General features: G+C 58.2%; 108 protein-coding genes, 1 tRNA gene and 1 pseudogene (1 of these 110 running past the window's edge). 81 read left to right on the forward strand and 29 right to left on the reverse strand.

Features of this window, described 5'->3' with window-relative positions:
• Nucleotides 1–193: pseudogene (locus tag BMZ67_RS18675) on the forward strand (hypothetical protein); the annotation flags it as partial.
• A gap of 231 nt (nt 194–424) precedes the next feature.
• Nucleotides 425–1498, forward strand: coding sequence for a hypothetical protein (locus BMZ67_RS07160; RefSeq protein WP_092021263.1), 1074 nt, complete (start codon nt 425–427; stop codon nt 1496–1498).
• Nucleotides 1499–1568: 70 nt separating this feature from the next.
• Here BMZ67_RS07160 and BMZ67_RS07165 read toward each other — a convergent pair whose 3' ends face one another.
• Together BMZ67_RS07165 and gdhA are read right to left on the reverse strand one after the other, a co-directional pair.
• The gene (locus BMZ67_RS07165) at nt 1569–4178 is read right to left on the reverse strand and encodes a PEP/pyruvate-binding domain-containing protein (RefSeq protein WP_092021264.1); all 2610 of its coding nucleotides are present in this window, start codon (nt 4176–4178) and stop codon (nt 1569–1571) included.
• On the reverse strand, nt 4178–5527 hold the full coding sequence (gene gdhA / locus BMZ67_RS07170) for an NADP-specific glutamate dehydrogenase (RefSeq protein ID WP_092021265.1): 1350 nt from the start codon (nt 5525–5527) through the stop codon (nt 4178–4180). The genes BMZ67_RS07165 and gdhA overlap by 1 nt, the downstream gene beginning before the upstream one ends.
• Nucleotides 5528–5750: 223 nt before the next feature.
• Between gdhA and gloA the strand changes: the two genes are divergently transcribed.
• The 3 genes from gloA to BMZ67_RS07185 all read left to right on the forward strand — a co-directional run bounded on the left by gloA (nt 5751) and on the right by BMZ67_RS07185 (nt 8113).
• Nucleotides 5751–6191, forward strand: a complete 441-nt coding sequence (gene gloA / locus BMZ67_RS07175) for a lactoylglutathione lyase (protein WP_092021266.1) — start codon at nt 5751–5753, stop codon at nt 6189–6191.
• A 133-nt stretch (nt 6192–6324) separates the two neighbouring features.
• A complete protein-coding gene (locus tag BMZ67_RS07180) occupies nt 6325–7653 on the forward strand; it encodes a hypothetical protein (RefSeq protein WP_092021267.1) in 1329 nt (442 codons plus the stop codon).
• Nucleotides 7654–7735: 82 nt separating this feature from the next.
• On the forward strand, nt 7736–8113 hold the full coding sequence (locus BMZ67_RS07185) for a hypothetical protein (RefSeq protein ID WP_092021268.1): 378 nt from the start codon (nt 7736–7738) through the stop codon (nt 8111–8113).
• Between the two features lie 64 nt (nt 8114–8177).
• Here BMZ67_RS07185 and BMZ67_RS18760 read toward each other — a convergent pair whose 3' ends face one another.
• Entirely contained in the window at nt 8178–8711 is a 534-nt protein-coding gene (locus BMZ67_RS18760) for a cold-shock protein (protein WP_092021269.1), read from the reverse strand.
• Between the two features lie 199 nt (nt 8712–8910).
• Here BMZ67_RS18760 and BMZ67_RS07195 point away from each other — a divergent pair, with 199 nt between their 5' ends.
• Nucleotides 8911–9129, forward strand: coding sequence for a SlyX family protein (locus BMZ67_RS07195; protein WP_092021270.1), 219 nt, complete (start codon nt 8911–8913; stop codon nt 9127–9129).
• 22 nt (nt 9130–9151) lie between these two features.
• Here BMZ67_RS07195 and dapE read toward each other — a convergent pair whose 3' ends face one another.
• From dapE to map, 6 genes are all read right to left on the reverse strand, one after another.
• Nucleotides 9152–10282 carry a succinyl-diaminopimelate desuccinylase gene (gene dapE, locus BMZ67_RS07200; protein WP_092021271.1) on the reverse strand — a complete coding sequence of 377 codons (1131 nt, stop codon included), beginning with the start codon at nt 10280–10282 and terminating at the stop codon, nt 9152–9154.
• A gap of 66 nt (nt 10283–10348) precedes the next feature.
• Nucleotides 10349–11377, reverse strand: a complete 1029-nt coding sequence (dapD, locus tag BMZ67_RS07205; protein WP_092021272.1) for a 2,3,4,5-tetrahydropyridine-2,6-dicarboxylate N-succinyltransferase — start codon at nt 11375–11377, stop codon at nt 10349–10351.
• 120 nt (nt 11378–11497) lie between these two features.
• A complete protein-coding gene (locus BMZ67_RS07210; RefSeq protein ID WP_092021273.1) occupies nt 11498–11845 on the reverse strand; it encodes an ArsC family reductase in 348 nt (115 codons plus the stop codon).
• 49 nt (nt 11846–11894) lie between these two features.
• Nucleotides 11895–13091, reverse strand: coding sequence for a succinyldiaminopimelate transaminase (gene dapC, locus BMZ67_RS07215; RefSeq protein ID WP_092021274.1), 1197 nt, complete (start codon nt 13089–13091; stop codon nt 11895–11897).
• The gene (locus BMZ67_RS07220; RefSeq protein ID WP_092021275.1) at nt 13088–15733 is read right to left on the reverse strand and encodes a [protein-PII] uridylyltransferase; all 2646 of its coding nucleotides are present in this window, start codon (nt 15731–15733) and stop codon (nt 13088–13090) included. Before BMZ67_RS07220 ends, dapC begins: the two co-directional genes overlap by 4 nt.
• Nucleotides 15734–16504: a type I methionyl aminopeptidase gene (gene map / locus BMZ67_RS07225; RefSeq protein ID WP_092021276.1), complete on the reverse strand. Its 771-nt coding sequence runs from the start codon at nt 16502–16504 to the stop codon at nt 15734–15736. It lies immediately after the preceding gene.
• 285 nt (nt 16505–16789) lie between these two features.
• Between map and rpsB the strand changes: the two genes are divergently transcribed.
• The 16 genes from rpsB to BMZ67_RS07305 all read left to right on the forward strand — a co-directional run bounded on the left by rpsB (nt 16790) and on the right by BMZ67_RS07305 (nt 31845).
• The gene (rpsB, locus tag BMZ67_RS07230) at nt 16790–17539 is read left to right on the forward strand and encodes a 30S ribosomal protein S2 (protein WP_092021277.1); all 750 of its coding nucleotides are present in this window, start codon (nt 16790–16792) and stop codon (nt 17537–17539) included.
• 205 nt (nt 17540–17744) lie between these two features.
• Entirely contained in the window at nt 17745–18614 is an 870-nt protein-coding gene (gene tsf / locus BMZ67_RS07235; protein WP_092021278.1) for a translation elongation factor Ts, read from the forward strand.
• A 209-nt stretch (nt 18615–18823) separates the two neighbouring features.
• Nucleotides 18824–19552 (forward strand): UMP kinase, encoded by a 729-nt coding sequence (pyrH, locus tag BMZ67_RS07240; RefSeq protein ID WP_092021279.1) that lies wholly within the window; start codon nt 18824–18826, stop codon nt 19550–19552.
• A 43-nt stretch (nt 19553–19595) separates the two neighbouring features.
• Nucleotides 19596–20153, forward strand: coding sequence for a ribosome recycling factor (gene frr / locus BMZ67_RS07245; protein ID WP_092021280.1), 558 nt, complete (start codon nt 19596–19598; stop codon nt 20151–20153).
• A gap of 68 nt (nt 20154–20221) precedes the next feature.
• Nucleotides 20222–21001, forward strand: a complete 780-nt coding sequence (gene uppS / locus BMZ67_RS07250; protein ID WP_092021281.1) for a polyprenyl diphosphate synthase — start codon at nt 20222–20224, stop codon at nt 20999–21001.
• Nucleotides 21002–21013: 12 nt separating this feature from the next.
• Nucleotides 21014–21850 (forward strand): phosphatidate cytidylyltransferase, encoded by an 837-nt coding sequence (locus BMZ67_RS07255; protein ID WP_092021282.1) that lies wholly within the window; start codon nt 21014–21016, stop codon nt 21848–21850.
• Nucleotides 21850–23022 carry a 1-deoxy-D-xylulose-5-phosphate reductoisomerase gene (gene ispC, locus BMZ67_RS07260; protein WP_175481863.1) on the forward strand — a complete coding sequence of 391 codons (1173 nt, stop codon included), beginning with the start codon at nt 21850–21852 and terminating at the stop codon, nt 23020–23022. Before BMZ67_RS07255 ends, ispC begins: the two co-directional genes overlap by 1 nt.
• 217 nt (nt 23023–23239) lie before the next feature.
• Nucleotides 23240–24592 carry an RIP metalloprotease RseP gene (gene rseP, locus BMZ67_RS07265; RefSeq protein ID WP_092021284.1) on the forward strand — a complete coding sequence of 451 codons (1353 nt, stop codon included), beginning with the start codon at nt 23240–23242 and terminating at the stop codon, nt 24590–24592.
• Nucleotides 24593–24635: 43 nt separating this feature from the next.
• The gene (bamA, locus tag BMZ67_RS07270; RefSeq protein ID WP_092021285.1) at nt 24636–26954 is read left to right on the forward strand and encodes an outer membrane protein assembly factor BamA; all 2319 of its coding nucleotides are present in this window, start codon (nt 24636–24638) and stop codon (nt 26952–26954) included.
• Between the two features lie 45 nt (nt 26955–26999).
• Nucleotides 27000–27503: an OmpH/Skp family outer membrane protein gene (locus tag BMZ67_RS07275; RefSeq protein ID WP_092021286.1), complete on the forward strand. Its 504-nt coding sequence runs from the start codon at nt 27000–27002 to the stop codon at nt 27501–27503.
• Between the two features lie 56 nt (nt 27504–27559).
• A complete protein-coding gene (lpxD, locus tag BMZ67_RS07280; RefSeq protein WP_092021287.1) occupies nt 27560–28585 on the forward strand; it encodes a UDP-3-O-(3-hydroxymyristoyl)glucosamine N-acyltransferase in 1026 nt (341 codons plus the stop codon).
• 11 nt (nt 28586–28596) lie between these two features.
• On the forward strand, nt 28597–29034 hold the full coding sequence (gene fabZ / locus BMZ67_RS07285) for a 3-hydroxyacyl-ACP dehydratase FabZ (protein WP_092021288.1): 438 nt from the start codon (nt 28597–28599) through the stop codon (nt 29032–29034).
• Nucleotides 29034–29825, forward strand: a complete 792-nt coding sequence (gene lpxA / locus BMZ67_RS07290) for an acyl-ACP--UDP-N-acetylglucosamine O-acyltransferase (protein ID WP_092021289.1) — start codon at nt 29034–29036, stop codon at nt 29823–29825. Before fabZ ends, lpxA begins: the two co-directional genes overlap by 1 nt.
• 12 nt (nt 29826–29837) lie before the next feature.
• Entirely contained in the window at nt 29838–31016 is a 1179-nt protein-coding gene (gene lpxB / locus BMZ67_RS07295) for a lipid-A-disaccharide synthase (RefSeq protein ID WP_245749906.1), read from the forward strand.
• Nucleotides 31016–31696: a ribonuclease HII gene (gene rnhB, locus BMZ67_RS07300; RefSeq protein ID WP_092021291.1), complete on the forward strand. Its 681-nt coding sequence runs from the start codon at nt 31016–31018 to the stop codon at nt 31694–31696. The genes lpxB and rnhB overlap by 1 nt, the downstream gene beginning before the upstream one ends.
• Nucleotides 31697–31768: 72 nt before the next feature.
• Nucleotides 31769–31845 (forward strand) — tRNA-Met (locus BMZ67_RS07305).
• Between the two features lie 199 nt (nt 31846–32044).
• Here BMZ67_RS07305 and BMZ67_RS07310 read toward each other — a convergent pair.
• The 4 genes from BMZ67_RS07310 to BMZ67_RS07325 are packed head-to-tail and all read right to left on the reverse strand — an operon-like array spanning nt 32045 to nt 37148.
• Nucleotides 32045–33526, reverse strand: coding sequence for an amidase (locus tag BMZ67_RS07310; protein WP_245749907.1), 1482 nt, complete (start codon nt 33524–33526; stop codon nt 32045–32047).
• Between the two features lie 20 nt (nt 33527–33546).
• Entirely contained in the window at nt 33547–34557 is a 1011-nt protein-coding gene (locus tag BMZ67_RS07315; protein ID WP_092021292.1) for an ion transporter, read from the reverse strand.
• Nucleotides 34558–34603: 46 nt separating this feature from the next.
• The gene (locus BMZ67_RS07320) at nt 34604–35812 is read right to left on the reverse strand and encodes an acyl-CoA dehydrogenase family protein (RefSeq protein ID WP_092021293.1); all 1209 of its coding nucleotides are present in this window, start codon (nt 35810–35812) and stop codon (nt 34604–34606) included.
• A gap of 13 nt (nt 35813–35825) precedes the next feature.
• Complete coding sequence (locus BMZ67_RS07325; protein ID WP_092021294.1) at nt 35826–37148, reverse strand: acyl-CoA dehydrogenase family protein; 1323 nt, start codon at nt 37146–37148, stop codon at nt 35826–35828.
• 237 nt (nt 37149–37385) lie between these two features.
• Between BMZ67_RS07325 and trhA the strand changes: the two genes are divergently transcribed.
• The 4 genes from trhA (at nt 37386) to BMZ67_RS07345 (ending at nt 43782) form a co-directional block, all read left to right on the forward strand.
• Complete coding sequence (gene trhA / locus BMZ67_RS07330; RefSeq protein ID WP_092021295.1) at nt 37386–38048, forward strand: PAQR family membrane homeostasis protein TrhA; 663 nt, start codon at nt 37386–37388, stop codon at nt 38046–38048.
• Entirely contained in the window at nt 38048–39781 is a 1734-nt protein-coding gene (locus tag BMZ67_RS07335; protein WP_092021296.1) for an autotransporter assembly complex protein TamA, read from the forward strand. Before trhA ends, BMZ67_RS07335 begins: the two co-directional genes overlap by 1 nt.
• On the forward strand, nt 39778–43476 hold the full coding sequence (locus tag BMZ67_RS07340) for a translocation/assembly module TamB domain-containing protein (protein WP_092021297.1): 3699 nt from the start codon (nt 39778–39780) through the stop codon (nt 43474–43476). Before BMZ67_RS07335 ends, BMZ67_RS07340 begins: the two co-directional genes overlap by 4 nt.
• A gap of 105 nt (nt 43477–43581) precedes the next feature.
• On the forward strand, nt 43582–43782 hold the full coding sequence (locus BMZ67_RS07345) for a hypothetical protein (protein WP_092021298.1): 201 nt from the start codon (nt 43582–43584) through the stop codon (nt 43780–43782).
• Here BMZ67_RS07345 and BMZ67_RS07350 read toward each other — a convergent pair.
• Nucleotides 43748–44482: a gamma-glutamyl-gamma-aminobutyrate hydrolase family protein gene (locus BMZ67_RS07350; RefSeq protein WP_092021299.1), complete on the reverse strand. Its 735-nt coding sequence runs from the start codon at nt 44480–44482 to the stop codon at nt 43748–43750. The genes BMZ67_RS07345 and BMZ67_RS07350 overlap by 35 nt on opposite strands.
• Entirely contained in the window at nt 44475–45476 is a 1002-nt protein-coding gene (locus BMZ67_RS07355; RefSeq protein ID WP_092021300.1) for an amidoligase family protein, read from the reverse strand. The genes BMZ67_RS07350 and BMZ67_RS07355 overlap by 8 nt, the downstream gene beginning before the upstream one ends.
• A 190-nt stretch (nt 45477–45666) precedes the next feature.
• On the opposite strand from BMZ67_RS07355, the gene lexA reads away from it, so the two are divergent.
• Nucleotides 45667–46275, forward strand: a complete 609-nt coding sequence (gene lexA, locus BMZ67_RS07360) for a transcriptional repressor LexA (protein WP_092021301.1) — start codon at nt 45667–45669, stop codon at nt 46273–46275.
• 89 nt (nt 46276–46364) lie between these two features.
• On the forward strand, nt 46365–46886 hold the full coding sequence (locus BMZ67_RS07365; protein WP_092021302.1) for a cell division inhibitor SulA: 522 nt from the start codon (nt 46365–46367) through the stop codon (nt 46884–46886).
• A gap of 119 nt (nt 46887–47005) precedes the next feature.
• Here BMZ67_RS07365 and BMZ67_RS07370 read toward each other — a convergent pair whose 3' ends face one another.
• A complete protein-coding gene (locus BMZ67_RS07370) occupies nt 47006–47266 on the reverse strand; it encodes a hypothetical protein (protein ID WP_092021303.1) in 261 nt (86 codons plus the stop codon).
• A 46-nt stretch (nt 47267–47312) separates the two neighbouring features.
• Nucleotides 47313–47789: a DUF6586 family protein gene (locus BMZ67_RS07375; protein ID WP_092021304.1), complete on the reverse strand. Its 477-nt coding sequence runs from the start codon at nt 47787–47789 to the stop codon at nt 47313–47315.
• A 300-nt stretch (nt 47790–48089) separates the two neighbouring features.
• On the opposite strand from BMZ67_RS07375, the gene BMZ67_RS07380 reads away from it, so the two are divergent.
• From BMZ67_RS07380 to flhB, 23 genes are all read left to right on the forward strand, one after another.
• Nucleotides 48090–49445 carry a DUF1329 domain-containing protein gene (locus tag BMZ67_RS07380; protein ID WP_092021305.1) on the forward strand — a complete coding sequence of 452 codons (1356 nt, stop codon included), beginning with the start codon at nt 48090–48092 and terminating at the stop codon, nt 49443–49445.
• A 216-nt stretch (nt 49446–49661) separates the two neighbouring features.
• Complete coding sequence (gene fliT, locus BMZ67_RS07385) at nt 49662–49982, forward strand: flagellar protein FliT (RefSeq protein ID WP_092021306.1); 321 nt, start codon at nt 49662–49664, stop codon at nt 49980–49982.
• 137 nt (nt 49983–50119) lie between these two features.
• Nucleotides 50120–51571 carry a sigma-54 dependent transcriptional regulator gene (locus BMZ67_RS07390; protein ID WP_092021307.1) on the forward strand — a complete coding sequence of 484 codons (1452 nt, stop codon included), beginning with the start codon at nt 50120–50122 and terminating at the stop codon, nt 51569–51571.
• Between the two features lie 212 nt (nt 51572–51783).
• A complete protein-coding gene (locus BMZ67_RS07395) occupies nt 51784–53046 on the forward strand; it encodes a sensor histidine kinase (RefSeq protein ID WP_092021308.1) in 1263 nt (420 codons plus the stop codon).
• 12 nt (nt 53047–53058) lie between these two features.
• Nucleotides 53059–54510, forward strand: a complete 1452-nt coding sequence (locus BMZ67_RS07400; RefSeq protein ID WP_092021309.1) for a sigma-54-dependent transcriptional regulator — start codon at nt 53059–53061, stop codon at nt 54508–54510.
• Nucleotides 54511–54742: 232 nt separating this feature from the next.
• Entirely contained in the window at nt 54743–55111 is a 369-nt protein-coding gene (gene fliE / locus BMZ67_RS07405) for a flagellar hook-basal body complex protein FliE (RefSeq protein ID WP_092021310.1), read from the forward strand.
• Nucleotides 55112–55126: 15 nt separating this feature from the next.
• Entirely contained in the window at nt 55127–56833 is a 1707-nt protein-coding gene (fliF, locus tag BMZ67_RS07410; RefSeq protein WP_092021311.1) for a flagellar basal-body MS-ring/collar protein FliF, read from the forward strand.
• Nucleotides 56826–57863, forward strand: coding sequence for a flagellar motor switch protein FliG (gene fliG / locus BMZ67_RS07415; protein WP_092021312.1), 1038 nt, complete (start codon nt 56826–56828; stop codon nt 57861–57863). Before fliF ends, fliG begins: the two co-directional genes overlap by 8 nt.
• Entirely contained in the window at nt 57863–58714 is an 852-nt protein-coding gene (locus BMZ67_RS07420) for a flagellar assembly protein FliH (protein WP_092021313.1), read from the forward strand. Before fliG ends, BMZ67_RS07420 begins: the two co-directional genes overlap by 1 nt.
• Nucleotides 58689–60065: a flagellar protein export ATPase FliI gene (gene fliI / locus BMZ67_RS07425; protein WP_175481864.1), complete on the forward strand. Its 1377-nt coding sequence runs from the start codon at nt 58689–58691 to the stop codon at nt 60063–60065. Before BMZ67_RS07420 ends, fliI begins: the two co-directional genes overlap by 26 nt.
• Nucleotides 60065–60508 (forward strand): flagellar export protein FliJ, encoded by a 444-nt coding sequence (gene fliJ / locus BMZ67_RS07430; RefSeq protein WP_092021314.1) that lies wholly within the window; start codon nt 60065–60067, stop codon nt 60506–60508. The genes fliI and fliJ overlap by 1 nt, the downstream gene beginning before the upstream one ends.
• Before the next feature lie 110 nt (nt 60509–60618).
• A complete protein-coding gene (locus BMZ67_RS07435) occupies nt 60619–60924 on the forward strand; it encodes an STAS domain-containing protein (RefSeq protein WP_092021315.1) in 306 nt (101 codons plus the stop codon).
• Between the two features lie 26 nt (nt 60925–60950).
• Complete coding sequence (locus BMZ67_RS07440) at nt 60951–62669, forward strand: fused response regulator/phosphatase (RefSeq protein WP_245749908.1); 1719 nt, start codon at nt 60951–60953, stop codon at nt 62667–62669.
• Between the two features lie 38 nt (nt 62670–62707).
• Nucleotides 62708–63055 carry an Hpt domain-containing protein gene (locus tag BMZ67_RS07445; protein WP_092021316.1) on the forward strand — a complete coding sequence of 116 codons (348 nt, stop codon included), beginning with the start codon at nt 62708–62710 and terminating at the stop codon, nt 63053–63055.
• A 112-nt stretch (nt 63056–63167) separates the two neighbouring features.
• Nucleotides 63168–64376: a flagellar hook-length control protein FliK gene (locus BMZ67_RS07450; protein ID WP_175481865.1), complete on the forward strand. Its 1209-nt coding sequence runs from the start codon at nt 63168–63170 to the stop codon at nt 64374–64376.
• A gap of 209 nt (nt 64377–64585) precedes the next feature.
• Nucleotides 64586–65086, forward strand: coding sequence for a flagellar basal body-associated FliL family protein (locus BMZ67_RS07455; RefSeq protein WP_092021318.1), 501 nt, complete (start codon nt 64586–64588; stop codon nt 65084–65086).
• 41 nt (nt 65087–65127) lie between these two features.
• Entirely contained in the window at nt 65128–66126 is a 999-nt protein-coding gene (gene fliM / locus BMZ67_RS07460) for a flagellar motor switch protein FliM (protein ID WP_092021319.1), read from the forward strand.
• Nucleotides 66119–66640 carry a flagellar motor switch protein FliN gene (fliN, locus tag BMZ67_RS07465; RefSeq protein ID WP_092021320.1) on the forward strand — a complete coding sequence of 174 codons (522 nt, stop codon included), beginning with the start codon at nt 66119–66121 and terminating at the stop codon, nt 66638–66640. The genes fliM and fliN overlap by 8 nt, the downstream gene beginning before the upstream one ends.
• A 1-nt stretch (nt 66641) precedes the next feature.
• Nucleotides 66642–67094: a flagellar biosynthetic protein FliO gene (gene fliO / locus BMZ67_RS07470; RefSeq protein ID WP_092021321.1), complete on the forward strand. Its 453-nt coding sequence runs from the start codon at nt 66642–66644 to the stop codon at nt 67092–67094.
• The gene (fliP, locus tag BMZ67_RS07475) at nt 67091–67840 is read left to right on the forward strand and encodes a flagellar type III secretion system pore protein FliP (RefSeq protein WP_092021322.1); all 750 of its coding nucleotides are present in this window, start codon (nt 67091–67093) and stop codon (nt 67838–67840) included. The genes fliO and fliP overlap by 4 nt, the downstream gene beginning before the upstream one ends.
• A 30-nt stretch (nt 67841–67870) precedes the next feature.
• Nucleotides 67871–68140 (forward strand): flagellar biosynthesis protein FliQ, encoded by a 270-nt coding sequence (gene fliQ, locus BMZ67_RS07480; protein WP_092021323.1) that lies wholly within the window; start codon nt 67871–67873, stop codon nt 68138–68140.
• 8 nt (nt 68141–68148) lie between these two features.
• On the forward strand, nt 68149–68934 hold the full coding sequence (gene fliR / locus BMZ67_RS07485) for a flagellar biosynthetic protein FliR (RefSeq protein WP_092021324.1): 786 nt from the start codon (nt 68149–68151) through the stop codon (nt 68932–68934).
• 11 nt (nt 68935–68945) lie between these two features.
• The gene (flhB, locus tag BMZ67_RS07490; protein WP_092021325.1) at nt 68946–70082 is read left to right on the forward strand and encodes a flagellar biosynthesis protein FlhB; all 1137 of its coding nucleotides are present in this window, start codon (nt 68946–68948) and stop codon (nt 70080–70082) included.
• 38 nt (nt 70083–70120) lie between these two features.
• Here flhB and BMZ67_RS07495 read toward each other — a convergent pair whose 3' ends face one another.
• From BMZ67_RS07495 to upp, 3 genes are read right to left on the reverse strand one after another with little or no spacing between them, the layout of a single operon-like run.
• Nucleotides 70121–70981, reverse strand: a complete 861-nt coding sequence (locus tag BMZ67_RS07495) for a class I SAM-dependent methyltransferase (protein ID WP_092021326.1) — start codon at nt 70979–70981, stop codon at nt 70121–70123.
• Nucleotides 70962–72218 carry a uracil-xanthine permease family protein gene (locus BMZ67_RS07500; protein WP_092021327.1) on the reverse strand — a complete coding sequence of 419 codons (1257 nt, stop codon included), beginning with the start codon at nt 72216–72218 and terminating at the stop codon, nt 70962–70964. The genes BMZ67_RS07495 and BMZ67_RS07500 overlap by 20 nt, the downstream gene beginning before the upstream one ends.
• Nucleotides 72219–72220: 2 nt before the next feature.
• A complete protein-coding gene (gene upp, locus BMZ67_RS07505; protein WP_092021328.1) occupies nt 72221–72859 on the reverse strand; it encodes a uracil phosphoribosyltransferase in 639 nt (212 codons plus the stop codon).
• Between the two features lie 207 nt (nt 72860–73066).
• On the opposite strand from upp, the gene flhA reads away from it, so the two are divergent.
• From flhA to BMZ67_RS07585, 16 genes are all read left to right on the forward strand, one after another.
• Nucleotides 73067–75238: a flagellar biosynthesis protein FlhA gene (flhA, locus tag BMZ67_RS07510; protein ID WP_092021329.1), complete on the forward strand. Its 2172-nt coding sequence runs from the start codon at nt 73067–73069 to the stop codon at nt 75236–75238.
• Between the two features lie 67 nt (nt 75239–75305).
• Nucleotides 75306–76586, forward strand: a complete 1281-nt coding sequence (flhF, locus tag BMZ67_RS07515; RefSeq protein ID WP_092022099.1) for a flagellar biosynthesis GTPase FlhF — start codon at nt 75306–75308, stop codon at nt 76584–76586.
• 108 nt (nt 76587–76694) lie between these two features.
• Nucleotides 76695–77507, forward strand: a complete 813-nt coding sequence (locus tag BMZ67_RS07520; RefSeq protein ID WP_092021330.1) for a MinD/ParA family ATP-binding protein — start codon at nt 76695–76697, stop codon at nt 77505–77507.
• A gap of 48 nt (nt 77508–77555) precedes the next feature.
• On the forward strand, nt 77556–78284 hold the full coding sequence (locus tag BMZ67_RS07525) for an RNA polymerase sigma factor FliA (RefSeq protein ID WP_425434234.1): 729 nt from the start codon (nt 77556–77558) through the stop codon (nt 78282–78284).
• Between the two features lie 172 nt (nt 78285–78456).
• Nucleotides 78457–78840, forward strand: a complete 384-nt coding sequence (gene cheY, locus BMZ67_RS07530; RefSeq protein WP_092021331.1) for a chemotaxis response regulator CheY — start codon at nt 78457–78459, stop codon at nt 78838–78840.
• Nucleotides 78841–78861: 21 nt separating this feature from the next.
• Nucleotides 78862–79647, forward strand: a complete 786-nt coding sequence (locus BMZ67_RS07535) for a protein phosphatase CheZ (RefSeq protein ID WP_092021332.1) — start codon at nt 78862–78864, stop codon at nt 79645–79647.
• Between the two features lie 13 nt (nt 79648–79660).
• On the forward strand, nt 79661–81712 hold the full coding sequence (locus BMZ67_RS07540; protein ID WP_092021333.1) for a chemotaxis protein CheA: 2052 nt from the start codon (nt 79661–79663) through the stop codon (nt 81710–81712).
• Between the two features lie 51 nt (nt 81713–81763).
• Nucleotides 81764–82900, forward strand: coding sequence for a protein-glutamate methylesterase/protein-glutamine glutaminase (locus BMZ67_RS07545; protein WP_092021334.1), 1137 nt, complete (start codon nt 81764–81766; stop codon nt 82898–82900).
• The gene (locus BMZ67_RS07550; RefSeq protein ID WP_092021335.1) at nt 82900–83640 is read left to right on the forward strand and encodes a flagellar motor protein; all 741 of its coding nucleotides are present in this window, start codon (nt 82900–82902) and stop codon (nt 83638–83640) included. The genes BMZ67_RS07545 and BMZ67_RS07550 overlap by 1 nt, the downstream gene beginning before the upstream one ends.
• A 40-nt stretch (nt 83641–83680) precedes the next feature.
• Nucleotides 83681–84463: a flagellar motor protein MotD gene (gene motD / locus BMZ67_RS07555; RefSeq protein ID WP_092021336.1), complete on the forward strand. Its 783-nt coding sequence runs from the start codon at nt 83681–83683 to the stop codon at nt 84461–84463.
• Between the two features lie 186 nt (nt 84464–84649).
• The gene (locus BMZ67_RS07560; protein WP_092021337.1) at nt 84650–85438 is read left to right on the forward strand and encodes a ParA family protein; all 789 of its coding nucleotides are present in this window, start codon (nt 84650–84652) and stop codon (nt 85436–85438) included.
• A 57-nt stretch (nt 85439–85495) separates the two neighbouring features.
• A complete protein-coding gene (locus BMZ67_RS07565) occupies nt 85496–86308 on the forward strand; it encodes a CheW domain-containing protein (protein ID WP_092022103.1) in 813 nt (270 codons plus the stop codon).
• Nucleotides 86309–86442: 134 nt separating this feature from the next.
• Nucleotides 86443–86931, forward strand: a complete 489-nt coding sequence (locus BMZ67_RS07570; RefSeq protein ID WP_092021338.1) for a chemotaxis protein CheW — start codon at nt 86443–86445, stop codon at nt 86929–86931.
• A 68-nt stretch (nt 86932–86999) separates the two neighbouring features.
• Nucleotides 87000–87392, forward strand: a complete 393-nt coding sequence (locus BMZ67_RS07575) for a DUF2802 domain-containing protein (protein WP_092022105.1) — start codon at nt 87000–87002, stop codon at nt 87390–87392.
• A gap of 62 nt (nt 87393–87454) precedes the next feature.
• Nucleotides 87455–89725, forward strand: a complete 2271-nt coding sequence (locus BMZ67_RS07580) for an ATPase, T2SS/T4P/T4SS family (RefSeq protein WP_092021339.1) — start codon at nt 87455–87457, stop codon at nt 89723–89725.
• Nucleotides 89722–90819 carry an ATP-binding protein gene (locus tag BMZ67_RS07585; protein ID WP_092021340.1) on the forward strand — a complete coding sequence of 366 codons (1098 nt, stop codon included), beginning with the start codon at nt 89722–89724 and terminating at the stop codon, nt 90817–90819. Before BMZ67_RS07580 ends, BMZ67_RS07585 begins: the two co-directional genes overlap by 4 nt.
• Nucleotides 90820–90846: 27 nt before the next feature.
• Here BMZ67_RS07585 and BMZ67_RS07590 read toward each other — a convergent pair whose 3' ends face one another.
• Both BMZ67_RS07590 and fliK read right to left on the reverse strand, forming a co-directional pair.
• Nucleotides 90847–91146, reverse strand: a complete 300-nt coding sequence (locus BMZ67_RS07590; RefSeq protein WP_092021341.1) for an EscU/YscU/HrcU family type III secretion system export apparatus switch protein — start codon at nt 91144–91146, stop codon at nt 90847–90849.
• Nucleotides 91143–92522, reverse strand: a complete 1380-nt coding sequence (gene fliK / locus BMZ67_RS07595; protein ID WP_245749909.1) for a flagellar hook-length control protein FliK — start codon at nt 92520–92522, stop codon at nt 91143–91145. The genes BMZ67_RS07590 and fliK overlap by 4 nt, the downstream gene beginning before the upstream one ends.
• 122 nt (nt 92523–92644) lie before the next feature.
• Here fliK and ccmA point away from each other — a divergent pair, with 122 nt between their 5' ends.
• The 9 genes from ccmA to ccmI are packed head-to-tail and all read left to right on the forward strand — an operon-like array spanning nt 92645 to nt 99835.
• A complete protein-coding gene (gene ccmA / locus BMZ67_RS07600) occupies nt 92645–93286 on the forward strand; it encodes a cytochrome c biogenesis heme-transporting ATPase CcmA (RefSeq protein WP_092021343.1) in 642 nt (213 codons plus the stop codon).
• Nucleotides 93276–93998: a heme exporter protein CcmB gene (ccmB, locus tag BMZ67_RS07605; RefSeq protein WP_425434230.1), complete on the forward strand. Its 723-nt coding sequence runs from the start codon at nt 93276–93278 to the stop codon at nt 93996–93998. The genes ccmA and ccmB overlap by 11 nt, the downstream gene beginning before the upstream one ends.
• Before the next feature lie 31 nt (nt 93999–94029).
• Nucleotides 94030–94785, forward strand: a complete 756-nt coding sequence (ccmC, locus tag BMZ67_RS07610; RefSeq protein ID WP_092021344.1) for a heme ABC transporter permease CcmC — start codon at nt 94030–94032, stop codon at nt 94783–94785.
• 37 nt (nt 94786–94822) lie between these two features.
• Nucleotides 94823–95017, forward strand: a complete 195-nt coding sequence (gene ccmD / locus BMZ67_RS18705) for a heme exporter protein CcmD (protein WP_281246597.1) — start codon at nt 94823–94825, stop codon at nt 95015–95017.
• 21 nt (nt 95018–95038) lie between these two features.
• A complete protein-coding gene (ccmE, locus tag BMZ67_RS07620) occupies nt 95039–95497 on the forward strand; it encodes a cytochrome c maturation protein CcmE (protein WP_092021346.1) in 459 nt (152 codons plus the stop codon).
• A 31-nt stretch (nt 95498–95528) separates the two neighbouring features.
• Nucleotides 95529–97526, forward strand: coding sequence for a heme lyase CcmF/NrfE family subunit (locus BMZ67_RS07625; protein ID WP_092021347.1), 1998 nt, complete (start codon nt 95529–95531; stop codon nt 97524–97526).
• Nucleotides 97523–98059 (forward strand): DsbE family thiol:disulfide interchange protein, encoded by a 537-nt coding sequence (locus BMZ67_RS07630; RefSeq protein ID WP_092021348.1) that lies wholly within the window; start codon nt 97523–97525, stop codon nt 98057–98059. Before BMZ67_RS07625 ends, BMZ67_RS07630 begins: the two co-directional genes overlap by 4 nt.
• On the forward strand, nt 98059–98532 hold the full coding sequence (locus BMZ67_RS07635) for a cytochrome c-type biogenesis protein (protein ID WP_092021349.1): 474 nt from the start codon (nt 98059–98061) through the stop codon (nt 98530–98532). Before BMZ67_RS07630 ends, BMZ67_RS07635 begins: the two co-directional genes overlap by 1 nt.
• A gap of 49 nt (nt 98533–98581) precedes the next feature.
• Nucleotides 98582–99835 (forward strand): c-type cytochrome biogenesis protein CcmI, encoded by a 1254-nt coding sequence (gene ccmI / locus BMZ67_RS07640; protein WP_092021350.1) that lies wholly within the window; start codon nt 98582–98584, stop codon nt 99833–99835.
• Nucleotides 99836–99871: 36 nt separating this feature from the next.
• Here the strand turns inward: ccmI and BMZ67_RS07645 are convergent, their stop codons facing one another.
• Genes BMZ67_RS07645 through BMZ67_RS07670 form a run of 6 tightly spaced genes read right to left on the reverse strand, consistent with a single transcriptional unit; the run spans nt 99872 to nt 106823 of the window.
• Nucleotides 99872–101617, reverse strand: a complete 1746-nt coding sequence (locus BMZ67_RS07645) for a BatD family protein (RefSeq protein WP_092021351.1) — start codon at nt 101615–101617, stop codon at nt 99872–99874.
• Nucleotides 101611–103431 (reverse strand): vWA domain-containing protein, encoded by a 1821-nt coding sequence (locus BMZ67_RS07650; RefSeq protein WP_245749910.1) that lies wholly within the window; start codon nt 103429–103431, stop codon nt 101611–101613. The genes BMZ67_RS07645 and BMZ67_RS07650 overlap by 7 nt, the downstream gene beginning before the upstream one ends.
• A complete protein-coding gene (locus tag BMZ67_RS07655; RefSeq protein WP_092021352.1) occupies nt 103424–104428 on the reverse strand; it encodes a vWA domain-containing protein in 1005 nt (334 codons plus the stop codon). The genes BMZ67_RS07650 and BMZ67_RS07655 overlap by 8 nt, the downstream gene beginning before the upstream one ends.
• A complete protein-coding gene (locus BMZ67_RS07660) occupies nt 104422–104892 on the reverse strand; it encodes a DUF4381 domain-containing protein (protein ID WP_092021353.1) in 471 nt (156 codons plus the stop codon). Before BMZ67_RS07660 ends, BMZ67_RS07655 begins: the two co-directional genes overlap by 7 nt.
• 10 nt (nt 104893–104902) lie before the next feature.
• Nucleotides 104903–105844 (reverse strand): DUF58 domain-containing protein, encoded by a 942-nt coding sequence (locus BMZ67_RS07665; protein WP_092021354.1) that lies wholly within the window; start codon nt 105842–105844, stop codon nt 104903–104905.
• A gap of 16 nt (nt 105845–105860) precedes the next feature.
• Entirely contained in the window at nt 105861–106823 is a 963-nt protein-coding gene (locus BMZ67_RS07670) for an AAA family ATPase (RefSeq protein WP_092021355.1), read from the reverse strand.
• Nucleotides 106824–107055: 232 nt separating this feature from the next.
• Here BMZ67_RS07670 and BMZ67_RS07675 point away from each other — a divergent pair, with 232 nt between their 5' ends.
• The 4 genes from BMZ67_RS07675 (at nt 107056) to BMZ67_RS07685 (ending at nt 114305) form a co-directional block, all read left to right on the forward strand.
• Nucleotides 107056–111933 (forward strand): NAD-glutamate dehydrogenase, encoded by a 4878-nt coding sequence (locus tag BMZ67_RS07675; RefSeq protein WP_092021356.1) that lies wholly within the window; start codon nt 107056–107058, stop codon nt 111931–111933.
• Nucleotides 111934–112083: 150 nt separating this feature from the next.
• Nucleotides 112084–112257 (forward strand): hypothetical protein, encoded by a 174-nt coding sequence (locus BMZ67_RS18590; protein ID WP_175481867.1) that lies wholly within the window; start codon nt 112084–112086, stop codon nt 112255–112257.
• A gap of 85 nt (nt 112258–112342) precedes the next feature.
• On the forward strand, nt 112343–113371 hold the full coding sequence (locus BMZ67_RS07680; RefSeq protein WP_092021357.1) for a class I SAM-dependent methyltransferase: 1029 nt from the start codon (nt 112343–112345) through the stop codon (nt 113369–113371).
• A gap of 82 nt (nt 113372–113453) precedes the next feature.
• Nucleotides 113454–114305, forward strand: a complete 852-nt coding sequence (locus BMZ67_RS07685; RefSeq protein WP_092021358.1) for a UDP-2,3-diacylglucosamine diphosphatase — start codon at nt 113454–113456, stop codon at nt 114303–114305.
• Between the two features lie 94 nt (nt 114306–114399).
• Here the strand turns inward: BMZ67_RS07685 and BMZ67_RS07690 are convergent, their stop codons facing one another.
• On the reverse strand, nt 114400–114846 hold the full coding sequence (locus tag BMZ67_RS07690; protein WP_092021359.1) for a hypothetical protein: 447 nt from the start codon (nt 114844–114846) through the stop codon (nt 114400–114402).
• A 127-nt stretch (nt 114847–114973) separates the two neighbouring features.
• Between BMZ67_RS07690 and BMZ67_RS07695 the strand changes: the two genes are divergently transcribed.
• Nucleotides 114974–114982: the beginning of a class I SAM-dependent methyltransferase gene (locus tag BMZ67_RS07695; RefSeq protein WP_092021360.1), read on the forward strand. It continues 1113 nt past the right edge of the window; 9 of the gene's 1122 nt are visible here — the first part of the coding sequence; it begins with the start codon at nt 114974–114976; its stop codon lies beyond the right edge, outside the window.

A 114982-nucleotide genomic window follows, 5' to 3' on the forward strand; every position in this document is an offset into this window, starting at 1 on the left:
AACCGGCCGGAACCCCCGTTACTGGCGAGATCTGGATTTGGCGGCGTGGAAGGATGGCGAAGGGTTGGAGCTGCTCCAGCGCCAGCGGGAATATCCTTGGGGCCAGCGGGTATGCAAGCTCACCCCGAAACTCGGGCAGATCGACATGGGCACTTACCGGCAGCAACGCCCGGCGACAGCGAGCGCGATATAGAGGAGTGCCCCCTGTGTCAGTCCTTCCCGCCGAATGCGGCGCGAGACCTCCTGGTAACGAATGCCGTAATGGCCATCATCCTGTTTCTCCGACTACTTGGGGGCAAGAGCAGGGGGCGGGCCATTATGAATACTGGCCGGGATCACTGGTTCGTTCGGTTTAGAAACGAGTGGTCTTTGACACCAATGCACAGCCTGATTCGCCCTATTGGTATTTCACTGAGGTAAGTACATGAATAATGAGCGGGAAGAGTCCTTATTTCTCGGTACGGCTTTCAGGGCGGCAGCTATCGGACCTTTACCTGAAAGCCAGAAGAATCGGATCCGGCTCGGCGAAGAATTACAGCCCACCGGTGTCTATGCCCAGCTTATTCCTTATCACCGCACAATTCTGGATGTAGAAGCCCTTCAGGAAAACGAGCGAAATGATCCTGAGTTTAGAAATAGGGACTGGTGGTGGGATCATCAATGTATTCGGTTTTTGAATGGTAAAGTTGGCCTTAAAGTTTTGCTCTTGGCAATACCATTCATTTGGATGCTTACATTACTTTTTAGTGGGCTTGCGGGTATCGGATTTGGAGTACTTCAGTTATCTAACGTTTTTGGTGTTCCTGCTGTGTTGTGTGGGTTGCTTCTTATTGTTCTCGTGCCAGCATGGCTGTTTTTTGCGTTTTGGGTGATTCCCCCAACTACCAACTGGATCATGGGCACGGGGATGGGCTTTCTTCTCAAGCCGTTTGAAAAGAGTCTCGGTAACAAGCTGGATAAAACCTTGGAAGACGGCTGCAGCGAATTTAACCGGCTCATTGGTCAGGTTCGCCTTGCTCTGGGAAGGGGGCGCACTTTCGAGGCGCCTTTTGTGGAGTTTGATGCTTACGTCGAACGGGTGATTCAGCAGGGCGGTATTTTTTACCGGCTGATGCTGGTGCATCGCTATACCCAGAAAATCTTCAACAAGACTTCCTTCAGTTCAATCGAAGCTGAAAAATACGAAGTACAGGCCCTGTGGGACATGCTGCAATGCTATATGGACGTGACCCAGCCCTTGCCAGATACGCCCCGTTTGGAACCCTTCCGCCACCTGGACCCGGTTACCGCTGAGTACGACCAGACAACCGGCCGGAACCCCCGTTACTGGCGAGATCTGGATTTGGCGGCGTGGAAGGATGGCGAAGGGTTGGAGCTGCTCCAGCGCCAGCGGGAATACCCTTGGGGCCAGCGGGTATGCAAGCTCACCCCGAAACTCGGGCAGATCGACATGGACACATACCGGGAGCAACGCCCAGTAACGGCAAGTGTGATTTAGGGAAATCTCGTGAGAAGGCTGCTCTTCAAGCTCCGCGTCAGGGCAAAGGCCTCACCGATAAAGGAAGCGCTCAAAATTCTACGTCAGCCACCTGCGCAAAACACACCAACCGCTGCCCAACAATATCGCCACAAAGGCTGAGGGGGCGTTTGGCGAGGTCGTACAGCTCTACGGTGCCCGGAGGAATGTCGTCGATGTTTTCGGGCAGCAGCTGCACAGTCGAAGCGAAGCGGGCGAGGTGGTCTGGGTGGTAGTGGCACTGGCCATCCTCCGGGAACAGCGCTATGTAAGCAATGCCGGTCTCTACCAGGTCCTGGAAGAAGTGAGAGCCGTAAGACAGGTCTGGCACCATGGCGCCGGAGGCTTCGGCCACTTCCACCAGTGCGGTGATGCCTGCAATATCCGCAAATCGTACCGGAACTCCCAGTTCCGGGCTGCTGGTTCCCCATCGGCCTGGGCCGATCAGCATCACTTTCTGTCCAGCCGGTGTTTTGCGCACAAGCTCCCTGATGACACCTGCAACCCGGTAGCGGGCCTGCTGGCTCAGCTGGGCGTAGGTTGTTGCGTTCACCCGGATGACTCGTTTAATCGTCAGGTTAAGGTTGCCCCCCATGAAATGACCTTCACTGCGGAACAGCACTTGTCTGCTAGGGAGCGCGTCAGGGATAGCGGCAGGCGTGGAGTCCCCGACGGTGGCCAGCGGGCGGCATTGCACCAGGTTGAACGAGGGGCTGCCGCGCTCGCCAATATGGACAGTGAATTCCACATCGACCGTGTGCTGGTAGACGGTTTCGAGGGTGTTGAGCAGCCGCTGGACCCTGCCGGTAAAGTCGGTTCGCCGTGCTAGCGGCTGAAACGTTAGGCGCCATACCGGTGCAGGTAAGCCCAGCTCACGGGCCCGCTCGCTGGCATCACGGTCAGGCTCGGCAAGCTGCTCCAGGGGAAGGTCGCTCGTGACCTCGCACAGGCGGCTCAGGGGCAGGGTTTCCAGGCCGTTTCCGGCGGTATCGAGCACATCGACGAGATGCTGGGAGAAACGGTAGCGTTCGTCGTCGTTGCGAAAGGGGCGCCTTGAGGGATAGTCGAGGGCCATGACACAGGCATGGTCTCCTTCGATCCGGTCGACCGCACGGGTGCCCAGTCCCAGCACCATCCGCACCATGCCCGCCGCAGGGTCCATGTCCCCGTCCCAAGCAAAGGTATTGCGCGACACCCCCACACCGGCGGCGTCCGGCAGGTAATATTGGCCGTGAAATCGGCCGTTGACCCGCTGTACCAGCAAGGCCATGGGCTCTTCCCGTTCATCCAGTCCACGCTGGCGGCGGTAGACCAGGGCATCTTCACTCATGGTAGAGGCATAGACCTGGCGAATGGCATCCTCCAACGCGGCCAGTCGCTGCTCAGGGCTGCCCTGGTTGACCAGGAAGATGCTGTCGTACTTGCCAGCAAACGCGCTGCCGAAGCTGTCTTCCTGCAGGCTGCTTGAGCGAACCAGGATAGGGTACTGACCATAGTGGTCGAGCAGGCGCCCCAGCTCGGACCGGTACTCCTCTGGAAATTGCCCATTCAGGATGCCCTGCTGAAGTGTCGGGGCTTCACTCAGATAGCCGTCCGTCGAGCGCTGGCGCATGAGGGCGGGCCATAGGTTGTTGTGAACCAGGAACGCGTAATAGACATCGGTGCCGAGAAAGCTGGAATCATGGGGTTCCAGGTGCTGGGACCAAAGCTCCGGGTCGGTCTGCAGGAGAATGCTTCGGGCCAGCAGCATGCCAGTGGCCTTGCCGCCAATGTATCCGCTACCGACCATCCGGCTGCGGATCGCCAGCAGCTCATCCTGCTGCAGGTACTGAATCGCCAGCGCCAGTATCCCGGGGTCGCGGCTGATCAGGACTCGTAATACCCGTTCACGAACGTCGTGGCAGGCGGGGCTGTCCGCCGGGGTTTCTGCCAACTCCATAAACAGGCGGTCCCAGTAATCGAGCAGGGGCTGAGGCTGGGGTTCTTCTTGCTCGATGGCGGCCTGCAATCGGGTGGCATCGCTACTGTCGGTTACTGGGCGAAAAAGGCCGTTATCTTCCCGGTGGGGCAGAAACATGGTCGGTGATTGCCGGCGCCAGACCTTGATGGGCTGGATTTGGACATTGTCTCCGGCGCGGTGTACGTCCACCAGGACCTGGGTGGTTTCGCGGATGCGGTCCAGAGTGGTGTGTGAATGGCGTGAGGGGTGGAGGGCAAACCAGGCAACTGTATCCAGCTTGAACAGGAACGGGCAGACGACCCTGAAAAAGTGGCCCACCATGGCATCTGTGGCCCAGGCATCCAACAAGTCGCTGAGGCAATCGCAGATGTAGAAGGCGCCGTGGCCGTGCTCCTCAATCAGCCGCCAGACCTGGCCGGTAAAGGCCTCAAATCCATCGAGGGCATTCAAGTCCACGCGAAGGACGTTACTGTCACTGGTGACGAGAGGGGGGTGTTGACCAAAGCGGAGGTAGATGATGCGGCGACCAGCGTTGGCCGCCGCGGTGATGAAGGGCGTGACGAAGCGGCGATAATCATCGATGTCCCGCACCCGCCACACCACATTATCACCAATGCGCAGGCTATCCAGAACCTGGTCCAGCCCCTCATGGCCGGTGGATACCCGGTCGGCGGAGGGGTCGGTTCTGGCTGCGCCGGTCATCAGATCAGTCCCATGGCATCCATGGCACGGGCAACCTTGATGAATCCGGTGATGTTGGCGCCGAGCACGTAGTTGCCGGGAGCGCCAAACTCTTCAGCGGTTTCGAAACAATCCCTGTGAATGTTGATCATGATTTCTTCCAGTCGCTTCTGGGTGAAATCGAAACTCCAGGAATCGCGGCTGGCGTTTTGCTGCATTTCCAGTGCTGAGGTGGATACCCCACCGGCATTGGCCGCTTTGCCTGGGCCGTAGGCCAGTCCGGCACTCTGGAAGATCTGGATGCCTTCCGGTGTGGTCGGCATGTTGGCGCCTTCCGCCACAGCGATACAGCCATTCTTCACCAGAGTCGCTGCGTCGGTGCCATTGAGTTCGTTCTGGGTGGCACATGGCAGCGCAACGTCGCATGGCACGGACCAGATATTGCCGGCCTCGACGTACTTCGCGTCTTTGTGGAACTCGGTGTAAGCGCTGATCCGGCGGCGTTCCACTTCCTTGATCCGTTTGACGGTATCGAGGTCGATGCCGCTTTCATGGACGATGATGCCACTGGAGTCGGAGCACGCGATAACTTTTGCTCCCAGCTCATGGGCTTTCTCGATGGCGTAGATGGCCACGTTGCCAGAGCCTGAGACCACAACGGTTTTGCCTTCCAGGGAGTCGCCGCGGGCTTTGAGCATTTCCTGGGTAAAGAACACGGTGCCATACCCGGTTGCTTCGGTCCGTGCGCGGCTGCCGCCATAACTGAGCCCTTTTCCGGTCAAAACGCCAGACTCATAGCGGTTGGTGATGCGCTTGTACTGGCCGAACAGGTAGCCAATTTCGCGGCCGCCTACGCCGATATCGCCAGCGGGTACGTCAGTGTACTCACCGATGTGGCGATAGAGTTCCGTCATCAGGCTCTGGCAGAAACGCATGATTTCAGCATCGGACCTGCCTTTGGGGTCGAAATCGCTACCGCCCTTACCGCCACCGATCGGCAAGCCGGTCAGGGCATTCTTGAAGATCTGCTCGAAGCCCAGGAACTTGATGATTCCGAGGTAGACCGAGGGGTGAAAACGCATGCCGCCTTTGTAGGGGCCAAGGGCGCTGTTGAACTCAACCCGGAACGCACGGTTGATGTGAATCTCGCCATTGTCATCCTGCCAGGGTACACGGAAGATGATTTGTCGTTCCGGTTCACAAATGCGCTGGATGATCTTGCGTTCTGCGAATTCTGGGTGTTTAACCAGCACCGGCCCAAGCGTTTCCAGGACTTCGTGTACGGCCTGGTGGAACTCAACTTCGCCAGGGTTACGGCGTAATACATCCTGGAAAATTGGTTCCAGCTTTTCGTCAAGGCGTGCGGTCATAGAACTCCCTCAGGGTTGAGAAATGGAAATGGGTAAGGGTAAAAACGTAGTGCAAAACCATTCAATTGCACCATAAGAGTGCAGTGGTTTGCAAGTGGTACGTTAGTTCACTATTGGTCCTGAAGCCCCGGGGTAGGGAAGTTCTCGGCCAGGCAATGGTGGTGCTGATACACTGGGCTGAGCGTTTTCGATCTTTAACTGTTCATTTGAAGGGCCGGTCATTATGCAATATCTCCACACTATGGTTCGAGTACACGACCTCGAAAAGTCCCTGCATTTCTACTGTGATCTGCTGGGGCTGAAGGAAGTCAGCCGAAAAGATAGTGAAGCTGGTCGGTTCACACTGGTGTTCCTGGCAGCCCCGGGAGATGAGGTCGGGGTGGGAGAAAGCAGGGCGCCGATGGTCGAGCTGACCTATAACTGGGATACCGAGGAATACACCGGCGGCCGTAACTTCGGGCACTTGGCGTATCGTGTGGATGATATCTATGCCCTGTGCGAGCACCTGCAGGCCAACGGGGTCACCATTAATCGTCCTCCCCGGGATGGGCATATGGCGTTTGTCCGCTCGCCCGATGGCATATCCATAGAGCTGTTGCAGGCAGGAGAGGCCTTGCCGCCGAGCGAGCCATGGATCAGCATGGAAAACACCGGCACCTGGTGATGAACACCTGCTATCCGGGTTATGGGTGTGGGTTATATTTGCGATAAGATGAACCGGAATTGGCAATCGTTTGAGCCTGATTGGTCAGGATGACCAAGGGCACTACCGCATATTGACGCAAAAGGAATTTGCAATGGATGAATGGCAAGGATGCCTGAGCCCCTCCTGCCAGGTGGCATTGATCAACGCCCGGAAAAATGTTGAGCACCGCGGTGGCTATGCCATCACAGTGGAAGATTTCCTGCTGGCGTTGCTGGACACCGAATCCCGCCTTCTTAGCCACTTGAAAGCTCACGGTGTGGATCACGACGAGCTGACCCGAACGATTCAGTGTGAGCAGCCGATTGTCAGCACGTTGGCTGGAGAAGGGCTGCTCTCTTCGCAGTTGGTGTATTGGTTTGCGATGGCGCGTGAGCAGGTCGGGGAGGCCTGGCTTGACTGGCCGCTCTTGATGGATGTGCTGGTCCACAAGGCGGATCGTCTTCAGGGCAAGGCCTACGTGGCGGTGCTGGAGCAGGTCCCCCGTTGGCACCTGAATCAGGAGCCAGGGTTCGGGTCGTCACCTATAGGTTCCACTCCTTCTTCGGTTCCAGTGGTGGTTACTGATAGTGACTGGCTGATGCTGGCGGAGGATGTTGCCGTGTCCATGATGGCGTCGCCAAGCGCTGTTTTCTGGCTGAGTGGGAGCCGTGGGGCGGGAAAAACGACTTGGCTGCAATCGCTGATACCACTGCTTCAGTATGGCTGTATCACTGTTGACCTGCGCCGGGAATCGGAGGTGATGGCGTCCGATGCGACCGTCATGCCTGTTGACCAGGCTGAGCCGCCGGCACTGATATTGGACAATGTCAGTCCACGGGAGTTGCTTGGGTTTCTGGCCGACGAATGTCACATGGCACGCCATATTGTCTTGGGGTTTCCCGGCCCGTTACTGATGATAAGCGCGGGGGATGAGCAAGAGCTGGGTTATGCAGCGGAGCTGGAGCGTCAGTTAGGCAGACCGCTGGAGTGCTTTGTCCTGCCTGCTGCCAATGAAAGCCAGCTGCTGGCAGTCGCTACGGCCCATCAGCCAAGGATTGAGAAGCGCTGGAAAGTGGAGTTAACCCTGGCATCCATCAAGTATCTGGCCAGTTCAATGGTGGCTCTTGTCAGCACGCCGGGCCAGCTGTTGGCAGTGTTGGAGCGTGCCGCAGCCCGGGTGGCCCTGTTTGCCCAACGGGGGCCGCTGGATAGCCTGCGACTTGCCGGGGAGTTGGATTCATTGAAGCGGCAGCAATTGGTCGCCCTGGCCCGGCAGCATGAGGGGGTGGACCTGGAACGGCCGATGAAGCGGTTGTCGCTGGAGTTGGCAGCGTCGGAGATTGGCTGGCATGAGCGTAAGGCGGCAGGTCATCTTCGGCGGGTTCTGGTGGATGATGTTGTTAAAGAGTTGAGAGTGGAGCGTAGTTGGGGGCGAGCGTGACCGAGCCTCCTAAGGCTTTTCTTGCAACGGGGATGCCTCCGGGTCACTATTGGCCAACCTAATAGCTGTAGGAGAAACAGGGGTGCAAGACCTCGAACTGTACATCCGGGATTTGGAGCCTGGCCAACTGGTCCAATGGCTCAGTCAACACCTGGATGGCCTGGATCTTGATGATTCCGGTGCAGGCGTGGCGGCCTTTAAGGGCACAGGGTACTTCAAGCATGCCAAGGTCAGGGTAAGTGTCTACCCTCAGGCCAATGGCAAGCGTTATACCTGTGTTGTGCTGGAGGGCGAAGAGTTGCCCTGGAGCCAGGATCTGGAGTGCGCGCGTAGCGCCTGGCGGACATTGGACAATGAGGTTCGCTGTAGCCCCGGTGGCTGGAAGGAAGGCGACTCGCTTGAAGAAGACAAGTGGTGGCGGATTGATCAGCGTGGTGAGATGCTGGTGGTCTGGAGCTGACGGCGGGAACAAAAAAAGGGGAGTGGCACAGGCCGCTCCCCTTTTTATCAGGCGCTGGGCCTGATTATTCGCTCAGAATGGATACGTTGTCTGCCTGAAGGCCTTTGTCCGCATCAACAACACTGAAACGAACCAGTTGGCCCTGGCGAAGAACCCGGCGGCCACGACCACGGATGGCTCGGAAGTGGACAAACACTTCGTCGCCATTGCTGCGAACGATAAAGCCGAAACCTTTCTTGACGTTGAACCACTTTACAGTGCCTTCTTCATCGCCTTCAGGGCCCTCGGCTTCGTAGTCGTCCTCATCGTCGTAGCTTTCCGCAAGGCGGCGGCTGCCGGTTGAGGTTTGCTTACGCTGGGCAAGGGTAAGAGTCAGGAAGCCAACGAGCCCAAACAGAACGAAGCTGATGACGTACGCCGCGATTCCCTGGGCGCTGCCCAGAACGAACGGGGCGTTGCTCGCCAATTCACTTGAACCGGATTGGGAGAGAATCTGGAAAACTTCCGGGGTAAAGGTCAGTAGTGCAAATGCGAGAATAAAGGGCGCAGGAATGGCGATCAGAATGGCAAGAACGATCGCTTTGGCTGGATTACGCATTGACGCAAGAATCTCCGTTAATCAGATACTAACTAAAAACGCCGGTAATCACGTAACATTGAACACCGACAACTGAAGACAGCCAGCGACCACCGAATCGGGAGGCTGCTGGCTGGAAAAGCGGCATCATACCAGATATCCGTTAGTGCTCCCAAAGTACCTTCCGTAATAACGTAAATTCCTGAATCGGATCACAGCCATGAACACAGAACAGCTAGAAACACGTCTGGCAGAACTTGAGACACGTCTTGCTTTTCAGGACGACCTGATCAATACACTGAACGAACAGGTGGCGCGGCAGGAACTGGATATACGGGAGCTCTGGGACGCCAAGCGTCACCTGCACAGTGAGCTTAAGGCGTTGTCACCGTCCAACATAAAGCCGGAGCATGAGGAAACGCCGCCGCCCCATTACTGAGCGGCAGCGGGGCAATCGAGGTTCAGGCAAGTAGTTCTGTCAGAATTTGCTCGTAGATCTCGGAAATGGTGTCGAGATCGTCGGTGCTGACACATTCGTTGACCTTGTGGATGGTCGCGTTCAACGGGCCCAGCTCAACAACCTGGGCGCCTGTAGGGGCGATGAAGCGGCCATCAGACGTACCCCCGGAGGTGGAAAGCTCAGTTTCCTTGCCGGTGACACGGCGAATGGCATTCTGGGTTGCCGTGACCAGGGCGCCCCGGTCGGTCAGAAAAGGACGGCCACTCAGGTTCCATTCCAGATCGTAGTTCAGGTTATGTTTGTCCAGAATCTCGGACACGCGCTCTGCCAGTGATTCGGCCGTGTTCTCAGTGCAGTAGCGGAAGTTGAAATGCACCAGCAGCTCCCCAGGAATGATGTTGCTGCCGGTGCCGGATTCGATTCGGGTGATCTGGAAGGTGGTGGGCGGGAAGAATTCATTGCCACTGTCCCAGTGCTCCCGGGCCAGGTCATCCAGTGCCGGTGCTGTGGTGTGTACCGGGTTCTCCGCCAGGTGCGGGTAGGCAACATGGCCCTGGACACCGTGTACCGTGAGATAACCGTGCAGTGAGCCCCGACGGCCGTTCTTGATGATGTCGCCGGCCCATTCAGTGCTGGATGGCTCGCCGATCAGACACCAGTCGATTTTCTCGTTACGGGCCTCCAGGGTTTCCACCACTTTGACCGTGCCATGCTTGGCCGGGCCTTCCTCGTCGCTGGTGATCAGCAATGCGATGGATCCGCGGTGATCCGGATACTTGGCGACAAACCGTTCACAGGCGGTCACAAAGGCGGCCAGGCTGCCCTTCATATCAGCAGCGCCACGCCCATGCAGGAAGCCGTCTTTGATGACGGCGTCAAACGGAGCGATGTCCCAGTTTTTCTCTGGCCCTGTGGGCACCACATCGGTGTGACCGGCAAAGGCCAGCACGGGGCCGTCGTTACCTTTTCTTGCCCACAGGTTGTCGGTATCGCCAAAGTGCATGATTTCACCGGCAAAACCCAAGGGTGCCAGCCGAGACATCATCAGCTCCTGGCAGCCGGCATCGTCGGGCGTTACGGAGGGGCGGCGGATCAGTTCCTGCGCGAGCTCAATCGTGGGCGAGTGTGTCATGTATCGGTCTGGCCTGTTGGTTGGAATAAACGGGGCGCTGGGGGCGCCCCGTGGGTACGGCGTGGATCAGTTGTTGGCGTGCAGTTCTTCGTTCAGCTCGATGGCGGACTTGTTAGTCTTGCACTCAACGGCGCCAGTCTGGCTGTTACGGCGGAACAGCAGGTCCGGCTTGCCAGCCAGGTCTCTAGCCTTGACGGTTTCAACCAGCGTGTTGCTGTCGTCCAGCAGGGCAACCTTGGAGCCGGACGTAATGTACAGGCCGGCTTCTACTGTGCAGCGATCGCCCAGTGGGATGCCGATCCCGGCATTGGCGCCAATCAGGCAGTTTTCACCAACGGAAATGATGATGTTGCCGCCGCCGGAAAGGGTGCCCATGGTGGAGCAGCCGCCGCCCAGGTCAGAACCTTTGCCAATGACAACGCCGGCAGAAATACGACCTTCCACCATGCTGGTGCCTTCCGTGCCTGCGTTGAAGTTGATGAAACCTTCGTGCATGACGGTGGTGCCTTCGCCGACATAGGCGCCAAGGCGGACGCGGGCGGTGTCAGCGATGCGGACACCGGCTGGGACAACGTAGTCGGTCATCTGCGGGAACTTGTCGACGGATTTCACTTCCAGAGTGCGGCCTTCGAGGCGAGCTTGCAGCTGACGCTCAGGCAGCTCGTTCAGGTCGATGGCGCCTTCATTGGTCCAGGCCAGGTTGGGCAGCAGGCCAAAAATACCGTCCAGTTTCAAGCCGTGGGGCTTGGCGAGGCGGTGCGAAATCAGGTGCAGCTTGAGGTACACCTCGGGCGTAGAGGTTGACGCCTCATCGCTCTCCAGAACAGTGACGACAACCGGGCGCTTGCTGACCGCAGCCTTGCTGGCCAGTTGTGCCTGTGCTGACTCGCCAGCCTGCTCCAGAGCAGCGGCAAAGGCATTGAGTTCGTCGGCGCTGACGGCCAGGGCCTGGTTGCCGCCCTGGTAGTTCAATGCGGCCTTGGCGGCATTGATGAGCGCGTCTGCAGGGCTGATGACTGGGCTTTGGTAAAAAACCTCCAGCCATTCGTTCTGGATATTCTGGGTGCCAATACCAATGCCAAAAGCAAAGCTCATTGGAAGGATGCTCCTTGATTTATAAGGTTGTCAGCGATGGGGCAAACCCGGGGGATTGCCCGCTTGATGTATTGAAATCCTGGCCGCGATCGAGGCGGTTTTCAGGCCGGAAATGACGGGTTAGCCGGCGCTGTATATCTCGGCCCACTGATCGGCGTTGAAGCCAACCTGCACGTTGCCGTTGTGCTCCACCACTGGTCGCTTGATGATGGATGGATTTTCCAGCATGACGTTGTGGGCGGACTGGGCGTCAATGGTATCACGAACCTCATCCGGCAGCTTGCGCCAGGTGGTTCCGCGTTTGTTCAGCAGCGTTTCCCAGCCAACAGCCTGCTCCCAGGTGTTGAGCAGTTCATCGCCCAGGCCATCTTTCTTGAAGTCATGGAATTCGTAGTTGATACCGGCGTCGTCGAGCCATTTGCGGGCCTTCTTGACGGTATCGCAGTTCTTGATGCCGTAGAGTTTCATGGTTTGCGGATTGTCTGTCTGGTCAATGAGTGGTGACGGGCTGTGGCCGTCACCGGTTCTTGAGATAGTTGACGATGCGTTGGGCGGCTTCAACGCACTCTTCCAGTGGCGCAACCAGCGCCATGCGGACCCGGTTTTCGCCAGGGTTGTAGCCATCGACAGTGCGAGACAGGTAGCGACCCGGCAGGACGTTTACGTTCTGCCGCTCGGATAGCTCCAGGGCGAAGGTCTCATCGCTGAAAGGCGTTTGCGGCCAGAGGTAGAAGCCGGCGTCCGGATAATCAACCTCCATGACTTCCCGGAGGATGGGGACCACCGCTTCAAATTTTGCCCGATAGGCGGCACGGTTTTCGCGAACATGGTCTTCGTCGCGCCAGGCGGCAATGCTGGCCAGCTGGTGCTGGATTGGCATGGCACTGCCGTGGTAAGTCCGGTAACGGAGGTAATCACGAAGAATGTCAGCGTCACCTGCTACAAAGCCGGAGCGAAGTCCTGGCAGGTTGCTCCGTTTGGACAGGCTGTGGAAGACCACGCAGCGGGCATAGTCGTTGCGCCCGATAGCGGCGCAGGTTTGAAGCAGTCCTTCCGGCGGGTTGCTTTCATCCGGATACAGCTCGGAATAGCATTCGTCCGAGGCAACGATGAAGTCGTGGCGGTCCGCCAGTTCAATCACCCGGGTCAGGGTTTCGCGAGACACCACGGCACCGCTCGGGTTGCCGGGAGAGCACAGGAACAAGATCTGGCAGTCGTCCCAGACCGATTCCGGAACCTGGTCGAAATCCGGGATAAAGCCGTTGCTGTCATCACAGGGCAGGTAGTGTGGCGTTGCTCCCGCGAGAATCGCCGCGCCTTCGTAGATCTGGTAGAACGGATTGGGGCTGACAACCTTCGCCGAAGGGGTTCTCTCAACGACGGATTGCACCAGTGAGAAAATGCCTTCCCTGGTGCCGTTAACCGGGACAATGTGTTCGGCCGGAGTCAGCGTGCCCGGCTGCAGGTCAAAACGCCGGGTGGCCCAATCGGCAATGGCTTCCCTGAGTTCATCCAGCCCTTTGGTGGTGGGGTAGTTGGCCAGCTTGTCCAGATTCCCGGCGATCACCTGTTTGACGAATTCGGGCGCGGGGTGTTTCGGCTCGCCAATGCCCAGTGAGATGGCTGACAGGTTTGCAGGCACTTCCGCGCCACTTTTGAGTTTTGCCAGCTTTTCAAACGGGTAGGGGTGAAGCAGAGAAAGGTTGGGGTTCATTGGCTATCGTCCAGCATGTTGCAGAGCTCGTTCTGAAGGCTCTGGCACAAATCCGGGTCGCAGAGCGGTTGCCCGGTTTCATCGGTGACAAAAAACACGTCTTCAACGCGTTCGCCCAGGGTTGCGATCTTGGCGTTGCTCAGGCGTACCCTGTGCTCAAGGAAGACCTGGCCGATACGGGCCAGCAGTCCAGGGCGGTCAGGTGTGACCACTTCAATCACGGTACGCTGATTGACGGTATCGTTTGAGAAGGTCACTTCCGTCGGGAAGGCGAAATGCTTCAGCTTCCGCGGTGTCCGGCGGTGGATGATTTCCGGGTAGTCTTCCGGGTCATCCAGTTCTTCGATAAGGCGTTTGCGGACCCGCTCTTTGCGGGCCGGGTCGATGCCCAGCGGCTGGCCCTTTTCATCCAGCACCACATAGGAGCTGATGGAGTAGGGGCCGTCGCCGCAACTGATGCGGGCGTCTGCGATGTTCAGGTTCAGCTGTTCCAGCACCGCAGTGGTCGCGGCAAACAGTGCCATCCGGTCCTTCATGTAGATGGTGATCTGTGAGTAGCCTTCGGTTGGCCCCCCACGGGTGTCGCGAATCAAGACGAGTGGGTCTGGATTGTTGCCGTGCTTGATAATCTCGGCGGTTTGCCAGGCAATGTCCACGGTCGAATCCTGCAGGAAATAGTCGCCTTGCAGGTTATTCCAGACGTCGTCAATCTGGTCGTCGGAGTAATTCTGGGCGTGCAGCATCTCGCGGGCTTCGGTACGGGTGGCCCGAATCCATTCCTGTCGGTTGACCGGATTTTCGCTGCCACGCCCGAGAGCCCGTTTGGCTTCGATGTACAGCTGGCGAAGCAGTGAGGCGCGCCAGGTATTCCACAGATTCGGGTTGGTCGCGCTGATGTCGCACACTGTCATGACGTAGAGGTAGTCCAGGTGAACGTCACTCGGCAAGGCCCGGGCAAAGCCGTTGATAATGTCCGGGTCGGAAATGTCCTTGCGCTGCGCGGTCATCGACATCAGCAGGTGATTCTCCACCAGCCAGGAAATCAGTTGGGTATCCCGGTCGCTGAGATGGTGACGGCGGCAGAAGGCCTCGGCGTCAATCGCGCCAAGTTCCGAATGGTCGCCGCCACGGCCCTTGGCAACATCATGGTAAAGCCCCGCAATGTAGAGGTTTTCGACCTTGGGTAGACGGTGGATCAGGCGTGAGGCAAACGGAAATTCTGAGCGTGCTTTCGGGCCGTAGAGACGGACCATGTTGCGGATCACCCGCAAGGTGTGGGCATCCACGGTATAGATGTGAAAGAGATCGTGCTGCATCTGGCCGATGATCTGACCAAACTCCGGTAGGTAGCGCCCCAGCACGTTGTACTTCTTCATGAAGGCGAGGGTGTGATGCAATTTGTGAGGTGTTCGCAGCAGCTCCATGAACAGGCTGGTCACCGCCAGGTCTGAGCGAAAGGCGTCATCAATCAGGTGGCGATGGGCTCTCAGTGAGCGGATCGTGGTAGCACGGATGCCCTGAATGTCGGGGTTCTGCGCCATCAGCACGAATATTTCCATAATGGCGTAGGGGGCGTAGGCGAAGACCTGATTGTTAACGGCTTCGATGTAGTGGTTGCGTATCTGGAATCGTTTGTTGAGGGGCTGTATGGATTCTTTGCCGCCGCTATCCAGAATGGCTTCATCGTAGTACTGGAGAATGACGTCGCTCAGCTCGGCGAGCGCCAGTACGGTACGGTAGTAAGCCTGCATCATCAGTTCAACACCCAGACGCTTGCCCTCGTCATGGTAGCCGAGCATGTGTGCCAGGGAGCGCTGATGGTCAAACAGCAGGCGGTTTTCATTGCGGTCTGCAATGAGTTGAAGCCCGTAACGCAGGCGCCACAGCAGGGTTTCCCCATCCATCAGTATCCGGTATTCCTCCTCCGTCAGGATGCTGAAGCGGGGGAGGTCGGCAATGCTCTGGATGCCAAAGTGGCGCTTGGTGATCCAACCAATGGTCTGGATGTCCCGCAGCGCACCGGGGGAGCCTTTGACGTTGGGTTCGAGGTTGTATTCTGTGTCGCCGTATTTCTGATGGCGTGCCCGTTGTTCGTCCCGTTTGGCGATGAAATAGTCCCGGTCGGTGCTGACGTGATCCGAGTACACCGCGCTACTCAGTTCCGCTCTCAGTGCATCGGGTCCCGCAATGGTACGGGTTTCCAGCAAGTTGGTGAGAATGGTGACATCTTCTTGAGCCGCCAGCTTGCTCTCTTCAATGCTTCGCACGCTGTGGCCGATATCGAGCCTCAGGTCCCAGAGCAGGGTGATAAAGGCACTCAGGTCTTCCTGCCAGGACTCCTCGACACCGTGCCGGGACAGGATCAGCAGATCGATATCGGAGTGTGGGTGCAGCTCTCCGCGGCCATAGCCGCCAACCGCTACCAGGGCAATGTTGTCAGAGCGGGATAGTGGGTAGCGGGACCAGATGAGCTGAAGCACCTCGTCAATGGTGTTGGCCCGGGCATGGACCAGCTCCCTGACGCCGGCTCCCTGCCGGAACGCTTCGGCATCCGCATTGTAGCGAAGTTGGAGCAATTCACGGGCGGCTAGCACCGGTGAGGGTTCTTCGGTAATTCGGCGTTTCAGCTCAGTGGTATCCACCTAGATCGACTCGTCTGACCGCTTGGTGAGAATTTCGCAGCCATCCGCGGTCACCAGCAGGGTGTGTTCCCACTGGGCAGACAGTTTGTGGTCCTTGGTGACCACGGTCCAGCCGTCCGGTAGCAGTTTAGTGTGGTACTTGCCCTGGTTGATCATCGGTTCGATAGTGAACGTCATGCCTTCCTTGAGCTCCAGTCCGGTACCGGGTTTGCCGTAATGCATGACCTGGGGTTCTTCATGGAAGACTTTGCCAATGCCATGGCCACAGTAATCCCGAACCACTGAGTAACGATGCTTTTCGGCGTGCTGCTGGATGACATGGCCGATGTCGCCAAGCCGGGCGCCCGGACGAACCAGGGCGATACCTTTATAGAGACACTCCTGGGTGATCTGGATCAGCCGCTCGGTACCGGGCTTGGGCTTGCCTACGATGAACATCTTGCTGGTGTCACCGTGGTACTCATCTTTGATGACCGTGACATCAATGTTGATGATGTCGCCATCCTTGAGAACCTTTTTGTCGGACGGTATGCCGTGGCAAATGACGTGGTTGACCGATGTGCATACCGATTTCGGGAAGCCTTTATAGTTCAGGGGTGCCGGGATTGCTTGCTGAACGTTAACAATATGATCGTGGCAGATGCGGTCAAGCTCTTCGGTGGAAACGCCGGGCTTGACGTGCTCACCGATCATCTCAAGGACTTCTGCCGCGAGGCGGCCAGCGACCCTCATCTTTTCGATTTCTTCCGGAGTCTTGATCGATACCTGCATTTGGGATCCCGTTGGTGTCAATTAAACAGGCATTTTAAGGGGCTGGATGGGTTGGTACAAGGGAAGGTCTGACAGGTGGAGCTATTTGTTGGTCGTGGGTTTTGGTGAAAAACAAATGGCTATTTTGGCTGTATTTATGGTATAAACGCGCCCGCCGAAAACGAAATCGGCAAATTCGCACATGCGTCGACAGGTTGTCCCAGGGTGCCAGGCCTCTTAGATTGAGGGTGTGGTTGGGGCAATTGGACGCGTGGAGGACTAACCCGAAGCTACAAGGTAAATATCATGGCTCAGGTAAATATGCGTGACCTGCTGAAAGCAGGTGCTCACTTTGGTCACCAGACCCGTTACTGGAACCCGAAAATGGGTAAATACATTTTCGGTGCCCGCAACAAGATTCATATCATCAACCTGGAGCAGACTGTTCCTGCCATGAACGACGCGCTGAAATTTGTTCAGCAGTTGTCCGAGGGCAAGAACAAGGTTCTGTTCGTAGGTACCAAGCGCGCTGCCGCCAAGATCATCAAAGAAGAAGCAGAGCGTTCTGGTCAGCCGTACGTTAACCACCGCTGGTTGGGTGGTATGCTGACCAACTACAAGACCATCCGTCAGTCCATCCGTCGTTTCCGCGATCTGGAAGGTCAGAGCAAAGACGGTACTTTCGACAAGCTGACCAAGAAAGAAGCTCTCGAGCGTACCCGTGAAATGGACAAGCTGGAGCGCAGCATCGGCGGTATCAAGGACATGGGCGGCCTGCCGGACGCACTGTTCGTGATCGACGTTGACCACGAGCGCATCGCGATTAAAGAAGCCAACAAGCTGGGTATTCCTGTAATCGGTGTTGTTGATACCAACTCTGATCCTGACGGCGTTGACTTTGTTATTCCAGGCAACGACGACGCAATCCGCGCCATCCAGATTTATGTGAAGGCCGTTGCTGACACTTGCCTCGAAGGCGTTCAGGCCACTGGTGGTGCTGACGAATTCGTTGAAGTCAGCGAAGAAGCTCAAGGCGAAGCGCCTGCCGCTGAATAAGTAGTCAGCGTCATTTGCTGATCATGTTTCAGCGTTTGAATGTGGGGGCTGAGGGGCTTAACTCTGAGTCCCCCTTTCTTTAAACGCTTGGTGTGAAAAAAGATCAGCCAGTCAGTAGTGCCTTGGTTCTACTGACAAAAAAACTACATGTGTGCCGGCCCTTGTGGGGCGGAACCCAAGAATTCAGATACTGAGAGGATTGAACATGGCTGCAATTACCGCTGCAATGGTCAAAGAGCTGCGTGAGCGTACCGGTCTTGGCATGATGGAGTGCAAAAAAGCACTGGTCGAAGCTGGTGGCGACGTAGATGCCGCAATCGAAGAGCTGCGTAAGTCTTCCGGCCTCAAGGCTGCCAAGAAGGCTGGTCGTACCGCTGCTGAAGGTGTTTCCCTGGTCAAAGTGTCTGACGACAACACCGTGGGTTACATCCTGGAAGTGAACTCTGAAACTGACTTCGTTGCTCGTGATGACAACTTCATGGCGTTTGCGAATGACGTTCTGGACGTTGCTTTCGCCAACGGTGAAACCGACGTGGCCAAGCTGATGGAAGGCGATCTGGAAGCCAAGCGTGAAGCGCTGGTTCAGAAGATCGGTGAAAACATCACTGTTCGTCGTGTTGTGAAGGTTGAAGGCCCGGTTGTGGGTGGCTATGTTCACAGCAACAACAAGATCGCTTCCATCGTTGCGATCTCCGCTGGCACCCCTGAAGTCGCCCGCGATATTGCCATGCACGCTGCCGCTGTTAACCCGCGTGTAGGCAAGCCGGAAGAAATGCCTGCTGAAGAAGTGGAAAAAGAGAAAGAAATCATCAAGGCCCAGCCGGATATGGAAGGCAAGCCTGCTGAAATCGTCGAGAAGATGATGGGCGGCCGTATCCAGAAGTTCCTGAAAGAGAACAGCCTGGTTGAGCAGCCGTTCGTTAAAAACCCTGAGCAGACTGTTGGTCAGCTGATCAAGGGTGCTGGCGGTGAGCTGGTTGGCTTTGTTCGTCTGGAAGTGGGCGAAGGCATCGAAAAAGAGGAAGTGGATTTTGCTGCTGAGGTTGCTGCTGCAGCCGGTACTGGCAAAGCCTGATTCCGATTCAGCCCCCTGCGCCCTCTGGGTGTTGGGAGGCTACCTGTCTGCCACGTTGGTCGGGGAAACCCGGCCCTCGTGGCGGGCTTGTATCTGAGATACCCCTTTTCGAAGAGGTATGTCAGATGCAAGCCCGAGAGAGACCGGGCTATTATGAGTCCGTCCTCTTTGGGGCTCCGTCTTTCCAGCGACCGATATAGGGGATCATCATGCCAGCGTCATCGAAAAATCAGCCGAGATACAAGCGCGTCCTGCTCAAACTCAGTGGTGAAGCACTGATGGGGGAGCTCGATTTTGGTATTGATCCGAAGGTTCTCGACCGGATGGCACTGGAGATTGGTGCGCTCATCGGGATTGGCGTTCAGGTTGGCTTGGTGATCGGTGGTGGTAACCTGTTCCGGGGTGCGGCCCTGAGTGCCGCGGGTATGGACCGGGTGACCGGGGATCATATGGGGATGCTGGCGACGGTGATGAATGGCCTGGCCATGCGTGATGCTCTTGAACGATCCAATATCCGTACCCGGGTCATGTCGGCGATTCCCATGAGCGGTATTGTGGAGCACTACGACCGTCGTCGTGCGGTACGGGATCTGAAGGACGGCGACGTCGTGATCTTCTGCGCTGGCACCGGCAACCCTTTCTTTACGACCGACTCTTCTGCCTGCCTGCGTGGCATCGAAATTGAAGCCGATGCGGTTCTCAAGGCCACCAAGGTTGACGGTGTCTACTCTGCTGACCCGATGCTGGATCCGACAGCCGAGAAGTACGATCATCTCACCTATGATGAAGTTCTGGATAAAAAACTTGGGGTAATGGATCTAACCGCCATCTGCCTGGCTCGTGACCACGGCATGCCCCTGCGAATTTTCGATATGAATCAACCGGGCGTACTGACGCGCATTGTCACCGGTGAGCCGGAAGGCACCCTGGTCCATTGATTGGTTGTTGGTTCAGCAACGTTAACGAATTGAGGATGCTGCAGTGATTAACGAAATCAAATCCGATGCCGAACAACGCATGAAAAAGAGCCTGGAAGCTCTGGCGAATGCGTTCAACAAGATCCGCACCGGCCGCGCTCATCCGGCTATCCTGGACAGCGTTATGGTTAACTACTATGGCCAGGAAACCCCGCTGAAGCAGGTTGCCGCGGTTAACGTCGAAGACAGCCGTACCCTGGCTGTGGTGCCCTGGGAAAAGAACCTGGTTCCGACCATTGAGAAAGCCATCATGATGTCTGATCTTGGCCTGAACCCTTCTACCAGTGGCGATGTCATCCGCGTTCCCATGCCGATGCTGACCGAAGATACCCGTCGGGAAATGGTTAAGCAGGCCAAGGCAGACGCAGAACATGGTCGCGTTTCCATTCGTAATGCTCGTCGAGATGCCAACAATGACATCAAAGAGCTGCTGAAAGAGAAGGAAATCAGCGAAGACGACCAGCGTCGTGGCGAAGATGAGATCCAGAAACTGACGGATCGCTACGTTGCTGAAGTCGAAAAGATGCTGAAAACCAAGGAAGAGGACCTGATGGAGGTCTAAGCCTCCGTCGTTTTGCATTAATCTGAGTGCCGGCAGATCAGGAGTGTTCCTGCTGGCCAGGGGAAAGCATGTCGGAAAGTGTATCCGCCGGGATTCCAGTCTCGGCCAGTCGTCGCCCCCGTCACGTAGCCATCATCATGGATGGCAACAACCGTTGGGCCAAAGTGCGCAGGCTCAAAGGGGTGGCTGGCCACAAGGCCGGTGTCAAAGCGGTTAAGGCTGTCGTAGAAACCTGTGCCAGGGAAGGTGTGGAAGTTCTGACCTTGTTCGCTTTTTCCAGCGAGAACTGGCGGCGGCCCGAAGACGAAGTCTCCGCCCTGATGCGGTTGTTCTTGTTTGCGCTGGAGCGCGAAGTGAAGAAGCTCCACCGAAACAACATTTGCCTGCGTATTATTGGCGATCGCTCGGCCTTCAGCCCGGCGCTTCAGGAACATATGGCGCGGGCAGAGGAACTGACCCGGAACAACACCCGGATGACCTTGGTCATTGCTGCCAATTATGGCGGGCACTGGGACATCACCCAGGCTACCCAAAAGGTGGCGGAACAGGTGCGCCAGGGGCTACTTGAGCCATCCGACATTTCTGATGACCTGATCCAGCAGCACCTGTCGATCGGGGATCTGCCAATGCCTGATCTGATGATCCGCACTGCGGGTGAACAGCGCATCAGCAACTTCCTGCTTTGGCATCTGGCCTACACAGAGTTTTACTTCTCGGATGTTTTCTGGCCCGATTTCCTATCCGAAGAAATGCATAAGGCGCTTGAAGCTTATGCTCAGCGCCAGCGTCGATTCGGTCAGACCGACGACCAGTTGGCTGCGGCCACGTCTGAAAACAACCAAGAATAAGCGAATATCATCGTGCTAAAAACCCGCATCATTACCGCCTTGATCCTTGCCCCCATCGCCATTGGTGGCATTTTTTTTCTCCCGCCGCTGGGCTTCGCACTGTTCACCGGGGCCATTATCACCCTCGGTGCCTGGGAGTGGGCGAACATGGCCGGTATGCCCCGACCACTGGCCCGCATCGGCTATGCCGGTTTGGTGGCGGCGGCACTGTTCCTGCTGTATGACCCTCACTCGCTGATTCTCTGGCTGGCCCTGATCTGGTGGGGCGTGTGTTTGCTGCTGGTGCGCAGCTATCCCGCAGGCTCCCCGTTGTGGTCGCCGGTACCGATTCGGGCGCTGATGGGGCTCTTTGTGCTGGTTCCTGCCTGGGTGGGGCTCAATCAGTTGCGTACGGGTGCCTTCCAGTTTGGCAGCGTGGACAGCAACCTGTTGCTCATTCTTTATGTGTTTTTCATCGTCTGGGTTGCCGATATCGGGGCTTATTTTGCCGGCCGGGCCTTTGGCAAAGCCAAACTGGCTCCGCGAGTCAGTCCCGGAAAGTCCTGGGCTGGCGTTTGGGGTGGTCTCGCGGCCGTCAGTGTTCTGGCGATTGTCGCGGCGTGTCTTGCCAATGCCAGTGTGCAGCAGGGTGCCTTACTCGTCTTTGCCAGCTTGATCACCGGCATGGTGTCGGTGTTGGGAGACTTGCTTGAGAGCATGCTCAAGCGTTTCCGGGGGATCAAAGACAGCAGTCAGCTTTTGCCGGGACATGGTGGCATCATGGATCGGATTGACAGTTTGACCGCTGCAATCCCCGTCTTTGCGCTGATCATTGTCCAGTTGGACTGGTTGGCCGCAGGCGGTTGGTGATGCGTAAGGTAACGGTTCTTGGTGCAACCGGCTCTATCGGTCAGAGTACCCTGGATGTTATTCGGCGCCACCCCGGTCGCTTCTCGGTTTACGCTCTGACGGCCAGTTCCCGGGTCGAGGAAATGGCTGCGTTGTGTCGGGAGTTCCAGCCCCGTTTTGCCGTTATGGCGAATGAGCAAGCGGCTCATGCGTTGTCAGCGGTGTTGGGTGACCGCGGTGCCACAGAGGTGTTGGCTGGCGAAAGCGGCTTGTGCGAAGTGGCCGGTGCCGATGACGTTGATACCGTCATGGCGGCGATTGTTGGCGCTGCGGGTCTGCCTCCGACCCTTGCGGCAGTGCGGGCCGGTAAGCGGGTGTTGCTGGCTAACAAAGAAGCTCTGGTAATGTCCGGTCAGCTGTTTATGGATGCGGTGGCCGCTTCTGGTAGTGAGTTGCTCCCCATCGACAGCGAACATAATGCGATTTTTCAATGTCTGCCTCCTGCCCAGGTTCGTGATTTGCCCGGGGCAGGGGTGCGGAGAATTCTCCTGACGGCATCAGGCGGCCCCTTCCGTACCCACAGCCAGGAAGAACTTGCCACGGTGACGCCGGCACAGGCCTGTGCCCACCCCAACTGGTCCATGGGGCAAAAGATTTCCGTAGACTCCGCGACGCTGATGAACAAAGGCCTGGAGTTGATCGAGGCCTGCTGGTTGTTCAACACCCGGCCCGAGCAGGTGGAAGTTCATATCCACCCTGAGAGCATTATTCACTCCATGGTCGATTACGTCGATGGCTCGGTTCTGGCGCAGTTGGGCAGCCCGGATATGCGTACCCCGATTGCCAATGGCCTTGCCTGGCCAGACCGAATTGATGCTGGCGTTCCCTCGCTGGACCTGTTCGCGTTGGGGCGTTTCCATTTCGAACGACCGGATCTCGCCCGTTTTCCATGTCTGAGGTTGGCATCCGAGGCCTTCAGCGCCGGTGGCACAGCGCCAGCGGTACTCAATGCGGCAAATGAAGTTGCGGTGGATGCGTTTCTTAAGAGAAAGATTCGGTTCATTGATATACCGTCGGTTATCGAAGACACGCTCAGCCGGGTTGCGGGTGGTCCTGCTGACAGTTTTGATACCATCTTTGAAAAGGACCGCGAAGCCCGGGCTGTGGCCGCAGAATACCTGGTACGCTGCTAACCCGATAAGGCGGAATTCGGGCGGGAAAGGCAGCAAAAAGGCAGAATTATTCAGCCGGAAGAACAATAACAGGGAACGCCTTTTGGGCAGTGCGGTCTTACGGTTTGAGTTTACCTGGCCCAGACTGCTCTGATACAAGGTTGCTATGCCCTGAAAGCAAGGTCGCGTCATAGTGACTGTGTGGGTCGCAGTTAGGGCCATTATCCTTGGGAGTTTTATGGAAGTTATTCAGACCGTCCTCGCGCTGATCCTGACACTGGGGATCCTGGTCACCATTCACGAGTACGGGCATTTCTGGGTTGCCCGCCGGTGTGGCGTTAAAGTGCTTCGGTTCTCTGTGGGTTTTGGTAACCCAATCTACTCATGGTACGACCGGCACGGCACCGAATTCGCGATCGCGGTGATTCCCCTGGGTGGCTACGTCAAGATGCTCGATGAGCGGGAAGGACCTGTTCCCGAAGATGAGCGAGAGCAAGCGTTTACCTCCAAGCCTCCGGGTCAGCGGATAGCCATCGCCGCAGCCGGGCCCATTGCCAATTTCCTGTTTGCCATTGTCGCCTACTGGCTGTTGTCTGTGGTGGGGTTTGCCACTGTGGCGCCAGTGGTAGGGGAAGTTTCGCCACAATCGGTGGCCGCACGTATGGGGCTTGCCGGTGGAATGGAAGTGCTGGCCGTGGATGGTGAGTCGGTCACCTCCTGGCGGGAAGTGAATATGCGGCTACTCGAACGTACCGGTGAGCATGGCGATATTACCCTGACAGTAACCGGTGCTGGTGATGGGGAGCGAGTGCTGACGGGCGACCTGGGTGGCTGGCGTTTAAGCGAAGAGGACCCTTACCCGATCCAGGAGTTTGGTATCACCCCATGGCGCCCCGATGTGCCGGCGATTATTGGTGAGGTGACGCCTGATGGACGGGCCGCCGATGCGGGCTTGTTGGCGGGAGACCGGGTGATCGCGATTGACGGTGCGCCGGTGAGCGATTGGTTTGATCTGGTCGATCATATCCGCCGGGCCCCTGAGCAAACGCTCCGGCTGACTATAGAGCGGTCGGCCGCTGCCGTGGAGATCGAGCTGACTCCAGCCGAGAAAGTATCTGAAGGTGGTCAGGTGACCGGGTTTATCGGCGCCGGGGTCAGTCCGGTTCGCTGGCCGGACGAATTATTGCGCGAAGTCAGTTACAATCCCCTGGCCGCGATTCCCCACGCTATTGGTGCGACCTGGTCTGATACCCGTCTGACCCTGGTAGCGGTGAAGAAGATGCTGACCGGGCTGCTGTCACCAAGTAACCTTAGTGGCCCGATTACGATTGCCCGGATCGCTGAGGAAAGTGTCAGCTCCGGTTTTGAGGATTTTATCCGCTTCCTGGCTTACCTGAGCGTGAGTCTGGGGGTCTTGAATCTGTTACCAGTACCGGTGCTGGACGGTGGCCATATTGTTTTTTATACCATCGAGGCAATCCGGCGGAAGCCGGTTTCCGAGCAGGCTCAGGCACTGGGATTACGAATTGGTATGGTAATGATTCTTTCATTGATGGTGTTTGCACTTTACAACGACCTGATGCGGTTGTGAGAATTGCCACCTTCTTACCCGCACTAACAGGCGAAATAATTGGATGAGACGTTCTCTTTTCGGCGCGGTATTCGGCCTCTTAGTTACAACCGTTGGTGGCCAGCCTGCGCAGGCTGATGAATTCATCGTATCTGACATTGAGGTCGAGGGACTGCAACGGGTCTCTGCCGGTAGTGTCTTTTCCGCGTTTCCCATCGTCATTGGTGACGAGCTGGATCCCCAGGCATTGGCAAGTGCCATAAAGACGCTGTTTGGAACTGGCCTGTTTACCGACATCCAGGCCAGTCGGGACGGTGATGTCCTGATCCTTACGGTTCAGGAGCGCCCCAGCATCAGCTCCATTGAAATCGAAGGCAACAAGAACATTGAAACCGATATGCTGAAGGATGCCCTGTCCAGTGCGGGAATGGATGAAGGGCAGGTGTTCCGTCGGGCAACCCTTGATCGCCTGGAACTCGAGATTCTTCGTTCCTATGTGGCTCAAGGCCGCTACAGCGCGCGAGTTAAGGCTACTGCTGAGGAGCTGCCCAGAAACCGGGTGGCTATCAAACTGGACATCAATGAAGGCGACGTCGCTGCGATTCAGCACATCAACATAGTCGGAAATGAGGCGTTTTCCGATGAAGAGCTGCTGGACTTGATGGAACTGCAGACCTCCGGGTTCTGGGCCTCCATCACCAGTGCTGACAAGTATGCCCGTGAGCGGCTGAGCGGGGACCTGGAATCGCTGCGCTCCTATTATTTGGATCGGGGCTACATCGACTTTACCGTTGAATCCAGCCAGGTCTCGATCTCTCCGGACAAGAAAGATGTCTTCATTGCCATCGCTGTCGACGAAGGCCCTCAGTACACCGTCCGTGACATCCAGCTACGTGGTGATTTGATTCTGCCGGAAGAAACCCTGCGTAACCTGATTTTTTCCCAAGAAGGTGATGTTTACTCCCGCGCCAGCATGACATCCACCTCAGAATTGCTGTCCCGACGGCTCGGTACGGAAGGCTATGCGTTTGCTGACGTCAGTGCGGTTCCGGAAACCCATGACGACAACACCGCTACGGTAACCTTCTACGTAACTCCAGGGAAACGTGCCTACGTCCGGCGGATCAACTTCTCCGGGAACGTTTCCACCCGCGATGATGTGCTTCGTCAGGAAATGAACCAGATGGAGGGCGGGGTTGCCTCAACGGACCGTATCGAGTTCTCCAAGACTCGCCTTGAGCGCCTGGGCTTCTTCAAGTCTGTCGACGTCGAGACCGTCCCGGTACCTGGCACCGACGACATGGTCGATGTGAACTACACGGTTGAGGAACAGCCCACGGGAAGCCTGTCGGCGTCTGTCGGCTATTCCCAGACCTCCGGTGCCATTCTCGGTGCCAACATCTCTGAGAATAACTTCTTCGGCAGCGGAAAACGGGTATCCATTGGCGTTAACGTCAGTGACTCGGTCAAGAGCGCCAACTTTACCTACCTGAACCCTTACTTCACGGTAGACGGGGTCAGCCGGGGGTTCAGCCTGTTTGCCCGGGAGACCGACTATGAGTCGGAAGACATTTCGTCCTATCTGCTGGACGAAATGGGTGGGCGCCTGACGTTTGGTTACCCAATCGACAACATCACCCGTTTGAACTTCGGTCTTGGTTATACCCACTCCAAGGTCCAGACCGGTTCCTTCACAGCGGTGGAGGTCGAGGAGTTCATTGCCGAGGAGGGAGATAACTTTGGGAACTACTTCCTGTTTGGCTCCTGGAACCGAAGCACTCTGAACCGTGGTGTGTTGCCGAGTGACGGTTTCAGTCACTCCCTGTCGTTGGACGTGGCGGTACCGGGCAGTGACCTGACCTTCTACAAGCTGCGCCATAAAACCGACTGGTTCCAGCCGCTGAATAACGCTCAAAGCTGGGTTCTGCGCTTCCGCACTGAAGTGGGCTACGGTGATGGCTATGGCGACATTACGAGCATGCCGTTCTATGAACATTTCTATGCAGGTGGCTACGGTTCTGTTCGTGGTTACGAGGCCAATTCCCTTGGGCCGAGAGCGACCAATAGCCCCAATGATAGCTCAGACCCAGACCCGTTCGGTGGCAACCTGCTTGCTGAAGGTAGTCTGGAGCTGATTTTCCCGACGCCCTTTGCCAACGACAGCCGTTCGATGAGAACCGCATTCTTTGTGGATGGCGGTCAGGTCTTCGATTCCGATCGGGGCTATGAGCCTGAGGTTGGTGATATCCGCTACTCAGCCGGTATCAGCTTCCAGTGGATTACTGCTGTAGGGCCGCTGGCATTCAGTCTGGCCAAACCGCTGAATGACAAGCCCAATGATGACACCCAGGTGTTCCAGTTCTCGCTGGGGCAAAGTTTCTGATAACACAGGAAATGTTGTTAGTTAATAACAATGAGGAGAGAAACGATGTTTAAATTGCGCACTGCCGCTGCTGCACTGATCGCCATGATGCTGACTGTTCCAGCCCTTGCCGAAACCCGTATCGGTGTTGTGGATCTGCGTCAGGCCCTGTTTTCTTCAAACGCCGCGAAGGCGTTCAGCGAACAGTTGCAGCAAGAGTTTACAGAAGACGAAGCGCGGGTTCGTGAGATCCAGGAAGAAGCGCGCCAGCTGGGTGAGCGTCTTGAAAAGGACGGTGCGATGATGAACGAATCTGAGCGCACGGCACTGGGAACCCAATTCCAGGAAAAGGCTCAGGAATTCAATTTCCTGCGTCAGCGCCTGGATACCACCGTGTCCAGCCGTAAGCAGGCTTTCCTGGAGCAGGCGCGTCCCAGCGTGGACGCGGCAGTTCAGGAACTGCTGGATGAAAATGAACTCGACCTGATCCTGCCCAGCGAAGCCGTGGTGTACGTCAGGCCTGACCTGAACCTTACCCCGCAGCTGCTTGAGAAACTGAATCAGCAGTAATGGCGTCGCCCCGGGAGGGGCACCCCTGATTCTGGTTATTTGCCCCGGAGCCCGATATGACCACCGCTACGTACACACTTGGAGAGATCGCAGAAGCTCTGGGAGCCGAGCTCAAAGGAGACCCGGGTACCAGCATCCAAGGGATGGCGACTCTCCAGGCGGCACAGCCCGGGCAAATCTCATTCCTGGCGAACCCCTCCTACGCGCGTTATCTTGAGGGAACCAAGGCGTCTGCCGTCATCCTTTCGCCGTCCGTGGCCGACCAGTCTCCGACCAATGTCCTGTTACTGGACAACCCTTATCTTGGTTATGCTCGCCTCAGCCACTGGTTTGATCCAGCACCCCAGGCCCAAGCGGGTATTCACCCCTCCGCAGTGGTGGATGATTCCGCCGAGGTGCATGAAAGTGCCAGCATCGGTCCGCTGGTCGTTATTGAAGCGGGCGCGGTGATTGGTGAGGGCGTGGTTATCGGCGGAGGCTGTGTTGTTGGGGCTCGCTGTGAGCTGGGCGCCGGTACAGTGTTGAAGCCGCGGGTGACCCTGGCTCACGACGTTATCCTGGGCCAACGCTGCCATATCCTGAGCGGTGCGGTTCTGGGATCAGACGGTTTCGGTTTTGCTAACGAACGCGGTGTCTGGCACCGGATTGCCCAGGTTGGGCGGGTTGTGCTGGGGGATGATGTCGAGGTCGGCGCCAACACGACGATCGATCGCGGTGCCCTTGATGACACCGTGATTGGCAATGGCGTCAAGCTTGATAACCTGATCCAGATTGCCCACAACGTCACCATCGGAGATCACTCAGCGATGGCGGCTAAAGTGGGTATCGCCGGTAGTACCCGGATTGGCCGTCATTGTGTATTTGGTGGCGCCTCCGGGGTAGCAGGGCATTTGGACATCGGTGACCAGGTCCACCTGACAGGCATGACCCTGGTAACTGGTAACATTTCCGAACCAGGGGTCTATTCTTCTGGTACGGGCGCTGAACCTAACAAGCAGTGGCGAAAAAATGCGGTTCGCTTCCGACAGCTGGATGCCATGGCGCGAAAGCTGAAGGAACTTGAAAAGAAATTAGAGGGCTGAGGCCGATCCTGATGATGCACGTTAAAGAAATCATGGAGTTTCTTCCACACCGTTATCCGTTCCTGCTGGTTGATCGTGTGTTGGAAGTGGAAAAAGGAAAGTCGATTGTAGGTTATAAGAACGTTTCCATGAACGAACCGTTCTTTACCGGACACTTTCCCAACCACCCGGTTATGCCTGGTGTTCTGATCGTCGAGGCCATGGCCCAACTCTCCGGTATCCTGGGATTTGTCACAGTAGACAGGAAACCGTCGGATGGCGTGGTACACTACCTCGCCGGCTGCAGCAAGGTTCGCTTCAAGCGACCTGTTTTGCCGGGGGACCAATTGCGGATGGAGTCGCAGTTTATATCCGGTAAACATGGAATCTGGAAATTTGACTGCCGTGCGTTGGTTGATGGAGAAGTCGCCTGCGTTGCGGAAGTTATGACCGCTGAGAGAGATGTTTAATGGCGACAACTGATTGGTCGGGAGTTCATCCGCAGGCAATTGTAGACCCTTCCGCCAAACTTGCCGATGGTGTCACCGTCGGCCCATGGAGCTACATTGGGCCGGGTGTGGAGATCGGTGAAGGTACTGAAATTATGTCCCACGTTGTCGTCAAGGGCCCTACGGTCATTGGCCGCAACAACCGGATATTCCAGTTCTCCAGTGTTGGAGAGGAATGTCAGGACAAGAAATACGCGGGTGAACCGACCACATTGGTGATCGGCGACGACAACGTCATCCGCGAAAACTGCACGATTCACCGTGGTACCGTTCAGGACCAGGGTGAAACCCGAATCGGTAGCGGTAACCTGTTGATGGCCTATGTCCATGTCGCGCACGATTGCGTGGTAGGGGACAACACCATCCTGGCCAATTGTGCCACCCTGGCCGGTCACGTCTCCGTAGGCGACTGGGCTATCCTGGGGGGTGGCACCATGGTGCACCAGTTCTGCAAGATCGGCGCCCATAGCATGAGTGCCGGTGGCAGCATCGTGCTCAAGGATATTCCTGCCTATGTCATGGCCAGCGGCCAGTCCGCCGAGCCCTTTGGTATGAATGTCGAAGGGCTTAAACGCCGTGGCTTCAGCAAAGAGGCGTTGCTGGCACTCCGCCGCGCCTACAAGGTTATCTATCGTCAGGGACTGACCACAGAGCAGGCCATTGAAGCGCTTGAGGCCGATTTTAGCGACGTGCCTGAGGTGGCTCCCCTGATTGACTCCCTGCGTGGTACCCATCGCGGCATTATCCGCTAAGTGGATGGCTCCGTGTCCTGCAATGAATCTAAAGTGATCAGCCATCGCCGGGTTACCTTCGGTATTGTGGCCGGAGAGGCCTCCGGCGACATACTGGGTGCCGGACTCATCCGTTCCCTGAGAGCGCGCTATCCCAAGGCGCGCTTTGTTGGTATTGGTGGGGATGAAATGATTGCCCAGGGATTCCATTCCCTGGTGCCCATGGAGCGCCTTTCGGTCATGGGGCTGGTTGAAGTTCTTGGCCGATTGCGGGAGCTGTTCAGTATCCGTGATCGATTGATGGATTATTTCCTGACCAACCCGCCGGATGTGGTCATCGGAATAGACTCCCCCGATTTTACCCTTGGTGTAGAGCGGCGATGCCGCGATGCTGGCATTCCTACCGTCCATTACGTCAGTCCTTCTGTGTGGGCCTGGCGTCAGAAACGGATCTTCAAGATCGCCAAATCCGTCGATCTGATGTTGACCCTGTTTCCTTTTGAAGCCCGCTTCTATGAAGAACACCAGGTGCCGGTGGCGTTTGTTGGCCATCCTCTGGCAGACCGGATTCCGATGGAAACGGATACTGAAGGGGCTCGTCAGGCGCTTGGATTGGATGATTCTGCACCGGTGCTGGCTATCCTGCCCGGAAGCCGGGGTGGCGAGGTGGCCCGCCTGGGCGACCTTTTCTTGTCGGCTGCCCGCTGGATTCAATCCCAACGAAGTGATGTCCAGCTGGTCATCCCCTGTGTGAATCGTGAGAGAGAGCAGCAGGTTAGGGCACTGGTGGATAGCCTGAAAGTAAAACTGCCGGTCACGGTCGTTCGAGGTCGTTCCAGGGAAGTGATGGCTGCTGCCGACGTGGTGTTGCTGGCTTCCGGAACTGCGACACTGGAAGCGATGCTGCTCAAAAAGCCGATGGTGGTTGGTTATCGCCTGAGTGCCCTCAGCTATAAACTGCTCTCCCGTCTGGTCAAAGTGCCGTTTGTGGCATTGCCCAACCTGCTGTCTGGAGAGGCCCTGGTGCCTGAGTTGTTGCAGGATGATGCGACTCCGGAGGCCCTGGGAGCTGCGGTTCTGGAACGGCTCGAGAATGATCAGGAGCGGGAACGGCTGCGTATGGCCTTCACGGACCTTCATCAACAGCTTCGTCGTACCGCCGATGAACGGGCTGCCGTTGCGATATCCGGCTTGTTAGAGAAAGTCTCCTGATGGCACGCAAAGCGCCTTTACCCCCCTTTGTCTGCAGTTACGGTGGCCACCTGCTGGCGGGCGTTGACGAAGTTGGGCGTGGCCCATTGGCTGGCCCGGTTATCACCGCAGCCGTGATTCTTGACCCCAAAAGGCCGGTGCCAGGACTGGCAGACTCCAAGGCGCTGACTGAGAAGCGGCGGGACGCGCTTTATGACCAGATCCTGGATCACGCGTTGGCCTGGAGCCTGGGACGGTGTGATGTGGACGAGATTGATCGTCTGAATATCTACCAGGCAACCATGCTAGCCATGCAGAAAGCGGTAGCAGGGCTGGCCATCGCGCCGGAGTATGTGCTGGTGGATGGCAATCGCTGTCCCAAGTGGCAGTGGCCGTCGGAACCCGTGGTCAAAGGGGACGGCCGGGTTGAGTGCATCAGCGCTGCGTCCATTATTGCCAAAGTAACCCGCGACCGTGAGATGGTGGCCCTGGATGCTGAGTTTCCGGGATACGGTCTGGCTCAACATAAAGGGTACCCGACACCGGTACACCTTGAGGCGCTGAACCGGCTGGGTGTCACGGCACTTCACCGCCGTTCATTCCGCCCTGTTCAGGAAGCGTTGGCGTCGGTTGGGCTCAATGAATCGGCCAAAAATCGTGATTTGGAATATCCTTCAGATTTATTTCAAAATAATGTTTGACAGGCCGGGATCTAATCCTTAATATACGCGCCACGTTGATCGGACAGGGTTCCGAAAGACGGAAAGTTTTGATGCGGGGTGGAGCAGTCTGGTAGCTCGTCGGGCTCATAACCCGAAGGTCGTTGGTTCGAATCCAGCCCCCGCTACCAATTAGAAAAAAGCCGGTCTTTGACCGGCTTTTTTCGTTTTCAAAGGGGCTATTTGAGTCAGCACCTATGTTTGCGCTTCGCGCGGTGTGGTTGCTGCCGCAGAAGCAGGTCGCTTCTGCTCCCCGCTACCAATACAGAAAAGGCCAGTCGATGACTGGCCTTTTCGTTTCTGGAAGGGCTCCTCGTTAGCGCTCTTTGCTCAGAACCCAGCAGGTACCTGAAAGCCAGCCAGCCCCTGTTGTTCCAGAAGTCGGGCGAAGCCGATGGTGGTGAGGTCCTTGCCCGGCGCGCCAATCACCTGGACATTGTAGGGCAGCCCGTTGGCGGTGCGTCCTATGGGGACCGAGGTGGCAGGCAAGCCCAGTAGTGTGGCCAGTGCGATCCAGCAGAACTGATCCATGTAAGGACGTGGTTTGCCGCTCACCTGGATTTTACGTCTGAACACCGGCTGGCTGTGGTCGTGGGGAATGGCCGTTGTTGGCGTAACCGGGGTTAACAGTACATCGTACTCGTTGAACAGGGTTTCAACCTGGGCCCGCATTTGTTCCCGCTTCTCATTCCACATCAACCACTCGCCGTAACTCAGGTTTACCCCTCGCCCATAGTGGCCGGAACCCACAGTCATCGAGGTAACTCGGCTCAGTATCGGGTCCAGGTGACTGGCAACCAGCATCTGGCGCTTCTGTGCAGGTTTGAGGGATCCCCCCATCAATCCGCCAAGCAGGCAGAAATAGACCGGGAGGATCCGTTCAAGGTCGAGCAGGGGGTGTCTGGCCGGGCTGATGGACACACCGGAGCGGGCGATCTGGTCGGTGAGGTTCTGGTAGCCAGCGGCGAGTTCCTTATCGATCGGGCAAGCCGGGTCGCTGAACCAATGGCCCACACGCACTTGGGAAAGGCTGGCATGGCTAGATTGCTCCATCTCCAGCTTCCAGCTCCGTGCCTCCTGGGAGTTGGGGCCGGCGAGAACATCCAGTAGCAGCTCAAGGTCATCACTGGTTCTCGCCATCGGGCCACCGGTCACCAGGTCGGGTTCGGACAGGGCGCCGGGAGGTCCGGGGATATGCCCGCGCATGGAAATGAGGCCGCGGGACGGTTTGTGCCCGAAAACGCCGCAGAAGTGCGAGGGGGTGCGTATTGATCCGGCCAGGTCACTGCCAATCTCAAGAGGTGTCATGCCGGCCGCCAGCGCAGCGGCAGCACCACCGGACGAGCCCCCGGGGGTATGATTCTTGTTATGGGGGTTGTTGGTCACCCCAAAGAGCCGGTTGTAGCTCTGGATGTCTGAGGCGTAGAGCGGCACATTGGATTTGCCGAGGATGATCGCGCCGGCATCCTGCAACCGTTGAACCACCGCCGCAGACTGTTTGGGTCGGTGCCGTTTCAGTTTGGGGGCGCCAGCGGTGCAAGGCATGCCTGCCACCTCCCAGGTGTCTTTCACGGTCAGCGGCAGCCCGTGCAGGGGACCGGGCTCTACTCCGGCCTTAAGTCGTGCATCGGCGTCGGCCGCGGCTTCCAGTGCGGACTTGCCATCCACATAAGTAAACGCATTGATGTGGGGGTTGTGGCTGTTGATGCGATGAAGCAGGCTTTGGGTTAGCTCAACGCTGGTAAGCTTGCCGGAGCGTAAGTCGTCGGCCAGTTGGTGGGCCGGTCGGTAGTGCAGAGGAGCTTGGCTCAAAATAGGGTTCCCTATGACGGTTACTGTTTCAGCTCAGCGCGCCAGTGTTTGACTTTGACCTGGGCCTTGATGGCCTCAATGATTTCGTTAATCAGTGCAATCAGCGCGTCATTCCGCGTCTCATCCGGCTCTTCGGTGCCCGGTGCGGGCAACATAACCTGGACCAGATCCTCAACAAAGGCGTGGTTGGAGGTCGATGCCAGGTCTTCCATGATCTGGTGGACGACATTGGCGACAATATCGCCAACGGCGTCTTCAAGTGTTTCCTGGATTGTTGGGCCGACAACCGGAACCAGCCGCAGGCGAGACAGCTCCAGGTTCTGCTTCAGGGCATTATCGACCCTGCCTTCCAGGTAGATCCGCAAGTCTGCCCGTTTGGGCATATAGCCCTGACTGGCCGCCTTGGCGATTCGCCCAGAGATCCATTCCGTCAGCATTTCCCGGCGAGGATAAAGAATATCGTCCTGGATTCGCTCAAACAGTGGCGACCCCAGTGAGAGTTCGCTTTGTACCCCGGACAGCACCTTGATCACGATCCGGTCTGACAGCTCTTCCATGAACGCCTCGTAGTAAAAACTGACCAGGCGGTACAATCGGAACTGGGTGATGTCGATGATCTTGTATTGGTGCAGGCGGTAGATAATCGAGATCACCCGAAGTACCCGCAGGAAGCGCAGACTGCCCACTGGAATACAGCCCACCAGGTCGTACCAGTGAATAAAGGGGTAGAAATACCAGCGGTCGTAGACCCGGGCTTTGATGGCATAGCCCCAGCGCAGGAAAAACTCCGACAGGAAGATGGTGACAAAAACCAGGTCCACAAACAGGAAGTTTTCGTGGACAGGTTGGTAGAACTGATGGACCTGGGGCGCATGCTCCAGCAGCAGGTTCTGCACCGCGATAAACCCGTAGATCGAATCGATAACAATCAGGGTCAGATTGATGATCAGCAGCCCCAGCATCAGGAAATCGATGATGAACCAGATGAGCTGATGGCTGGTTTTCAGGTTTTCACGGTTGATCTTGAGCATCTGGTTGCCTTGGATACTGCAGGTGGTCCGAGTGCAGAAGGTTAGCCTATTTCAGCTCGCCAGACGACTTGCCCAGTAGGCGGCGAGCAATGATAAGAAGCTGAATTTGCTGGGTTCCTTCAAAAATGTCGAGAATTTTTGAGTCCCTCGACCATTTTTCCAGCAGCTCGGTCTCGGAAAAACCCAGGCCGCTGCAGAGCTCAACGCAACGCAGGGTGATGGCATTGCCCACCCGGCCGGCCTTGGCCTTGGCCATGGAGGCTTCCTTCGAGTTGGGCTGACCATTATCGGCCATCCAGGCGGCACGCAGGGTCAGCAGGCGGGCGGCTTCGAGCTCGGCTTCCAGTAAATTAAGCTCCCTGACAGCGGCGGGCTGACTCCAGCTCTGTAGCTGGTAATCCAGCGCCAGTCCGGATGAAGCCAGCAATTCACGGGTTTTCTCCAGAGCTGCGCGGGCCACACCGATGGCCATAGCGGCGACGACGGGCCGGGTGTTGTCAAATGTCTGCATGGCACCGGCAAAGCCCTTGTCAACGCTGACTTCCGGGTCGCCCAGCAGGTTTTGCTTCGGCACCCGGCAGTTGTCGAACCGAATGGTGGCCGTGTCCGAGGCGCGAATGCCGAGTTTTTTCTCCAGTCGTTCCACGGTCATGCCCGGTGTGCCCTTTTCGACCACAAACGACTTGATGGCGGCGCGCCCCAGACTGAGATCCAGGCTGGCCCAGACCACCACGGCATCGGCCCGCTCGCCCGCAGTGACGAAGATTTTTTCGCCATTGATCACGTAGTGGTCGCCCTCTGCTGTGGCGGTTGTTCGTATGGCGGCACTGTCAGAGCCGGCGCCGGGTTCGGTGATGGCCATAGCAGCCCAGGTTTTGCCAAAGCGCTTCAGCTGCTCTTCGTTCGCAACGGCAGCGATGGCGGAGTTACCCAGGCCCTGACGGGGAATCGACAGGGCGAGGCCAACGTCACCCCAGCAAATCTCGGTAAGGCCCAGCACGGTGTTCATGTTGGTTCCGTTGCGATTGCCGGCACCCCCTTCGGCCCCGGACCTTGCCAGCTTTCCGGCCCCGGCCCCGCCGCTGAGGGAGCCATCATTCATGCCATCCATAATGGTGGCAAACATGTCGAGTTCCTTGGGATAGCTGTGTTCGGCGCGGTCGTATTTACGGGATATGGGTCGGAACACCGCTTTCGCGGTTTGTTGGGCCTGGTGAATGATGGGGCCAAACTTACGGGGAATTTCGAGATACATAGTGCAGTGCTCCTCAAGCGTGGGCGCCACCAAAGTGAACGGCGACAGACCTCAGGTCCCGGTACCAACGCTCGACCGGGTGTTCTTTGACAAAGCCGTGCCCACCGAGCAGTTGTACCCCTTGGGTGCCGGTCTCCATGGCCTTTTCGTTGCAGAGCAGGCGCGCAAGGCTGGCTTCTCGATGCCAACTCATCCCGCTTTCTGCCCGGCTGGCGGCTCGCCAGGTCAGCAGGCGCATGCTGTCCGTCTCAATAGCCATGTTGCTGATCATGAAGGCCACGGACTGGCGATGACTGATGGGCTCGCCAAAGGCCGTGCGTTCGTTGCAATAAGAAATCACATAGTCGAGAACAGCCTGAGCGGTGCCAATGGCGAGTCCGCAACGCATCAAGCTGGCACGGTCCAGAAAGTTGTCGTAGTCAAAGGTGTCGTCACCGAGCAGGGCTTCCTTGGGCAGAGCGACGCGATCGAAGTCAAGGCGGGCCAGCTGCGCCGCCCGTAAGCCCATGCCGGGGTCTGCTGTACGGTGGAGGCCATCAACGCCTCCCGGTACGAGGAACAGTCGCGGCAGTCCTTCAAGCTCGGCGGCTACCAGGATCAGGTCGCTGACTTCCCCCAATACAACCCCGCTTTTGCTGCCAGTCAGCTCGAAGCCATCGTTGCTGCGACGGGCATGGGTTTGCAGTTGCCGAGGATCAAAGAGCGGTGTTGGTTCGTCCACCGCAATGGTGGCGATCGGGGCGTCGGCTTCGCAGAACAGTGGCAGAAAACTCGACTGCTGAGCGCCAGTGCCCCACTGGGTGATGGCCTGGGCCACACCGAATGGAGCCAGCAGGGCAAGTGCCAGCCCCATATCGCCGTAGGCCAGTTGCTCGGCAATCAGTACGCTGTTGACGGGCGACTGGTACTCGGCGACACCGCCAAATGGTTCGGGAATGGCGTATAGGGCGAGTCCAAGTTCGTTTGCGGCTTCAAACACCCGTGCCGGCATGGCAGCGGCTTCATCCGCTTCGGCAGCTGCTGGCCTGAGAACATCAGCGGCAAGTCGTTGCAGGGTGTCGACGATGATTGTCTGATCTTCGTCGAGGGACAGGTCGAACAGGTCTTGTGACTGGCGGTTTGGTAGCTTATTTCTGGGAAGCCAACTGGATACCCGACTGACCTCCCTTGCTGCCAGGGATAGGGTTCGGAACCCGGCTTTGGTGCCCTGATAAGCCGCTTTTTCAACCGGCGTTCTCATGCCAAGACGGTCCAGCCAGGGGCTGGAGGCGAGCCGGGTCATGGAAGACAGGGCGAGGCCGATGGGGTCTCGGTTCTGTCGTGGCTGTCGGGACATTGCGCTGCTCCTTCTTGCACGGTTTTAACCCGATCATGTGGCGATCGTCCCGGATTACCATTGGCAACATCGGCAAAGGTGCGTGGCGAAAGGGCCAATCTGGGTGTACTGGCAGGCGCTTGCTGAAGTTGTTCATGGATTAACTGACCCGTCAGGCGGTAAACTCGGACACAAGGGGCCGGGTAGCGGGGTGACCTGGCCTTGACGTGAAATGAACGGGTATTCAGGGAGAATTGTGTGACCCAATCGGTGTCGTTTGAGCCTTATCCCAAGGTTGAAGAATGGTTGAACTGGCTGACCCACGGTCTTGCGGCACTCTTCAGTGTGGCCGGTATGGTTGTGTTGTTGGTGATGGCCGCGGGTCAGGAGGATGTCTGGAAGATCGTCAGTTTCAGCATCTACGGAACCAGTATGACGCTGCTGTTCCTCGCGTCTACGCTTTATCATTTCGCGCGACGGCCCGAGATGCGCCGGGTATTCAAAATGTTGGATCACTGCGCGATATTTTTGCTGATCGCTGGTACGTACACCCCGTTTCTTCTGGTGAACATGCGTGGCACGGTCGGTTGGACGCTGTTTGCAGTGATCTGGGGGCTGGCGCTGGGAGGCATCACGCTGAAGCTGGTGTTTGGGCACCGTTTCAAGCCGCTGCAGATCACGATTTATCTGTTGATGGGCTGGCTTGTGGTGGTCGCCTCCAAAGAGTTGGCTGACAGTGTGAACGCATTGGGGCTGTCGTTGGTCGTGGCTGGCGGCATTACCTATACCCTGGGGGTTGTGTTCTACCTAATTAAAAAAATCCCTTATAACCATGCAATCTGGCACCTTTTTGTGGTGGGTGGCAGTACCTGCCATTTCTTTGCCATCTACCACGGGGTGCTGAACGGCCCGACTGCCTGATGCCAAGGGGAACACGGAAGTTCAAGTGGGTTTGCTGGCCGCTGTTGTGGCTGGTGTGTGCGCTCGCCCAGGCCCAGCAGGTGGAGGTGGTGGTTGAAGGGGATTTCCCCGAGCTGCAAGACAATGCCAATGCCTTTATCGGCGAGGTTGAGGGGCGCAGTGCCCAGCGCTTGCGCCGCTATGTACCAACCGCCATGGGCCAGGTTCGTGACGCCTTGAAGGCGTTGGGCTATTACCAGCCCGAGATCGAATGGACGCTGGTCGACGACGGCTTGCCGACGCTGGTGTTGACCGTTACCCCAGGCGAGCCGGTGCATGTGCGCTCCGTTACCGTAACAATTGAAGGCCCCGCCAATACCGACCCTGACTTTCTGCCGGTGCTGCCCGATCGGCCGGCGGTAGGTGATGTGCTCAACCACGGTCATTACGATTCCCTGCGCCAGCTCATTCGCAACCAGGCAACGCGGCTGGGCTACTTTGATGGCACCTTCGAGAGGCATACCCTGGAGGTGAGCCCCGAAGCTGGCTATGCCGATATAACCCTGGCATTTACCAGTGGACAGCGCTACCGATTGGGTGGCGTAACGTTTACCGGGGGCGAGGAGTTTGAGCGTGAACTGTTGGAGCGCTTTGTTTCCATCAGTCCTGGCGAGCTTTATCACGCCGACAAGGTAGCGACGCTCAATTCTGACCTTTCCAACAGTGGCTACTTTGCCCAGGTGCTGGTGGAGGCGATCCCGGAAGATGCCGATGGCCTGGAGATTCCCGTGGTGGTCCAGCTTACGGCCCGGGAGCCAAGGTCAGTCTCGGCCGGTGTTGGGTTTTCTACCGACGTGGGCCCCCGTTTCAAGGGCACCTGGCGGGAACACTGGGTTAACCCCATGGGACACCGCCGGGGCGCTGAAACCGAGCTCTCTGGCCCCCGCCAGAACGTCAGCGCCTGGTACGAGTTGCCGCTGGATCCGCCGATGACAGACCTGATACGGCTGACAGCCGGTTACCAGATGGAAGACATCGAAGATGTCGAATCTGAGCGGTTAACCCTGGGTCAGCAGTGGCAGCACGAACTTGATAGCGGCTGGCTACAGATTCTCTCTCTCCGGGCGGAAGCCGAACGATACAGTATTGGTAGTGAACCTTCCTCCATGAGCCGGTTGCTGCTGCCGGGCCTGAGTTACTCCCGGCTTCGGGCCGATTCCCCGCTCGATCCCTCCCGTGGCTACCGCATCCAGTTTGATGTGTCGGGGGCCCACAGGAAGTTGTTTTCAGATGCGGATGTTCTCCATGTCAATGTGTTGATGAAGGGGCTGATCACAGTCTGGGGTAACCATCGTCTGTTGACACGTTTCCAGTTTGGTGGGGTGGCGACAAACAGTTTCGATGATGTGCCTCCGTCGCTTAGATTTTTTGCCGGTGGTGACCAGAGTGTGCGCGGCTACGACTATCAGTCCTTGTCGCCCCGGGACGATGACGGGAACCTGGCCGGTGGCCGTTACCTGATGGTGGGCAGTGGGGAGTATCAGTACAGTTTTGCTCCCCATTGGCGGGTAGCCGCGTTTTTTGATCGCGGCAATGCGATCGATAACCTGACCGATGCACTGGTGGACGGGGTTGGTGCGGGTATTCGCTGGGTCAGTCCGGTTGGCCCGTTGAAGTTCGACATCGCCAAGGGCCTGGACGAGAACTTTGGCGGCGACTGGCGGATTCACTTTTCCATGGGGCCAGAGCTATGAGACGGCACATTCACTGGTTGCGGTTCATCGCGGTTGTTCTGGTCGGAATGCTGCTGTGGATGGTGTTGGTGCTGGCCGGCCTGTTAATCGCCTTGGGGAGCGATTCCGGCACCCGTTGGGTGTTGTCGCAGATTCCGGGGCTGGAGGTGCAGAATGGGCAGGGCTCACTGTTTGGTCGCTGGCAGGCCGACCATGTGCGTTGGCGTGGCTATGGCGTTGCGGTTGACACCGTAACACCGAGGGTGGCGTGGTCGCCATCGTGCCTGTTTACCTTGACGGTCTGCCTGGATGAGCTGTCTGCCGCCCAAACAGATGTCGTGATCCAGCCGTCATCGGAGGAACCGTCCGAAGGGGATTTCAGTTTGCCGTCGGTGCTCCTGCCGGTTGACCTTGATATCAGGCAGGTGGCGTTTGGCCCTCTTACCGTTAACCAGACACTGATTTGGGACGACGCCCGCCTGTCCGCCAAGGGCATTGGCTCGGCCTGGCAGATCCATGATCTCCAGTACCATCGGGACACTGTAGAGATTGGGGTTCGCGGCTGGCTGGAAACCCGCGGCGACTGGCCGCTGGCCCTGGATGTCGATAGCCGGTTGCCGCCTCCCCGGGGCGATGACTGGTCGCTGGCCCTTGCCCTCAGTGGCAATGCACGGAACATTCGCGTCAAAGGCGGCAGCGATGGTTATCTCGATGCCGAACTTGAAGGCCGGGTCGAACCCTTTGAGCAGGCCTTACCGGCAACGTTGTCACTGCGTGCCCGTGACTTCCTGGCTTTGGACACCTTGCCATCAACCTTGATGCTCAGCGACTGGCAGCTCACGGTGGATGGCTCCCTTGCCGAAGGTTTCCAAAGTCAGACCCGGGCAACCCTGGCGGGAACGGAAGGGGGGATTGCGCTTTCTGCGGGTGGGTTGGTGACAGAGACCGGGGTGCAGAACCTGACGTTCACTCTGGGGTCTCCCGAAGCAGGCGAATCGGCGGGTCGAGTGACCGTCGCTGGTGACCTGGGCTGGCAGGATGGCATCTCGGCCAATGCCGACATTTTGCTCGCCGGGTTTCCCTGGTACCAGCTGGTGCCGGGCATGGCGGAACCGCCGGTTGCCCTGGAACAGTTGCAGGGTCATGCCCGCTACGATAACGGTCAATACCAGGCAGACCTCCAGGCTCAGGTGGATGGGCCAATGGGCGAGGCCGAGCTGGAGGGGCGGCTGAGGGGAGATATGCAGTCCCTGACGCTTGATGAGCTACGGGTCACCACAGGGGCTGGTGAGGCCAAAGGCCGCGGAACCTTGCAATATGCGGGTCCATTGACCTGGGATGTCGAGTTGGGGCTGACGCAGTTCAATCCGGGGTACTGGGTGCCGATACTGCAGGCCGGTCTTGATGGCACCGTCACCAGCCAGGGAAGTCTGGATGACGATACCTTGAAGGTGGCTGCGAACTGGGCAATCAGCGGCCAGTGGCAGTCCCAGGACGCTGCAAGCCAGGGGGCGCTGACCGGCGTCAATGATGACTGGCGCTTGGCCGATTTCGCGCTGACGGTGGGTGAAAACCGGCTCTCGGGTCAGGGCCGCTGGCAGCAACAGATTGACGGACAGGTTACCCTGGACTTCCCCAGCCCGGAGCTGTTAGTGCCAGGTTTGCAAGGGCACTTGCAAGGCCAGCTGACCGCCGCAGGAACGCTCCAGCAACCTCAAGGGCAGCTTGCCCTGTCGGCAACCGATGTGGATTGGCAGGGCACCGCTCAAGCCGGGCGGATTCAGCTGGAGGCGACACTGGCAGAGCACTTGTCACTCGATGCCCGTTTGCAGGCGTCCGGCCTGAAGGCCGGAGACCAGGATCTGGGACGGATCGACGCGGGGCTGACCGGCACTCCTGAACGCCATACTCTGGTGTTTGAGTCCATAGTCGAGGTTTTGGCCACCCGGCTACAGTTTGATGGTCGCTGGGGGGAAGGCTGGAGCGGCCAGCTCAGTCGGGGTGAGATCGAGCTTCCGCAACAGGATCAGCTATGGCGTCTGGATACGCCCGCTACACTGACCTATCAGCAAACGCCCAGTCTTGAACTTGGCCCCCACTGTTGGCGTTGGCAGGAAAGCTCGGTATGCGCCGGGCAACAATCGCTGATGCCTCGCCTGGCCCTTAACTATCAGTTGCAGGCGTTTCCGACCGCTGCTCTGGCGCCGGTCCTCCCCAAGCATTTGCGTTGGCAGTCTGAGTTGGACGGGCGGTTCGCGTTGGATATGACGGAGCTGGGGCCTGATGGTCAGCTCGAACTTTCGGCGACACCCGGTAGCTTTGACCTGCAGCTGGAAGACGAATGGCACGCCTTCGCCTATGACCTGTTAAGCGTCAGCCTCAAACTCAAGCCGGAGAGCGCGACCTTCGACCTGGCGCTGTCCGGCCCGGAGCTGGGAAAACTGACAGCGGCGATGACCCTTGATCCGTCCACACCGGCGTATCCAATGACTGGAAACTTTCATCTGGCCAGCTTGAATTTGGCACCCCTTGCAGCGATTTTAGACCTTGAAGTACTTGAAGGCACGATTGGAGGGGCGGGGACGTTGTCAGGACCGCTTTTGCAGCCCGATGTCCACGGCACCTTGAATCTGGAAAACGGTAAGATTCTGGACTCGCGACTGCCAATGCCGATGGAGAGTATAGGCGTCGATGTTCAATTGAACGGCAAGGTGGCGACGATCGCAGGCAACTGGCAGAGCCATGAGCGGAGTTCGGGACAGGTTCGTGGCACGACCGCCTGGCACCCTGCATTGGTGCTGGATCTGGCGCTGACTGGCCAGCGCCTGCCATTTAGTTATGAGCCTTTTGCCAGTGTTGAACTTGAGCCTGACCTGAAGCTGCAATATCGGGATGGGGGGCTTGCCATCACCGGGACGTTAGCGGTGCCAAGAGGCCAGATTACCGTCAAGGAGTTACCGGAGCAGGCGGTCACGGTATCCAGCGATGAGGTCATTGTCGGGAAGCCAGTTGAGGAGCCAATACTGCGCTCCCTCACCATGGATGTCCGGGTTGATGTTGGCAGTGACGAAGTCACCTTTGAGGGCTTTGGTATCACCGGTGACCTGGAAGGCGGTTTGCGTGTCGGCAATAACATGGACGCTCGCGGTGTCTTGCAGCTGACGGACGGAAATTTCGAGGCGTTTGGTACCGAGCTGGTATTAAGGCGTGCGCGCCTGGTGTTTGTCGGTTCGCTGGCGGAGCCGTACCTGGATGTTGAAGCGGTGAGGTTTGTGGATGACGTTACCGCAGGTTTGCGGTTGACTGGCCCGGTGTCTGGCCCATCGACCGAGGTGTTCTCGGAACCGGCGATGTCCCAGCAGAACGCTTTGTCCTATGTGATCCTGGGGCGGCCACTGCAAACCGAGGGTGATCAAGGCCAGGTAGGACAGGCGGCGATTTCCCTGGGTCTGGCCCGTGCCAGCAAAGTCACCGAGAAAATTGGTGAGGAGCTTGGCATCGACCAGCTGGTGCTGGAGACGGAAGGCTCCGGAGATGATGCGTCGGTGGTGGCCAGTGGCTATATCACGGAAGATCTCAGCGTGCGTTATGGTGTGGGCATATTTGAGCCGGTATCGACGGTCGCCCTGCGCTATGACCTGGGGCGTTACTTCTATCTGGAGGCTGCCAGCGGCCTGGCAGCGTCACTCGACCTTTTCTACACGCGGGATTTCTAGGGCGTGAATCCCAGGCACACAGGCCACCGGTAAGGGCTGCAGCTTGTGCCTGACTGGCCTATACTGGCTCAGAACCCGTCCTGACTTCGGCCAAGGGTAGTTTTCATGCTGATACACGACCAACAGGTCCGCCTGACCCATCGGGAAAGGGATATCCTGCATCGACTCACTGGCTCGGATCCCAAGGATATCACCACCCGGGATGAACTCCGGGCCTGGGCTGAGCGCTATTTGCAGACGCAGCCCGGCGAGACCTACGAAATCACCGCCATCAAGGGCGTCTTGCGTCGTTACCTTCCAGTCTAGTGAGTTTCCATTGACGAGCGGCCTGTACCAGGCTGCCAAAGATGTTTCTGTGGCCCCAGTGATAAAGCAGGTATTCAGGGTGCCATTGAACCCCCAGTATCCAGTGTTCATCGGTGGTCTCTATGCCTTGCACCAGCAGGTCGTTATCAAGCGCAACCACCCGAAGGTCTCGTCCCAGAACTTTGATTGCCTGGCTGTGTATCCGGTTTGCCCCGATCGACGTCGCTGGCATGATGCTGCCGAGCAAGCTGTCATGGACCAGTCTGACGGTTTGCAACGGCAACAGGAGCGGATGGTGGCGGGTGTGAACCCGGATCGGGGTGACATCCTGGCACAAGGAGCCTCCCCGGAAGACATTGATCAGTTGTGCGCCCCGGCATATTCCAAGTACCGGCAGGTGGAGCTGTTCTGCCTGATGGAGCAGATGCCAGTCAGTGTCATCCCGTCGTGGATCGTAACGGGCGGTCACTTCCGGTTCCTGTCCGTAGCGGCCTGGGTGGATGTGGGTGCCGCCTGAGAGAATCAGGCCATCGAGAAGGCTGGCATCGATTCGTGCCCCGGGGCGAATGTACACGCTGCCCGCACCCGCGAGTTTCAGTGCCAGGCTGATTAGCCTCTGTGGGGTGCCTTTCCGGCGAGGGCCACTGATGCCAATGGTCAGCCCGGGGTGATCGGCACCAGAGTTGCGAAGATCAGACATAGCCCTTTGTCTGCAGCCAGTGGGTGCAGGTTTCAACCCAGTCATGGGTCAGGTTGTGGAAACTGAGCCGGCGGCTATCCCGGAAGGCTGCAACCATCTCCTTCAGGTCGCTGGCGTGGGTGGCGAGCTGCTCAAGAACAACCCAGTCGTTCCATACCGTGGAGAAATGCCAGTCCGGATTGTCGATGTCGCAGTCGGGCAGACGGTAGTGCAGGGTCGGCCGGGACTTGACCCTGGGGTCAGACACATAATCGGCAAGCAGGTCCCGGTTAAGGTGGGCAAACAGCGGAAGCAGATCCAGGGCGCGGTTCCTCGTGGGGTTGTCTCGCAGGTAATCTTTCATAAGCTGGCGCATGTCTGGAGCGTAACCTGGCTCAATCAGGCGATCGACGAACAGGCTGTCCCACGGTTCGATGTAGCTGGTGAGCTTACGACTGATATCAAGTTGGTGACGAGACTTCAGCCAGTCGTACAGGACCGCGAAAGCCTGTAGGTAACGAACCAGGGTCGGTGCCTCAAGGTCCGGAAGTTCCGGGTTGAGCTGCAGCCCGAAGGCATAGTAGATGGCTTCCCGGCTGCCAAGGGCCCCGGCTTCCCGTAACTGGTTGCATAGCGCTTCGATGTGTTCGAGGTCGCTGAGCCGCATGGGTGGCGTTACCACTTCCAGGGGGACAATTTTCTCAGCTGCGGCATCGATCAGATGCAGGGCCTGGCCACCAAGTTCGCGAATGGCTTCGGGGAGTAGCTCGTCCTCAAAATTGAGCTCTTTGATCGGAGCGGAGTCGAGCTCAACCCCAAACTCCCCAAAGTTGGTCTGGATGTTAGTGACGTACCTTGAAACCTCATGTACCTGGCCGGGCAGCAGGTTTGCCAGGAGTTGTACAAGCTGAGTGTAGCCCAGCCCTGAGATTTCAATCTCAACCCCAACCCGGCGCTCCTGTTGTGATTGTGTCAGGCGAATATCCGGTAAACGGCAAGTCGGTTGGCAGTCCAAGCTTTACTCCTCCTTTCGATGGCTGGACACAAGGTCCTTTCATGGCTTGCTCTGTTCAGTATCGGCCCTGATTGGCCATGTGACCACAGTGCATGCCGCTCTGAGAAGCGACCTGGAATAAATTTAGGGTTTACACTGGATAAAACACTGTATATATTTTCGTTACTGTATATAAAAACAGGGCAGCTTTATGAAGCTTACTGCAAGGCAGAGTCAGGTTTTGGACATTATCCGGCGTTACCTGGACGAAACCGGGTATCCACCAACCCGGGCAGAGATTGCCGCTGAACTGGGGTTTCGTTCGGCAAATGCGGCCGAAGACCACCTTCGGGCACTGGCACGTAAAGGTGCCATTGAGATGGTGCCGGGGGCCAGCCGCGGTATCCGTTTGCCGGAAGCAGAGGAAGATCTCGGTTTGCCGGTGATCGGTCAGGTTGCGGCAGGCAGCCCGATTCTTGCCCAGGAACATATTGAGGACCACTGCACGCTGAAACCGGATTTCTTCTCCCCGTCAGCGGATTACCTGTTGCGGGTACGTGGGATGAGTATGAAGGACATTGGCATTCTCGACGGTGATTTGCTGGCGGTGCACCGCACCCAGAGTGTTCACAACGGTCAGGTTGTGGTGGCGAGGGTCGGGGACGAGGTCACCGTCAAGCGCTTCCGTAAAGAAGGCTCAAAGGTTCTGCTGATCGCAGAGAACGAGGAGTTTGCGCCTATCGAAGTCGACCTGAGGGAGCAGGAGCTCTTTATTGAAGGGCTTGGGGTCGGGGTGATTCGCCGCTCGGATCTCCATTAAGCAGGTGTCCGGCTTCTGTAGCAGGACCCTCTTAAGGGGATGGAAGCAAGACAAGCGTTGAAAGAGAATAAAGGGTAGAGAGGGTAAACATGGAACAGCTCAGCTTTAACCAGAATCTGGTGAGTGCTCAACCGGTGTCCGGGTTTGCCCGCGCCTCACGTGCCTACGGCGAGCGGGTTGTTGGTTCGGTCTCGGTCAAGCCAGTTGCCACCCGTGTCCAGCGAGAGGTGCGTCAGCCAGTGGAGCCAAGTGCGCCGGCTGGCAATGTGACTGAGATTATCCTTCCCGAAGGGCAGGTGGAGAATTTTCAGCTGTTGCTGCCCATGTTGACCCAGCTTAACCAGGAAAAACGGTGGTTGGCCTTGATTGACCCTCCGGCCGCGCTGGTCGGTAAGTGGCAGAAAATGCACGGCATTGTTGCCAGTGAACTGCTGGTGCTTCGGTCCACGGCTGAGCACTCGGCCCAGGCGCTTGCCGAGCGGGCTTTGAGTGTTGGGACCTGCCATGCGGTTGTTATGTGGACGCCCAAGCTGGGAAAGGGTGCGCTCGATGCACTCCGTCAGTCTTCTGCGCTTGGTGACAGTCACGGCGTGGTTCTGCGTCAGCGTTGATGCTGCTCGCCAAGAGTTTGGGGTACCCGGGGGTGGCAGCCGGAGAAATGGAGAGCGTCAGGCAGGGCTGGTAGGTTTTTTGGGGCCAGCCTGGAATGGCAAGCCCCGTATGGAGCGGATCAATGCAGGGTATACGACGGGCGGGTTTCTACGGTATCGGTTTCGTCATCTTCCCAATCAATATCGTGGGTAATGTTACCTACCGCTTCAATTCCGGCTGCAATCATAGCCTTGGCGACGGCCATATCGCGGTCATCCAGCATGTCTTTTGCTTCAGGGGAGAATGAGATTCTTACCAGTGGAGCGCTGTCGTCATCAATGCGGCGGAGAGCATAGTCTCCGTTCGTCAGTTGAACAATTTCAAAATAGGATGGTGACATCGGCTTTGCCTTTCACTTGCTAATCTGTGTGGGTGAGCATGCTGCATCACCACTCGTTGTGTCGCTCCGCGACGGTATCTGAAAACCGCTTCATTGTGTCGATCACGTCCGCCAGGGAATCGGGCGAGCGATCCGGCCCCGAGGCTACGGACACGGCAATGATGTTTTCGGCGGAAACGGTTTTCTGCTTCGCTGGCGGTTTGTCCTGACCCGCTTCGAGTTCGTCCAGGCGCGCCCACCAGTTGCCTGGCTGCGTGATCAGGTGGGCCAGTTCCACGATCTCTGCGGCATCGTCCCCGATCAACGCCGAAAGCGTTGCCAGATCGGTTGGTGAGCTCCCGCGGTGCTGGTAAAAGTCCGAAATCATTGCCAGCAGCAATCGTCGCGCCCGGAGCATCAACTCAACGGCACCCTGATTCATGGCTTCCCGCTCGGCTTGATGGCTGCTCCGCTCCTGTGTGGCCAGCAGCGTTTTAGCCAGGAAAAGCTTTTGAGAAACCAGGAATTGAAACTGGGAAGCCATCAAGAACCTGCTAGGTATGTACCGGCGCGTATTTACAAAGACCAGATAGTCTACCATTTTAAGATGACGATTTCCTCTCGGAAAGCCGTTATATGGCTGGCTACTTCACCGCAAAATAGGAAGCTCCCTAACAAGAAGCTACAAAAAAATCCTTGTGTGCCGACGGCTGATCAGGCAAATAAGCAACCACACAATAAATACATGTCTATAACCAGTCTCGGTAAAGGGATTGATTATTGCCACGGCGAAGAGGTGCATACGCCTCGCGCTGGAGATAAAAAAAGGTTGGAGGAATAGCGGATGCGTAACCTGGTCTGTATAGGGTGGACGGCTGCAGCATTGATGGTTGGCGGCCAAGCCATGGCGAAAGTGTCAGAGGCTGAAGCGGCCCGGCTTGGAAGCGACCTTACGCCTGTTGGAGCCGAGCGTGCTGGAAATGCGGACGGCTCGATTCCTGCCTGGAATGGTGGCCTGAGACAGCCACCAGCCGGGTGGTCGGTGGGTGAGCGGGAGATTAACCCGTTCCCGGATGACCAGCCGCTATTCACCATTACCCGGGCGAATCTGGATCAGTACCGGGACTCCTTGACGGAAGGTCACATCGCGATGTTCGAGACCTATCCGGATTACGCCATGCCGGTCTATCAAACCCGTCGTACGGCGGCCTATCCGGATCAGGTGTATCAAAAGCTCAAGGTTAACGCTTTGTCTGCAGAGTTGCTGGATAATGGCAATGGTGTTCGCAACACCATCATGACCAGCCCGTTTCCCATCCCGCAAAATGGCCTCGAGGTGGTCTGGAACCACATTCTCAGGTATCGAGGCGAGCAGATTTCATTCCGCTCTGCATCCGCGACACCTTCGGTGGACGGCTCATTTAACCCGATTGTTACCGAGTACAATTACTTCATGGCGTACTCTGAGCCCGGTGCCGAGCTGGAAGATATTGATAACAAGATCTTCTACCTGAAGACGGAGACCATTTCTCCGCCAAGCCTGGCTGGTTCGATTACCCTTGTGCACGAAACGCTGGACCAGATTCGGTCCCCACGCCTGGCATGGCGTTATGAATCGGGTTCACGTCGTTTGCGCCGGTCACCAAACCTTGCTTATGAGACGGACTTGCCGAATTCCTCCTCACTGCGCTCGGTTGACCAAAAGGATATGTACAACGGTGCACCCAACCAGTATGACTGGGAGTTACTGGGCAAGCGTGAAATCTACGTTCCCTACAACGCGTATGAACTGCACTCCGAAGATCATGCTGCGCGGGACATTATCCAGGCTGGCCATATCAATCAGGACCTAACCCGGTATGAACGCCATCGGGTCTGGGTGGTTGAAGCGACGGTCCGTACAGGGATCAGCCATATCTATTCACGCCGTATGTTCTATGTGGATGAAGACAGCTGGCAGATCCTGGTGACTGAGGAATACGATAACGATGGAAATTTGTGGCGAGTATCTGAAGCCCACAATATCTCCTTCTACAGTGTCCCGGTCTTCTGGACCACGCTGGAAATGACCTACGACCTCAATGCTAAGCGTTACTATATTGATGGTTTGGATGAAGGCCAGGCTGCTCTGGACTTTGAGCCAGGACTCCGCAGCAGTGAGTTTACCGCCTCTGCTGCTCGCCGGGCAGCCCGTCGCTGATGTGTGCCCCCCCCGGTTCACGCCGGGGGGTATTCTCCCTTTTCAGATCAAGAAGCCTTCGTTTCTCTGGTATCAGAGGGCCCTATAGCGCTGGGTGCCCGTTTAGTCTTCACAATCAAATGACCTGTAGGCCCACTCTGTCTAGTATTTGCTATGGGGCAGTGGCAACCTGACTCCATCCGAAACCGATTTTCTTCTGCAACCGGAAACTTTGTCATGGCCCTACTGTTGGAACAGCTCGATACGCTGATTGATGATATGAGACAGGCGTTGGTAAAAGACGACTGGGAGGCTCTGGCGGTTCTGGATGGAAACGTCCGGCCGTTGGTTGAATCGTTGATGGCTGAAGTGCAGGACGGATTGGTCTCATCGGCGGTGGTTGAGGAAAGACTCCAGGCGTTGTTGGTGGTATGCCAACAGGCCCAGGCCGGTGCCGAAAATGCCCGTGATCAGGCGCGTAGTGCGCTGGAAGGGATGAGGCGAACGTCCAGCGCGGCGCGCACCTATCAGGACGTATCCCGTGGGCGTTCCGGATAATTGTCATGTTTTGGCGTCATAAAATTGACTCGCTGTGGTTAACCGTCTTAAATACCGCTCAAGATGACGGGAAATTGCGCGCCGGGCCCCGAGGGATGCTGGGCCGTTGATAGCAGGGTTTAACGCGAGAAGGTTGAATGTCAAAAAATAACAATGTGCTGGTGCTGAGTGAAGACGAGATTCGCAGCAGGGATATCCAGACGATCCTGGAGTTTGTCGGTGAAGAACAGGTAAGCACCGGCCGCGAAGCCGCCGATATTCTGGCTAATGGGAATGTCGAAACCCTGGAGCCCTTCGCTGTCGCTATCGTTAACGGTGATGATGACGGCGCCGAGCAGGTGATCAAGGCGATCTACGCGGCTGATGGCGGGCTGCCTGTGCTCCTCCTCGGCAACCCGGATTTCAAGGGGCTGTCAGAAGATGAGTCGAGTCGCATCATTGCCCGCCTGGAGTGGCCCCTCAATTACACCAAATTTGTCGATTCACTTTACCGGGCACAGGTTTTCCGGGATCAGTTTACCCGTTCCCGGGGGCGCGGCCTGCAGCGTGGGGTTCAGCTATTCCGCAGCCTGGTGGGGACCAGCCGTAATGTTCAGGGTGTGCGCCAGTTGATGGAGCAGGTGGCGGATAAAGACGTCAGTGTTCTGATCACCGGTGAATCCGGTACCGGCAAGGAAGTGGTTGCCCGGAACCTTCATTACCATTCCAGTCGTCGTGAGAAACCCTTTGTCCCTGTAAACTGTGGGGCTATTCCCGCCGAACTGCTGGAAAGTGAGCTGTTTGGTCACGAGAAGGGGGCCTTCACCGGCGCTATTACTGCGCGAGTCGGGCGTTTCGAGTTGGCTGAAGGGGGCACTCTCTTCCTTGATGAAATTGGTGATATGCCTCTCAATATGCAGGTCAAGATCTTGAGGGCTCTGCAGGAACGTACCTTTGAGAAGGTTGGTAGTAACCGCACCCAGGCGGCCGATGTCCGGGTGATCGCGGCCACTCACAAGAACCTTGAAAATATGATCGAAACCGGGGATTTTCGGGAAGATCTCTATTATCGCCTTAACGTATTTCCGATTGAGATGCCCGCGCTCCGTGATCGTGTCGAAGACATCCCGCTGTTGATCAATGAGCTGATCTCACGAATGGAAAAAGAAAAGCGTGGCTCATTGCGAATGAATTCCGCAGCCATCATGAGCCTGTGCCGCCACGACTGGCCCGGTAACGTGAGGGAACTGGCCAATCTCGTAGAGCGGTTGGCAATCATGCACCCTTACGGAGTGATTGGCGTGCAGGAGCTTCCGAAAAAGTTCCGCTACGTGGATGACTTCGACGAGAACCGGCCGGTGGAAGACAGTGGCATGCCGTCCGGGGTGCCGGGGCTGGTGGGCCTGGATGCTCCAGCGTTGCTGCCGGTGAATGGTATTGACCTCAAAGACTACCTGGCCAACCTGGAAAAGCAGCTGATCCAGCAGGCGTTGGATGAAGCGGGTGGGGTGGTTGCCCGTGCAGCCGAGAAGCTGCGGATCCGTCGTACCACGCTGGTGGAAAAAGTCCGTAAATACGGGTTGCGGCAGGACGAATCAGAAGAAGCCTGATCCTGAACGTGGCTTTAAAACGGCGTCAACGCTTTGTTTTCGCCGTTTCTTCTCCCCCTTGATAGCGACAAAAAAACGTCACTTCTCTCCGTTCCAGTTTTCTTTGCTACTGATTTTTAAAGAAAAATTAAGACTGGCATAAATCTAGCTGTAGTCATGGCAATTGATTGCGCCTGCCTTGTTGTTGGCGCTGCTACTCGTTAGGGGGAGCCATGAGCCAGCTACAGTCCTACGCCCAGTCGGCGCATCCAGAGGCCATCAACAATGCTGCGGCCGATGCCAATGAAAAAGTGACCGCACTGTTTCCGCCGCAGGCGGATCGAAAAGCTGTCGGCACGGCGCTGGAACTGTTCAACCAGATGTCCCGGCAAATCACGGACTCCTACCGAACCCTCGAATCCCGGGTTAACCAGCTGTCGGGCGAACTGTGCGCGGAAAGCCAGCAACGTCAGCGGGAGCTGGAAGAAAAAGAGCAGTTGGCAGATCGCCTGTCTACCTTGCTGTCGGCGTTGCCAGCGGGTGTGGTGGTACTGGATAGCCAAGGCGTGGTTACCCAATCCAATCCTGCTGCTGTTGGGCTGCTGGGTGAGCCTCTGGAAGGCGAGCGCTGGGTTAACATCATTCAACGCTGTTTCGCACCGCGCCGGGATGACGGCCACGAAGTGTCGCTGCGGGATGGTCGTCGGGTCAGTATCGAGATCCGCACCATGGAGAATCAGCCGGGCCAGCTGATCCTGCTGACCGACCTGACAGAAACCCGTCAGTTGCAGAGTCAGCTGGCCCATGCCCAACGGCTTTCTGCCATGGGCAAAATGGTTGCTTCGCTGGCCCACCAGATTCGAACCCCTTTGTCCGCCGCCATTCTGTATGGCGGACACCTGTGCCAGGACGATCTCGACAGTGAGCTGCGACAGCGCTGTGCCACTCGTCTGATGTCCAGGCTGACCCACTTGGAGCAACAGGTTCGGGACATGCTGATTTTCGCCCGTGGTGAGACCCGTCTTGCAGAAGAGCTTTCGACCCGCTCGCTGGTCCAGGGATTGAGGGCGGCTATTGAAGGGCTGAACCTGCACAGTGGGGTAGTGGTATCACTGAACGCGGAGATTCCTGAGCATTATTTGCTGTGTAACCGGGACGCCCTGGTCGGCGCCTGTAGCAACCTTGTGAACAACAGTATTGAAGCGGGCGCAGAAAAGGTGGATGTGACTCTGAGTACTGACGGCGACCAGCTGAATATTCAGGTTGCCGATAACGGCCCGGGCTTTTCGGCGTCCCAGGCGGCTCAGCTGATGGAGGCGTTCTATACCACCAAATCCCATGGCACCGGGCTGGGGCTTGCCGTCGTCCAGGCGGTTGTGAAAGCCCACCAGGGAACGTTCTCCCTGCAGGCGCCAGAAACCGGAGGTGCCTGCGCGACCATCAGCCTGCCGCTGGCTGGCCGAGGTGCGGGAACCGTTGAACACCGTAGTCAATAGGCGGAGGTAATCATGGCCAAGGCTCAGATCCTGATTGTTGAAGATGACCGAGACCTGCGAGAGGCGCTTGTTACCACGCTGGAGCTGGCCCGTTACCGGGTCCGGGAGGCTGACAGCGCTGAACAGGCGTTGCTTCGTCTGGCGGAAGAGCCGGTCGATATGGTGATCAGTGACGTCAATATGCCGGGCCTGTCCGGTCACGAACTGCTCGCGGAGGTACAGCGGCTGTATCCCGGTCTGCCAATGATGCTGATGACTGCTTACGGTCAGATCAGTCATGCGGTTGCTGCCATGCAGGCTGGGGCGACTGATTACCTGGTCAAACCGTTTGAACCCCAGGTGTTGGTTGAGGCGGTTAGCCGGATTGTCGGTGGAAACCAGCAAAAGCGGGCGGATCAGCCGGTAGCGGAAGACCCTGTCAGCAAGCGGATGTTCCAGTTGGCTTGCAAAGTGGCCGCCAGTGACTCCACGGTGATGATCTCCGGGGAGAGTGGGACCGGTAAGGAAGTTCTGGCTCGCTATATTCACCAGCAATCACCACGGGCTGAGGGTCCGTTTATTGCCATCAACTGTGCCGCGATTCCAGAGAACATGCTTGAGGCAATCCTGTTTGGGCATGAAAAAGGTGCCTTCACGGGAGCCCATGCATCGTCACCCGGAAAGTTCGAGCAGGCTAACGGCGGAACCATCCTGCTCGATGAAATATCGGAGATGGACCTTGGCTTGCAGTCCAAGTTGCTCCGGGTGCTTCAGGAGAGGGAAGTGGAGCGGGTTGGCGGTCGCAAGACCATTGCCCTGGACGTTCGGGTCATCGCAACCACCAACCGCGAGCTGTCCCAGTACGTACGGGAAGGTAAATTCCGGGAAGACCTCTACTACCGTTTGACGGTCTTTCCCATGCAATGGCAGCCACTGCGAGAGCGGCCGTTGGATATCATGCCATTGGCCCAGGCGCTGTTGAAGAAGCACAGCCGCAAGATGAAACTGACCGGCATCACCTTTGCTCCTGATGCCAGGGCAGCCCTGATGGGGCACCCCTGGCCAGGCAACGTTCGCGAACTGGACAACGCGATCCAGCGCGCCCTGGTGCTGCATCAGGGCAACGTCATTCGTGCCGGTGATCTGTGTCTTGATCTTGGCATTACTGGCCAGGTCGGCAATGTGGTTCCGGTGGCAGCCCCTATGGTGGACCTGCCGCCCGAGCCGGTTGCTGACCTTCCTTCAATGAATCCCGTTGCTGATGAAGGCCTGGGTACTGTTTTGCCTGTTGGGGAGCCTGGTTCCCTGGGCGATGACCTGCGTCAGCAGGAATTTCGCATCATCATTGACACCTTGCGCCGGGAGCGGGGGCGCCGCAACCGGGCCGCTGAGCAGCTGGGGATCAGCCCCCGAACCCTGCGTTACAAGCTTGCCCAGATGCGCGAATCCGGTATCGATCTCGATGCTGAGCTGGCCATGGCGTAATCGTCCCGGTATTTGAGCGAACTCCTTCGTGCGGCGCCTTTTGCGCCGCTTTTTTTTGGGAGGACGGCTGTCAAAACTTTGTCGCGCGCTCAGTAAATCTCACTTCCCCTTTAATTAACCTTATGTAAATTAACAATAATATTGTTGTGGCCTGGCTTTTGCCTAAGGGGTAGTAGCAACAGATTTGAGACAAAGCGGCGGCCACACAGGGGCGCCGTCCTGGGGAGGAGTCATGGTACAGCGCGCCGACATCAATAATGTGCTCTCAGAGATGCGTAACCTGCGTTCGCAAATGATGCAGAACCAGCGCGTAGAGCAGGACAATGCCATCCGGGGACGAGTTGATAACCCGGCCAGGGTCTCCGAACCGCGGGATGTGCCGGCATTCTCTGACATGCTGTCCCAGGCTGTGGGCGGCGTCAACGAGCTTCAGCAGAACGCTAACCAGCTACGTACCGCCTATGACATGGGAGATCCCAACGTGGACATCACCCGAGTCATGATTGCTTCCCAGAAAGCCTCAGTCTCCTTCGAGGCCTTGACCCAGGTACGTAACCGGGTGGTTAAGGCCTACGAAGACATCATGAACATGCCGGTGTAATAGCGGAGTCCAGTCATGTCCACCGTACCAGCCGAAGCAACGAACGTGAGCCAGCCACCGGCAACGACTGACCAACCCGCAGGACTGGAGAGCCGCAGCGATATGCTGCTGGGCTTCAACCGGTTGGCCCTGTTCCGCCAGATCGGCCTGATGGTGGGTCTGGCCGCGAGTGTCGCCCTGGGCGTTGCCGTTGTGCTGTGGGCGCAGGAGCCCAATTACCAGCCCGTTATCGGTGACATGTCCGGGTATAACCCTCAGGACGTTACCTCTATCCTTGATCAGAATAATATCCAGTACCGCATGGACCCCCGCAGTGGTGCGCTGCTGGTGGCTTCGGACGAAGTCTACAATGCCCGCCTGAAGCTGGCGGCAGAAGGTGTCACTGACGACCGTACCATCGGTTTTGAACTGCTGGACCAGGAACGTGGGCTGGGCACCTCCCAGTTCATGGAAACCGTCAGTTTTCGTCGTGGCCTTGAAGGTGAGCTGGCCCGCACCATCAGCAGCATGCGCAATGTCCGCAGTGCCCGGGTCCACTTGGCGATCCCCAAGCAGTCGGTGTTTGTGCGTGACGCCCGGACACCCACCGCCTCGGTATTCCTTGAGGTGTTTGCGGGACGACGTCTGGAACGGGAGCAGATCAACGCCATCGTGAACCTGGTGGCCGGTAGCATCCCGGAACTGGACAAGGACAATGTCACGGTGGTCGACCAGAGCGGCAACCTGTTGACTGGCCGGAGCGAAGATACCGGTCGCCAGCAAATGCAGGATCAGTACGAATACAACGCGCGGGTTGAGGAGCGCCTGACCCGTCGTGTGGCGTCAATTGTTGATCCGATTGTGGGCGACGGCCGCTTCCGTGCAGAGGTTACCGCGGACCTGGATTTTTCCTCCGTTGAGCAGGCCGAAGAGTTGTTCAACCCGGATCAGCAGGCGGTTCGCAGTGAGCGTGAGCTGACCGAACAACGTGCCAGCGGTTTTATGGGCGGTGTTCCGGGCGCTTTGTCGAACCAGCCGCCCGGCGCTGCATCCGTGCCTGAGCAGGCTGCTGCCGGCGACGGGGAAGACGCACAGCCAGCCCCGGTGAATGTGCGCAGCGAATCTACCCGCAACTATGAGATGGACCGCAGCGTCAGCTACGTGCGCCAGGAGCAGGGCCGGATCAAGCGGCTGACGGTGGCGGTGGCGGTTGACGATATGAAAGTCATGGACCCGGAAACCGGTGCCATCAGCTACCAGCCTTGGCCGGAACAGGAGCTGCAGCGCCTGACCATGTTGATTCGTGATGCAGTGGGCTACTCGGCGGTCCGGGGTGACAGTGTGACTGTAATGAACACCGCCTTTGCCCCCCAGCAGGCAGTTGAATTTGAAGCGCCGGCATTTTGGGAGCAGCCCTGGTTCTGGAACCTGCTGAAGCCGGTATTGGCCGGTTTGGCTATCCTGGTGCTGTTGCTGGTGTTGCTGCGGCCAACACTCAAGAGTTTATCCGAGGCTGGCCGCAGCGAACGTGGTGCTGGGCTGGAGGATGGCAGTTACGATGATACCCAGGGGCTGGGTAGCGATGCGGCCCTGAGGGACGCGCTGACATCCCAGGATGAACTGCTTTTGCCGGGTGCAATGGATGGCTATGATAGGCAATTGAATGCACTGAAAGGGCTGATTACCGAGGACCCTGCCCGGGTTGCCCAAGTGATGCGCCAGTGGGTAAATGTCGATGACTGAGCAAATGAACCAACCGGGTGAGGCGACGAAAGTCCGTCGCAAGATCCCCAGAGTCGAGCAGGCTGCGATTCTTCTGATGACGCTTGGCGAGTCCGATGCGGCAGAAATCCTCAAGCACATGGGGCCCAAGGAAGTGCAGCGGGTCGGTGTGGCCATGGCCCAGATGAAGGACATCAGCAAAGACGATGTCACCTACGTGCTGGAGCAGTTCGTAGATGCAGTAGGCGGCCAGACCGGTCTTGGGGTTGGAAATGACGATTACATCCGCGCCATGCTGACCCAGGCCCTGGGGGAAGACAAAGCGGCGAGCCTGATTGACCGGATTCTGATTGGCGGCAACACCACCGGGCTCGATACCCTGAAGTGGATGGAGCCTCGCGCTGTCGCTGACATTATTCGCTATGAGCACCCGCAGATTCAGGCCATTGTGATCTCCTATCTCGACCCTGATCAGTCCGCCGAAATTCTGGCGACCCTCGATGAAAAGGTACGCCTGGATGTGATGATGCGGGTGGCCTCCCTGGAAAGCGTTCAGCCCCAGGCCCTGCAGGAACTGAATGACATCCTTGAGAAGCAGTTCTCGGGCGGCTCTGCGGCCCAGACCTCCCGCATTGGTGGAATCAAGCGCGCTGCGGACATCATGAACTTCATGGACCGCAGTGTTGAAGGCAGCCTGATGGATTCCATCAAGGACATGGACCCGGACCTGGCGTCGACCATCGAAGACCTGATGTTTGTCTTCGATAATCTCAAGGATATTGACGATCGTGGTATCCAGGCGCTACTGCGGGAAGTGTCGTCGGAAGTGCTGGTGGTGGCCCTGAAGGGGGCAGACGAGGCCGTCAAGGAGAAGATCTTCAAAAACATGTCCAAACGGGCGGCCGAGTTGTTGCAGGATGACCTGGAGGCCAAGGGGCCGGTTCGGGTCAGTGAGGTTGAGACAGCACAGAAAGACATTATCACCATTGCCCGCCGGATGGCTGAGGCCGGTGAAATCACGCTCGGCGGTGCCGGCGAAGAAATGATGTGATGAAAGACGATCCCCGTAACCGTATCCCGTCAGAACAACTCACTGCTTATGAGCGGTGGGAGCTGCCCCTGCTGGACCAGCAGGGCAACGAGGTGGTGCGGGAAGAGGAACGTGAGGTCAAGCCGCTGACTGCTGCGGATCTTGAGGAAATACGTCAGGCCGCGTGGGAAGACGGGCACGCGGAAGGTAAGGCTGAAGGTCTCCAGGCCGGTCATGCGGAAGGTCTGGAAAAGGGCCATCAAGAAGGTCTGGCTCAGGGGCTGGCGGAAGGCCGGAGTCAGGGGCACGAAGAAGCATTGGCCCAGACTCGTGAGGACGTGGAAGGCAGGTTGGAGCGCCTGCAGCAGTTACTTGGTGAGCTGCTGGTCCCGATTCAGCGCCACGAGGATGAGCTCGAAACAGCCCTGGTCAACCTGACCACCGTACTGGCCCGGGCGGTGATCTACCGTGAGTTGGCGATGGATTCATCCCACATACAAGCGGTAGTCCAGCGCGCCATGGCGTCGCTGCCATCCACCAGCGAGAACGTACGCCTACTGGTCAATCCCGCCGATGCCGAGTGGGTGGCCCAAGTCGCTTCACAGTACGATGCGGGTGCCGCTATTGTTGAAGACACGTCAATCCTGCCGGGCGGGTGCAAGCTGGAGACTCGTCACAGCCTGGTGGACTTCACCGTAGAAAAGCGCTTCCAGAAGGCCGTCCAGAGCATGCTGGATCAGCAACTCGACAGTGATGACCCGGGGGATAGCGCTGAGCTGGACGCGATGATGGGCGACCTGACTGACTTTCATCGCGACGTCTTGTCGACACCCGGAACCCAGGGGGATGACAGTGACAACGTCCCTGACTGACCGACTGGCCCGCCTGAAGGACTACGTACCCGAACATCCGGAGCCGGAACTGTCTGGCCGGCTAACCCGAATGGTGGGGCTCACCCTGGAATGTGTGGGTTGCCCCATGGTGGTGGGGGACCGCTGCCTGATTGAGGGCCAGGCTACCGGTGCCGTGGAAGCCGAGGTGGTGGGGTTTGAGGACGACCGTGTTTACCTGATGCCATTAACCGCTATTGAAGGACTAAGGCCCGGCGCCCGGGTTGTTCCTTTGTCAGCGGCCAGCCGGGTACCGGTCGGCCCAGAACTGTTGGGCCGGGTGGTCAATGGCACGGGTGACCCGCTGGATGGGAAGGGCCCGCTGAAGGCCCAGGCCCAAGTCTCGCTCTCCGGGGAAATCATCAACCCACTCAACCGCGCACCGGTCCGCCAGTCGATGGACGTCGGTATTCGCGCGATCAATGCGTTAATGACGGTCGGGCAGGGGCAGCGTCTCGGACTGTTTGCCGGCAGTGGCGTCGGTAAAAGTATGCTGCTTGGTATGATGACCCGGTTTACCGATGCTGATATCACGATCGTCGGTCTGATCGGAGAGCGGGGCCGGGAGGTCAAAGAGTTTATTGAAGATATTCTGGGTGATGAAGGGCTGGCCCGGTCGGTGGTCGTTGCGTCACCGGCGGACGACTCTCCCCTGATGCGCCTGCGTGCCGCCATGCTGACCACCCGAATTGCCGAATACTACCGAGATCAGGGCAAACGGGTGTTGCTGCTGATGGATTCATTGACCCGCTATGCCCAGGCCCAGCGGGAAATTGCATTGGCCGTTGGCGAACCCCCAGCCACCAAAGGCTACCCACCCTCGGTCTTTGCAAAACTGCCGCAACTGGTTGAGCGGACAGGCAATGGCAAACCCGGCGGGGGTTCCATCACCGCGTTCTACACCGTACTGACCGAAGGCGATGATCAGCAAGACCCCATCGCGGATGCGGCCAGGGCCATTCTGGATGGCCATATCGTACTGTCACGCCGGTTGGCGGAAGAGGGTCACTATCCGGCCATCGACGTTGAGGCCTCGGTCAGCCGGGTTATGCCCCAGGTGACTGAGGATAGCCACTTTGCTCGCGCCCAGCGCTTCAAGCAGGTGTATTCCCGCTATCAGCAAGCCCGGGACCTGATCAGTGTTGGCGCTTATGTGCCGGGCTCTGATCCTGAAACCGATTTTGCCATTGAGCACATCGACGCCATGCGACAGTTTCTGAGGCAGGGGCTGCGTGAAAGTTCACCGTTATTGACCTCCATCGATCAGCTCATGCAAGTTGTTCCCGCTCCAGCGGGTACGGAATCTCCAAGGCCTACAGGAAGGGCTGAGTAGTGTTGCGCTCAAAACGCCTTGAGGTCGTTCTGACCCTGGAAGAGCGGCGCGAGAAGGCGGCTCTGGAAAAGCTTGCGGAAGCCCGCCAGGGCTGGGAGCGGCATCGTCAACGACTGGATGAATTGCGTAGTTACCACGCTGACTATCGAGAGCAGATTCGTCGTGGTCAGCAGGGGGTGGTTCAGGTCCGCCAGTTGCAGGGGTGGCAGGCCTTCATTGCCCAGCTGGACCAGGTGATCGCACAGGCGGAACGCCAGTTGGAGCAGGCGGCCCGGGTGATGGAGGAAAGCCGGAAAGTCTGGCTGCTGGCCTACGAACGCCGGCGGGGCATGGACAAGTACATTGTGCGGTGCCGGGAGCAGGAGCAGCGCACCCAGGAAGCGAAGGAACAGAAGCAACTGGATGATGCGGCCAGTCGTATGCTCACCCGCCGGCGCCCTTGATGGGTCGCAACCACTAAAAACCAGGTGCATTTTGTGGCTGCTGGGCTATCCTTGGACAAGGCATGCAGTGCTGTTGTGTCGTCAGTGTATTTAGTGATGGAGGAACCGGGATGCCGATACAGACGCGCCGTAGTGATGATGGCCAAACCTTGACCATAAAAATTGAAGGGCGCTTCGATTTCAGTACCCACCAGTCATTCAGGGACGCCTACGAGCATAACGACAGTCATATTGTGGGTTATGTTGTCGATATGTCCGAAACGACCTATCTGGACAGCTCGGCGTTGGGGATGCTGTTACTGCTGAGGGACTTTGCCGGTGGTGATTCCGCGCAGATTTCCATCGAAAACTGCAATGGCGACGTTCGCCGAATTTTGTCCATTTCCAATTTCGAACAGCTTTTTTCGATTCGCTGATCCATTGAACCCCATTGGAGCTGGTCGTGGACGACGCGTTTCCTGAACAGGGGTCTTTGCGGATATTGATCGCTGATGACAGCGATACCGACCGCCTGATTCTCTCCAAGCTTGTAGAACGCCAGGGCCACAAACCGATCGGCGCGGCCGATGGCGATGAGGCGGTGGCCCTGTTTTGCAAGCATGATCCCCATATTGTGCTGCTGGACCTGATCATGCCCCGAATGGATGGCATGGAGGCTGCCCGGCAAATCAAGATGCTTGCCGGGGAAAACCTGGTGCCGGTCATTTTCCTGACCTCCATATCGGACGCCCGTACCCTGGCAAAGTGCCTCGAATCCGGCGGGGATGACTTCCTGTCCAAACCCTACAACCGGGTGATCCTCGAAGCGAAGATCAATGCCTTCAATCGCATGCGTTTGATGCACCGGACGCTGACCCAACAGCGGGACCTTATTCGCAACCGCAACCGTAAACTGCTCCAGGAACAGGAAGTTGCCAAGCGGGTCTTTGACAACGTTGCCCATACCGGCAGCCTCAATGCAGAGAACCTTCGCTACCACGCCTCACCACTGTCGATTTTCAATGGTGACGTGTTGTTTGCCTGCCGGCGGCCTTCCGGTGGTATGCATATCCTCGTTGGTGACTTTACCGGCCACGGTCTACCCGCGGCGATCGGCGCTATGCCAGTGGCAGAAATATTTTATGGCATGACCAGCAAAGGGTTTGGTTGCGAAGACGTACTCCGTGAAATCAACCAGAAGCTCAAACGAATCCTGCCGGTGGGCATGTTCTGTTGTGCCGCTTTTATCCAGGCGGACTTCAGCATCAACCAGCTGAGGGTCTGGAATGGCGGGCTTCCCAATGGCTACCTGATTCGGGGTGACGGACGGCGTGAGGTTCTGCGCTCCCGTCATTTGCCCCTGGGGGTTCTGAGTCCCGAACGCTTTTCGGTTGACGCTGAAGTAATCAGCACGGATCCCGGAGATGTGTTGCTGGTGGCGACCGATGGTATTGTCGAAGCTGAAAATGCCGAAGGGGATATGTTTGGCGAGGAGCGATTGCTCGCGACGCTGGATTCGGTAATGGCGCCAAGACAGGTTTTTGACGCGGTGATGGGGGCTGTGGGCCGCTTCGCCAGCGATCTCAGGACCCAGGATGATCTGACCGTCTTTGCGCTGGAAATGACCGAGACCGATGAGTCCAGCGAGATGAGTGCGGGCTTGACGCTGTCGGCGGTATCCGGGGCGACGGAATGGTTGTGCCATTATGAACTGTCGGATCAGACCCTGGGACAGTTCAACCCACTGCCTCTGCTGCTGCACATTTGTATGGAGGTGCCAGGGTTGAGGCATCGCAGTGGTGAGGTCCATACACTGCTGTCGGAATTGTATACCAACGCGTTGGAACACGGCATTCTCAAGCTGCCATCAGAGTGGAAAAACACGCCAGAGGGATTTGGCCGCTACTATGCCGAGAGGGCGCGGAGGTTGGAGCGGATTCGCGGGCAGAGCATCCGATTCACGCTCCGCCACTCGCCAAGCCGGGACGGTGGACGCCTGGTGATTGAGTGCCATGATACCGGTGAAGGTTTTGACTATCAGGCAGTTCTCCAGCATGATCACGACCCACAATGCCGCTATGCCGGACGTGGCTTGGTGCTGTTGCGGCAGCTCAGCCATTCACTGACGTTTCATGGCAACGGCAATCGGGTTGAAGTTGTATATGATTGGAGTTTTACATAAATTGACTGTGTTCTCAGGGAATAGCTTAGGGGCTGGTTATGACTGAAAGACCACACTTGGACGAAGAAGCTCTGGCTGAGTTGAAGGAGGTGATGGAGGACGAGTTCAATATCCTGATTGAAACCTACCTGCAAGACTCCCAAGACCGGATTGCTGCCCTGCAACATGCCCTCGTTGCCGGGGATACAGAAAGCTTCGCCAAGTCTGCGCACAGCTTCAAAGGCAGTTCCGTCAATATCGGCGCCCCTCAACTCGGCGCTTTTTGTCTGGACGCTGAAACGGCGGGCCGGGATGGTCGCCTCGAAGATGCCAGTATTGCGCTCGAGCAAATCGTTGTTGAATTCCAGAACGTTCGCGTGCTTTTTCAGCAGTTGCTCAACTCCTGATTCTTACACCCCTCTTCCATTTTTCTGGCATCCCTTTTGCGTTACTCCTGAAAATTACCGAGTAAATGTGCCTGTGGGCACGTATTCGATCGCAAAGCGGCAAGAGGTTGCCATGTCTGGAATGGTATTTCCCCAAACCCCTGCGCCTGCCGAGGCAGGACAAGCCAGTGAGAACCGGGCCTCTGTTGCCCGTGACAAGCACGGCGACAGCGAATTTGATTCGGTTTCCCGTCAGGAGCGTGACCGGGCGGAACGTCGCCTGGACGCCAAACGGCAAGAGCGTGCCGATCAGGCTGAAAAGGCTCAGCATGCCCGTGCTGCCAATCAACCGGAAAAGCCGGACAGAGCGGACGCTACCGACAATGTCTCGGAAGCGTCGTCAGCCAATAGCGGGCACCCTGAGGATGCGGGGACTGCCGAGCACGAGGAGAGTAGCCAGAGTGTTGAGGCTGGCGGGCAAGCCCAGCAACCGACGGACCAAGAGACAGGCTCAGACCCACTCTTGGCTGAGGGGGACGCCGGGGTGGTGGTGTTTACGTTTGCCGACCTCCAGTCCATGGTGATGGCCGGGGAAAGTGATGAGCCCGGCAGTGCGGCAGTGACGCTAGGCGGCAAGCCTGGGGTACTACCGGGGGCAGCGCCGGCGGTAATGGATGGCCTGCAGGGTCATGCCGGAGCCAAGTCGCTGCTACCAGGGCAAACGGCTGCTTCTCTGGGAGACGGCGTGACGCTTGCACTGAACGCTGATCCCGCCCGCTCGGCAGACCTGAGCGCGGTGCGGCTCGGAGGGGAGCTCGGAGCTGCGGTGTCGCCATTGTCTTCTGGGGCGCAACGCCCGCCAGAGCAGGCCATGATGCTCCGGGGCTACGCCACCAGTGTTGAACTGCCTGTTGGTCACGCTGAGTGGGGCGATAAGGTTGTGGGTAAATTAACCTGGCTGACCGCCAACAAGATGGGATTTGCCGAAATTCACCTGACTCCGCCAGATATGGGGCCTATGGAGGTCCGGGTTCATGTGAACCGTGACCAGCAAGCCACGGTGAGCGTCCACTCCGCCAACCCTGTGGTGAGAGATCAGTTGGAACTGCACAGCCACCGCTTGCGGGATATGCTCAGTGAGCAGGGCATTGACCTTGGTCAGTTCGATGTTGCCGACCGGGGAGCCCAGGGAGGAGGTCAATGGTCCTTCCAGGGCGATGGTGACGACGCGGGAAGCGGCCGGGGTGGTTCTCCAGCGCTCGCTGAAGACGGCATGAGCCTTGAGGCTGACAACGGCACGGTTGAGCTGACCTGGAAAGGTGAACTGGATCTCTACGTTTGACCTTCCTTGCTCACGGGGTCGTTCTGGCCTCGTGAGCACTCCCCGCGAATCTACCTCCCCTCCTATTATCCCTCTTTGCTCCGACCCTGCCGGGAAGCTAAACTGCTGTTTTACTGAGGCCGTGGTGCCTTTGTGGCCCGCTGTTTGCTTATGCTTATCATATGCGCCGAATAACGCGGATTCTGACAATTTTCTGACAGACGTATCTTATGGCAGACAATAACGGGGCTGACCAGGCGCCCAAGAAAAGTAAACTGAAACTGATCATCCTCCTGGTGTTGGTCGTGGTCCTTGCCGTGGGGCTGTCCATTGCCGGTACTCTGTGGTTCCTGAAGGACCAGGGCGATGACAGTGCTCCAGAAGCCGGATCGGATCCGGCGGAAGAGGTGTTCCAGCCCAGCCAGTATTTTGTTCTGGACAAAGCCCTGGTCACAACGGTGCAGTCCCAGGGACGTCAAAGATACGTTCAGGTGTACCTCGCCTTTGAAGCCGATGATCCGGCTGCCCTGGCGGCGACCGAATTGCATCTGCCCCTGCTGCGTAGCCAGCTGATCAACGTGCTGGCGGGCAGTGACTTCATGGCCCTCCAGGCGGCAGGCAGCCGGGAGCAGCTGGCTGCAGAGATGTTGGCGATGGTGAACGGTGTACTTGCTCAGGAAGGGGCGCCCGCTCTGAAGGGCGTGCTCCTGCGAAACTTTGTAATGCAATAATGGCCCGGTAGACGGGTAGCTGAGGACGGGCAGGATCGACTATGCAGGATTTACTGTCACAGGATGAAATCGATGCCCTGTTGCATGGTGTGGATGACGGCGACATCGATACCTATGATGATGCCGAAGACGAAGGGGTAAAGAGCTACGATCTGGCCAGCCAGGACCGGATTGTCCGTGGCCGTATGCCCACCCTCGAAATGATCAACGAGCGTTTTGCCCGTTACACCCGTATCAGCCTGTTCAATCTGCTGCGGCGCAATGCTGACGTCTCCACCGGGGGCGTTCAGATCATGAAGTTTGGTGAATACATACACACCCTTTATGTGCCGACCAGTCTCAACCTGGTCAAGGTGCGTCCGTTGAGGGGCACAGGCCTGTTTATCCTCGACGCCAAGCTGGTGTTCAAACTGGTGGACAACTTCTTCGGTGGCGAAGGGCGTCACGCCAAAATTGAAGGACGGGAATTCACGCCGACTGAAACCCGCATCGTCCAGATGGTGTTGGAGCAAGTCTTCCGGGACATGAAAGAGGCCTGGCAGGCCGTACTCAAGGTGGACTTCGAGTACCTCAACTCCGAGGTCAATCCGGCGATGGCCAACATCGTCAGCCCGAGTGAGGTGGTGGTCATCAGCACATTCCACATTGAACTGGATGGCGGCGGTGGCGAGCTTCATATGGCGCTGCCGTACTCAATGATTGAGCCGATACGGGAAGTGCTTGATGCGGGCGTCCAGAGTGACATCGACGACATCGATGAACGCTGGGTCCATGCCCTGCAGGAAGATGTCAAAGATATCGAAGTGCCTATCAATGCAACCGTCTGCCGTCGCAAGATTTCATTGCGTGACGTTGCGGATTTTAAGGTTGGCGACGTGATCCCGGTGGATCTGTCCCAGGACCTCACGGTCACCGCCAATGGCATACCCATCTACCATGCCTCTTTGGGTACCCGCGACGGAAAACTGGCGCTCAGGGTGAATAAGCGGGCTGATCGCCCGGTGGTCAAAAAACAGTTAAAGGTAGGGCGAAATGGCTGACGACGACAAGAAGGACGAGCAGGGCATGACCGAAGACGAGAAGCTCGCGGCGGAGTGGGAAGCGGCCATGGAAGAAGCCGGTGACAGCGCTGGTGACGCGGCGGGCGATGATTCCGGTGATGAGCAGGCCCGTGCTGACGAATGGGCGGCCGCCATGGCCGAGGCCGGGGATGCCGATGCGGGCGCGGTTCAGACGGCGCCGATGGAAGAGTTTGGCGAGGATGCCGGTATCGCGGCGACCGGCGGTAATGCTCCGGATCTGGATGTCATCCTGGATATCCCGGTGACCATTTCCATGGAAGTGGGTAACACCCAGATCCCAATTCGCAATTTGCTGCAACTGAACCAGGGGTCGGTGATTGAACTTGACCGCCTGGCAGGGGAGCCGCTGGATGTGCTGGTGAACGGCACTCTGATTGCCCACGGTGAAGTGGTCATGGTGAACGAGAAGTTCGGCATCCGGTTGACTGACGTGATCAGTCCGGCTGAGCGCATCAAGCGGCTGCAGAAATAGCATGGTTCGCGTGCAGGGGCTTATTGGTGTCGCCCTGATGCTGCCAGCGCTGGTGCAGGCGGCAGAAGAGGTCTCGCAGTCACCATCCCCGGTATCCAGCCCAGCGGGTAGCCTGGCGAGTCTGGGGCTTGGGTTGGTGGTGGTGATCGCGCTGATTTTTGGCTGTGCCTGGCTGGTGCGCCGCATGAGCGGGATCGCTGGCATGAACAGCCAGCTAATGAAAGTTGTGGCCGTCATGAACCTGGGCACCCGCGAACGGATTGCCCTGATCGACGTTGGCGGCAAGCAGATTCTGCTTGGTATCACCCCTTCGACCATTCGCACCCTTCATGTGTTTGACGAACCCGTTGCCAGCCCTGAGGAGCTGGCCTCCAGCGATTTTGCACGTCGCTTGCAAGGGATGATTGGCCGGTCGTGGAAAGGGGGAGCAACTTCCGGGGGAGACCCGTCTTGAAGCGTTTCTTGGTTGCCTTATCAGGCCTGGTTCTGGCCCTGTACCTGCCTTCGGCGTTGGCGGAGGTTCCTGGCATTCCGGCAATAACGGTCACGCCGGGAGAGGCTGAAGGTACTCAGGAGTACACCGTTACCCTGCAGATCCTTGCCCTCATGACCGCGTTGACGTTCCTGCCGGCGATGCTGATGATGATGACCTCGTTCACCCGCATCATCGTCGTGTTTGCCATCTTGCGGCAGGCGTTGGGCTTGCAGGCGACGCCGTCCAACCAGATCCTCCTTGGCCTGGCGTTGTTTCTGACCATCTTTATCATGAAGCCGGTGTTTGAGGAGGCCAACCGGGTTGCGCTCCAGCCTTACATGAGTGAGGAGATCACCTCATTGGAGGCGGTTGAACGCGCCAGTGTGCCATTCCGGGAATTCATGCTGGCACAGACCCGGGAAGACGACCTCATGCTGTTCATGCGCATTGCTGATGTCCAGTACGAAACCGCGGAGGACGTATCGTTCTGGGTATTGATGCCGGCGTTCGTAACCAGCGAGCTGAAAACCGCGTTCCAGATTGGCTTTATCCTGTTTATACCGTTCCTGATTATCGACATGGTGGTGGCCAGCGTACTGATGGCCATGGGTATGATGATGCTGTCGCCGATCATCATTTCACTGCCATTCAAGATCATGCTGTTTGTGCTGGTGGATGGCTGGGCCCTGATCATGGGTACCCTGGCCGCCAGTTATGGGATTTAGCCCGGTGACTCATCGGGAGGGGGCAGCGTCATGACACCTGAGGTCGTTACCGACATCATGCGCGATGCGCTCTGGATAATCGTCATGCTGTCAGGGGTAATTATTGGCCCCGGCCTGGTGGTGGGGCTTGTGGTCAGCACCTTCCAGGCGGCCACCCAGATCAACGAGCAAACCCTGAGCTTTCTGCCGCGGCTGATCATCACACTGTTGGTGATTATTTTTGCCGGGCCGTGGATGCTGACCCAGTTGATCGACCATGCCCATGGCCTGATCTCCAACATTCCCTACTTGATCGGCTAGGCCCAGTCATGGTTCCGGTTGGCTTAGGTGAAGACCAGATTGGCCAGTGGGTAGGGCAGCACCTGTGGCCGCTGTTCCGCATCGCCAGCTTCATGATGGTCATTCCTGTTATTGGTACCCAACTGGTGCCGGCCCGTGTTCGTTTGGGGCTGGCGCTGCTGCTCACCATCCTTGTGGTTCCGTGGGTGGGCGAAGTGCCACAAGTGGAAGCCCTGAGTGCGGACGCGGTGGTAATTACCCTCCAGCAGATCCTGATCGGTGTGGGGATGGGGTTTGCGCTGACGGCGCTGTTCCAGGTGTTTGTGGTGGCCGGGCAGATGATCGCCATGCAGATGGGACTGGGCTTCGCATCCATGAACGATCCCGCCAATGGGGTATCGGTTCCGGTCCTGTCTCAACTCTATACGATAACAATCACCTTGTTGTATCTGGCGATGAATGGGCACTTGGTGGCCTTTGAAGTGTTCGTTGAGAGTTTCCGTACCATTCCCATCGGCCTTGAGGGGCTGGGGCAGGGCGGGGTCTGGGCGCTCGCTCACCGGATCAGCTGGATCTTTGTCGCCGCTATGCTGCTGGCGCTGCCGGCGGTCACGGCGGTGCTGATTGTGACCATTTCCTTCGGTGTCATGACCCGGGCTGCGCCCCAGATGAACATTTTTGCCCTGGGCTTCCCTATTGCCCTGATGTTTGGCCTGTTTGCCATTTGGGTTCTGCAGGGCAATTTTGTGCCCCATTTCCAGCAGTACACTGAAGAAACCTTCGAATTCATGCGCCAGTTGCAGGGGCAGCCCTGAGGTAAGCGGATATGGCCGAAGAAAACGACAACAGCCAGGAAAAAACGGAAGAGGCCACCCCCCGACGACTTGAGAAGGCTCGGGAGGAGGGGCAGACCGCCCGCTCCCGCGAACTGGCGACCATGGCCGTGCTGATGGCCGGTGCTGGCGGGTTGCTGGTGTTTGGTACCAGTCTGGGCAAGGCCTTTGCCGATGTGATGCGCAACAGTTTTTCCCTGGACCGGGAAACGGTGTTCGACCCCCGCCAGATGAGCCTGCACCTGATCGACGCCGCCGGGGAAGCCTCTCTGGCCGTGGCTCCCTTGCTGTTGGTACTGATGGTGGCCGCGATCATCGGTTCGATCGGTATTGGCGGCCTGCTCTTCAGTGGTAAGGCCATTACCCCCAAATTTGACCGGATGAACCCCATCAAGGGGCTCAAGCGTATGTTCTCGCTGCGTTCGGTGGTGGAGTTGGTCAAAGGCATCGCCAAGGTTGCCCTGGTGATGGCACTCGCGCTGGTCATTCTGAATCTGCGCACCGACGACCTGCTGAGCATAGCGGACGAACCAGCCGTTCCCGCGATGAAACACGTGCTGTGGACGTTGGGGTGGACGTTCCTGCTGCTGTCCTGCGCCACCATCATCATTGCCGCCATTGATGTGCCTTATCAGATCTATGACCACCAAAAGAAACTGCGGATGACCAAGCAGGAGGTCAAGGACGAGTTCAAGGACACCGAGGGTAAACCTGAGGTCAAGGGGCGGATTCGCCAGTTGCAGCGGGAAATGGCACAGCGCCGAATGATGCAGGATGTCCCCGAAGCGGATGTGGTGATTACCAACCCGACCCACTACGCGGTGGCGTTGAAGTACGACCAGAAATCCATGGCGGCGCCCATTGTGGTCGCCAAGGGTGCCGACGAGATTGCGTTCAAAATCATGGAGATCGCCCGCGAGCACAAGGTGGAGGTCCTGCGTACGCCTCCTTTGACGCGGGCGGTCTACCACAACACCGAGATTGGCGGCGAAATTCCGGACGGCCTCTACATGGCGGTCGCCCAGGTACTTGCTTACCTGTTCCAGCTTCGCCAGTTCCGTCGTGGCCAGGGCGCCAAACCCGGTATGCCGGAATTCCCCATTCCCAATGACCTGCGACGGGACGTCTAACTCCAGGTCAGGATATCTAAACCCGGATCGCGAGGCCGTTATGGGTTGGCAAAGCCGGCTTCCACGACCCGCACCAGCGGGTTATTGCGACTCCGAGGTATCGGCAGGGTTCCGTAGTAGGTGCGGGGGTTGTGTACCCGGGGCTGGGTGAAGCCCAGGCGGTGAAGGTGCTCACAGGCCTGGTGGTCGTCGTCGAAATGGAACGAGACCTGGCTGTGGGTCATGCCGCCCAGAACCTTGCTCAGTGTGTGGATTCCCCCTTTCAACACCGGTTGTTCCGGCATCAGGTAGCTGTCAAACAGGTAGCCTGAGCCTGGACGCTTGGCGAGTGCCTGGGCCAGGCGTTTCCAGAAGCCGCTGATGACCTCCAGCGAAAAATAGTTGGTCAGTCCTTCCGTCACCACCATCACTGGTCCGTCATCCAGCACCCGCTCCAGCACGGCTTCCAGCGACAGCTCTCCGTCATCCGCAAGAATATCGATGGGGGTTACCTGGTGATGGGGACCCAGGTAGCCGGTGCTGGCCAGTTTGGCCGCTTTACGGGCGGCCATGTCCGGGAGGTCGGCTTCCACCATATGCAGGTGGGGGTGGCGTTGGCGGAGGTGGAGGCCGCGGGGGGACAGACCGCAGGCGATTTCCAGCACCTGGTGAACCCCACGTTGGACGATGGCTTGTTCAATCAGGTGGTCGATGATCAGGTGGCGCTGGAGCAGGAAGGTTCTCAGGTTGCCGCCGGCAATGGTCTTGCTGACGGCCTCAAAAGGGCTCATTAAGGTGTAGAGCCACTGTCCCTGTGGCGTGACCAGACTGCTGTCCGAGAGTCCGTTCCGGTGCCAGACGGCACCGGTATAAAGTGCGGTAAAGCTGATGCCGGAGCTGTCAGCGAGTTTCGTGCTCATGGATGGCTTTTCCCCAGGCTTCCCTGTCGCCGGGCAGCACCAGGTTCAGTGCAATGGCGACAACCGCACAGAGGGCAATGCCTTCCATGTGGCCAAGCACCATTCCACCGATACCAAACACCAGGGTGACAGCAACGATCACCAGGTTCCGGGCTTCCGACAAATCCACCCGATGGCGGATCAGGGTGTTAAGGCCTACCACGGCGATGGAGCCGAACAGCAGGCACAGAATGCCGCCCATGACTGGCACCGGAATGGACTGCAGGGCAGCTCCAAATTTGCCGATGAAGGCAAGCGTGATGGCAATCAAAGCGGCCCAGATCATAACTCTGGGGTTGAAGTTCCGGGTCAACATGACGGCCCCGGTCACTTCCGAATAGGTGGTGTTTGGCGGGCCGCCAAGCAGCGCGGCCGAGCTGGTGGCCAGGCCGTCACCCAGCAGGGTACGGTGCAGGCCGGGTTTGCTCAGGTAGTTCTTGCCGGTCACGTTGCCAATGGCAAGGATGTCACCAATGTGCTCGATGGCCGGTGCGATGGCTACCGGCACCATGAACAGAATGGCAGACCAGCCGAACTCCGGGGCAACGAAACTGGGGACGGCAAACCAGGGTGCCGCTGCAATGGCGGAGAAATCCACGATCCCGGCGAGCACGGACAGAACATAGCCGGTGACTACCCCGAACAGGATGGGGATAAGCCGGAAAATGCCTTTGGCCCAGACCGCCGCCACCACCGTGACAATCAGCGAGATCATGGCAATAGCGATAGCGGTGTCATAGGCGACCAGTTCGAGACTGCCGTCGCCGGAGCGTCCTGATGCCATGTGGACAGCCACTGGTGCCAGGCTGAGGCCGATGACCATGATCACCGGCCCGATCACCACGGGTGGCAACAGGCGGTGGAGGAAGCCTGTGCCCCGCAGACGGATCAGTCCACTGAGGATGATGTAGAGCACACCAGCCGCAACCAGGCCACCCAGGGTCTGCGCCATCCCGAACTTGGCCGTCGCCGACTGGATCGGGGCGATAAACGCAAAGGATGAGGCCAGGAAGATAGGAATCTGGCCGCCGGTCACAATGTGGAAAATCAGGGTGCCGAGGCCCGCTGTGAACAGGGCGACATTGGGATCCATGCCGGTAATCAGCGGCATCAGCACCAGCGCGCCAAAGGCAACCAGAAGCATCTGGGAGCCGGCCAGGGCCTGGCGCCATACCGCGGTGTTGGTGGTGTCCTGCATGCTCAGTTGTCCTTTTGCTTGGTGCCGAAGATCTTGTCCCCGGCATCCCCCAGTCCAGGCAGGATATAGCCTTTCTCGTTCAGGCGCTGATCAATTGAGGCCGTATAGATGGACACGTCCGGGTGTGCTTCAAGGACTTTCTCGATGCCTTCTGGCGCGGCAACCAGCACCAGGGCCCGGATTTCCGTGCTGCCCGCCTGCTTGAGCAGATCAATGGTTGAAATCAGTGAGCCGCCGGTGGCCAGCATCGGGTCAATGATCATGGCCATACGCTGATCCAGCTCTCCCACCAGCTTTTCCAGGTAGGTGCTTGCTTCCAGGGTTTCCTCGTTCCGGACCTGGCCAACAACACTGACTTTGGCGCTGGGAATCAGGCTCAGAACGCCGTCCAGCATGCCCAGACCGGCGCGCAGAATTGGCACGATGGTGACCTTCTTGCCGGTAATCTTCTCGATGGTGACCGGACCAGCCCAGCCGTTAATGGTGGCCTCTTCCAGGGCGAAATCCTGGGTGGCCTCATAGGTCAGCAGGGCTGCGACTTCCTGAGCCAGTTCACGGAAGTTCTTGGTGCTGATATCAGCACGGCGCATCAGTCCGAGTTTGTGGCGGATCAGGGGGTGTTTCACCTCGTGGATGGGCATGGGATCACCTTTTCAGTCAGTAAGTCGTTTAAATGGACAGGTTGGGTGAAGAATAACTGATCTTGCCCGAGGCGTCAGGCAAGGGTTTTCGATTAAACGTAAGGAGTGGTACGGATATTGCGGTTACCCATCGTGCGTGACGTTATCTCGTCAGAATATCGGCAGGCCTGATGCGCAGGCGACGCCTTCAGTGGGGAAATTCCGGGTATGGACCGAGCTTTAGTCCTGAACAATGTCAAATCTCTGACGCGGGGGAATCTGGGGATTCCCATCATGCTGATGGCGCTGCTGGGTATGATGATCCTGCCCATGCCCACGTTCATGCTCGATGTGTTGTTCACCTTCAACATCACCTTGTCCATCGTGATCCTGCTGGTGTGTGTGTACGCGCTCCGCCCGATGGAGTTTGCCTCTTTCCCGACTGTGTTGCTGGTGGCAACGCTGCTGCGCCTGGCGCTGAACGTGGCCTCCACCCGAATAGTGCTGCTCAATGGCCACGAGGGGGGCGATGCCGCCGGTAAGGTGATCGAGTCCTTCGGGGAGGTGTTGATCGGCGGCAACTATGCAGTGGGCCTGGTGGTCTTCGCGATCCTGATGATCATCAATTTCATGGTGGTGACCAAAGGTGCGGGGCGGGTTTCCGAGGTCAGCGCCCGTTTCACCCTGGATGCCATGCCTGGCAAGCAGATGGCCATTGATGCCGACCTCAACGCCGGGCTGATCAATCAGGACGAGGCCAAGGCCCGGCGTTCGGAGATCGCTCAGGAAGCGGATTTCTACGGGTCCATGGACGGGGCCAGCAAGTTCGTCAAAGGGGATGCGGTGGCCGGTCTGCTGATCCTGGCCATCAACATCATCGGTGGTGTGACCATCGGAATGCTGCAGCACAACCTGGACTTTACAACCGCGATGCAGAACTACGCCCTGCTCACCATTGGTGACGGGCTGGTGGCGCAAATCCCGTCGCTGTTGCTGTCCACCTCTGCCGCTATCATGGTTACCCGGGTAACCTCCTCCCAGGACATGGGCGGGCAGATCCTTCACCAGATGTTCAGCGCACCCAAGGCCTTGTCCATCGCGGCAGGCATACTGATCCTGCTGGGTCTGATTCCGGGGATGCCACATGTGGCGTTTCTGGGCCTTGGTGCCATCGCAGCGGCCACAGCCTATTTTATCTGGCAGCGAGAGCGTCAGACCGTTGAGGAGGGTGGTGTCTTCCCGGCCAGGGGAGGTCCTGCCGCTGGCGGTGTGACGCGACCGGACCTTGGCCCCCAGGGTGGGCTGCGGCCAGACCAGACGTTACCGGCACCTGCAGAAACCCGGGAGCTGGGTTGGGACGACGTCTCAACGGTGGATGTGGTTGGCCTGGAAGTGGGCTACCGTCTGATCCCGTTAGTGGACAAGAGCCAGGGCGGGCAGTTGCTGACCCGGATAAAGGGCGTTCGCAAGAAGCTGTCCCAGGATCTTGGCTTCCTTATGCCGTCGGTTCACATTCGCGACAACCTCGACCTGATGCCGAACATGTATCGCATCACCCTGATGGGTGTCACGATTGCCGAAGCCGAAATCCACCCGGATCGTGAGCTGGCCATCGACCCGGGCCAGGTTTTTGGCAAGGTGGAAGGGATTGAGGGCAAGGACCCCGCGTTTGGTCTGGATGCCTGCTGGATCGAAGAAAGCAAGAAAGATCAGGCGCAGACCCTGGGCTACACCGTGGTTGATGCCAGCACGGTGGTGGCCACACACCTTAATCAGGTGCTGCAGAAGCACGCCCATGAACTGTTGGGTCATGAAGAAGTGCAGAAGTGGCTTGAGCAGCTGGAGAAAATGTCGCCCAAACTGGCGGAAGAGCTGGTGCCCACGACCGTATCCATCAGCATTCTTTTGAAAGTGCTGCAAAGCCTGCTGCTTGAAGAAGTGCCGGTAAGGGACATGCGCTCGATCGCGGAAGCGATTGTTAATCTCCACCCCCGCAGCCAGGATCCGAAAGTACTCACCACGGTCGCCCGTCAGGCCCTCCGGCGGATGATTGTCCAGAGCATTTGTGGCAACGAGCCAGAGATCCCGGTCATTACCCTGGATCCCGACTTGGAACAGTTGTTGCTTAAGTCCTTGCAACAGAGTCAGCAAACTGGCGGTGGCGATGACATCGGTCTGGTCCTTGAGCCCAGCATGGTCGAGAAGCTACAGCGCTCCCTGCAGGAAAGTGTGCAGCGCCAGGAAATGCTCGGAAAGCCCGCAATCCTGCTGGTGTCCGGGCCGCTGCGTCCGGTGCTTGCCCGTTTTGCAAGTTACGGGGTTGAGCGCCTCCATGTGCTTTCCTACCAGGAAGTACCGGACAACAAACAGATAACAATAGTGGCATCCGTTGGCCAGTAGCCAGCGGCACGATGACAGCCGGTGACGGAATTCCGACACTCACCGGGCTGGAAGGGGAGGAATGGATATGAAGGTGAAACGCTTTTTCGCGCCAACGATGGCTGAAGCCCTGAAAATGGTGCGCATCGAGCTTGGCCCGGATGCGGTCATTCTTTCCAACCGGCGGGTGGATGACGGGGTTGAGATCGTGACCGCGCTGGACTACGACGAAAACATGGCGCGTCAGCGTCTGGGTGAGAGTGCGATGGCTGCCACCAATAGCTCCCGGCTGGCGGAACTTCAGGCCGAGCAGCACCGGCGCCTGGAGGATGAACTGAGCCGCTCCAGAACCCGCATTGCCGAGGTTCGGGAGAAGCGTGCGGCGATGGGGTCAGGTTTCCAGCCCGATACTATGGCGAGCGACGCTTCTTCCGTGGCCGCCACCCCGTATCACCAAAACGGTGGTGCCGACGAACTGGCAATCATGCGGGCTGAGATCGCATCGTTGAGGGATCTGGTCCAGGGGCAGCAGGCCCCGGCCGTTGAAGCAGGCTCAGTTGCCTCGATCAACCCTGTTCAGCAGCGGTTGGTCGAGCGTTTGCTGGACTTTGGCTTGAGCCAAACCCTGGCGTCGGCCCTGGCGAAAAGTCACGGAAAGGGCCGGCTGGAAGATGGTTGGAAGCACGCCCTGAAAACTCTGGCAGCTGGTCTGAAAACGGCTCGCACGGAATGGCTCGATCGGGGCGGGGTTTATGCTCTGGTGGGACCAACCGGGTCCGGCAAAACCACCACCATTGGTAAGCTGGCGGCACAGTATGCACTTCGCCATGGCCCTGACAGTCTGGCTCTGGTCACTACGGATCGGTTCCGGGTGGCTGCCCATGAACAGCTGTTCGTGTTCGGTCGTATCCTCAATGTACCGGTGAGGGTGGTGGATGAGAGCCATTCCTTGGATGATCTGCTCGACGAGCTGTCCGACCGTCACCTGGTGCTGATTGATACAGCAGGCCTGACGCCGAGCGATAAGGGCTACCAACAGCAGCTGGGGGAGCTGGCCCGGAGCCGGCACCCGATCAAGCCACATCTCGTCGTGCCTGCAACCAGCCAGCCGCGCATTATGAAATCGGTCTGGCATTGCTATAAGATGGCTGAGCTTGCAGGTTGTGTCATCACCAAGCTGGACGAGGCGATCACCCTGGGCGAGTCGCTCGGGTTTGCTATGGAGACCGGGTTGCCGGTGGCTTACTATACCGATGGCCAGAAAATACCCGATGACCTGCATCACGCTGAAGCAGCGCCGCTGGTGCGCAAGGCCGTAGAACGGCTGAAGCAGGTGCGGGCCTCCGAGTATGTGGCGGAAGGTGCCTGATAGAACCCTGCAAGTGCTTGAACCGCGGGGTTCAACGATAAACAATAACTCCCAAGGGGGCCGTGCCGTGGTTTCCCTGAATTCTATCGGCAAGAGACAGACGTCAGTATGAGCAAAGCACATCCGGTTCAGGTAATTGCGGTTTCCGGCGGCAAGGGTGGTGTCGGCAAAAGCAATGTCTCGGTTAACCTGGGGATCGCTCTGGCCCAGAAGGGGCGCAGGGTCGTTCTGCTTGATGCGGATCTTGGCCTCGCCAACATCGACGTCTTGCTGGGGCTTACCGCCAATCGCAACCTTGCCGATGTCTTGGCCGGTGAGTGTGACATCCGGGATGTGCTGGTGGATGGGCCGGGTGGTATCAAGATCGTGCCGGCCTCGTCAGGCACCCAGAAAATGACCCAGCTTTCAGCCATGGAACACGCCGGGCTGATCAACGTATTCAGTGAGCTGGGTGACCAGATTGATGTGCTGATTGTCGATACCGCAGCCGGCATTTCCGAGTCGGTTGTCAGCTTCCTGCGGGCATCACAGGAACTGCTGTTGGTGGTCTGCGATGAGCCAACCTCCATTACCGATGCCTACGCCCTGATCAAACTGATGAACCGGGACTATGGCGTGAACCGTTTTCGGATTCTCGCCAACCAGGTTCGCAATGAACAGGAGGGTCGTCACCTGTTCAATAAACTGACCCGGGTCACTGAGCGCTTCCTTGACGTCGCGCTACAATATACGGGCATGGTGCCTTACGACGAAGCCGTCAAAAAAGCGGTGCAACGGCAGCGTGCGGTGCTGGATGCGTACCCGCGAGCCAAGGCGTCGCTGGCGATCAAGGCGCTGGCCGATCAGGTCGATCAATGGCCGCTTCCCTCCTCGCCCCGGGGACACCTGGAATTTTTTGTTGAACGGCTTGTTGAGGCCTGAGCATTATCCCTTCACCGTTAACCTGGTTGCAGAATATTGGCTAGAAACCTGGGGATCTATCAGCGAACGGCAGCCACGCAAGCCCACGAGCTTGTCGAGACTCACGCCCCGCTGGTCAAAAAAATAGCGCTGCACCTGCTGGCCAGGCTGCCGGACTCGGTCCAGTTGGACGACCTGATGCAGGCGGGCATGATTGGGTTGCTTGAGGCTGCCCAGAAATATCAGGCCAACAAGGGCGCGTCTTTTGAAACCTACGCCGGTATCCGCATTCGCGGTGCCATTGTCGACGAAATCCGCAAGGGGGACTGGGTTCCCCGGTCAGTTCACCGTAATGCCCGGCGGGTATCCGAAGCGATCCGTGTCGTCGAGAGCCGGGAGGGGCGGGAAGCCCAGGACACTGAAGTGGCTGATGAGCTGGGCATGACCCTGGGCGAGTATCACGCCTGCCTGAGCGATGCCAGCAGTGGTCGGCTGTTCAGTCTGGACGAGCTCACTGAGTCCGGAGAAGCACCGCTGGAAGAGTCAGATGGCTCAGACAACCCGCTTCAGGGGATTACGTCCCATGCGTTTCGCACGAATCTTGCGCAGGCCATTGACGAACTGCCGGAGCGCGAAAAACTGGTGCTGAGTCTGTACTATCAGGAAGAACTCAACCTCAAGGAAATCGGGGCTGTTCTGGACGTTAGCGAGAGCCGGGTGAGCCAGATTCACAGTCAGGCCGCTATGAGGCTGCGGGCAAGGTTGTCAGAATGGCAGATGAGCGATAACGGGCACTGATCCGTACCCTCTGTGTAGCTTTTGGTAACAGGCGCTTTACAAGTCAGTGAAACACAACACAATACAGGGTGTATTCCCGTCAGCCTGCTAGAATCTGAACAGGGCTTGGAGTGCCTGGCCTGTTGCCGGATCCCAACCCCTGAATGCCGGGTGTTATTAACTGGAGGTCCCATTGGACAAAAACATGAAAATCCTGATTGTGGATGACTTTTCCACAATGCGACGGATCATCAAGAACCTGCTGCGCGATCTCGGTTTCACCAATACCGACGAGGCCGACGACGGCAACACGGCCTTGCCGATGCTGAAAAGTGGCAAGTACGATTTTCTGGTGACCGACTGGAACATGCCGGGAATGACCGGTATCGAGCTGCTCAAGCACGTGCGAGCCGATGACAACCTCAAAACTCTTCCCGTACTGATGGTAACGGCTGAGGCCAAGCGAGATCAGATTGTCGCTGCGGCTCAGGCCGGCGTGAACGGCTATGTGGTAAAACCGTTTACCGCAGCGGTACTCAAAGAAAAGATCGAGAAAATCTTCGAACGAATTCAGTAACACCGGGTCGGAAGAGCTCCCATGAGCAACAACAACGAAGACCATACAGGCCTCGACCCGGAAGCCATTGAAAAGCTTCGGAGCCAGGCTTCAGAACTTATGGAGCAGGTCAACGCGGGAAACTATGCCCGTGCCATGAGCCTGATCAGTGATCTCGGCGACGTTCGGGATCAGAGCCTTTATCGTGAAGTTGGTCGCCTGACCCGAAGCCTTCACGAAGCTATCCGCAATTTCCAGATTGACCCCCGGAATGCCGAGCAGCAGGAAGCCCTGTCGAAAATGACCGACGCCTCCGACCGGCTGGAGTACGTTGTCCAGATGACCGGCAAGGCAGCGAACCGGACAATGGACCTGGTGGAGGAAACCATGCCCAAGGCCATGGCTCTCAAAGATCAGGCCAGCGCCTTCCGGGATGATTGGCTGCGTCTGCGTCGGCGAGAGATGGCACCCGAGGAGTTTCGTGACCTTTATGGGCGTCTCGACAGCTTCTTCGTCAGTCTGGCAGAGGAAGCCGACACCATTTACGGCAACCTTTCCGAAATCCTGTTGGCACAGGACTTTCAGGATCTGACCGGGCAGGTTATCCAGAAAGTGACGACGCTGGTGAAGGAAGTGGAAGATCACTTGCTGAACCTGGTGGTTATGGCCAGCCATGTCGACCAGCTGACGGGAACCGTGCATGAACTCGAGGTCCAGGAAGAATCTCCGGACAAGGGGCACGGCCCGCAGATGAAAGCCGCAGAGCGGGCGGATGTGGTTTCTGGGCAGGACGATGTAGATGACCTGTTATCCAGTCTCGGGTTCTAAAAGAGGGTAGTGCATGGCATTCGATGCAGATGAAGAGATCCTCCAGGATTTCCTGGTAGAAGCAGGTGAAATACTGGAGAAGCTGTCCGAACAGCTGGTGGATCTCGAGCAGAATCCCGACGACAGCGATCTGCTTAATGCTATTTTTCGTGGCTTCCATACCGTTAAGGGGGGAGCAGGCTTTCTCCAGCTGGAAGCGCTGGTGAATTGCTGCCACTCTGCAGAAAACGTATTCGACACCCTGCGCAACCACAAGCGTCGGGTCGATTCGGAGCTGATGGATGTTGTCCTGCAGGCTCTTGATAACGTCAATGCCATGTTCGACCAGGTCAGAAACCGCGAAGAACCGACACCGGCGCCCGCTGACCTGATCGCGGCACTGGATTGTTTTGCCGAACCAGAAGGTGAGGGTGCGCAAAGCCCAGCCGACACCAGCGTGGGGCAGGGTGAGGCTGTCGCCGGTGATGAGGGTGGCGACATCACCGATGAGGAGTTTGAGCAGCTGCTGGATGCGCTGGATGGCGGTGCGCCTACATCCGAAAGTGTCAGTGAGTCTGCCAGTGAGTCCGGTGACGACATCACCGACGATGAATTTGAAGCGCTGCTGGATGAGCTCCATGGCAAGGGCAAGTTCTCCGGTGCGCCGGAAGCCTCGCCTGAGACTTCCGGCGGTGAAGTGGTCGCCGGAGCATCGGGTCAGGAGCTGATCTCCGACGACGAATTTGAAGCGCTGCTGGACGACCTTCATGGCAAAGGCAGTGGCCCCAGTTCCGGAGAGGCTTCTCCAGAGCCAGCCCACAAGCCAGAGCCTCCGCAGACTCAACCCGAAACCAGACCTGAACCCGCGAAGGCATCGCCGGTCGGCCGTGCGGCGGGCGACGCCGGTACTGCTCCGGCCCCTGTGGCGGAGACCACTGTTCGTGTCGATACCAAGCGCCTGGACGACATCATGAACATGGTGGGCGAACTGGTGTTGGTGCGTAACCGCTTGCAGCGCCTTGGCGCGGAAAGCGACGACGAACAGATGCAGAAGGCGGTGTCCAATCTGGATGTGGTGACCACTGACCTTCAGGCGGCGGTCATGCAGACCCGGATGCAGCCGATCAAGAAAGTGTTCGGCCGCTTCCCGCGAGTGGTCCGTGACCTGGCCCGGAATCTCAAAAAAGAGATCAACCTGGTGATGCACGGTGAGGATACCGACCTCGACAAGAACCTGGTTGAAGCGCTGGCGGATCCGCTGGTCCACCTGGTTCGGAACTCGGTGGACCATGGCATTGAGTCGCCTGACGCCCGTGAAGCCGCGGGCAAGCCGAGGGTAGGTCAAGTGACCTTGTCGGCGGATCAGGAAGGCGACCATATCCTTCTTGTTATCGAAGACGATGGCGCGGGCATGGATCCGGAAAAACTCCGCCAGAAGGCCGTTGAGAAAGGTCTGTACGACCAGGATGCGGCGGATCGGCTGACCCCAACCGAGTGCTACAACCTCATTTTTGCCGCCGGCTTCTCAACCAAGGAACAGATTTCCGACGTGTCTGGCCGAGGCGTCGGCATGGACGTGGTCAAAACCAAGATCGGCCAGCTCAATGGCATGATCAATGTCGAGTCCGAACTTGGTAAAGGCTCGCGCATTGTGATCAAAGTGCCGCTCACCCTGGCGATCATGCCAACGCTGATGATCATGCTGGGAGACCAGTCGTTCGCGTTGCCGCTCGTTAACGTGGTGGAGATCTTCCATCTGGACCTGAGCAAGACCAACGTGGTGGATGGCCGCGAGTGCATCGTGGTGCGGGACAAGGTATTTCCGTTGTTCCATATCAAGCGCTGGCTGGTGAAAGGGGCGGCCGGCGAGTCGACTCCGCAAAGCGCTCATGTTGTTATTGTCGCCATGGGCACCAAGCGGGTCGGCTTCGTGGTGGACCAGCTGGTTGGCCAGGAAGAAGTGGTGATCAAACCGCTGGGACGTGCCCTGCAGGGTACCCCAGGCATGGCTGGCGCGACGATTACCGGTGATGGCCGCATTGCCTTGATTATTGATGTACCGAGCCTGCTGCAACACTACGGCTGATAGCAGAGTGCATTTCGTGGAACAGGGAAACGTAAGGTTAGGGAGGGTTGAATGACGATTTCGGTTCTGGTCGTTGATGATTCCAGCTTTTTTCGCAAGCGACTGACTGAGATCCTCAATGCCTCCGGGAACATTCAGGTCATCGGCGTTGCCAGCAATGGCAGGGAAGGCGTCGAGCTGGCGGAAAAGCTCAAGCCAGACGTGATTACCATGGACTATGAAATGCCGATCATGGATGGCATTTCCGCTGTGCGTGAAATCATGAAGCGCCGGCCAACGCCGGTGGTCATGTTTTCCTCGCTGACCTATGAAGGTGCCCGGGTAACGCTGGATGCGCTGGAGGCGGGAGCGGTCGACTTCCTACCCAAGAACTTTGAAGAGATTGCCAGGGACAGCAGCCAGCTGCAGCGAATCCTCAAAGACCGGATTGCGGATGTCGCGGGTAGCCGGCCGGGCGCTCGCCCCGCTGCAACGGTTTCAAAGCCTGTGCCTGCCAGACCTTTGCAAACCCGGGAGGCTGTGCCTGCCAGCGCCAGACCGGCCGAACGTTCGCGGTCGGTCACACCCGCCCAGTCTGCCGCCCCAGCGAAGCCTTCCGGGCAACGAACCCCTGCCAAGAGCTACAGCGTGGTGGCTATTGGTACTTCCACCGGCGGTCCCATTGCCTTGCAGCGGGTGTTGATGTCGCTGCCGGCACAGTTCAAGGCTCCGATTGTGCTGGTACAGCATATGCCGGCCAGTTTTACCCCGGCCTTTGCCGATCGTCTCAACAAGCTTTGCCAGATTGAGGTCCGGCAGGCGGAAGACGGCGATGTGCTCAAACCGGGATTGGCATTGCTGGCTCCTGGTGGCAAACAGATGATGATTGAAAACCGGGGTGGTCAAGGCCGGGTAAGGATTCTGCCTGGAGATGATCGCCTGAATTACAAACCCTGCGTTGATGTGACGTTCGGTTCCCTGGCGAAGAGCTTCCCCGGCAAAACACTGGGCATCATTCTGACCGGTATGGGCGCCGACGGGCGAGAGGGGTGTCGCCTGATGAAGCAGACCGGGTCCGTTGTCTGGTCCCAGGACGAGCAGACATCCGTGATCTATGGCATGCCGATGGCGGTTGCCAAGGCCGGATTGACTGACGAAGTCCTGGCGTTGGAGGATTTCGGCCCCCGCCTGATTGAGGGGGTCAGCTGATGGATATTCTCAGTCTCCTCGGCATTATCCTGGCGTTTGCGGCGATCCTCGGGGGCAACCTCCTGGAGGGCGGGGCACTGGGGTCGCTGTTCAATGGCCCGGCAGCCCTGATTGTTATTGGCGGCACGTTCGCGGCCACGATCCTTCAAACCTCCTGGCCGGTGCTCAAGCGCGCGTTTGTTCAGGTGCGTTGGGTGTTCCTCCCGCCGTTCATTGGCCTCGAAGACGGCATCGAAAAAGTCATCGACTGGAGTGTCAAAGCCAGAAAGCAAGGCTTGCTGGGATTGGAGGGGCTGGCAGAGCGTGAGCCTGAACGGTTCGCGCGTAAGGGGCTTCAATTGCTGGTTGACGGTGCTGAAACCGAGACCATTCGAGGTATTCTCGAGGTCGACCTGGAGTCCCGTGAGCAGCGGGACCTGGACTCGGCCAAAGTGTTTGAAGCCATGGGGGGCTATGCGCCGACCATCGGCATCATTGGCGCAGTCATGGGGTTGATTCAGGTGATGACGAACCTGGAAGACCCGGCCACCCTGGGCAGTGGTATTGCCACCGCTTTCGTGGCAACGATCTATGGTGTTGCCCTGGCTAACCTGTTGTTCTTCCCCGTGGCGAACAAGTTACGTGGCCTGGCGCGTGAACGGTCACGCTACGAGGACATGATGATCGACGGCATTGTCGCTATTGCCGAGGGCGAAAATCCGCGTTCGATCGAATTGCGCCTTCGCGGGTTCCTGCCCTGATTCTCGGGGCCGGAACGGCTTATTGGCGGGGAGCGAAGGTATGAGACGTCGCAGGAATACCGAAGACAACCAGCACAACCGCGAACGCTGGCTGGTGTCCTATGCCGATTTCATAACCCTTCTTTTCGGCTTCTTCGTTGTGATGTATTCGGTCTCGTCCGTAAACGAAGGCAAGTACAAGGTGCTTTCGGATACCCTGACTGGGGTGTTCAATGCGCCTCAACGCTCACTTAATCCGATTGAAGTCGGGCAGGAAGTCAGCCGAACCGTGCCTGCCGAAACGGAAGCGGTGATTCCTCCGCCAGTGACAGAGGCTCCAGTCAACCGGGAGGCGGATGAACGGGCCAGGACCGAAGCCCTGCAGGATATGTCGCTGCAGTTTTCCATGGCCTTCGATGACCTGATTGAGCAGGGCGTGGTGACCATGGAAACAAGCGAGCGCTGGCTGGAACTCAGCCTTCGCAACAGCTTGCTCTTTGGCAGCGGCGACGCTGAGCCCCATTACGACGCCTTTGACGTGATTGAAAAGATTGCGGTGGTGTTGCGGGCTCGGGACAATGCGATCAGGGTTGAAGGCTTTACCGATAACCTGCCAATCCGGACCGGAACCTATCCGTCAAACTGGGAACTCTCGACCGCAAGGGCGGCAGCGGTTGTTCGCCTGCTGGTGATGGATGGTATTGAACCTCATCGCCTGGCCGCAGTGGGGTATGGCTCATTTCAGCCGGTTGCCCGAAACGATACCGAGGACGGCCGTCGCCGCAATCGGCGGGTCGTGCTGCTGATCTCCCGCGATGCGAGTATCCGTGGCGTCATGCGCTGAGCCACCTGCAACGAACGACCCTGAACAGACCTGCCAGCCGAGTTGGCACGGTTCCTGTATTTTCTCCAGAAACACAGGCAGTTGAGGCAAATTCTTGCCGTCAGTTAGTGGGCGTTGGGTAATAACGCCTGAAGTTTTTTCTGGTGTTGCCGATACTGTAAGTGAGAAACACATGGGGAGTGCAAGGTGCGAATCTGGGCGGTAGCCAATCAAAAGGGTGGAGTCGGCAAAACCACGTCCGTAGTGACGCTTGGGGGCTTGTTGGCTGAGCAGGGCAAGCGGGTCCTGGTGGTTGACCTGGACCCCCACGGCTCACTGACAAGCTGGTTTGGCTATGACCCTGACACCATTGCCCATAGCGTGTTTGACTTGTTCCAGCATCAGGGCAAGGTGCCTGAGGGTTTGCCGGCCCAGCTGATTACCGACACCAGTTGCCCCGGCCTTTCGCTGCTGCCGGCCAGTACGGCTCTGGCAACACTGGAACGGCGGATGGTCGGCGTGGAGGGCATGGGGCTTATCGTCTCGCGAGCGCTGGCCCAGCTGTGGGATGACTTCGACTATGTGCTTTTGGACAACACACCGTCGCTTGGGGTGCTGATGGTTAATGCGTTGGCGGCTGCACAGCACCTGATTATCCCGGTACAGACTGAATTTCTGGCGATCAAGGGGCTTGAGCGGATGCTGCACACCCTGGAGATGGTCATGCGCTCCCAGAAAAATCGCTTGCCGTACCTCATTGTGCCAACCATGTTCGACCGTCGAACCCAGGCTTCGGTAAAAAGCCTCAATCTGCTGCGGAAAACTTATCCAGATCAACTCTGGCGTTTTGCCGTGCCTGTGGATACCAAATTCCGTGATGCGAGCCAGGCCGGTGTTACCCCGTCCTCGCTGGATCGAGAGACTCACGGAGTCCGTGCCTACCGCCACCTGGTGGATGAGATGCTGGCGCAAACGGAGACGGTTGAGGCTCGGTGATGGCTGACGGAATTTTGACAGTAGAGCTGGGGTCTGCGAAAGCCGGAGAGAGGGATGATGTCCGTGTCCCGTGATACTGACCTGGCAACTCCCGCAGGGGCTCTGGCGAGCTACCTGGATGACCTTTTGCACACGGCGACGGACGCTGCGTCGAAGGAAGTTCCTGAGTCGGTCCCTGAATCAGAACCCGAACCTGCCCCTGTACCAGAACCGGTCCCAGCCCGAAGGCCTGAACCGGCCGTATCGGCTGAACGCCCTGTGGCGCCGCCCATCAGGCCGGTACCGGTGCGTCAGCCCGAAACAGAATCGACACGTTCACCGGTCCCCGAACCTGCGATTGATACACCGCCTGCGGAGCAGCGTCAGACGCCGCATGTGCCCGTTGGCGGCGAGCCGGTTGGGCGCCCCGAGTGGTCCGACCGTCCCTTTGAGTGCCTGATATTCCGGGTGGCTGGTTTGCAACTCGCAGTGCCGCTGATCCTGCTTGGCGCCATCCATCGACTGGATGAGGGCGTTAAGCCGATCCCCGGGAGCCCACGCTGGTATATGGGTATGTTGCCGGAAAAGGAACGCAATCTGCGGGTGGTGGATTCAGCGGAGTGGATTATGGCGGGGCGGGTTCCTGAGAACGCCCGCGAGAACTATCGCTTTGTGATTCGCCTTGATAACAGTGAATGGGCATTAGCCTGCGACGACGTGGCGCAGTCATTCACCTTGAATCCGGATGATGTGCGCTGGCGTACCTCCCGCAGCAAGCGCCCCTGGCTGGCTGGCACCGTTGTCAAGCAAATGTGCGCGCTGATTGATGTAGGGGCGATGGCCCAGCTTCTGGCCAGGGCCGAGAAGGAACACCACCTCAATATCGAATAGAACCATTCGGTTACTGAATGAAACCGTGCGCGACTGGCACGGTTTGTGCCCTTAACTATAGTATTGGGCACTGATGATGATTTTTTGACGATCAGGTTGCCCGCTGCGGGTGGCCTACCAGGAGACGTTGCACTATGGCATCCCAGAGCGGTCAGCAGAATCAGTCCCAGGACGATCAGGTACTCCAGTATGTGACGTTCCGGCTGGATGATGAAACCTACGGTATTGATGTAATGCAGATTCAGGAAGTTCTGCGCTATACCGAAATCGCACCGGTTCCCGGGGCGCCTGACTACGTGTTGGGGATCATCAACCTGCGGGGCAACGTGGTGACGGTTATTGATACCCGTCGGCGCTTTGGACTTGCAGAGGCCGACGTGACCGACGCCACTCGCATCGTGGTTATGGAGTCGGCCAATCAGGTGATGGGCATTCTGGTGGATTCCGTTGCCGAGGTGGTGTACCTGAAAACCAGCGAAATCGAAACAGCACCAAACGTGGGTAACGAGGAAAGCGCCAAGTTCATCCAGGGTGTCTGTAATAAGAACGGCGAACTCATCATCCTGGTTGAGTTCGACAAAATGCTGTCAGATCACGAGTGGGCAGAAATCGCAGTGCTCTGAGCCCGGCAGGGGTGGTAGGGGCGAGCCCGATGGATGCCTTGGTGGTCAGAAACGGAGATCAACCTGTGATGACTGAACAATGGACAACTCTGGCCCCTTGGCTGTTTGCTGCCACTGTCCTTGTGTTGTTGGTGGTTCAAACCTTCATCTCCCAACGCCAGATTCGCCAGCTTCGTGGCCAGCTCAAGGAGCGCTGCGACAGTCTGGGCCGCGAGTTGCACGCCATCGGTAGCGGGAACGTTGGCATGGGGGCTCGTGTGGTTGCCAGCGAACAGAAACTCCACGAACTGAGCGCGATGGTCGAAGAAATGCGTCAGAATGATCCGTTACGGATTTCTTACGATGAAGCGGCCCGGCTGGTAGAGCTCGGTGCGGATATTGATGATCTGATGAATACCTGTGGTATTTCGCGCCCGGAAGCTGAGCTGGTTTCGGCCTTGCGTCGTAAGCAGGTCGCGTGATACTCAATACTCTGGATAACCGCTAACGGGTTTGCCCGTTCCAGACCAGGGTTGTATAACGCATGGCGCCAGTTTCCCCGCGCGTTGCCGAAGCGATCGCTTCGGTGTCTCGAAAGGACTTTGTATTTTCTTCGGACCTGACCGCTACCGTGTCAGGCCGGTCTATCCCTCGCGAAGATATTGTTCGCCATATCCTGGGCATGGTTCCTGAAATTGAGCCTGCCCAGGTTGTCATGCATGTGGGAGGCGGAGCGGGCTATCTGGCCGCGGTTCTGGCCCACCTCGCCAACCGGGTTTTCTACGTCGATAAGAATCCGGTGGTGGCGGATGCCGCCCGCGAGCGCTTCTTCCGGCTGGGCATTACCAACGTCGATATCATTGCCGAGGATATCCGCTCAGGTTTTGCACTGGATGAGCCTTGCGATGTCATTCTCGCGACGACCTTCCTCGCCGCCCCGATGGCCCTGGTGACCTATGTTCGTGACGGTGGCCTGCTCCTGGCGATCGAGGGCAAGGGTGGGCCGGTGCCAAGCCTGGCGATGTACCGACGTGAAGGCGGCGGATTTAAGCGCGTTCGAACGCTGGGCTGGGTCGACTTCAACCGGAATACCGAACAGATTCTGATCGATATGGGACTGGTCAACGAAGACGACCTCGTCGACGCGCGGTCAGAGGCCATTGCTTCCAACCGGCGCCTGCTGGATGTCCTGCATGGTCGGCTCAAGCTGGAGGATGGAGACCTGTACCGGTCATTGGCGAAGCAGCGGAATATGGAGTTTGCTGCGGCCGATGAGTTAATGGAGCGATTGGACCCACACCTGTTTGGCCGGTTTTCCCGTACGTTCCTGGATCTGTCCCGGCTGATTCCCCTTTGGCAGGAAGAACACCGGATCCTGGTGGCAACCGACGACCCGGATGCCCGCGCTGACCAGCTTGAACGAATGAGTCAGGGCAAGTCTGTGACCTGCCTGTTGGTGACCCCCACGGATTACCGCCGCTTGTGGTCCACTCTGGACTTGACCGAGAAGGGGAGTCAGTTTGTTGCTGAAAGTGCGCCGGCCCAGGCCGACCATGATGACCTCAGTGGCGACCTGCTGGGAGCCGAAGATGGCAAGCACATCAGCCCCTACCTGGTTTCCGTGTACGAGTCGATTCTGCTCGAAGCGGTGAGCGAAAAAGCCAGCGATATCCATATAGAGCAGTATGGCGAGCGGGTCCGGATTCGGTTGAGGGTTGATGGCGACCTGCACGACCTTCACCAATATCAGTTGACCCCCCGGGAGCTTCGCGGGGTGATCAATGTCATCAAGCTGCGAGCGGAGCTGAACATTGCCGAGCGGCGCTTGCCCCAGGGCGGCCGGTCACGCTTGAAGCTGGCGGATACCAGCTATGACCTGCGTATACAGACTCAGCCCAGCCTTCACGGTGAGCACGCGATCATTCGGTTGCTGCCTCAGACCGGGCGGGCCATGACCATTGCTGAGCTGGGCATGTCGGCAAGGATCGGAGAACAGTATCAGCGACTGCTGGATAACCCCGCCGGGCTGGTGTTGGTGGTGGGACCTACGGGGTCGGGCAAGTCCACGACACTGTATGCCGGGCTCCAGACCCTGGCCGATGATGGGCGCCGCAAAGTCATTTCGGTGGAAGATCCCATCGAGTACTCCATCGACAATGTTCAGCAAACCCGAGTCCGCTCGGATATCGGGTTCAATTTTGCCGATGCCATGCGAGCCTTCGTGCGGGAAGACCCGGATGTCATTATGGTCGGTGAAATCCGTGACAAGGAAACGGCCTTGGAAGCCATTCGGGCCTCCCAGACCGGCCACGTGGTGTTATCAACGCTCCACTGTAACGACGCCGTCGATGCACTGCAGCGGCTTTATGACCTTGGCATCCACCCCAACTCCATCGCCAGCGAATTGCTTGCGGTCATCGCCCAGCGGCTTGCCAAGCGTATTTGCACCCATTGTCGGGAGCCAGCAACTCCGGACCCTGCGGTGCTGGCGGAACTTTTCCCACTGGGAGTGCCCGACAACTTCCGCTGCTTTGAGGGGCGAGGGTGTCATCAGTGCAATGGTCGGGGTACCCAGGGCCGGATTGCCATTGTTGAGTTTATGCAGGTGGACTCGGATATCCGTAATGCCATCTCCAGTCAGCCCCCGATCGGCGAAATGCGCTGGCGGGCGCTTGATGGCGGGTTGGTGACCATGAGGGACAGCGCCTTGGATCATGTCCTCAGTGGTGATATTCCATTGTCAGAACTGCCTCGTATCCTGCCAAGGGAACGGATGGCGCCGGAACAACGCGGTGGAAGGAGACAGTCGTCATGACGAGCCCCCGGTCTATTCAGCGCCTGCCGGCAGAGCTTGCCTACCAGGACGAGTTGGCAAAACTCGCAGCCAGCGATACGTCGCCGAAACCGGAGGGCTGGCAGCTGTCGCCTCTGGCGGTGGAAGCGTTTGTCCTGGGAGATCCGAGCCGTAACATCGAGCCTAAATTTGTGGCGGAGCGGACGCTGGTTCGGCGCATCATCGTATCGTTGTGCACCAGTCGGGGGTGCCTGTTGGTCGGCGAGCCTGGCACGGCAAAATCCTGGTTGTCGGAGTTGATTGCGGCAGCGGTGTCCGGGGATTCCACCCTGACGCTTCAGGGCGGGGCGGTGACCGAGGTCAGTCAGCTGCTGTACAGTTGGAATGAGGCTCTGTTGGCCCGTCAGGGGCCGTGTCCGGACGCCCTTGTGCCAAGCCCGTTGCTGCGGGGCATGAAGGCTGGCCAGCTGGTTCGATTTGAAGAAATTGCACGCTGCCCGCAGCCGCTACAGGACGCTCTGTTGTCGATCCTGTCGGACCGGGTTGCCATCATTCCTGAGTTGACTGGCGAAGCCGGGGTGATTCATGCCAGGGCCGGGTTCAATGTCATTGCCACTGCCAATAGTGTGGATGCCGGGTTGTTCCAGATGAGTGCCGCGCTCAAGCGGAGAATGGACTTTGAGGAGATTCGCCCGATTGCCCGCATCGACGATGAAATCGCGGTCGTGCAACGTGAGCTGGCAAAAAGCAACCGACAGGCCGGGGTTGAAATGCCTCTGGACGATGCGGTGGTCGAGGTGTTGGTGACCATGTTCCACGAGCTTCGTAACGGGCAATCCCTGGACGGCCGCAGCACCGACCGGCTATCCGGTGCGGCACTGTCAACCGCCGAAGCGGTGTCGGTAGCCCATGCCACCTGCCTCAATGCCTGGTATTACGGCGACGGACGTATGACGATGGAACTGCTGATGCACCATATGGTCGGATCGGCCCTCAAGGATCACCCGGAGGACCGGCGTCGGTTGTTGCACTATTTTGAGACTGAAATTGCCAGTCGGGATGGGGCTCATTGGCAGGAACTGTATCGGTATCGCGGATTGCTGAATGGGGCCTGATCGGGGCTCTTGGTTCTCGCTACCCGGTCAGAGCGGGGGCTCCCCAGGTGATCCTGCGTCAGCTGGCGTCTTGCCCTGAAGGTTAAAGGCAAAGGCCAGGATTTCCGCCACGACCCGGTAGAGGGTTTCCGGGATTTCGTCATTGAGTTCCAGCCGGCTCAGAATGCCTGCCAGTTCGGGGTTCTCGTAAAGCGGAATGCCATGTTCCCGGGCAATACGAATGATTTCCTCGGCCAGTTCATCGGTCCCGGTTGCTGAGATGGTGGGCGCGTGCTGGCCATCATACTTCAACGCAACGGCTGCGGGTCGGTTCGCTTCCTGCTTCATGCCTTGATGTCCACCAGTCTGTGCTCCAGTTGAGTTCGTGCGCCACTGGGCTGGCCCTTGCGGCAATCCAAATCGACCACGTCGAGGCCCAGGTCACTGAAACTTCGCTGGAGCTCGCCAATCTGGGCTTTCAGCTGGTTCAGCGTGCTGGTGCGCTCGGCCCACACCAGTGCCGACACCTGATGCTGGCGAAGGGCCACATCAAAGTGCAGTGGCCCCAGTGTGTCCAGGTCCATTGCCAGTGCCAGTCGCCATTCCACCACCTTCTTGCCGGACGCGGCCGTCCCTTTGTCACGGCCTCCCGGTTCCTGCTCAATTCTCAGCTGGGCGACCCTGGGCTCTCCGGTGCTGGTGAGCCATGGCAGCTCCAGCAGCAGGGTGGCCGCGGGTGGGGCACCATCGGCTGTTGGACGTGCACTCAAGACCTGGCTATGAAGCTGGTTAACCGAGACCCGGTTCAACATCCCGGCCAGCAGCCGGAGCATTTGCCCAACCGTGACCGGCTCGCTGCGGGAGGCTGGCAGCGGGTTGGTGGGTAGGTTGGGAAACTGTAACGGTGCCTGAACCAGCTCCGGGCTCACCAGAGGTGTGAGTCGGTTCAGTGGATTTTCAGCGGGCCGACTGTCCGGGCTAAGTGCCGCTACCACTCGCGCCAATGCCAGCTTGAGGTCGGCCATGTTCGGTTCTGGCCCACGGCTAAGACGAGACTCGGCAAACAATCCACTCTCGCTCAGCCACTGCCGAACTTGACTGGCGCCGGCTTCAGGCCGTGAGACAGAAGACGCGGGTGCAGCAGACAGTCGGGATTGGGTCGGCAGCTGTGACAGGAGTTGCTGGATGGCCTCACGGGCGGCAGGGGGAAGAGGCGTTGGCTGTAGGCCCCCAGGGCCGGGGACGTCAGGACGGACACCCTGAGTCAGCGCGTTCAATAGTTGTACCAGGCCGGTATCAAGCCGTTGTTGCCAGGGCAGCCGTTGTGCCAGTGCCTGGGTGATGAGGGCGTCCGGTGTTGCTCCCAGCTTGCCCAGTAACTGTAACTCATTGCCGACCCGCATCAGCTTGATCCAATCGCCCGCGGTGATCTGGGTGTCGCCGATGGTGGCCTGAACGGGCAGCGATTTGCCCCGTAGTTGCAGAATCAGCTGGTCGGTCTGGCCATCCATTTGCCGTACCACTTGGGCAACCCTGGCCAGCACCGTTGCCCGGTTGGCGATCTGGAGTTGGTCGAGCTGAATCCTGGCCTCCAGCAGCAGGGCGGAATTGGACCGTTCCCCCGCGCTTCCTGGCGCAGCGGTAACCGCGCCTGGGCTCGGCAAAGAGGGTGGTGGTGGGCTCCCGTTGGGTACTTTCATCTTTACATAATTGATTGGGGACAAGGGTATTCTTGTCCGGGTTTCGTTATACTAGCGCACGTTTTTTGTTATCCACGCCGCTTGCAAAGCGCTGTTCCGGTCAGTTCTTTCCGATTCTAGCGGCTTTCCCGAGTTATGAGGCCCCGATGTCCGAGCCCATGCTAAAGGCTGTCAATCTCCAGTGTGAACGTGGCGACCGCATCCTGTTCCAGGGCCTGGATGTCTCCATAGTGCCCGGGACGATCACCCGTGTCGAGGGTCCGAATGGCGCCGGTAAGACCACATTGCTGCGGATTCTGGCTGGCTTGAATGACAGCTACACTGGCGACCTGTTCTGGTGTGGCGAGCCGCGTGCCTGGCAGCGGGAAGTCTTTCATCGCAATCTGCTCTATATCGGACACCGCCCTGGCATCAAGCCCCTGTTAACCCCCCTGGAAAACCTGCGAGCCTTGAGCGCGGTTCGCCGTCCTTTGTCGGATGGCGCCCTGTGTCAGGCCCTGGATGGCACTGGGCTACAGGGCTATTACCACGTTCAGTGCCGCAACCTGTCGGCTGGTCAGCAGCGCAGGGTTGCCCTGGCACGACTGCTGGTATCTGACGAGCCGTTGTGGATCCTGGATGAAGCGTTTACGGCGCTGGATTATCACGGTGTTGCCGGCCTTGAACAGTTGTTGGTTGAGCATGCGGCTTCCGGTGGTGCGGTGGTGATCACGACCCACCACGACCTTGATCTGCCGGGTATGGCGAGGCTGAAACTGGGTGTTGGGGAGCCAATGAATGACGCCTAAAGTGCCAGCCATGCCATTGGCCGTTGTTCGGGTGTCTGCTTGGCGGGCTATGGCCCTGGTGGTCCGGCGTGATCTGCGAGCCAGCCTGCGCCAGCGCCAGGATCTGCTGAACCCGCTCCTGTTCTTTTTTATGGTGGTGACCCTTTTCCCCCTTGGTGTTAGCCCGGAAGTTTCATTCCTCCAACAGGCTGGCAGCGGTATCCTGTGGGTGGCGGCACTGCTATCGACGCTGTTGTCTCTTGATCATCTGTTTCGCCATGACTTTGATGATGGCACCCTGGAGCAGATGGTGCTTCAGCCTCAGCCGTTGTTCCTGCTGGTGCTGGCCAAAAGTGTGGCGCACTGGCTTCTGACCGGGCTGCCGCTGGTGATGTTGGCACCGGTGCTTGGAGTAATGTTGCACCTGGATGGGAACTCCATCGCAATTCTTTGTCTAACGCTGCTGATTGGCACTCCGGTGCTCAGCCTGATCGGCGCAATCGGCGCAGCGTTGACGTTGGGATTACGGGCGGGTGGCGTGTTGTTGTCGCTGCTGATTATTCCCTTGTATATCCCGGTGCTGATCTTCGGTACCGGTACGGTGGCTGCGGCTGCCAACGGTGCGCCAGTCGGCGGCTACCTGGCCCTGATGATGGCTTTTCTGGTGCTGGCGATTACACTGGCACCGTTTGCGTCGGCAGCAGCACTCAGAATCAGTCTGTCCAACAGTTAGTGAGTAGCGGGTTTATTTAGGTAACAACTTGATGTGGCAATTCATTCGGCAACTCTTCCATAAATTCGGTTCGCCCAAGTGGTTTTACGGTATCGCCTCCAAAATGATGCCCTGGTTGCTGGGTATCGGTCTGATTCTGCTGCTGGCCGGCCTGGTCTGGGGGCTCGCGTTTGCACCCGCGGAGCGGCTGCAGGGTAACAGCTACCGGATCATCTTCATCCATGTTCCCAGTGCCTTCCTGGCCCAGTCCATCTACATCATGATGGCCGTTACGGCGGTTGTTACGCTGGTCTGGCGGATGAAGCTTGCCGATCTGTTTGTAAGGGCTGTAGCGCCGGTAGGGGCAGTGCTGACATTCCTGGCCCTGTTTACCGGAGCGGTCTGGGGTAAGCCGACCTGGGGAACCTGGTGGGTCTGGGATGCCCGTCTCACCTCCATGCTGATTCTGTTGTTCCTCTATTTTGGTGTGATTGTCCTGATGTCGGCGATTACGGATGAGAAATCCTCAGCCCGCGCCGTGGCGGTTCTCGTGCTGGTCGGCGTGGTGAATATCCCCATCATCAAGTACTCGGTGGAGTGGTGGAACACGCTCCACCAGCCAGCCACCTTCAAGCTCACTGACAAACCATCCATGGCCCCGGAAATGTGGGTGCCCCTGTTGCTGTCGGTCTTGGGGCTGTATCTGCTTTTTGGCTGGCTGGCCTGTCTGCGGATGCAGACCGAAATACTGAAACGGGAACACCGTACCCGGTGGGTCCGTGACCTGGCGACGGCGGAGGGGAACTGAAACCATGGCTTTTGATTCTTTTTCGGCTTTTATCGCGATGGGCGGTCATGGCCCTTATGTGTGGATCTGCTACGCCGTATTTACCCTATTTATGGTTGGCTTGGGCCTTTGGTCCCGCCGGCAGCAGAAGGCCGTTCTGCGATCCCACAAACAACGGTTGAGCCGTGAACAGAACGGCGCCGCCAACCAAGGGGCGGCCCCCGCCTCGTTTACCCGAATTCATCCATCCTGATTAGTGGCAGTTCAACTCACCATGCATCCAATACGACGAAAGCGACTGACGATTATCCTGTTCCTGCTGGCTGGCCTGGCGATTGCGGTTGGCCTGACGACTTACGCCTTGCGCCAGAACATCAACCTGTTCTATGACCCCACCCAGATCGCCGCGGGAGAGGCCCCGAGGGACGCCCGCATTCGCGCCGGTGGCATGGTCAAGCAAGGCTCGGTGGTCCGAAGTGAGCAGGATCTGACCGTAGAGTTTCAGGTCACCGATTTTGTGTCTTCTGTCACTGTGCGATACACCGGAATCCTCCCGGATCTTTTTGACGAAGGGCAGGGCGTGGTCGCGCTGGGACGGCTCCAGTCGGACGGTGTGTTTGTCGCCGATCAGGTTCTGGCGAAGCACGACGAGAATTACATGCCGCCTGAGGTGAGCGATGCGCTCGAAAAGGCGGAGGCAGCCAGTGCCCGCGTTCCGCCCATGAACCAGTAGCCGATAAAGCAGCCCCCATCGAGGTAGCCCAATGTATCCTGAGCTCGGACAATTTACCCTTATCCTGTCTTTGCTGCTGGCGTCACTTCTGGCGGTTGTGCCCCTGGTGGGCGCAATTACCGGGCGCGATAGCCTGCAGGCGTTCGCCAGGCCGCTGGCGGCCGGCATGTTTGTCTTTGTGGCCCTGGCGTTCGCTGTTCTCACCCACAGCTTCCTGGTTGATGATTTCTCTGTGGCTTATGTGGCCAATAACAGCAATAGCCTGTTGCCCTGGTACTACAAGTTCAGCGCGGTTTGGGGCGGTCACGAAGGGTCGTTGTTGCTGTGGATCCTGATGCTGGCCGGCTGGACCCTGGCAGTGGCCGTATTCAGCCGCCGTCTGCCGACGGTTATGGTTTCTCAGGTGCTGTCGGTCATGGGCATGGTGTCCGTTGGCTTCCTGCTGTTCATCCTGGTGACTTCAAACCCCTTCGACCGCTTGTTGCCGAATATTCCGGCGGATGGGGCTGACCTGAACCCGCTGCTGCAGGACTTTGGCCTGATCGTTCACCCGCCCATGCTCTACATGGGATACGTCGGCTTTTCCGTTGCTTTTGCCTTCGCCATTGCGGCGTTGATCAATGGCCGCCTGGACGCTGCCTGGGCCCGGTGGTCCCGCCCCTGGACCACGGTTGCCTGGTCGTTCCTGTCGGTCGGCATTGCGCTGGGTAGCTGGTGGGCCTATTACGAGCTGGGCTGGGGCGGCTGGTGGTTCTGGGATCCGGTTGAAAATGCCTCCCTGCTGCCGTGGTTGGCCGGTACCGCACTGATGCACTCACTGGCGGTCACCGAGAAGCGCGGGGTCTTCAAATCCTGGACCGTGCTTCTGGCGATTGTGACCTTTGCCCTGAGTCTGCTGGGCACGTTCCTGGTCCGTTCCGGTGTTCTGACGTCGGTACACGCATTCGCATCTGATCCAACCCGGGGCGCCTTCCTGTTGGGGTTGCTGGCGTTCACCATAGTTTCCAGCCTGACCCTGTACGCCTTCCGTGCGCCGGTTGTTCATACCCGGGTCCGCTACGGTTCATTGTCCCGTGAAATTTTCCTTTTGCTGAACAACGTTCTGTTGGTGTCCTCCATGCTGCTGGTTCTGGTTGGCACCTTGTACCCACTGGTCCTCGACTACATGGGTGGCGGCAGGCTGTCTATTGGCGAGCCTTTCTACAACACCACCTTCAGCCCCATTGCCATTGCCGTCGGCCTGCTGCTCGGCGCGGGAATCTTTTCCCGCTGGAAGAAAACCGATGGCGGCTGGTTGGGGCGCCGCCTACTTTGGCCGGCAGCAATCAGCCTGATTGTGACGGCGGTGGTCATGCTGGGTCTCGGTGGCTTTACCCCGTGGGCGTTTGCCGGTGTGCTGACGGCCACCTGGGTCGCAGTTGCAACCCTGGCGGATCTCTGGGACAAGTCCTCCTCCCGCCATGGGCGCTGGCACGGCCTGCGTCGCCAGTCTCGCAGCTACTACGGCATGGTGCTGGGACACCTGGGAATGGCGATGACCATGGCCGGTGCGACGGTTGTCTCGAACTACGGTGTTGAGCGGGATGTGCGTATGTCGCCGGGTGAAACCGCTGAACTGGGTGACCTGCGCTTTACCTTCAGCGAGGTGGGTGAGCGCCAGGGGCCTAATTTTGTGGCCCAGTACGGCCGCTTTGACATTACCCGGGACGGTAAGCTGGTGGCCACGCTCTATCCGGAGAAGCGTCAGTATCGCGTCCAGAGAAACGTTATGACCGAGGCGGGTATTGATGCCGGCCTGACCCGAGATCTGTTTGTGGCCTTGGGTGAACGTGTTGGTGACAACGCCTGGGCGGTGCGAATCCAGTACAAACCCCTGATCCGTTGGCTCTGGCTGGGCTCTTTGTTCATGGCATTTGGTGGTTTCCTCGCCATTGCCGACCGCCGCTATCGCATTCGTGAACGGTCAGCCGGGAAGGTGCCGGCAGATTCCGGCAAGCTTGAGGGAGATGTCGTGGAGGCTGTGTCATGAGGCGGGTTTTGCTGTTTATTCCGGTGGCCCTGGCGGTGGCGTTGGGGATCGTTTTGTTCGCCGGAATCGGGAAAGACCCTAATCGTCTGGAGTCAGCGCTGATTGGTAAGCCAGTACCGGCGTTTGAGCTCGCTGACCTGCAGAACCCGGATGCCGTCCACCATGACAATGTGTTCAAGGGGCAGGTTTCATTGCTCAATGTCTGGGGCACCTGGTGTCCGGCCTGTCGCGACGAACACGGTGACCTGGTTCGCCTGGCCAACGTGGAAGGTGTTCGTATTATTGGTTTGAACTACAAGGACAACCGCGATGCCGCCTTGCAGTGGCTGGACCGGTTGGGCAACCCTTATGCCCTGAGTCTGTTCGATCCCCAGGGCAAGCTGGGCTTTGACCTCGGAGTGTATGGGGCGCCCGAGACCTATGTGATTGATGCTGAAGGTATCGTCCGATACCGTCACGTGGGTGTGGTCAACGAGCGGGTTTGGCTGGATGTTTTGCAACCGTTGCTCCAGCAGTACGGAGGGCAGGGGTGATGCATCGTGTCCTCATGCTTTTCGTCCTGCTCGTGATGCCAGTGGCTGCGACGGCGGTGTCAGAGGTTTACCCGTTTGATTCGTCCGCCGACCAGGAACGTTTCCGTACGCTGATGTCTGAGCTGCGCTGCCCGAAATGTCAAAACCAGAATATCTTCGATTCTAACGCTCCCATCGCCAAGGACATGCGCGATGAGGTCTATCGCATGCTTCAGGACGGCGCGACCGACCAAGAGGTGAAAAATGCCCTGGTCAGCCGGTTTGGCGAGTTCGTTCTCTACAAGCCTGAGTTCAGTCAACGTACCGTGTTGTTGTGGGTAACTCCGCTGATCGCTGTTCTTGGCGGTGTGCTTATCGTGATCGGGGTGATCCTGCGTTCACGGCAACGGGAAGATGACACTGCACCGTTGAGCGAAGAAGAGCGTCGCAAGGCTGAACGCATCCTGAGTGGTGACGACAACTCTCCCCGTTGACGCCGTGTAACTACCGTTGCCCATTTACTGACTAACCGATGGTCGATCTATGACAACCACCTTTTGGCTGATTGCCGCCGTACTGATTGCCCTGGCTTTGGCGTTTGTTGTGTACCCGATACTGTTCAGCAAACCCGGCCGACAAAAAGCGACGGATCTTCGTAACCAGAACCTCCTGGCCTACCGCAGCCGTATGCAGGAACTGGAATCCGAGCGTACCGCCGGCGTGATTGATGAGGCTGCCTATACCCAGCTGAAAGACGAACTGGAAGGCAGCCTGCTGGATGATGTGGGTAACAGTCCCGAACCCCGCCAGAATTCAGGTTCCCATCGCCGTTCCGCGCTCTTCGTGGCGCTGACCAGCATCGTTGCCATCCCGGCTGCCGCTATTCTGCTTTACCAGCAATGGGGGGCAATGGATCAGTTGGAGCAATACCGGACCATGGTCGCGATGAGCGAGGATGATGCCGGCCGGCAGGCACAAATGACGGATTTGACGGCGCAGCTGCGGACACGGTTGGAAGCCAGCCCTGAAAATCCGGATGGCTGGGCCATGCTGGGTCGTTCTTACATGAGAATTGAGCGCTACCGGGATGCCGCCTGGGCATTCGAACAGCTTGCCGGGCAGGTGCCGGACTCCATGTCCCAGGCTGTTGCCTGGGGACTGGCGGCGCAGGCCAGCTTCTTCGACAGTCAGGGCGCGATGGATGAAGCGGTAACCCGGGCGATTGCCAAGGCCAGGGCGCTGAATCCCGATGAAGTCAATGCGCTGGGCTTGCTGGGCATTCATGCGTTCAGCCAGGAAAACTACCAGGAGGCGATTGACCACTGGGAGCGTATCGTAGCCGTTGCGCCAGATCACCCGCAGCTGCCGTCGATCCAGGAAGGGATTAACCAGGCGTACCAGCGTCTGGGTATCGAGAACCCTGCGTTGGTGGCCTCCGGGAAGGGGGTTTCCGTTCGGGTTGAGCTGGCCGAGGGTCTGACCGACAGCGTATCGGCCGACACGGCGCTGTTTGTGTTCGCCCGTATTCCGGGGGAGGGGCGCTCAATCCCCGTGGCAGTGGCGCGGATGACTGCTGGGGACCTGCCCCTGGAGTTACGGCTTGATGACCGCTATACCATGAACCCCTCAGTAAAGATTTCCGATACTGAGGAAGTGCTGGTCACCGCAAGGGTGTCATTGTCCGGCAATGCCATTCCCCAGCCTGGCGATCTGCAGGGGGCGGCCGGGGCGGCCATTCCGGTCACCGCCGACGATCAGCCCCCGGTGACCATCCTGATTGATACGATCGTTCCCTGACCGACGTGACACTGCCCCGCAGGATTCCCCTGCGGGTCATTGTCGACTGGCCAGCTCCCGCGGGTACAGTGGCGGTAGCGTGTTTTCTGGTTGGTTACGTGGGGTTGCTGATGGTTGTTTCCGCAGTCGCTTCAACACGTGAACCAGTGATTCCCCGTCCCAGGTGCCCTGCTGGCCACCGCCCTCTCGGCCAAAATAGTGCCGCTGTAGCTGCTGAAGTTCTTCCTTCAACACCGGATCTTCGTTTTCCCGCAGAAACTCATTAAGGTTGCGGTAGTGTTTGCGGTCCCGATTCAGGTTGGCCCACTGCAGCAATAGAGCAGGGGTGTTGGCCTTGCCGTTACGGGCGGCCTGTAACAAGCGCTCGAACGCTTCGCGTTCGCCTGTCTCGGGGTGTTGTGGCTGGCCTGTATTGGCCGATCTGCAACGGCTGCGCAGCCAAAGACCCAGAGTCATTAACCAGGCAATGGCGAAGGCGAGGCTGAGCCAGGCCCAGAAGTGGCTGGAGCTCTCGGCGATCTCAGGGTAGGCCTGATCTTGCTCGCCGGTGGGCTGAACGGCCTGCTCCGTATCGATAGTAACCGGTGGGGGCATGGATGGCTGTGCCCCCGCTGTACCGCGAATGGTCAGGGTTCTCGCTGGCAGAATGGCGACCTTTTCGCTATCTGTTGTGGTGTCCCACCACGGGATGCGGATTTCCGGCAGGGTGACCTCGCCAGGACTGACGGCTACCAGGGCGGCGGTCTGGGTCAGGCGCCCTTCCAGCCCTTCATCAAGGGCTTGTGTTTCACGCTCTGGTGACTCGGGATACCGACGGACGTTATCCGGTAGCTGTTGGGGCAACGGTGGCAGCGCTTCTGCGGTGAGCCCCTTGGCGGTGACTGTCAGGCTGCGTGTCAGGCTGTCCCCACTGTCCATGTTCAATGGGTCTGGTAACCCGGCTTCGCTCAGGGTGAGTTCACTGGCGGGAAGCCAAGTGCTCCCGGTGAAACTGGCTGGTGGGGCATCCACGGTAATGGGGAACAGCTCGGAACTGTCACGCAGGGCTTGAATCCTGCCGGAGGCATCGCGGGTCTGGCCGTCGAACCGGAACGGAGCAAACGTCAGTTCCCCCGGCTCCTGAGGGAAGACCGCGTAGCGTCGCTCGACAACCCGGTACTCCCGGTTGTCCACAAACTGGCGGTACTCTCGTTGATTACCCAGCGTTTCGATCAGGGCCGACGGATGTTCCGGCTCCGACAACTCACCGCGAAGCAGGTTACCCGTGAAGTACAGCTTGAGGGTGATGATCAACTGCTCCTGAACGTAGACTTGCTCCTTATCCGTCGACAGTACAATAAATGCGTCCCTCACCGCGGCTTTCGCTTCAGGGGCCTGGCCTTCCCTGACGGTGATGGGGATTGGTTCGGAGCTGTTGCCGTCATAGGTAAGCGCAGGGATAACCAGGGCTCCGGTACGCTTGGGTAATAGCTGGAACACCCAGGTGATCTCGCCATGCATGTCACTGTTGATGGTGCGAATGCTGTATTTCTGGTTTTGGGAAAGGATGTCGAAGTCGGTCTCGAGTTTGCTGATGTCCGGCATCGGAAGCTGGGGAGCACCGGGGTCGAACAGGTTCTCCAAACTGAAATCCAGCTTGATGTTGGACTTGACCGTCAGCGTCAGGGGGTCGCCTTCGTACATCTCCGTCCGGTTGACCTCAGCTTCGAGCCGGTTTTCCGCCAGGGCTGATGTGGCCTGAAACACGATCAGGAAAAACAGAAAAATCAGCCGACTTACCATGGTGTGTCACCCTTATCCGGTAGTGTTTCTCTATTCTGGTACTGCTGCAGGAACTTGCGGCGGAGCAGTCCGCCAGGGTCGTCGGGAACCCTCCGTAGCCATTGCTCCTGACCTTGGCTGAGGGGGTTGGTGTCCAGTTCACTAAGTGCAGGCGCTTGCTGTTCGCCACCGTCATCCGGTGCGCCGTTGCCAGCGTCCTGACCTTCCGCATCAGTCTCCTGATCCGGCTGGTCGGGTTGCTGCTCCGATTCGCCGGTGTCTCCCTGTGGCTGTTGAGGGCTCTGGGCCTGGGATTCCCCCGGCTCCTGCTGGCTGCCGTCGTCATTCTGGCTCTCGTCTTGCCCGGACTGAGACTGGGATGGCTCGCCATCTTCTCCCTGCTGTGACTGACTATCCTGGTTGTCTCCCTCGTCACTCGGCTGTTGGTCACTGTCCGGTTGCTGGGACTCCTGCTGTTCCAGCAGTTCCTGGACGATGTCGCGGTTGGCGAGGGCATCCTGATGATCAGGGGACTGGCTGAGGACGGTATTGTATTCATCCAGGGCTTCCTGGAGTTTACCGCCTCTGGCCAGGGCATTGGCGCGGTTATAACGGGCTTCGAGGCTATCAGACTGGGCAAAGGCCCTTGCCGCACTCTCATAGTCGCCTGCCCGGTAGAGCGCGCTGCCGCGCCAGGCCGGGTCGTCAAAACGCTCGGCGGCCAGGGCCGGGTTCCGGTTAATCAGTTCTTCACCGCGCTGATCCGGGCGTGACCAGAGATCGTCCCAGTCCATGGCCATGGCGGGGGCTGGCATAAGGGAAGGTAACACGACAAGCGCCAGCACCAGAACTGCGCCCTGGCGCCAGCACAGGGCCAAGAGTGGCAAGGCCAGCCACAACAGCCAGTAGCCGTCGTCCTGCCAACGTTCGACACTGAGGTCGTCGTCACTGTCCTGCCAGCTGCTGCCGTCTTCCGAGCGCAGCTGCAGGGCTCTGATATCCTGGCCATCCAGGGTCAGCAGGTGACTGTCACCGCCGGTTGTCATGGCCAGGTTGTGCAGCCCGTCGGGGTTGGCCCTGGCCAGTACAATGTCGCTTCCTTCACGCAGGAAGCCATGGCCCGGCAACGGAATTGGGCCACCGTCCTCGGTACCCACAATCAGCGCGCTCAGTGGGTAGGGACTGTCATTCAGTTTTTCCTTGATGATTTCCCGGTAGCGGGGGCTGACATCATCCGTAATCAACAGGATGCGTCCCGGGCCACGTGCGCCCTGGTCCAGCAGCTCTTTTGCTGCGGCCACGGCGAGGTCGGCCCGGTTTCCTGCCGCCGGCATGATCGTCGGGTCGAGCACGTCCAGCATGGCTTCGATCGTGCGGCGGTCGTCGGTGAGGGGGGTGACCACATGGGCATCGGCGGAGTAGACCACCAGTCCGGTCAGGCTGGCCTCACGTTCGTCCAGAATGTCGCGGATCTTGCGCTTGGCCAGTGTGAGCCGGTTTGGGTTGGTGTCTGTGGCCAGCATGGACAGTGACAGGTCAAGTACAACCACCAGGCTGTCGTTCTGCTTCTGAACAGGCGTATCGGCCTGTTGCCATGCCGGTCCCGCGAGTGCCAGCGTGAGGCTCAGAACCAGCAGGCTGGCGGGAACGAAGCGAGATCGGACAGGCGTAGGCCGATCTGCAGCATCGCCAAGCAGAGGGCCGAGCAGGTGCGGGGGAATAACCCGCTGCCAGCCACTTTCGCTACCAGCGCTACGACGTTGCAGCATGGGCAACAGCGGAATGATCAGCAGCAGGAGTAGCCAAAACGGGCGCAGGAAATGAAAGTCAGCCACGGCTCAAGGCCCTCCTCGTACCGGCTCCGGCACTGGCCAGTTGCAGCGCCAGCAAAATCAGCGCGGCGGCTCCGGCGGGCCAGAAAAACAGCTCGGTCACCGGGCGGTAATGCTGTCCGTCCAGTTCAATGGGTTCCAGCTGGTTGATGCTTTCGTAAATCAGCTCGAGTTCAGGAAGGCTGCGAGCCCGGAAGTACTGGCCGCCGGTTTCGCTGGCTATGCGCTTGAGCAGGCCTTCGTCCAGGTCACGGGACGGGTTGACCCGGCGCGAGCCCAGCAGGCCTCGTTGAACCATGGTCTCCGCACCGATGCCGATGGTGTAGATGCGAACCCCTGCGTCCCGTGCAATGCCGGTCGCAATGTCAGGGGAAATTTCACCAGCGGTGTTGGCGCCGTCGGTGAGCAATATCACCACGCGTTGCTCTTCCGGGCGGTCGCGCAGGCGTTTGATGGCCAGTCCCATGGCGTCGCCAATGGCGGTCGCTCGCCCGGCCATGCCAATGCCAGATTCATTCAGCAGTTGCCGGATGGTGCGGTGGTCGAAGGACAGCGGAGCCTGGATGTAGGGTTCGGTGCCAAAAAGCAGCAGGCCCAGGCGATCACCCTCACGTTTTTCAATGAACTCGTGCAGAACCCGTTTAACGGCCTGCAGCCGATTGATGGCACGTCCTGAGACCACCATGTCGCGCTCATCCATACTGGGCGAAATATCCACCGCCATCAGCAGATCCCGGCCGGTCACTGGCAGCTGGACAGGCTCACCAACGTGCTGGGGACGCGCCAGGGCGATGACCAGCAGCGCCCATATCACCATCAGCAGGGCTTTCTTCCAGAGCGGGGGCGCGCTGCCGCGACTGGTCACGCCAGGCAGGCCGTCGAGCCATGGCCCAACCGGAATTACCGGCGCTTCAACGGGGCCCTGAGCCGTTTTCTTGAACAGGAAGAGCAGCGGTAGCGGGAGCAGCAGTAACAGCCATGGGAAAGCAACGCTCAACATTTTTGCCCCCGTAGCCAAAGGCGTGCGACGGCAATGGCGTGATCGGCATTGCAGGTGGGCACCGGGCGCCAGCTGCTGGCAACCATTTCTTCCACGGTTGGCCGGGAGGCAATGCGATCTTTGGGACTGGTTTCCAGCAGAAAGTTGATCCAGGCATCACCGCTTAGTGCCTCCGCGGAACGCTCCGGATAACGCACCCGGGCGCCGCGTTTAAGTACTTGGTTCAGGCGGCGAAACCAGTCCGAATCCCGGTGGCTTTCGACAGCGAGTGCGTCGACTTCGGCAAGCGCCTGGGTCAGCCAGCGATTGCGGCGATGCTTGCGGATCAGCTGCCAGGCTGCAAAGGCAACCAGGATGAGTGTCAGGGCCAATAGCACCCACCAGCCCGGTGCCGGTGGCCAGAAACCGCCGGGGTCGGGTAGGTGAATATCCCGCAATTGGCTGAGGGGGTCTTGTTCCATCATGGTGTTGCGATTACCTGATATGCCCTTTGGGTCCCAGCAGCGATTGCAGGAACACGGCGGGATCGTCCTGGGTTGAGAGCGTTTCACAACCGACCGCGGCGCGCCTGAGACACTGGTTCAACTGCGATTCGTGCTGTTGCACCCTGTTGGCGAAGGCCTGTTGGAACTGGTGGTCCCGGCCATCGAACCACAAGGGCCCGGAGGAGCCGGCGACGGCAAACCGGCCATTGTCCGGCAGGTGCGTTTCCAGGGGATCCTGCACCCGGATGGCCGTGACCGTATTGTGACGGGAAAGGGCGGTGAGCAGGTAACCGGTTTCGTCGCTCAGCGCCAAAAAGTCGCTGATTACAAAGACCCGGCTACCGGTATGGCACACACGCCGCGCCTCCTGAAGTGCGGTATCCAATGTGTTTCGGGGCACAAGTCCCGGTGTTTCCGGTTGCTCCTGATGCTGGTGTTGGCAGTGAGCCAAGTCGTCAAGTAGCTTGAGCACGGTCTTTTTTCGCCGGGCAGGTCGAACAACGGCGATGTCCTCTTCATTAAACACAATGCCGCCAACCTGATCGCCTGACCAGAGACCGAGCCAGGCCAGCAGCGCCGCCACCTGGGCGTTGCGAACCTGCTTGTAGGCGCCGGTACTGCCGAAGAAATGACTTCGGGACAGATCGCAGATCAGCAAAAGAGGGCGTTCACGCTCCTCCTCATACAGTTTGGTGTGCGGGGTCTGTCGTCGTGCTGTTACTCGCCAGTCGATACTGCGGATGTCATCGCCGGGTTGGTATGGGCGAACTTCCGCAAAGGCCATCCCCCGGCCACGGCGTGGTGAACGCTGCTGACCGGCTTGCAGGCTTCGGGCTGGCCTTGCGCTGGGCAGTCTGAGCGAGCGGGCTTCGGACTGGAGCCTAATCAGGCCTGGCAGATTGATGTAGGTGGTTGCGTCGGAATTGACCATGGTGCCGGCGTTTGCCTCAGGCTGTAACGGGCACGGTATCGAGCAAGCGCTGGATAACCGTATCCGGGGTCATGCCTTCCGCTTCGGCTTCGAAGGTCAGCAGCAGGCGGTGGCGCAGCACGTCAAAAGCCACATTTCTTACGTCGTCTGGAGTAACGTAATCACGACCATCAAGCCAGGCCAGCGATCGGGCGCAGCGATCCAGGGCGATGGTACCGCGGGGGCTGGCCCCGAACGCGGTCCAGCGTCCCAGTTCCGGGTCAAGGCTGCCCGGGTCACGGCTGGCAAGAACCAGTGCCAGCAAATACTCCTCCACGGCCTCCGCCATAAACACTTCACTGACTGCGTTGCGGGCTTCGAATACCTGCTCCGCGGTGATCTTTACGGCGGCAGGGGCTTGTCCTTGCCGGTAGTCGTTGCGGGCAAGGTGGAGAATGGCTCGCTCCGCATCTGCGGACGGGTAATCGATAACCACGTGCATCAGGAAACGGTCGAGCTGGGCCTCCGGCAGTGGGTAGGTGCCTTCCTGTTCGATGGGGTTCTGGGTCGCCATGACCAGGAACAGCCGGTCCAGGGGGAAGGTTCTCATACCGACACTGATCTGCCGCTCTCCCATGGCCTCCAGCAGGGCTGACTGTACCTTCGCCGGCGCCCGGTTGATCTCATCGGCCAGCACCAGGTTATGGAAGATGGGGCCTTTCTGGAACTCAAACTGTCCGGTTTCCGGGCGGTAGATCTCGCTGCCGGTCACGTCAGACGGTAACAGGTCGGGAGTAAACTGGATGCGGTGAAAGTCCCCCTCCAGGTGGTCTGCCAGGGCCTTGATGGCCGTGGTCTTTGCCAGCCCCGGAGCGCCTTCGACCAGCAGGTGACCGTCGGCCAACAGGGCAATGAGCAAACGCTCCACTAGCGTTTCCTGGCCAATAATCCGTTTGGCGAGTTGTGATCTGAGCTCCCCGAAGGTTTGTTGCAGAGACATGGACGATACGGCTCCTGACTAAAGTCGTAAGTGTAATTTCGGACCGAAAAACATGGCTCCAGTCTTCGGGGCGAGGGGACAAAAATCAAGGGTTTGACTATGCTTTTCGAGACGGTGTGCGTGTTTTCCAAGGCCCTGGTATGTGGGGTGAGGCGCACCAGCTCTGGCTTTCCGTCGGAACGCCGGGTGGACCGGGCATCATTACCATTCCTTCACAGAAATTGAGGTCGATATGAACACGCTGACAGTGGCCAGCAAAGCACAGTTTTTTGAGCAGCTGGCAGAGGCGGTTAACGAGAAGATCGAGAAGAAAGAAGCCAAGCGGATCATCGAGTTTGCATCGCAATATCTGTCGCATATGCCACTGGATGAACTGGTCAGCCGGAGATTCTCCGATACCTACGGCTCGGTACTTGCTGCCTGGCAGTTTTTCCAGACCCTCAAGCCAGAGCAGTCGCTGGTTTCGGTGTTCAATCCCGACCTGGAAAGTGACGGTTGGCAATCAACCCATACCGTTATCTTTATCCTCCACCCGAATATTCCATTCCTGATTGATTCTGTCCGCATTGCGATTAACCAGCGCGAAATTGGTACCCATACCATCCATCATGCGGTGTTCCAGGTCGACCGGGATCGCAATGGCAAGCTCAAGAAGCTGCACACCACCGGGCGTTCCACGTCGAAAATGGACTACGAGGCCCTCATTGTTCTGGAAATCGACAGGCACAGCGACCCGGCCGAACTGGCGCGGCTGGGGAACGTCCTGCAGACCGTCTTGCACGAAGTGCGTATCGCCGTCGCGGATTTTCCGCTGGTCACCGCAAAGGTTCAGGAAATCCTGAAAGAGCTGGACGATTCCCAGGCCAAGATCACCGCTGAAGACAAGGACGAAGCCCGTGCCTTCCTGCAGTGGCTGTCGGAAGATCGCTTTACGTTCCTGGGGTACGATGAATACGACTTCGCCAAGGGGCGGGGGGGCACGGTGGTGCAGCGGGTGCCGAACTCTGAACTGGGGATACTCCGGGTCAACAACGAACGGCCCGACAAGGTGCACCTTAACGAGTTGCCCCAGCGCACCCGCCATGAGATGACCCGCACCGAAGACCTGTTCATCTTTGCCAAATCGGCACAGCGTTCCCGAGTTCACCGGCCGGCTTATCCGGATTACATCGCGGTCAAAAAATTCAACAGTAAAGGTGAGGTCGTTGGCGAGCGCCGTTTTCTCGGGCTTTATACGTCAAGGGTGTACAACGAACGGCCGGATGAAATTCCACTGCTGAGACGGAAAACTGAAGCAGTCATGGAAGCGTCTGGCTTTCTGAGGGACGATTATGCAGGCAAGGAGTTGGAGCAAATCCTGGTGGTGTATCCAAGGGATGAGCTGTTCCAGATTTCCGCCGAAGAGCTGCTGAAGACTGCACTGGATATCCTCTACATTCAGGAGCGGCGTCAGGTCCGGTTGTTCATGCGGGAAGACGTCTACGGCCAGTTTGTGACTTGCCTGTGTTACTTCCCCCGGGACATCTACAACACCGAGCTACGCCTGAAGGTGGAAAACGTCCTGAGGGCAAGTTTGGGGGCGGAAGATATCGAGTTCGTCACCCATTTCTCGGAGTCGGTGCTGGCCCGGGTTCAGTTCACCATCCGGGTGCCTCAAATGGACAACCGGCTGTTGCCGGTGGCCGAGTTGCAGGAAAAGATCGTCGATCTGGCGCAATCCTGGCTCGATGGTCTGGAAGAGGCACTGACGGAAACCTACGGTGAGGAGCGCGGTAACGAGATTTGTCGGCTGTTTGGGGGCGCGTTCCCGGCCAGTTACCAGGATATGTTCTCCCCCCGGCGGGCGGCCATCGACCTTGAGCACATTACTTCAGTGGTCACCACCAAGCGGCTGGCCATGAGCTTTTACCGAGCCCTGGAAGAGAACGAAAGTACCTTTCACTTCAAGCTTTTCCACCCGGATATACCGCTGCCGCTCTCTGATGTCATGCCCATCTTCGAAAACCTGGGGTTCCGGGTGCTCGGCGAGCACCCCTTCGAAGTGATCGACCGTAATGATCGCACGGTGTGGATTCATGATTTTTCGTTGCAGGCCAGCAGCGGCGTCATTGTCGATATTCATCGTATCAAGCCAATCTTTGAAGAACTGTTCAGTCGCGTCTGGTATGGCGAAGCCGAAAACGATGCCTTCAACCGCCTGTTGCTGTCGTCCTATATGGATTGGCGGGAGATAGCGCTGCTCCGCACCTATGCCCGTTACATGCGGCAGATCCGGATCTCCAACAGCCAGACGTTTATCTCCAATACCCTGGTCAATCACGTAGGGCTTGCTCGCCGCTTGCTGGATTTCTTTACTGCTCGTTTCAACCCCGAGCGCTACCAGAGTGCTGCCAAGTGCACAGCGGCGCAGCAGAAGCTGGAAATCGAGTTCAATGCCGCCCTTGATGACGTGGATAACCTCAGTGAAGACCGGGTGTTGAGGCTTTACCTGGAGTTGATGCAGGCGACCCTGCGAACCAACTATTACCAGCCGGATCAGGATGGCAAGCCCAAGCCCTACATCAGCTTGAAATTCGACCCTTCCAACATCCCGGACATGCCGCTGCCACTGCCGATGTTCGAAATCTTCGTCTATTCGCCGCGAGTTGAGGGAGTCCACCTTAGGGGTGGCCGGGTCGCCCGTGGTGGCCTGCGTTGGTCGGACCGTTTTGAGGACTACCGCACCGAGATACTGGGGCTGGTAAAAGCCCAGCAGGTGAAAAACGCGGTTATTGTGCCGGTTGGGGCGAAGGGCGGCTTTGTCGCCAAGCAGCTGCCTGACCCTGCGGACCGGGATGCGTATCTGAAAGAGGGCGTCGAGGCCTACAAGACCTTCATTCGTGGGCTACTCGATGTCACTGACAACCTGGTGGACTCCAGCATTCAGCCTCCGGAACGGGTCGTGCGTCACGATGAGGATGACCATTACCTGGTCGTGGCTGCGGACAAGGGGACGGCCACATTCTCTGACATCGCCAATGGTCTGGCCGCTGAGTATGGTTTCTGGATGGGGGATGCGTTTGCCTCCGGCGGCAGCCATGGCTATGACCACAAAAAGATGGGAATCACGGCGAAGGGGGCCTGGGTCTCGGTCGAGCGACACTTCCGCGAGCTGGGTATCAATCCGGCTCAGGACGAGTTTACCGCGATTGGTATCGGCGACATGGCCGGGGATGTTTTCGGCAATGGCTTGCTCCGTTCTGACAAAACTCGCCTGGTGGCCGCGTTCAACCATATGCACATCTTTGTCGACCCCGACCCTGACCCCGGCAAGAGTTACGCCGAGCGGGAGCGGTTATTCAAACTGCCTCGCTCCGCCTGGTCAGACTACGACAGCACGTTGATCTCCAAGGGTGGCGGTGTGTTCAGTCGCAGCGCCAAGTCGATCCCAGTCAGTGCCGAGATGAAGAAGCTGCTCGGTATCAAGGCGGATCGGGTGCCCCCCAATATGCTGATCTCCCACATTCTGAAGGCCGGGGTGGATCTGCTCTGGTTTGGCGGTATCGGTACTTACGTCAAAGCCGGCAGCGAATCCCATGGGGACGTGGGCGACAAGGCCAACGATGGCTTGCGGATCAATGGCTCGGACCTGCGCTGCAAAGTGATCGGTGAGGGCGGCAACCTGGGGATGACCCAGCTTGGGCGGATTGAATACGCTCTCAAGGGTGGCCGTCTCAATACCGACTTTATAGATAATGCGGGCGGGGTGGATTGCTCAGACCATGAGGTCAACATGAAGATCCTGCTCAATCGTGTCGTGGGCAGTGGGGATCTGACCGAGAAGCAGCGGAATGTGCTGTTGGAGCAAATGACCGATCGGGTGTCCGAGCTGGTCCTTAAAAACAACTATCGCCAGACCCAGGCACTGAGTATCGCCAACCTGGAAGCCACCTCGCGCCTGGAGGAATACCGGCGCCTGATGACGAGCCTGGAGAGTCAGGACAAACTGAACCGGGCCCTGGAGTTCCTTCCAGACGATGAAACCCTGTCTGAGCGCAAGCTCGACAAACTTGGCCTGACCCGGCCCGAGCTTTCCGTGCTGATTTCCTACGTCAAGGGCGACCTCAAGCAAACGCTGATTGCCAGTGATCTGCCCGACCAGCCCTCGCTGGAGCCGGAGATGTACAAGGTCTTTCCGGATACCCTGGTTAAAAAGTTCGCGTCCGAACTGAGTGATCACCAACTGAAGCGGGAAATTATCGCTACCCAGATTGCCAACGACATGGTCAATCATATGGGGATCACTTTTGTGGAGCGGCTGATGCAGTCTACCGGCGCCAGCCCTTCAGCCATTGCCCTGGCATGGATTATCGCCCGTGACATCTTCCAGCTGGACACCTGGTGGGACCGCATCGAAGAGCTGGATTACAAGGTTCCGGCCGCGCTTCAGATGGAACTGATGAACAGCCTTATGCGGCTGATCCGTCGGGCGGTGCGCTGGCTGCTTCGTAATCGCCGCAGTGAGCTCAGTGTCGACAGTCATATGGGCCGCTTCTCCGAGGGGATTGTCGCCATAGCGGGCAACCTCCAGGAATACCTGGGAGAGCAGGCCCGTGCCGAATGGCAGCGCCGGCATGATGGCTATGTCGCCCAAGGCATCCCGGCGGACCTGGCGGCGGTCGTTTCAGGGGAGTCCTATCTCTACTCGGCTCTGGGCATTATCGAGGCTCAGGAAGCCACCAAGATGCCGCTGAAAGTTGTGGCTAACCTTTACTACACCCTGGGCGACAAGCTCGACCTGACCTGGTTTGCCGATGCCATTGCCGGCCTGGTTCCCGCGTCCCATTGGCAGGCCCTGGCCCGTGAAAGTTTCCGGGAAGACCTGGACTGGCAGCAACGGGCTTTGACCACTGGTGTATTGAAGATTGCGTGTCATTCCGGGGATACCGATACCTGCCTGGATAGCTGGATGGGACAGTACGAACCAATGATTGCTCGCTGGAAAGGCATGCTGGCAGAGCTTAAGGGGGTTCGCGAGCCAGAGTACGCCATGTTCTCGGTTGCCTTGAGGGAGCTGCTGGATCTGGCGCAAAGCACCATTCACACCCCGTTGGCAGGGGAGGCCGGCTGAAGATGAGGGGGTGTACCTGACGATTTTGGTCACTTTGTCGCAAAAATGACGCGCTATGTGTCAATTAATGTCAAAAATTCGTGATGTGCGTCAACCAATGTCGCTGCCTGTCGCTTGTATACTGGCCGTGTTGTTAAACGGAGGTAATACATGCGACAGGTAATCAACAAGGCATTGAGCGCCATTGGTCAACGCAAGTCTCGTTCCCAGGCAGGCCGGGGGCAGGTTGACGCAAAACCGGAGTCTGAAAAGACAGAAGTGGCGTCGTTTGGTATGTCCCCCGAAGATGCTTTGCGGGTTGGTACCGTCGCTGGTTACAAGTAATGGACCGGTAATCGTCAGCCGGCGAGACTCCCGCACCGAATCACGATAAAGTATCCCGCCTGTTGACCACAGCCGGGATATTTTTATGTCTGCTCTCCCCAACTCACACGCTGCCCTGCTGAAGAATCAGGCGTTGCTGTCAGGTCCGACTGCGCTTGTCGGCCTGTCAGACCCTGCATTGCTGACTCAGCTTGCCGTTGCTGGCACGGTGATCTATGACCATTTTGGCGCCTACTGCCAGGCGGATGCGTTGCCTGGCTGGAAGGCCCTTTTCGGGTATTTCGATCCCACCATGCCGGTGGGCTCTTTTGATACCGTGGTGGTGTTTATGCCAAAGGCCAAGGCAGAGTTATCGCTGCGGCTGAGGTTGGCTGAGACGTTGGTAAAGGGCGGGGGGCAGGTTCTCCTGGTTGGCGAGAAGCGGGAAGGCATTGCCGGGGCGGTCAAGCAGTTGCAGGCGTTTGCGCCGAAAGCCTGCAAAGTGGACAGTGCTCGCCATTGCCAGGTCTGGCAGGCGCCGGTCATGAACACGGGCTCACCGCTGGTTGAGTCGGAGTGGTTGAGCTGGCACTCCGTGGATGTGGCTGGCACGAGCGTTGAGATTGCCGGGCTACCGGGTATTTTCAGCGATGGGCGGCTGGATGATGGTACCCGAATGCTTCTCGAAACCCTGGCCAGGGAGCCGGTGGCTGGGCCTGTGCTGGACTTTGCCTGTGGTGCTGGAGTGATGGGTGCCTGGTTGCACGCACACGGGTTTGCCGGACGGGTTGACGGCGTGGATGTGCAGGCACAAGCCGTAAGCTGCGCCCGGGAAAGCTATCGTCGTTGTGGCGCGGGGGGGGAGATCATGGCGGGTGACGGGCTCGATCGTATTGAGGGTCGTTATCAGAGTATTGTCACCAACCCACCATTTCACCATGGGGTGAAAACGGATACCTCGATGACCAGCCGTTTTCTCCATCAGGTTTCGGCCCACCTGAATAAAGGGGGCGAGTTGAGACTGGTGGCGAACAGTTTTCTGCCCTACGAAACCTTGATTCGCGAACATGTTGGGCCGTGTGAGGTGCTGGCGGCAGATCGTCGCTTCACGGTGTATCGGGCTCGTCGTCACTGAATTGTCCTCTCCCTGTCATATCGTCGTCATCGCCCTGGTGGAGCTTAGTCGGTAGTACCAAGTTCCCCGGCGGAGACGACTGATGCACAGATACCGCAGCGTATTCATATCCGATGTTCACTTGGGGTCGGCAGACTGCCAGGCCGAATACCTTCTGGACTTCCTGGACAATGTTGAGTGTGAAACGCTCTACCTGGTCGGCGACATTATTGACCTGATCGCCATGCAGCGGCGGGTGCATTTCCCTGACTCCCATCAGGCCATCGTTCGCAAATTGATGGCGATTGCCGCATCCGGAACCCGGGTGGTCTACATTCCGGGCAACCACGACGAATTTATGCGCCATTTCTGTGGCCAGACATTGTCCGGTATCGAACTGAAGCAGAAGGCGATTCATACCACGGCAGATGGTCGTCGCTTTGTTGTTTGTCATGGCGACCAGTTTGACCAGGTGGTCCGATGCAGCCCGCTGATGTTGCTGGTGGGCGACCGCGCCCATGGCCTGCTGTTGCGACTTAACCGCTGGTTCAACGCCTGGCGCCGCATGCGTAACAAGCCCTATTGGTCGCTGGCGGCGTGGGTTAAGACCCGGATTGGTAAGGCCCGGTCATTTATCCGCCGGTTCGAGATGGCAGCGCTCACCGTGGCCGAGCGTGGAAACTACGATGGCTTTATTTGTGGTCATATCCACTCCGCCGGCTTCCTGCGGAGCCAGGACGGGCTGTACTGCAACGATGGGGATTGGGTCGAGCACTGTACCGCCCTGGTGGAAAACGACAATGGCCGCCTGGAAATTCTGCACTGGTCAGAGCAACCGGGTGTGGTGGAGCGGGAGCCAGAGGAGCCCGCGCCGGAGTTTGTCCGTGGCCCGCGCCCGGTCATCGATACCCTGTCTCAGGCCTTTATTGAACAGGTCAACGCCGAGCCCAAATAGGGCGCGGCGAACCCTTATAAAAACGTCAGACGAAAAAAAGCCCCTGGGGTAAGGGGCAAATAGGCGTGCATCCCATGAGGGTCACAACCTGAAATCATTCGGCGTTTGCGTCAGCCTTGTCAGCGCCTGACTGAAGCTGCTGGGTCAGCCCACGCAGTTGCTCAACCGCACGGCGAGCCTGAGATTCCGCTCGATCGCGAGCTTCCTGAATCTTGGGCTTAACTTCCGCTTCGTAGGTTTTTCCCGCCTGCTCGCTGACATAGGCTGTCATCATATTGGCGTCCCACCACAGCTTCTTGCGAAGGTCGTAGGTAGCCACGTCAAGCTGGCGGGCCAACGCTTTCAAAGACGGGTTCTTTTTGCGAACCTGCGCCACAACGTGGCTCAGCGTGGTTGGCTCGGACACGTCAGCGCCCATATCCGCCAAGACTTTTTTCAGCTCTGCGGTGGCCCAGTCCAGGGTCGGACGGACCTGATCTTCCAGGCGCTTGCGGGTGGCCTGAACGGATTCGAGACCGTTTTTCAGGGAGTCCTGAATCATCGTACTGTCCTTCTCTATCGTCGGTAGCTATTACCAAATCATCTTGGGAGCAACTCTAGGGTTAATTTCTAGAATAATCAGCCTAGAATGGCGTCACATAACGGAAAATGAGAACTTGGTGCCTGAAATGACAAAC

The sequence above is a fragment of the Marinobacter zhejiangensis genome (assembly GCF_900114775.1).
In the GTDB taxonomy this organism is placed as follows: Bacteria; Pseudomonadota; Gammaproteobacteria; order Pseudomonadales; family Oleiphilaceae; genus Marinobacter; species Marinobacter zhejiangensis.

Bases quoted from the DNA above. Each gene is read 5' to 3' on its own strand.
- BMZ67_RS07160 (WP_092021263.1), top strand. From the start codon at position 425: ATGAATAATGAGCGGGAAGAGTCCTTATTTCTCGGTACGGCTTTCAGG.
- BMZ67_RS07395 (WP_092021308.1), top strand. From the start codon at position 51,784: ATGAGCCAGCTACAGTCCTACGCCCAGTCGGCGCATCCAGAGGCCATC.
- BMZ67_RS07380 (WP_092021305.1), top strand. From the start codon at position 48,090: ATGCGTAACCTGGTCTGTATAGGGTGGACGGCTGCAGCATTGATGGTT.
- BMZ67_RS07350 (WP_092021299.1), bottom strand. From the start codon at position 44,482: ATGTCTGATCTTCGCAACTCTGGTGCCGATCACCCCGGGCTGACCATT.
- ccmC (WP_092021344.1), top strand. From the start codon at position 94,030: ATGTGGCAATTCATTCGGCAACTCTTCCATAAATTCGGTTCGCCCAAG.
- gdhA (WP_092021265.1), bottom strand. From the start codon at position 5,527: ATGACCGCACGCCTTGACGAAAAGCTGGAACCAATTTTCCAGGATGTA.
- fliR (WP_092021324.1), top strand. From the start codon at position 68,149: ATGGTTCCGGTTGGCTTAGGTGAAGACCAGATTGGCCAGTGGGTAGGG.
- BMZ67_RS07420 (WP_092021313.1), top strand. From the start codon at position 57,863: ATGAAAGACGATCCCCGTAACCGTATCCCGTCAGAACAACTCACTGCT.
- gloA (WP_092021266.1), top strand. From the start codon at position 5,751: ATGCAATATCTCCACACTATGGTTCGAGTACACGACCTCGAAAAGTCC.
- BMZ67_RS07210 (WP_092021273.1), bottom strand. From the start codon at position 11,845: ATGAAACTCTACGGCATCAAGAACTGCGATACCGTCAAGAAGGCCCGC.
- BMZ67_RS07685 (WP_092021358.1), top strand. From the start codon at position 113,454: ATGCACAGATACCGCAGCGTATTCATATCCGATGTTCACTTGGGGTCG.
- BMZ67_RS07275 (WP_092021286.1), top strand. From the start codon at position 27,000: ATGTTTAAATTGCGCACTGCCGCTGCTGCACTGATCGCCATGATGCTG.
- BMZ67_RS07680 (WP_092021357.1), top strand. From the start codon at position 112,343: ATGTCTGCTCTCCCCAACTCACACGCTGCCCTGCTGAAGAATCAGGCG.
- BMZ67_RS07625 (WP_092021347.1), top strand. From the start codon at position 95,529: ATGTATCCTGAGCTCGGACAATTTACCCTTATCCTGTCTTTGCTGCTG.
- lexA (WP_092021301.1), top strand. From the start codon at position 45,667: ATGAAGCTTACTGCAAGGCAGAGTCAGGTTTTGGACATTATCCGGCGT.
- BMZ67_RS07585 (WP_092021340.1), top strand. From the start codon at position 89,722: ATGACGAGCCCCCGGTCTATTCAGCGCCTGCCGGCAGAGCTTGCCTAC.
- BMZ67_RS07570 (WP_092021338.1), top strand. From the start codon at position 86,443: ATGGCATCCCAGAGCGGTCAGCAGAATCAGTCCCAGGACGATCAGGTA.
- BMZ67_RS07390 (WP_092021307.1), top strand. From the start codon at position 50,120: ATGTCAAAAAATAACAATGTGCTGGTGCTGAGTGAAGACGAGATTCGC.
- BMZ67_RS07545 (WP_092021334.1), top strand. From the start codon at position 81,764: ATGACGATTTCGGTTCTGGTCGTTGATGATTCCAGCTTTTTTCGCAAG.
- BMZ67_RS07590 (WP_092021341.1), bottom strand. From the start codon at position 91,146: ATGAAGCAGGAAGCGAACCGACCCGCAGCCGTTGCGTTGAAGTATGAT.
- dapE (WP_092021271.1), bottom strand. From the start codon at position 10,282: ATGACACACTCGCCCACGATTGAGCTCGCGCAGGAACTGATCCGCCGC.
- BMZ67_RS18590 (WP_175481867.1), top strand. From the start codon at position 112,084: ATGCGACAGGTAATCAACAAGGCATTGAGCGCCATTGGTCAACGCAAG.
- BMZ67_RS07345 (WP_092021298.1), top strand. From the start codon at position 43,582: ATGCTGATACACGACCAACAGGTCCGCCTGACCCATCGGGAAAGGGAT.
- BMZ67_RS07675 (WP_092021356.1), top strand. From the start codon at position 107,056: ATGAACACGCTGACAGTGGCCAGCAAAGCACAGTTTTTTGAGCAGCTG.
- dapD (WP_092021272.1), bottom strand. From the start codon at position 11,377: ATGAGCTTTGCTTTTGGCATTGGTATTGGCACCCAGAATATCCAGAAC.
- BMZ67_RS07635 (WP_092021349.1), top strand. From the start codon at position 98,059: ATGCATCGTGTCCTCATGCTTTTCGTCCTGCTCGTGATGCCAGTGGCT.
- fliI (WP_175481864.1), top strand. From the start codon at position 58,689: ATGACAGTGACAACGTCCCTGACTGACCGACTGGCCCGCCTGAAGGAC.
- BMZ67_RS07370 (WP_092021303.1), bottom strand. From the start codon at position 47,266: ATGTCACCATCCTATTTTGAAATTGTTCAACTGACGAACGGAGACTAT.
- fliN (WP_092021320.1), top strand. From the start codon at position 66,119: ATGGCTGACGACGACAAGAAGGACGAGCAGGGCATGACCGAAGACGAG.
- fliM (WP_092021319.1), top strand. From the start codon at position 65,128: ATGCAGGATTTACTGTCACAGGATGAAATCGATGCCCTGTTGCATGGT.
- ccmA (WP_092021343.1), top strand. From the start codon at position 92,645: ATGTCCGAGCCCATGCTAAAGGCTGTCAATCTCCAGTGTGAACGTGGC.
- BMZ67_RS07565 (WP_092022103.1), top strand. From the start codon at position 85,496: ATGTCCGTGTCCCGTGATACTGACCTGGCAACTCCCGCAGGGGCTCTG.
- flhA (WP_092021329.1), top strand. From the start codon at position 73,067: ATGGACCGAGCTTTAGTCCTGAACAATGTCAAATCTCTGACGCGGGGG.
- ccmI (WP_092021350.1), top strand. From the start codon at position 98,582: ATGACAACCACCTTTTGGCTGATTGCCGCCGTACTGATTGCCCTGGCT.
- BMZ67_RS07340 (WP_092021297.1), top strand. From the start codon at position 39,778: ATGAGACGGCACATTCACTGGTTGCGGTTCATCGCGGTTGTTCTGGTC.
- BMZ67_RS07660 (WP_092021353.1), bottom strand. From the start codon at position 104,892: ATGATGGAACAAGACCCCCTCAGCCAATTGCGGGATATTCACCTACCC.
- BMZ67_RS07375 (WP_092021304.1), bottom strand. From the start codon at position 47,789: ATGGCTTCCCAGTTTCAATTCCTGGTTTCTCAAAAGCTTTTCCTGGCT.
- motD (WP_092021336.1), top strand. From the start codon at position 83,681: ATGAGACGTCGCAGGAATACCGAAGACAACCAGCACAACCGCGAACGC.
- bamA (WP_092021285.1), top strand. From the start codon at position 24,636: ATGAGACGTTCTCTTTTCGGCGCGGTATTCGGCCTCTTAGTTACAACC.
- BMZ67_RS07495 (WP_092021326.1), bottom strand. From the start codon at position 70,981: ATGAGCACGAAACTCGCTGACAGCTCCGGCATCAGCTTTACCGCACTT.
- BMZ67_RS07400 (WP_092021309.1), top strand. From the start codon at position 53,059: ATGGCCAAGGCTCAGATCCTGATTGTTGAAGATGACCGAGACCTGCGA.
- lpxA (WP_092021289.1), top strand. From the start codon at position 29,034: ATGGCGACAACTGATTGGTCGGGAGTTCATCCGCAGGCAATTGTAGAC.
- BMZ67_RS07455 (WP_092021318.1), top strand. From the start codon at position 64,586: ATGGCAGACAATAACGGGGCTGACCAGGCGCCCAAGAAAAGTAAACTG.
- BMZ67_RS18760 (WP_092021269.1), bottom strand. From the start codon at position 8,711: ATGCGTAATCCAGCCAAAGCGATCGTTCTTGCCATTCTGATCGCCATT.
- BMZ67_RS07690 (WP_092021359.1), bottom strand. From the start codon at position 114,846: ATGATTCAGGACTCCCTGAAAAACGGTCTCGAATCCGTTCAGGCCACC.
- BMZ67_RS07180 (WP_092021267.1), top strand. From the start codon at position 6,325: ATGGATGAATGGCAAGGATGCCTGAGCCCCTCCTGCCAGGTGGCATTG.
- upp (WP_092021328.1), bottom strand. From the start codon at position 72,859: ATGCCCATCCACGAGGTGAAACACCCCCTGATCCGCCACAAACTCGGA.
- BMZ67_RS07435 (WP_092021315.1), top strand. From the start codon at position 60,619: ATGCCGATACAGACGCGCCGTAGTGATGATGGCCAAACCTTGACCATA.
- BMZ67_RS07315 (WP_092021292.1), bottom strand. From the start codon at position 34,557: ATGCTCAAGATCAACCGTGAAAACCTGAAAACCAGCCATCAGCTCATC.
- rpsB (WP_092021277.1), top strand. From the start codon at position 16,790: ATGGCTCAGGTAAATATGCGTGACCTGCTGAAAGCAGGTGCTCACTTT.
- BMZ67_RS07195 (WP_092021270.1), top strand. From the start codon at position 8,911: ATGAACACAGAACAGCTAGAAACACGTCTGGCAGAACTTGAGACACGT.
- BMZ67_RS07575 (WP_092022105.1), top strand. From the start codon at position 87,000: ATGACTGAACAATGGACAACTCTGGCCCCTTGGCTGTTTGCTGCCACT.
- pyrH (WP_092021279.1), top strand. From the start codon at position 18,824: ATGCCAGCGTCATCGAAAAATCAGCCGAGATACAAGCGCGTCCTGCTC.
- BMZ67_RS07335 (WP_092021296.1), top strand. From the start codon at position 38,048: ATGCCAAGGGGAACACGGAAGTTCAAGTGGGTTTGCTGGCCGCTGTTG.
- fliG (WP_092021312.1), top strand. From the start codon at position 56,826: ATGACTGAGCAAATGAACCAACCGGGTGAGGCGACGAAAGTCCGTCGC.
- flhB (WP_092021325.1), top strand. From the start codon at position 68,946: ATGGCCGAAGAAAACGACAACAGCCAGGAAAAAACGGAAGAGGCCACC.
- BMZ67_RS07165 (WP_092021264.1), bottom strand. From the start codon at position 4,178: ATGACCGGCGCAGCCAGAACCGACCCCTCCGCCGACCGGGTATCCACC.
- BMZ67_RS07540 (WP_092021333.1), top strand. From the start codon at position 79,661: ATGGCATTCGATGCAGATGAAGAGATCCTCCAGGATTTCCTGGTAGAA.
- rseP (WP_092021284.1), top strand. From the start codon at position 23,240: ATGGAAGTTATTCAGACCGTCCTCGCGCTGATCCTGACACTGGGGATC.
- BMZ67_RS07365 (WP_092021302.1), top strand. From the start codon at position 46,365: ATGGAACAGCTCAGCTTTAACCAGAATCTGGTGAGTGCTCAACCGGTG.
- fliO (WP_092021321.1), top strand. From the start codon at position 66,642: ATGGTTCGCGTGCAGGGGCTTATTGGTGTCGCCCTGATGCTGCCAGCG.
- tsf (WP_092021278.1), top strand. From the start codon at position 17,745: ATGGCTGCAATTACCGCTGCAATGGTCAAAGAGCTGCGTGAGCGTACC.
- uppS (WP_092021281.1), top strand. From the start codon at position 20,222: ATGTCGGAAAGTGTATCCGCCGGGATTCCAGTCTCGGCCAGTCGTCGC.
- BMZ67_RS07630 (WP_092021348.1), top strand. From the start codon at position 97,523: ATGAGGCGGGTTTTGCTGTTTATTCCGGTGGCCCTGGCGGTGGCGTTG.
- fabZ (WP_092021288.1), top strand. From the start codon at position 28,597: ATGATGCACGTTAAAGAAATCATGGAGTTTCTTCCACACCGTTATCCG.
- BMZ67_RS07445 (WP_092021316.1), top strand. From the start codon at position 62,708: ATGACTGAAAGACCACACTTGGACGAAGAAGCTCTGGCTGAGTTGAAG.
- ispC (WP_175481863.1), top strand. From the start codon at position 21,850: ATGCGTAAGGTAACGGTTCTTGGTGCAACCGGCTCTATCGGTCAGAGT.
- BMZ67_RS07645 (WP_092021351.1), bottom strand. From the start codon at position 101,617: ATGGTAAGTCGGCTGATTTTTCTGTTTTTCCTGATCGTGTTTCAGGCC.
- rnhB (WP_092021291.1), top strand. From the start codon at position 31,016: ATGGCACGCAAAGCGCCTTTACCCCCCTTTGTCTGCAGTTACGGTGGC.
- fliQ (WP_092021323.1), top strand. From the start codon at position 67,871: ATGACACCTGAGGTCGTTACCGACATCATGCGCGATGCGCTCTGGATA.
- fliF (WP_092021311.1), top strand. From the start codon at position 55,127: ATGTCCACCGTACCAGCCGAAGCAACGAACGTGAGCCAGCCACCGGCA.
- BMZ67_RS07535 (WP_092021332.1), top strand. From the start codon at position 78,862: ATGAGCAACAACAACGAAGACCATACAGGCCTCGACCCGGAAGCCATT.
- ccmE (WP_092021346.1), top strand. From the start codon at position 95,039: ATGCATCCAATACGACGAAAGCGACTGACGATTATCCTGTTCCTGCTG.
- BMZ67_RS07325 (WP_092021294.1), bottom strand. From the start codon at position 37,148: ATGTCCCGACAGCCACGACAGAACCGAGACCCCATCGGCCTCGCCCTG.
- map (WP_092021276.1), bottom strand. From the start codon at position 16,504: ATGCAGGTATCGATCAAGACTCCGGAAGAAATCGAAAAGATGAGGGTC.
- BMZ67_RS07500 (WP_092021327.1), bottom strand. From the start codon at position 72,218: ATGCAGGACACCACCAACACCGCGGTATGGCGCCAGGCCCTGGCCGGC.
- dapC (WP_092021274.1), bottom strand. From the start codon at position 13,091: ATGAACCCCAACCTTTCTCTGCTTCACCCCTACCCGTTTGAAAAGCTG.
- BMZ67_RS07550 (WP_092021335.1), top strand. From the start codon at position 82,900: ATGGATATTCTCAGTCTCCTCGGCATTATCCTGGCGTTTGCGGCGATC.
- ccmD (WP_281246597.1), top strand. From the start codon at position 94,823: ATGGGCGGTCATGGCCCTTATGTGTGGATCTGCTACGCCGTATTTACC.
- lpxD (WP_092021287.1), top strand. From the start codon at position 27,560: ATGACCACCGCTACGTACACACTTGGAGAGATCGCAGAAGCTCTGGGA.
- BMZ67_RS07655 (WP_092021352.1), bottom strand. From the start codon at position 104,428: ATGTTGAGCGTTGCTTTCCCATGGCTGTTACTGCTGCTCCCGCTACCG.
- fliE (WP_092021310.1), top strand. From the start codon at position 54,743: ATGGTACAGCGCGCCGACATCAATAATGTGCTCTCAGAGATGCGTAAC.
- BMZ67_RS07320 (WP_092021293.1), bottom strand. From the start codon at position 35,812: ATGTATCTCGAAATTCCCCGTAAGTTTGGCCCCATCATTCACCAGGCC.
- ccmB (WP_425434230.1), top strand. From the start codon at position 93,276: ATGACGCCTAAAGTGCCAGCCATGCCATTGGCCGTTGTTCGGGTGTCT.
- BMZ67_RS07580 (WP_092021339.1), top strand. From the start codon at position 87,455: ATGGCGCCAGTTTCCCCGCGCGTTGCCGAAGCGATCGCTTCGGTGTCT.
- flhF (WP_092022099.1), top strand. From the start codon at position 75,306: ATGAAGGTGAAACGCTTTTTCGCGCCAACGATGGCTGAAGCCCTGAAA.
- BMZ67_RS07450 (WP_175481865.1), top strand. From the start codon at position 63,168: ATGTCTGGAATGGTATTTCCCCAAACCCCTGCGCCTGCCGAGGCAGGA.
- BMZ67_RS07665 (WP_092021354.1), bottom strand. From the start codon at position 105,844: ATGGTCAATTCCGACGCAACCACCTACATCAATCTGCCAGGCCTGATT.
- BMZ67_RS07670 (WP_092021355.1), bottom strand. From the start codon at position 106,823: ATGTCTCTGCAACAAACCTTCGGGGAGCTCAGATCACAACTCGCCAAA.
- BMZ67_RS07520 (WP_092021330.1), top strand. From the start codon at position 76,695: ATGAGCAAAGCACATCCGGTTCAGGTAATTGCGGTTTCCGGCGGCAAG.
- fliT (WP_092021306.1), top strand. From the start codon at position 49,662: ATGGCCCTACTGTTGGAACAGCTCGATACGCTGATTGATGATATGAGA.